Annotated in this window: 125 protein-coding genes, 7 tRNA genes, 3 rRNA genes and 1 riboswitch (2 of these 136 cut by a window edge); of the genes, 111 read left to right on the forward strand and 24 right to left on the reverse strand. The window is 49.8% G+C overall.

Annotated elements, in window-relative coordinates; genetic code table 11:
• The 23 genes from rpsM to G3255_RS00910 form a co-directional block, all read left to right on the forward strand.
• On the forward strand, positions 1-104 hold the final stretch of the coding sequence (rpsM, locus tag G3255_RS00800; protein WP_058382144.1) for a 30S ribosomal protein S13. It extends 262 nt beyond the left edge of the window; only the last 104 of its 366 coding nucleotides appear in the window; its start codon lies off the left edge, out of view; its stop codon occupies positions 102-104.
• A 25-nt stretch (positions 105-129) separates the two neighbouring features.
• Positions 130-519 (forward strand): 30S ribosomal protein S11, encoded by a 390-nt coding sequence (rpsK, locus tag G3255_RS00805; RefSeq protein ID WP_058382143.1) that lies wholly within the window; start codon positions 130-132, stop codon positions 517-519.
• A 127-nt stretch (positions 520-646) separates the two neighbouring features.
• Positions 647-1591 carry a DNA-directed RNA polymerase subunit alpha gene (locus G3255_RS00810; protein ID WP_058382142.1) on the forward strand — a complete coding sequence of 315 codons (945 nt, stop codon included), beginning with the start codon at positions 647-649 and terminating at the stop codon, positions 1589-1591.
• Between the two features lie 45 nt (positions 1592-1636).
• Complete coding sequence (gene rplQ / locus G3255_RS00815; protein ID WP_058382141.1) at positions 1637-2011, forward strand: 50S ribosomal protein L17; 375 nt, start codon at positions 1637-1639, stop codon at positions 2009-2011.
• Between the two features lie 339 nt (positions 2012-2350).
• Positions 2351-3199: an energy-coupling factor ABC transporter ATP-binding protein gene (locus G3255_RS00820; RefSeq protein ID WP_211652860.1), complete on the forward strand. Its 849-nt coding sequence runs from the start codon at positions 2351-2353 to the stop codon at positions 3197-3199.
• Positions 3175-4047 carry an energy-coupling factor ABC transporter ATP-binding protein gene (locus G3255_RS00825; protein WP_211652861.1) on the forward strand — a complete coding sequence of 291 codons (873 nt, stop codon included), beginning with the start codon at positions 3175-3177 and terminating at the stop codon, positions 4045-4047. The genes G3255_RS00820 and G3255_RS00825 overlap by 25 nt, the downstream gene beginning before the upstream one ends.
• Positions 4044-4841, forward strand: a complete 798-nt coding sequence (locus tag G3255_RS00830) for an energy-coupling factor transporter transmembrane component T family protein (RefSeq protein ID WP_211652862.1) — start codon at positions 4044-4046, stop codon at positions 4839-4841. Before G3255_RS00825 ends, G3255_RS00830 begins: the two co-directional genes overlap by 4 nt.
• A 97-nt stretch (positions 4842-4938) precedes the next feature.
• The gene (truA, locus tag G3255_RS00835) at positions 4939-5676 is read left to right on the forward strand and encodes a tRNA pseudouridine(38-40) synthase TruA (protein ID WP_211652863.1); all 738 of its coding nucleotides are present in this window, start codon (positions 4939-4941) and stop codon (positions 5674-5676) included.
• 216 nt (positions 5677-5892) lie between these two features.
• Positions 5893-6330, forward strand: a complete 438-nt coding sequence (rplM, locus tag G3255_RS00840; protein WP_058382136.1) for a 50S ribosomal protein L13 — start codon at positions 5893-5895, stop codon at positions 6328-6330.
• A gap of 29 nt (positions 6331-6359) precedes the next feature.
• Positions 6360-6752 (forward strand): 30S ribosomal protein S9, encoded by a 393-nt coding sequence (rpsI, locus tag G3255_RS00845; RefSeq protein WP_058382135.1) that lies wholly within the window; start codon positions 6360-6362, stop codon positions 6750-6752.
• A 91-nt stretch (positions 6753-6843) separates the two neighbouring features.
• On the forward strand, positions 6844-7284 hold the full coding sequence (locus tag G3255_RS00850) for a VOC family protein (RefSeq protein ID WP_211652864.1): 441 nt from the start codon (positions 6844-6846) through the stop codon (positions 7282-7284).
• Positions 7285-7388: 104 nt separating this feature from the next.
• Positions 7389-8462: an iron-sulfur carrier protein/transcriptional regulator SalA gene (salA, locus tag G3255_RS00855; RefSeq protein WP_211652865.1), complete on the forward strand. Its 1074-nt coding sequence runs from the start codon at positions 7389-7391 to the stop codon at positions 8460-8462.
• A 147-nt stretch (positions 8463-8609) separates the two neighbouring features.
• Positions 8610-9290 (forward strand): KinB-signaling pathway activation protein, encoded by a 681-nt coding sequence (locus tag G3255_RS00860; RefSeq protein WP_211652866.1) that lies wholly within the window; start codon positions 8610-8612, stop codon positions 9288-9290.
• 373 nt (positions 9291-9663) lie between these two features.
• Positions 9664-11214: ribosomal RNA gene (locus tag G3255_RS00865) — 16S ribosomal RNA — on the forward strand.
• A 189-nt stretch (positions 11215-11403) separates the two neighbouring features.
• A 23S ribosomal RNA gene (locus G3255_RS00870) occupies positions 11404-14335 on the forward strand.
• A 65-nt stretch (positions 14336-14400) separates the two neighbouring features.
• Positions 14401-14516: ribosomal RNA gene (gene rrf / locus G3255_RS00875) — 5S ribosomal RNA — on the forward strand.
• The 16S, 23S and 5S rRNA genes sit together here with 7 tRNA genes alongside, the layout of an rRNA operon.
• Positions 14517-14558: 42 nt before the next feature.
• A tRNA-Thr gene (locus G3255_RS00880) sits at positions 14559-14631 on the forward strand.
• A gap of 58 nt (positions 14632-14689) precedes the next feature.
• Positions 14690-14764, forward strand: a tRNA-Glu gene (locus G3255_RS00885).
• A 5-nt stretch (positions 14765-14769) separates the two neighbouring features.
• A tRNA-Val gene (locus G3255_RS00890) sits at positions 14770-14845 on the forward strand.
• 30 nt (positions 14846-14875) lie between these two features.
• Positions 14876-14959, forward strand: a tRNA-Tyr gene (locus tag G3255_RS00895).
• A 13-nt stretch (positions 14960-14972) separates the two neighbouring features.
• Positions 14973-15047: transfer RNA gene (locus G3255_RS00900), tRNA-Gln, on the forward strand.
• A gap of 11 nt (positions 15048-15058) precedes the next feature.
• A tRNA-Lys gene (locus G3255_RS00905) sits at positions 15059-15131 on the forward strand.
• Between the two features lie 24 nt (positions 15132-15155).
• A tRNA-Ala gene (locus tag G3255_RS00910) sits at positions 15156-15228 on the forward strand.
• Between the two features lie 62 nt (positions 15229-15290).
• Here the strand turns inward: G3255_RS00910 and G3255_RS00915 are convergent.
• Positions 15291-16370, reverse strand: coding sequence for a citrate synthase/methylcitrate synthase (locus G3255_RS00915; RefSeq protein ID WP_211652867.1), 1080 nt, complete (start codon positions 16368-16370; stop codon positions 15291-15293).
• A 103-nt stretch (positions 16371-16473) separates the two neighbouring features.
• Between G3255_RS00915 and G3255_RS00920 the strand changes: the two genes are divergently transcribed.
• The 17 genes from G3255_RS00920 to G3255_RS01000 all read left to right on the forward strand — a co-directional run bounded on the left by G3255_RS00920 (position 16474) and on the right by G3255_RS01000 (position 31913).
• Positions 16474-17355: a LysR family transcriptional regulator gene (locus tag G3255_RS00920; protein ID WP_211652868.1), complete on the forward strand. Its 882-nt coding sequence runs from the start codon at positions 16474-16476 to the stop codon at positions 17353-17355.
• A gap of 79 nt (positions 17356-17434) precedes the next feature.
• Positions 17435-18001, forward strand: coding sequence for a GNAT family N-acetyltransferase (locus G3255_RS00925; protein ID WP_249222032.1), 567 nt, complete (start codon positions 17435-17437; stop codon positions 17999-18001).
• A 67-nt stretch (positions 18002-18068) separates the two neighbouring features.
• On the forward strand, positions 18069-18977 hold the full coding sequence (gene rocF / locus G3255_RS00930; RefSeq protein ID WP_211652870.1) for an arginase: 909 nt from the start codon (positions 18069-18071) through the stop codon (positions 18975-18977).
• Between the two features lie 270 nt (positions 18978-19247).
• Positions 19248-19811 carry an RNA polymerase sigma factor SigW gene (gene sigW / locus G3255_RS00935; RefSeq protein WP_101189215.1) on the forward strand — a complete coding sequence of 188 codons (564 nt, stop codon included), beginning with the start codon at positions 19248-19250 and terminating at the stop codon, positions 19809-19811.
• A gap of 12 nt (positions 19812-19823) precedes the next feature.
• Complete coding sequence (locus tag G3255_RS00940) at positions 19824-20459, forward strand: zf-HC2 domain-containing protein (RefSeq protein WP_211655714.1); 636 nt, start codon at positions 19824-19826, stop codon at positions 20457-20459.
• 100 nt (positions 20460-20559) lie between these two features.
• Positions 20560-21396, forward strand: a complete 837-nt coding sequence (gene cdaA / locus G3255_RS00945; RefSeq protein WP_211652871.1) for a diadenylate cyclase CdaA — start codon at positions 20560-20562, stop codon at positions 21394-21396.
• Complete coding sequence (locus G3255_RS00950; protein WP_211652872.1) at positions 21389-22390, forward strand: CdaR family protein; 1002 nt, start codon at positions 21389-21391, stop codon at positions 22388-22390. The genes cdaA and G3255_RS00950 overlap by 8 nt, the downstream gene beginning before the upstream one ends.
• Positions 22391-22461: 71 nt before the next feature.
• On the forward strand, positions 22462-23811 hold the full coding sequence (glmM, locus tag G3255_RS00955) for a phosphoglucosamine mutase (protein WP_211652873.1): 1350 nt from the start codon (positions 22462-22464) through the stop codon (positions 23809-23811).
• Between the two features lie 756 nt (positions 23812-24567).
• The gene (locus G3255_RS00960; RefSeq protein ID WP_211652874.1) at positions 24568-24879 is read left to right on the forward strand and encodes a hypothetical protein; all 312 of its coding nucleotides are present in this window, start codon (positions 24568-24570) and stop codon (positions 24877-24879) included.
• A gap of 387 nt (positions 24880-25266) precedes the next feature.
• Positions 25267-27069 (forward strand): glutamine--fructose-6-phosphate transaminase (isomerizing), encoded by a 1803-nt coding sequence (gene glmS / locus G3255_RS00965; protein ID WP_211652875.1) that lies wholly within the window; start codon positions 25267-25269, stop codon positions 27067-27069.
• Positions 27070-27211: 142 nt separating this feature from the next.
• Positions 27212-28087 (forward strand): AraC family transcriptional regulator, encoded by an 876-nt coding sequence (locus G3255_RS00970; RefSeq protein WP_211652876.1) that lies wholly within the window; start codon positions 27212-27214, stop codon positions 28085-28087.
• 139 nt (positions 28088-28226) lie between these two features.
• Positions 28227-28787 carry an NADPH-dependent FMN reductase gene (locus G3255_RS00975; RefSeq protein ID WP_121300655.1) on the forward strand — a complete coding sequence of 187 codons (561 nt, stop codon included), beginning with the start codon at positions 28227-28229 and terminating at the stop codon, positions 28785-28787.
• 201 nt (positions 28788-28988) lie between these two features.
• Positions 28989-29855, forward strand: a complete 867-nt coding sequence (locus G3255_RS00980) for a YitT family protein (RefSeq protein ID WP_249222180.1) — start codon at positions 28989-28991, stop codon at positions 29853-29855.
• A 19-nt stretch (positions 29856-29874) separates the two neighbouring features.
• Entirely contained in the window at positions 29875-30255 is a 381-nt protein-coding gene (locus G3255_RS00985) for a VOC family protein (protein WP_211652878.1), read from the forward strand.
• A complete protein-coding gene (locus G3255_RS00990) occupies positions 30252-30674 on the forward strand; it encodes a GNAT family N-acetyltransferase (protein ID WP_211652879.1) in 423 nt (140 codons plus the stop codon). The genes G3255_RS00985 and G3255_RS00990 overlap by 4 nt, the downstream gene beginning before the upstream one ends.
• A gap of 149 nt (positions 30675-30823) precedes the next feature.
• Positions 30824-31153, forward strand: coding sequence for a PadR family transcriptional regulator (locus tag G3255_RS00995; protein WP_211655715.1), 330 nt, complete (start codon positions 30824-30826; stop codon positions 31151-31153).
• A gap of 1 nt (position 31154) precedes the next feature.
• The gene (locus G3255_RS01000) at positions 31155-31913 is read left to right on the forward strand and encodes a DUF1129 family protein (protein ID WP_211652880.1); all 759 of its coding nucleotides are present in this window, start codon (positions 31155-31157) and stop codon (positions 31911-31913) included.
• An 8-nt stretch (positions 31914-31921) separates the two neighbouring features.
• On the opposite strand, the gene G3255_RS01005 is transcribed toward G3255_RS01000, so the two are convergent.
• From G3255_RS01005 to G3255_RS01015, 3 genes are all read right to left on the reverse strand, one after another.
• A complete protein-coding gene (locus tag G3255_RS01005) occupies positions 31922-32971 on the reverse strand; it encodes a hemolysin family protein (RefSeq protein ID WP_211652881.1) in 1050 nt (349 codons plus the stop codon).
• A 593-nt stretch (positions 32972-33564) separates the two neighbouring features.
• Positions 33565-34620 (reverse strand): hemolysin family protein, encoded by a 1056-nt coding sequence (locus G3255_RS01010; RefSeq protein WP_211652882.1) that lies wholly within the window; start codon positions 34618-34620, stop codon positions 33565-33567.
• 34 nt (positions 34621-34654) lie between these two features.
• The gene (locus G3255_RS01015) at positions 34655-35977 is read right to left on the reverse strand and encodes a hemolysin family protein (protein ID WP_211652883.1); all 1323 of its coding nucleotides are present in this window, start codon (positions 35975-35977) and stop codon (positions 34655-34657) included.
• A 560-nt stretch (positions 35978-36537) separates the two neighbouring features.
• Here G3255_RS01015 and G3255_RS01020 point away from each other — a divergent pair.
• A complete protein-coding gene (locus tag G3255_RS01020) occupies positions 36538-37299 on the forward strand; it encodes a TerC family protein (protein WP_211652884.1) in 762 nt (253 codons plus the stop codon).
• A 283-nt stretch (positions 37300-37582) separates the two neighbouring features.
• Entirely contained in the window at positions 37583-39223 is a 1641-nt protein-coding gene (gene abc-f, locus G3255_RS01025; RefSeq protein WP_211652885.1) for a ribosomal protection-like ABC-F family protein, read from the forward strand.
• 41 nt (positions 39224-39264) lie between these two features.
• Here the strand turns inward: abc-f and G3255_RS01030 are convergent, their stop codons facing one another.
• The 4 genes from G3255_RS01030 to G3255_RS01045 all read right to left on the reverse strand — a co-directional run bounded on the left by G3255_RS01030 (position 39265) and on the right by G3255_RS01045 (position 43139).
• Positions 39265-39936 carry an ABC transporter ATP-binding protein gene (locus tag G3255_RS01030; RefSeq protein WP_211652886.1) on the reverse strand — a complete coding sequence of 224 codons (672 nt, stop codon included), beginning with the start codon at positions 39934-39936 and terminating at the stop codon, positions 39265-39267.
• A 2-nt stretch (positions 39937-39938) separates the two neighbouring features.
• Positions 39939-40973, reverse strand: a complete 1035-nt coding sequence (locus G3255_RS01035; RefSeq protein WP_211652887.1) for an ABC transporter permease — start codon at positions 40971-40973, stop codon at positions 39939-39941.
• Between the two features lie 115 nt (positions 40974-41088).
• The gene (locus tag G3255_RS01040) at positions 41089-42468 is read right to left on the reverse strand and encodes a sensor histidine kinase (protein ID WP_211652888.1); all 1380 of its coding nucleotides are present in this window, start codon (positions 42466-42468) and stop codon (positions 41089-41091) included.
• Positions 42465-43139: a response regulator gene (locus G3255_RS01045; protein ID WP_211652889.1), complete on the reverse strand. Its 675-nt coding sequence runs from the start codon at positions 43137-43139 to the stop codon at positions 42465-42467. Before G3255_RS01045 ends, G3255_RS01040 begins: the two co-directional genes overlap by 4 nt.
• 143 nt (positions 43140-43282) lie before the next feature.
• Here G3255_RS01045 and G3255_RS01050 point away from each other — a divergent pair, with 143 nt between their 5' ends.
• The 4 genes from G3255_RS01050 to G3255_RS01065 are packed head-to-tail and all read left to right on the forward strand — an operon-like array spanning position 43283 to position 45793.
• Positions 43283-43753: an HIT family protein gene (locus G3255_RS01050; protein WP_211652890.1), complete on the forward strand. Its 471-nt coding sequence runs from the start codon at positions 43283-43285 to the stop codon at positions 43751-43753.
• A 25-nt stretch (positions 43754-43778) separates the two neighbouring features.
• Positions 43779-44231 carry a PaaI family thioesterase gene (locus G3255_RS01055; protein ID WP_211652891.1) on the forward strand — a complete coding sequence of 151 codons (453 nt, stop codon included), beginning with the start codon at positions 43779-43781 and terminating at the stop codon, positions 44229-44231.
• Positions 44232-44265: 34 nt separating this feature from the next.
• Positions 44266-45372, forward strand: coding sequence for a mechanosensitive ion channel family protein (locus tag G3255_RS01060; protein ID WP_211652892.1), 1107 nt, complete (start codon positions 44266-44268; stop codon positions 45370-45372).
• Between the two features lie 52 nt (positions 45373-45424).
• The gene (locus G3255_RS01065) at positions 45425-45793 is read left to right on the forward strand and encodes an iron chaperone (RefSeq protein WP_211652893.1); all 369 of its coding nucleotides are present in this window, start codon (positions 45425-45427) and stop codon (positions 45791-45793) included.
• A 94-nt stretch (positions 45794-45887) separates the two neighbouring features.
• Here G3255_RS01065 and G3255_RS01070 read toward each other — a convergent pair whose 3' ends face one another.
• The gene (locus G3255_RS01070) at positions 45888-46889 is read right to left on the reverse strand and encodes an EAL domain-containing protein (RefSeq protein ID WP_211652894.1); all 1002 of its coding nucleotides are present in this window, start codon (positions 46887-46889) and stop codon (positions 45888-45890) included.
• 221 nt (positions 46890-47110) lie between these two features.
• Between G3255_RS01070 and G3255_RS01075 the strand changes: the two genes are divergently transcribed.
• The 10 genes from G3255_RS01075 (at position 47111) to G3255_RS01120 (ending at position 55688) form a co-directional block, all read left to right on the forward strand.
• The gene (locus tag G3255_RS01075) at positions 47111-47572 is read left to right on the forward strand and encodes a DinB family protein (protein ID WP_211652895.1); all 462 of its coding nucleotides are present in this window, start codon (positions 47111-47113) and stop codon (positions 47570-47572) included.
• Between the two features lie 143 nt (positions 47573-47715).
• Complete coding sequence (locus G3255_RS01080) at positions 47716-48546, forward strand: STAS domain-containing protein (RefSeq protein ID WP_211652896.1); 831 nt, start codon at positions 47716-47718, stop codon at positions 48544-48546.
• Between the two features lie 241 nt (positions 48547-48787).
• The gene (locus G3255_RS01085) at positions 48788-49933 is read left to right on the forward strand and encodes a GAF and HD-GYP domain-containing protein (RefSeq protein WP_211652897.1); all 1146 of its coding nucleotides are present in this window, start codon (positions 48788-48790) and stop codon (positions 49931-49933) included.
• Positions 49930-50274 (forward strand): DUF3307 domain-containing protein, encoded by a 345-nt coding sequence (locus tag G3255_RS01090; protein WP_211652898.1) that lies wholly within the window; start codon positions 49930-49932, stop codon positions 50272-50274. The genes G3255_RS01085 and G3255_RS01090 overlap by 4 nt, the downstream gene beginning before the upstream one ends.
• Before the next feature lie 12 nt (positions 50275-50286).
• Positions 50287-52101, forward strand: coding sequence for an adenylate/guanylate cyclase domain-containing protein (locus tag G3255_RS01095; RefSeq protein WP_211652899.1), 1815 nt, complete (start codon positions 50287-50289; stop codon positions 52099-52101).
• Positions 52102-52131: 30 nt separating this feature from the next.
• Positions 52132-52578 carry a flagellar assembly protein FliW gene (gene fliW, locus G3255_RS01100; protein ID WP_211652900.1) on the forward strand — a complete coding sequence of 149 codons (447 nt, stop codon included), beginning with the start codon at positions 52132-52134 and terminating at the stop codon, positions 52576-52578.
• 3 nt (positions 52579-52581) lie between these two features.
• Entirely contained in the window at positions 52582-52803 is a 222-nt protein-coding gene (gene csrA, locus G3255_RS01105) for a carbon storage regulator CsrA (protein ID WP_058382099.1), read from the forward strand.
• Positions 52804-53020: 217 nt separating this feature from the next.
• A complete protein-coding gene (locus G3255_RS20205; protein ID WP_211652901.1) occupies positions 53021-54613 on the forward strand; it encodes a flagellin N-terminal helical domain-containing protein in 1593 nt (530 codons plus the stop codon).
• 354 nt (positions 54614-54967) lie between these two features.
• Positions 54968-55069 (forward strand): flagellin, encoded by a 102-nt coding sequence (locus G3255_RS01115; RefSeq protein ID WP_274624516.1) that lies wholly within the window; start codon positions 54968-54970, stop codon positions 55067-55069.
• Positions 55070-55511: 442 nt separating this feature from the next.
• Positions 55512-55688: a YjfB family protein gene (locus tag G3255_RS01120; RefSeq protein WP_211652903.1), complete on the forward strand. Its 177-nt coding sequence runs from the start codon at positions 55512-55514 to the stop codon at positions 55686-55688.
• 65 nt (positions 55689-55753) lie between these two features.
• Here the strand turns inward: G3255_RS01120 and G3255_RS01125 are convergent, their stop codons facing one another.
• Complete coding sequence (locus tag G3255_RS01125; RefSeq protein WP_349291395.1) at positions 55754-56599, reverse strand: DNA endonuclease; 846 nt, start codon at positions 56597-56599, stop codon at positions 55754-55756.
• Between the two features lie 206 nt (positions 56600-56805).
• Between G3255_RS01125 and G3255_RS01130 the strand changes: the two genes are divergently transcribed.
• From G3255_RS01130 to flgL, 14 genes are all read left to right on the forward strand, one after another.
• Positions 56806-57987 carry an IS256 family transposase gene (locus G3255_RS01130; RefSeq protein ID WP_211652904.1) on the forward strand — a complete coding sequence of 394 codons (1182 nt, stop codon included), beginning with the start codon at positions 56806-56808 and terminating at the stop codon, positions 57985-57987.
• Positions 57988-58191: 204 nt separating this feature from the next.
• Positions 58192-58911 (forward strand): glucosaminidase domain-containing protein, encoded by a 720-nt coding sequence (locus G3255_RS01135; protein ID WP_211652905.1) that lies wholly within the window; start codon positions 58192-58194, stop codon positions 58909-58911.
• Positions 58912-59036: 125 nt separating this feature from the next.
• Positions 59037-59381, forward strand: coding sequence for a flagellar protein FlaG (flaG, locus tag G3255_RS01140; RefSeq protein WP_211652906.1), 345 nt, complete (start codon positions 59037-59039; stop codon positions 59379-59381).
• Positions 59382-59399: 18 nt separating this feature from the next.
• Positions 59400-60908 (forward strand): flagellar filament capping protein FliD, encoded by a 1509-nt coding sequence (fliD, locus tag G3255_RS01145; RefSeq protein WP_249222034.1) that lies wholly within the window; start codon positions 59400-59402, stop codon positions 60906-60908.
• Complete coding sequence (fliT, locus tag G3255_RS01150) at positions 60908-61288, forward strand: flagellar protein FliT (RefSeq protein WP_211652907.1); 381 nt, start codon at positions 60908-60910, stop codon at positions 61286-61288. The genes fliD and fliT overlap by 1 nt, the downstream gene beginning before the upstream one ends.
• 15 nt (positions 61289-61303) lie before the next feature.
• Entirely contained in the window at positions 61304-61678 is a 375-nt protein-coding gene (gene fliS, locus G3255_RS01155) for a flagellar export chaperone FliS (protein WP_211652908.1), read from the forward strand.
• A 405-nt stretch (positions 61679-62083) separates the two neighbouring features.
• Positions 62084-62881 carry a flagellar motor stator protein MotA gene (gene motA, locus G3255_RS01160; protein WP_211652909.1) on the forward strand — a complete coding sequence of 266 codons (798 nt, stop codon included), beginning with the start codon at positions 62084-62086 and terminating at the stop codon, positions 62879-62881.
• Positions 62871-63644 carry a flagellar motor protein MotB gene (gene motB, locus G3255_RS01165; RefSeq protein WP_211652910.1) on the forward strand — a complete coding sequence of 258 codons (774 nt, stop codon included), beginning with the start codon at positions 62871-62873 and terminating at the stop codon, positions 63642-63644. The genes motA and motB overlap by 11 nt, the downstream gene beginning before the upstream one ends.
• Before the next feature lie 10 nt (positions 63645-63654).
• On the forward strand, positions 63655-64071 hold the full coding sequence (locus tag G3255_RS01170) for a flagellar basal body-associated FliL family protein (RefSeq protein ID WP_211652911.1): 417 nt from the start codon (positions 63655-63657) through the stop codon (positions 64069-64071).
• Positions 64072-64239: 168 nt separating this feature from the next.
• Complete coding sequence (locus G3255_RS01175; protein ID WP_211652912.1) at positions 64240-64593, forward strand: flagellar protein; 354 nt, start codon at positions 64240-64242, stop codon at positions 64591-64593.
• A gap of 33 nt (positions 64594-64626) precedes the next feature.
• Positions 64627-64899 carry a flagellar biosynthesis anti-sigma factor FlgM gene (gene flgM, locus G3255_RS01180; protein ID WP_211652913.1) on the forward strand — a complete coding sequence of 91 codons (273 nt, stop codon included), beginning with the start codon at positions 64627-64629 and terminating at the stop codon, positions 64897-64899.
• 40 nt (positions 64900-64939) lie between these two features.
• Positions 64940-65416: a flagellar protein FlgN gene (locus G3255_RS01185; RefSeq protein WP_249222185.1), complete on the forward strand. Its 477-nt coding sequence runs from the start codon at positions 64940-64942 to the stop codon at positions 65414-65416.
• A gap of 27 nt (positions 65417-65443) precedes the next feature.
• Positions 65444-66634 carry a flagellar hook-associated protein FlgK gene (flgK, locus tag G3255_RS01190; RefSeq protein ID WP_211652915.1) on the forward strand — a complete coding sequence of 397 codons (1191 nt, stop codon included), beginning with the start codon at positions 65444-65446 and terminating at the stop codon, positions 66632-66634.
• A 24-nt stretch (positions 66635-66658) separates the two neighbouring features.
• A complete protein-coding gene (flgL, locus tag G3255_RS01195) occupies positions 66659-67540 on the forward strand; it encodes a flagellar hook-associated protein FlgL (RefSeq protein ID WP_211652916.1) in 882 nt (293 codons plus the stop codon).
• Positions 67541-67748: 208 nt separating this feature from the next.
• Here flgL and G3255_RS01200 read toward each other — a convergent pair whose 3' ends face one another.
• Both G3255_RS01200 and G3255_RS01205 read right to left on the reverse strand, forming a co-directional pair.
• Entirely contained in the window at positions 67749-68561 is an 813-nt protein-coding gene (locus G3255_RS01200) for a flagellar hook-basal body protein (RefSeq protein ID WP_211652917.1), read from the reverse strand.
• A 15-nt stretch (positions 68562-68576) separates the two neighbouring features.
• Entirely contained in the window at positions 68577-69380 is an 804-nt protein-coding gene (locus tag G3255_RS01205) for a flagellar hook-basal body protein (RefSeq protein WP_211652918.1), read from the reverse strand.
• 215 nt (positions 69381-69595) lie between these two features.
• Positions 69596-69682, forward strand: a riboswitch (cyclic di-GMP riboswitch).
• Between the two features lie 82 nt (positions 69683-69764).
• Between G3255_RS01205 and flgB the strand changes: the two genes are divergently transcribed.
• The 29 genes from flgB to G3255_RS01350 all read left to right on the forward strand — a co-directional run bounded on the left by flgB (position 69765) and on the right by G3255_RS01350 (position 92856).
• A complete protein-coding gene (gene flgB, locus G3255_RS01210) occupies positions 69765-70157 on the forward strand; it encodes a flagellar basal body rod protein FlgB (protein ID WP_211652919.1) in 393 nt (130 codons plus the stop codon).
• Positions 70158-70162: 5 nt separating this feature from the next.
• Positions 70163-70615 carry a flagellar basal body rod protein FlgC gene (flgC, locus tag G3255_RS01215; protein ID WP_211652920.1) on the forward strand — a complete coding sequence of 151 codons (453 nt, stop codon included), beginning with the start codon at positions 70163-70165 and terminating at the stop codon, positions 70613-70615.
• A gap of 25 nt (positions 70616-70640) precedes the next feature.
• On the forward strand, positions 70641-70937 hold the full coding sequence (gene fliE / locus G3255_RS01220; protein WP_211652921.1) for a flagellar hook-basal body complex protein FliE: 297 nt from the start codon (positions 70641-70643) through the stop codon (positions 70935-70937).
• A 22-nt stretch (positions 70938-70959) separates the two neighbouring features.
• Complete coding sequence (gene fliF / locus G3255_RS01225; RefSeq protein WP_211652922.1) at positions 70960-72600, forward strand: flagellar basal-body MS-ring/collar protein FliF; 1641 nt, start codon at positions 70960-70962, stop codon at positions 72598-72600.
• 11 nt (positions 72601-72611) lie between these two features.
• Complete coding sequence (gene fliG, locus G3255_RS01230) at positions 72612-73628, forward strand: flagellar motor switch protein FliG (protein WP_211652923.1); 1017 nt, start codon at positions 72612-72614, stop codon at positions 73626-73628.
• Positions 73621-74409, forward strand: coding sequence for a FliH/SctL family protein (locus tag G3255_RS01235; RefSeq protein WP_211652924.1), 789 nt, complete (start codon positions 73621-73623; stop codon positions 74407-74409). Before fliG ends, G3255_RS01235 begins: the two co-directional genes overlap by 8 nt.
• A complete protein-coding gene (fliI, locus tag G3255_RS01240) occupies positions 74393-75715 on the forward strand; it encodes a flagellar protein export ATPase FliI (RefSeq protein WP_211655718.1) in 1323 nt (440 codons plus the stop codon). Before G3255_RS01235 ends, fliI begins: the two co-directional genes overlap by 17 nt.
• Positions 75712-76173: a flagellar export protein FliJ gene (gene fliJ, locus G3255_RS01245; RefSeq protein WP_211652925.1), complete on the forward strand. Its 462-nt coding sequence runs from the start codon at positions 75712-75714 to the stop codon at positions 76171-76173. The genes fliI and fliJ overlap by 4 nt, the downstream gene beginning before the upstream one ends.
• Positions 76170-77462, forward strand: a complete 1293-nt coding sequence (locus tag G3255_RS01250; protein WP_211652926.1) for a flagellar hook-length control protein FliK — start codon at positions 76170-76172, stop codon at positions 77460-77462. The genes fliJ and G3255_RS01250 overlap by 4 nt, the downstream gene beginning before the upstream one ends.
• Positions 77463-77479: 17 nt before the next feature.
• Positions 77480-77938, forward strand: a complete 459-nt coding sequence (locus G3255_RS01255; protein WP_211652927.1) for a flagellar hook capping FlgD N-terminal domain-containing protein — start codon at positions 77480-77482, stop codon at positions 77936-77938.
• A 31-nt stretch (positions 77939-77969) separates the two neighbouring features.
• Positions 77970-78752 carry a flagellar hook-basal body complex protein gene (locus G3255_RS01260; RefSeq protein ID WP_211652928.1) on the forward strand — a complete coding sequence of 261 codons (783 nt, stop codon included), beginning with the start codon at positions 77970-77972 and terminating at the stop codon, positions 78750-78752.
• Positions 78753-78780: 28 nt separating this feature from the next.
• Positions 78781-78996, forward strand: a complete 216-nt coding sequence (locus G3255_RS01265) for a flagellar FlbD family protein (protein ID WP_211652929.1) — start codon at positions 78781-78783, stop codon at positions 78994-78996.
• 11 nt (positions 78997-79007) lie between these two features.
• Positions 79008-79952 carry a flagellar motor switch protein FliM gene (gene fliM / locus G3255_RS01270; RefSeq protein ID WP_211652930.1) on the forward strand — a complete coding sequence of 315 codons (945 nt, stop codon included), beginning with the start codon at positions 79008-79010 and terminating at the stop codon, positions 79950-79952.
• Positions 79942-80988, forward strand: coding sequence for a flagellar motor switch protein FliN (gene fliN, locus G3255_RS01275; RefSeq protein ID WP_211652931.1), 1047 nt, complete (start codon positions 79942-79944; stop codon positions 80986-80988). The genes fliM and fliN overlap by 11 nt, the downstream gene beginning before the upstream one ends.
• A gap of 25 nt (positions 80989-81013) precedes the next feature.
• Positions 81014-81622: a flagellar biosynthetic protein FliO gene (locus G3255_RS01280; protein WP_349291397.1), complete on the forward strand. Its 609-nt coding sequence runs from the start codon at positions 81014-81016 to the stop codon at positions 81620-81622.
• On the forward strand, positions 81619-82302 hold the full coding sequence (gene fliP, locus G3255_RS01285; RefSeq protein WP_211652932.1) for a flagellar type III secretion system pore protein FliP: 684 nt from the start codon (positions 81619-81621) through the stop codon (positions 82300-82302). Before G3255_RS01280 ends, fliP begins: the two co-directional genes overlap by 4 nt.
• A gap of 17 nt (positions 82303-82319) precedes the next feature.
• On the forward strand, positions 82320-82589 hold the full coding sequence (gene fliQ, locus G3255_RS01290; RefSeq protein WP_058382069.1) for a flagellar biosynthesis protein FliQ: 270 nt from the start codon (positions 82320-82322) through the stop codon (positions 82587-82589).
• 6 nt (positions 82590-82595) lie between these two features.
• Positions 82596-83372 carry a flagellar biosynthetic protein FliR gene (gene fliR, locus G3255_RS01295; RefSeq protein WP_211652933.1) on the forward strand — a complete coding sequence of 259 codons (777 nt, stop codon included), beginning with the start codon at positions 82596-82598 and terminating at the stop codon, positions 83370-83372.
• A gap of 1 nt (position 83373) precedes the next feature.
• On the forward strand, positions 83374-84465 hold the full coding sequence (gene flhB / locus G3255_RS01300; RefSeq protein WP_211652934.1) for a flagellar biosynthesis protein FlhB: 1092 nt from the start codon (positions 83374-83376) through the stop codon (positions 84463-84465).
• Between the two features lie 391 nt (positions 84466-84856).
• Positions 84857-86896 carry a flagellar biosynthesis protein FlhA gene (gene flhA / locus G3255_RS01305; RefSeq protein WP_211652935.1) on the forward strand — a complete coding sequence of 680 codons (2040 nt, stop codon included), beginning with the start codon at positions 84857-84859 and terminating at the stop codon, positions 86894-86896.
• Positions 86893-87993, forward strand: coding sequence for a flagellar biosynthesis GTPase FlhF (gene flhF, locus G3255_RS01310; RefSeq protein ID WP_211652936.1), 1101 nt, complete (start codon positions 86893-86895; stop codon positions 87991-87993). The genes flhA and flhF overlap by 4 nt, the downstream gene beginning before the upstream one ends.
• Positions 87986-88843 (forward strand): MinD/ParA family protein, encoded by an 858-nt coding sequence (locus G3255_RS01315; RefSeq protein ID WP_211652937.1) that lies wholly within the window; start codon positions 87986-87988, stop codon positions 88841-88843. Before flhF ends, G3255_RS01315 begins: the two co-directional genes overlap by 8 nt.
• A gap of 27 nt (positions 88844-88870) precedes the next feature.
• A complete protein-coding gene (locus G3255_RS01320; RefSeq protein WP_211652938.1) occupies positions 88871-89629 on the forward strand; it encodes a FliA/WhiG family RNA polymerase sigma factor in 759 nt (252 codons plus the stop codon).
• Positions 89630-89650: 21 nt separating this feature from the next.
• On the forward strand, positions 89651-90064 hold the full coding sequence (locus G3255_RS01325; protein ID WP_211652939.1) for a DUF6115 domain-containing protein: 414 nt from the start codon (positions 89651-89653) through the stop codon (positions 90062-90064).
• A 13-nt stretch (positions 90065-90077) separates the two neighbouring features.
• Complete coding sequence (locus G3255_RS01330; RefSeq protein ID WP_211652940.1) at positions 90078-90512, forward strand: YaaR family protein; 435 nt, start codon at positions 90078-90080, stop codon at positions 90510-90512.
• A gap of 27 nt (positions 90513-90539) precedes the next feature.
• On the forward strand, positions 90540-90890 hold the full coding sequence (locus G3255_RS01335) for a PilZ domain-containing protein (RefSeq protein WP_211652941.1): 351 nt from the start codon (positions 90540-90542) through the stop codon (positions 90888-90890).
• Positions 90891-90980: 90 nt separating this feature from the next.
• Entirely contained in the window at positions 90981-91739 is a 759-nt protein-coding gene (locus G3255_RS01340; RefSeq protein WP_211652942.1) for a hypothetical protein, read from the forward strand.
• A 27-nt stretch (positions 91740-91766) separates the two neighbouring features.
• On the forward strand, positions 91767-92237 hold the full coding sequence (locus G3255_RS01345; protein WP_211652943.1) for a GNAT family N-acetyltransferase: 471 nt from the start codon (positions 91767-91769) through the stop codon (positions 92235-92237).
• On the forward strand, positions 92227-92856 hold the full coding sequence (locus G3255_RS01350; RefSeq protein WP_211652944.1) for an NUDIX hydrolase: 630 nt from the start codon (positions 92227-92229) through the stop codon (positions 92854-92856). The genes G3255_RS01345 and G3255_RS01350 overlap by 11 nt, the downstream gene beginning before the upstream one ends.
• A 57-nt stretch (positions 92857-92913) precedes the next feature.
• Here the strand turns inward: G3255_RS01350 and G3255_RS01355 are convergent, their stop codons facing one another.
• The 6 genes from G3255_RS01355 to G3255_RS01380 all read right to left on the reverse strand — a co-directional run bounded on the left by G3255_RS01355 (position 92914) and on the right by G3255_RS01380 (position 98490).
• On the reverse strand, positions 92914-93696 hold the full coding sequence (locus G3255_RS01355) for a putative hydro-lyase (protein WP_211652945.1): 783 nt from the start codon (positions 93694-93696) through the stop codon (positions 92914-92916).
• Positions 93697-93710: 14 nt separating this feature from the next.
• Complete coding sequence (locus G3255_RS01360; RefSeq protein ID WP_211652946.1) at positions 93711-94916, reverse strand: NRAMP family divalent metal transporter; 1206 nt, start codon at positions 94914-94916, stop codon at positions 93711-93713.
• Positions 94917-94938: 22 nt separating this feature from the next.
• The gene (locus tag G3255_RS01365) at positions 94939-95709 is read right to left on the reverse strand and encodes a LamB/YcsF family protein (protein ID WP_211652947.1); all 771 of its coding nucleotides are present in this window, start codon (positions 95707-95709) and stop codon (positions 94939-94941) included.
• 2 nt (positions 95710-95711) lie between these two features.
• Positions 95712-96686 carry a 5-oxoprolinase subunit C family protein gene (locus G3255_RS01370; RefSeq protein WP_211652948.1) on the reverse strand — a complete coding sequence of 325 codons (975 nt, stop codon included), beginning with the start codon at positions 96684-96686 and terminating at the stop codon, positions 95712-95714.
• Positions 96670-97368 (reverse strand): 5-oxoprolinase subunit PxpB, encoded by a 699-nt coding sequence (gene pxpB, locus G3255_RS01375; RefSeq protein ID WP_211652949.1) that lies wholly within the window; start codon positions 97366-97368, stop codon positions 96670-96672. The genes G3255_RS01370 and pxpB overlap by 17 nt, the downstream gene beginning before the upstream one ends.
• Positions 97369-97644: 276 nt before the next feature.
• Positions 97645-98490 carry a transporter substrate-binding domain-containing protein gene (locus tag G3255_RS01380; protein ID WP_442757067.1) on the reverse strand — a complete coding sequence of 282 codons (846 nt, stop codon included), beginning with the start codon at positions 98488-98490 and terminating at the stop codon, positions 97645-97647.
• Between the two features lie 166 nt (positions 98491-98656).
• On the opposite strand from G3255_RS01380, the gene G3255_RS01385 reads away from it, so the two are divergent.
• The 3 genes from G3255_RS01385 to G3255_RS01395 are packed head-to-tail and all read left to right on the forward strand — an operon-like array spanning position 98657 to position 101825.
• On the forward strand, positions 98657-99319 hold the full coding sequence (locus tag G3255_RS01385; RefSeq protein ID WP_349291400.1) for a TetR/AcrR family transcriptional regulator: 663 nt from the start codon (positions 98657-98659) through the stop codon (positions 99317-99319).
• Positions 99319-100224, forward strand: a complete 906-nt coding sequence (locus G3255_RS01390; protein WP_211652950.1) for an ABC transporter ATP-binding protein — start codon at positions 99319-99321, stop codon at positions 100222-100224. Before G3255_RS01385 ends, G3255_RS01390 begins: the two co-directional genes overlap by 1 nt.
• A complete protein-coding gene (locus G3255_RS01395; RefSeq protein ID WP_249222036.1) occupies positions 100224-101825 on the forward strand; it encodes an ABC transporter permease in 1602 nt (533 codons plus the stop codon). Before G3255_RS01390 ends, G3255_RS01395 begins: the two co-directional genes overlap by 1 nt.
• A 113-nt stretch (positions 101826-101938) precedes the next feature.
• Here the strand turns inward: G3255_RS01395 and G3255_RS01400 are convergent, their stop codons facing one another.
• Positions 101939-102628, reverse strand: a complete 690-nt coding sequence (locus G3255_RS01400; RefSeq protein ID WP_211652952.1) for an LrgB family protein — start codon at positions 102626-102628, stop codon at positions 101939-101941.
• 2 nt (positions 102629-102630) lie between these two features.
• Positions 102631-103005 (reverse strand): CidA/LrgA family holin-like protein, encoded by a 375-nt coding sequence (locus G3255_RS01405; RefSeq protein WP_211652953.1) that lies wholly within the window; start codon positions 103003-103005, stop codon positions 102631-102633.
• Positions 103006-103339: 334 nt separating this feature from the next.
• Between G3255_RS01405 and brnQ the strand changes: the two genes are divergently transcribed.
• On the forward strand, positions 103340-104713 hold the full coding sequence (gene brnQ / locus G3255_RS01410) for a branched-chain amino acid transport system II carrier protein (protein ID WP_211652954.1): 1374 nt from the start codon (positions 103340-103342) through the stop codon (positions 104711-104713).
• Between the two features lie 44 nt (positions 104714-104757).
• Here brnQ and G3255_RS01415 read toward each other — a convergent pair whose 3' ends face one another.
• Complete coding sequence (locus G3255_RS01415; RefSeq protein ID WP_058382044.1) at positions 104758-105420, reverse strand: GntR family transcriptional regulator; 663 nt, start codon at positions 105418-105420, stop codon at positions 104758-104760.
• Positions 105421-105583: 163 nt separating this feature from the next.
• On the opposite strand from G3255_RS01415, the gene G3255_RS01420 reads away from it, so the two are divergent.
• Positions 105584-105943, forward strand: a complete 360-nt coding sequence (locus tag G3255_RS01420) for a SpoIIAA family protein (protein WP_211652955.1) — start codon at positions 105584-105586, stop codon at positions 105941-105943.
• Positions 105944-105949: 6 nt separating this feature from the next.
• Entirely contained in the window at positions 105950-106306 is a 357-nt protein-coding gene (locus tag G3255_RS01425) for a SpoIIAA family protein (RefSeq protein WP_211652956.1), read from the forward strand.
• 952 nt (positions 106307-107258) lie between these two features.
• On the opposite strand, the gene G3255_RS01430 is transcribed toward G3255_RS01425, so the two are convergent.
• On the reverse strand, positions 107259-107462 hold the full coding sequence (locus tag G3255_RS01430) for a hypothetical protein (protein WP_211652957.1): 204 nt from the start codon (positions 107460-107462) through the stop codon (positions 107259-107261).
• 121 nt (positions 107463-107583) lie between these two features.
• Here G3255_RS01430 and G3255_RS01435 point away from each other — a divergent pair, with 121 nt between their 5' ends.
• The 6 genes from G3255_RS01435 (at position 107584) to G3255_RS01460 (ending at position 114513) form a co-directional block, all read left to right on the forward strand.
• Positions 107584-108774 carry a class I SAM-dependent rRNA methyltransferase gene (locus G3255_RS01435; protein WP_211652958.1) on the forward strand — a complete coding sequence of 397 codons (1191 nt, stop codon included), beginning with the start codon at positions 107584-107586 and terminating at the stop codon, positions 108772-108774.
• A 142-nt stretch (positions 108775-108916) separates the two neighbouring features.
• On the forward strand, positions 108917-110131 hold the full coding sequence (locus tag G3255_RS01440; RefSeq protein ID WP_211652959.1) for an MFS transporter: 1215 nt from the start codon (positions 108917-108919) through the stop codon (positions 110129-110131).
• 32 nt (positions 110132-110163) lie between these two features.
• Positions 110164-111903: an ABC transporter ATP-binding protein gene (locus tag G3255_RS01445; RefSeq protein ID WP_211652960.1), complete on the forward strand. Its 1740-nt coding sequence runs from the start codon at positions 110164-110166 to the stop codon at positions 111901-111903.
• A gap of 61 nt (positions 111904-111964) precedes the next feature.
• A complete protein-coding gene (locus tag G3255_RS01450; RefSeq protein ID WP_211652961.1) occupies positions 111965-112726 on the forward strand; it encodes a MerR family transcriptional regulator in 762 nt (253 codons plus the stop codon).
• A 95-nt stretch (positions 112727-112821) separates the two neighbouring features.
• Complete coding sequence (locus G3255_RS01455; protein WP_211652962.1) at positions 112822-113568, forward strand: endonuclease/exonuclease/phosphatase family protein; 747 nt, start codon at positions 112822-112824, stop codon at positions 113566-113568.
• 96 nt (positions 113569-113664) lie between these two features.
• On the forward strand, positions 113665-114513 hold the full coding sequence (locus G3255_RS01460) for an endonuclease/exonuclease/phosphatase family protein (protein WP_211652963.1): 849 nt from the start codon (positions 113665-113667) through the stop codon (positions 114511-114513).
• A 51-nt stretch (positions 114514-114564) separates the two neighbouring features.
• On the opposite strand, the gene G3255_RS01465 is transcribed toward G3255_RS01460, so the two are convergent.
• Positions 114565-115194 carry a queuosine precursor transporter gene (locus G3255_RS01465; protein ID WP_211652964.1) on the reverse strand — a complete coding sequence of 210 codons (630 nt, stop codon included), beginning with the start codon at positions 115192-115194 and terminating at the stop codon, positions 114565-114567.
• Between the two features lie 12 nt (positions 115195-115206).
• Positions 115207-115343, reverse strand: partial view of a preQ(1) synthase gene (gene queF / locus G3255_RS01470; RefSeq protein ID WP_058382035.1) — the end only. The gene runs 358 nt beyond the window's last position; only the last 137 of its 495 coding nucleotides appear in the window; its start codon lies off the right edge, out of view — the gene reads right to left on this strand; it ends in the stop codon at positions 115207-115209.

Below are 115343 nucleotides of genomic sequence, written 5' to 3' on the forward strand. Positions count from 1 at the left end.
GTATCCGCCACCGTCGCGGTCTTCCGGTTCGTGGTCAAAATACGAAGAACAACGCGCGTACGCGTAAAGGTCCTCGTAAAACTGTAGCTAACAAGAAAAAATAATCAGTAAAGGAGGTTGTTTCTTAACATGGCACGTAAACAACAAACTCGTAAGCGTCGTGTGAAAAAGAATATCGAATCCGGTATTGCTCACATCCGCTCAACATTCAATAACACAATTGTTACGATCACTGATATGCAAGGTAACGCAGTATCATGGTCTTCGGCTGGTGCTCTAGGATTCCGTGGTTCACGTAAATCCACTCCATTCGCTGCCCAAATGGCTGCTGAAACTGCTGCAAAAACTTCCATGGAACATGGTTTGAAAACTTTAGAAGTAACTGTTAAAGGTCCTGGTTCAGGTCGCGAAGCTGCTATCCGTGCGCTTCAAGCTGCTGGATTGGAAGTTACTGCAATTAGAGACGTAACTCCAGTTCCTCACAACGGCTGCCGCCCGCCAAAACGCCGTCGCGTATAATCGTTGGTCTGAGTAGGATTTTTGAACATCACGACTTACTAAATGTGTTCTGAATCGTAGCGAAAGTCTGTGACTATCGAATTCTTATGCAACGAAAATACCGACGTTTTGAAGGAGGGTAAACTGAATGCTCGAAATAGAAAAACCAAAAATTGAAACGGTTGAGATCGACAGCAATGCCAAATATGGTAAATTCGTTGTTGAACCCCTTGAGCGTGGATATGGTACCACTTTAGGTAACTCCTTACGTCGAATCCTACTTTCATCTTTACCTGGCGCAGCTGTTACTTCGATCCAAATTGATGGCGTTTTGCATGAATTCTCCACTGTCGAAGGTGTAGAAGAAGATGTAGCCTCTATCATTTTGAATATCAAGAAGCTCGCTTTGAAAATTTACTCTGACGAAGAAAAAGTCATTGAAATTGATGTAAAAGGTGACGGAACGGTTACGGCTGCAGATATCACTCACGATAGTGACGTGGAAATTCTGAATCCGGATCTATATATTGCAACAATCGCGAAAGACGGCCATTTGCGCATGCGCATGTATGCTAACCGCGGCCGTGGATATGCCCGTGCAGATCAGAACAAACGTGAAGATCTTCCAATCGGCGTTATCCCGATTGACTCTATTTACACGCCAGTTTCACGCGTCAATTTCCAAGTGGAAAATACCCGTGTGGGCCAACTCGCTCATTTCGATAAATTAACCCTCGATGTCTGGACAGATGGAAGCATCGGTCCCAAAGAGGCAATTGCGCTTGGCGCGAAAATTTTCACTGAACATCTGAACATCTTCGTAGGATTGACGGATGAGGCTCAAACAGCTGAAATCATGGTTGAAAAAGAAGAAGACCAAAAAGAGAAAGTGCTTGAGATGACTATCGAAGAGCTTGATCTTTCTGTTCGTTCTTACAACTGCCTGAAACGTGCTGGCATTAACACTGTCCACGAATTGGCCAACAAGTCGGAAGACGACATGATGAAAGTTCGCAACCTCGGACGCAAATCACTTGAAGAAGTGAAAGTGAAGTTGGAAGATCTAGGTCTTGGCCTTCGTAAAGAAGACTGATTGCCCGATTCTTTCTGAACTATTCAACAAAGGAGGGAAACTTCAATGAGAAAACTTCAACGTACAAGTTCTCAACGTAAAGCGCTTTTGCGTGACCTTACGACTGACCTAATCGTTCACGAACGCATTCAGACAACTGAAGCCCGTGCAAAAGAAGTCCGTTCAACTGTAGAAAAAATGATCACGCTTGGTAAGCGCGGAGATATCCACGCTCGCCGTAAAGCTGCAGCATACATTCGCCGTGAACTCGTGACTTCTACTGATGAAGAAGGCAACGAAAACACAATCTTTGCTTTGCAAAAATTGTTTGACGATGTAGCACCACGTTACGCTGACCGTCAAGGCGGCTACACGCGCATCATGAAAATGGGGCCTCGTCGCGGAGATGGCGCACCAATCGTAATTATTGAATTGGTTTAATCAGTTGAAGAGGGTTCATAGCCCTCTTCTTTTAGCATCATGATTTATACGACAATATGAAAAGCTGAGTGTTATGATGAGCGAGCCTTCGGGCGGCGTCTCGTCTAGCTCTACGCACCTCATTCAACCGGCGGCTTAAGCACCCGCAGGAGCCATAGAGATAGAAAAGCGCATACTCTGAATGAGGTGCGCGCTTTTTTTATTTAATGATCAATTAATTTTCAGTGTTGATATTCCACAGAAGGGAATATGAGCAGTGCAAATTAAGCGTGACTAAAGAGTTCCCGTTTTACAGCACATAAGAGCAGAGTAGAGAAAGTTTAGAGGAGGCTTCAACACATGAAAGGAACCATTTTGTCATTCGAACAAGTGACATTCGCATACGTGCCGGAAGACAAGTCGGTTAAGCCGGCTGTCTCGGATCTGTCGTTCTCGATTGGGGAAGGGGAATGGGTGGCGCTTGTCGGCCATAACGGTTCCGGCAAGTCGACGATCGCCAAACTGATGAATGGCTTATTATTTCCCCAGCAAGGCGTTGTCCAGGCAATGGGGTTGAAAATGTCTGAAGAAAGTTTATGGGACATCCGCTCGCAAATGGGAATGGTATTCCAGAATCCGGACAACCAATTTGTCGGTGCGACGGTGCAGGATGATGTGGCGTTTGCTTTGGAGAATAACGGCGTACCACACGAAGAAATGGTTGTGCGTGTCCGTGAATCTTTGCAGCAAGTGAAGATGGCGGATTACCTTGACCATGAGCCTCATCACTTATCCGGCGGGCAAAAGCAGCGTGTGGCGATTGCCGGGGCGCTGGCTTTGCGCCCACGCCTGCTTATTTTGGATGAAGCGACTTCGATGCTCGATCCGCAAGGCCGCCGGGAAGTGATCGAGACGATTCGCGAGCTGCGCGAAACGACAGGCCTCACCGTCTTGTCGATTACCCACGACCTGGAGGAAGCAGCGCTTGCTGACCGTGTGCTGGTGATGAATGCCGGACATAAACAACTGGAAGGCACGCCCGATGAAGTATTTTCTTCCGGTGAAGAGCTGACGGAAATGGGGCTGGACTTACCGTTTGCGATGCGAATGGCTGGTTTATTGAAACAAGCCGGAGTGCCATTGACTGGTGAATCTATGACAGAACATGAGCTGGTGGAGGAATTATGGACATATTACTCAAGCAAATAGGATATAGCTATGCAAAAGACACGCCTTTTGAAAAGCGTGCGCTGACCGATGTCACGCTGCACATACCTTCCGGCTCTTATACAGCGATCATCGGACACACAGGTTCCGGAAAATCGACCGTACTGCAGCATTTAAATGCCTTATTGCAGCCGACTGAAGGCAGCGTGCTGATCGGCGAACGAAAAATCGTAGCTGGGACAAAAGCGAAAAACTTGCGGGACGTACGAAAAAAAGTCGGCATCGTCTTTCAGTTTCCGGAACAGCAGCTGTTTGATGAAACGGTCCTGAAAGATATCATGTTCGGTCCGCTGAACTTCGGTGTGCCGGAAGAAGAAGCGCGCAGACGGGCAATTGCATTGGTCGAACAGCTCGGGCTTCCGGAAGGTGTGTTGGAGAAATCACCTTTTGACTTATCAGGCGGGCAAATGCGCCGCGTCGCCATTGCGGGAGTTCTGGCGATGGAGCCGGATGTCTTGGTGCTGGATGAACCAACAGCAGGACTCGACCCACGCGGGCGCCGGGAAATCATGGATTTGTTTTACCGCCTTCATAAAGAGAAAGGCTTAACGACTGTGCTCGTCACACATAGCATGGAAGATGCAGCGCGTTATGCCGATACAGTGGCTATCATGCACAGCGGCAAATGCGTCGCGACAGGCGATGTGCGCGAAGTCTTCGCCAATGAAGAGCAGCTCGGCGATTACCGGCTGGAGCCGCCGCGCACCGTGCGCATGCAGCGGGAGTTTGAAGAGAAAACCAGCTTAACACTCGATGAGCTCGCGCTGACTGAAGAAGCGCTGGCGCGGTCCATCGCACGGGCGCTCAAGGAAGGGCGTGAGCCGAAATGATGGAGAAAATGATTTTTGGGCGCTTTATTCCAGGAGATTCAATCGTCCACCGGCTGGACCCAAGAGCAAAAATTTTGTTTGTCTTTTTGTTTATTGCGATCGTTTTTATCGCGAATAACGCCATTACCTACGCGATTTTGCTTGGATTCACTTTGCTTTCGGTGTTTTTATCGAAAATTCGGCTATATTTCCTGATCAACGGTTTAAAACCCGTCTTTATCTTAATGGCCTTCACGTTTTTCCTGCATTTATTCTTTACCGAAGGCGGGGCGTTGCTCTTCAGTTTCGGTTTTATAGATGTCTATGAGGAAGGATTGCGGCAAGGGATCTTCATCTCGATCCGTTTCCTGGTCTTGGTTTTCATGACCAGCATCCTGACATTAACGACTTCACCGATTTCGATCACGGATGGCATTGAAGTGCTGCTCGGACCATTCAAGCGCGTCAAACTGCCGGTCCACGAATTGGCGTTGATGATGTCCATTTCACTCCGGTTTATCCCGACTTTGATGGATGAAACCGGAAAGATCCTGAAAGCGCAAATGGCGCGTGGCTCCGACATCGGCTCAGGCCCCATTAAAGAACGCATTAAAGCCGTCGTCCCGCTACTGATCCCTTTATTTGTCAGTGCCTTTAAACGGGCGGAAGATTTAGCGACCGCTATGGAAGTGAGAGGCTATCGCGGGGGAGAAGGCCGTACGCGTTACCGCCAGCTCAACTGGCGCTTTATGGATACGCTGAGCTTGTTGCTGCTCGTTGGATTTGCCGGCTTGCTTTGGTATTTCCGCACTTGATCAAAAGATACAGTGATTCACTGAAGCTTTATCTTTCAAACCCACATAGAAAAGTGCGTGCTTGAATGGTAAAAGCTGTATTAAAAGGAGAGACCTCATGAAACGAATGAAAGCGACGATTGCCTATGACGGCAGCGGGTTTGCAGGCTACCAAATCCAGCTGAAAACCCGCACCGTTCAACTGGAGCTGTTGCGCGCGTTGAAAGAATTGCATAAAGGCGAGCCGGTCGAAGTGGTGGCGAGCGGACGGACGGATTCCGGGGTGCATGCCACCGGGCAAGTGGTCCATTTCGATACCCCATTCTCCATGCCGACAGAGTCTTGGATACGTGCACTCAATGTGCGCCTGCCCCAAGACATCCAAGTCTATGATATCGAAGAAGCGGATGTGGATTTCCATGCCCGCTACCACGCAAAAGGCAAGATTTACCGCTATAAGTGGAACCGCAGCAAACTCATCAACCCGTTCAGCCGCAACCATCTTGTCCATGTGCCGCAGCAAATCGATGTGGCCCGTATGGAAAAAGCGGCGCAAGCATTTGTTGGCACGCACGATTTTTCAAGTTTTTGTGCGGCGAATACCAATGTCGTCGATAAAGTGAGAACGATTTGGCGGATTGATTTCGAAGAGCATGGCGAGGAATTGCACATGGTCATCGAAGGATCCGGTTTTCTCTATAATATGGTGCGCATTATTGCAGGCACTTTGCTCGAAGTCGGATTAAATAGAAGAGAACCGGAAGAACTGGCTGCAATCATTGCCGCCTGCGACCGCGACGCTGCCGGCAGAACCGCCGCAGCACACGGTTTGTACTTGGAAAAAGTGCATTACTGAAGGTGAAGCAACTTTTCCTGGTGTTTTTCTAAATATCCTTGACTTAAAACGTAATCCGTTATATGATGATGTATGGTATTTTCATTACCCCCACGATATGCCCCGGAAGGTTATTTGTGTTAAGGGATAAGGAAAACACGGAACAACGGAACCAACATGGAACACTTGGAACTGAATTCTAAAAAAAAGAGACGATTCATTAGGAGGACAATATACATGCGTACAACATTCATGGCTAAAGGTCACGAAGTAGAGCGTAAATGGTTGGTTGTCGATGCAGAAGGGCAAACTCTTGGACGTTTGGCTTCTGAAGTCGCTTCAATCTTGCGCGGGAAATACAAACCAACATTCACACCGAACGTCGACACTGGCGATCACGTCATCATCATCAATGCTGACAAAATCCACTTGACTGGTAAAAAACTTACCGACAAAATCTACTACCGCCACACGCAATACACAGGCGGACTTAAGCAGCGCACAGCACTAGAAATGCGCACGAAATACCCTACAAAAATGCTTGAACTAGCGATCAAAGGCATGCTTCCAAAGAACTCTTTGGGCCGCCAAACATTCAAGAAATTGCATGTATACGCTGGACCAGAGCACAACCACCAAGCACAACAGCCTGAAGCTTACACGCTTCGCGGATAATAATCAGTAAATAAGAGGAGGATACACCTTTGGCACAAGTTCAATATATCGGTACAGGTCGCCGTAAAAACTCAACAGCTCGCGTACGTTTGGTACCAGGAGATGGTACGATCACAATCAACAACCGTGACGTATCTGACTACGTTCCATACGAAACGCTTGAGCAAATCATCAAACAACCACTAGTAACTACTGAAACTCTTGGTAGCTACGATGTATTGGTAAACGTAAAAGGCGGCGGGTTCACTGGACAAGCCGGCGCTATCCGTCACGGAATCGCACGCGCTCTACTTACAGTAGACCCAGAATTCCGCGGAGCACTTAAATCTGCTGGATTCCTAACACGTGACCCACGTATGAAAGAACGTAAAAAATACGGTCTTAAAGCGGCACGTCGCGCACCTCAGTTCTCAAAACGTTAATTTTATCTTTCAAAAGCACTTTCCGGTTTTCCGGAAGGTGCTTTTTCATGTTTTGGCGAAGCTTATAGCAAACCGAAAAGGAGTGGATGGAATGAACCGCATTAATTTGATCTGCCTGGGCGTTCAGGACATGGAAAGGTCTGTGAAGTTTTACCGGGATGAACTGGGCTTCCAAACGGACGAAACGAGCGATAAACCGGACATCATTTTCTTCAATACTACTGGTACGAAATTGGAGCTATATCCTTTAGAGGAGTTGGCAAAAGACATCGACGCAGCAAATCCGCCGGTGAAAAGCGGGTTCTCTGGCATCACTTTGGCCTATAATGCAAAATCCCGTGATGAAGTGGACCAAGTGATGGAATTGGCCAGAAAAGCGGGAGCAGTGATCGTGAAACAACCTGTTGATGTCTTTTGGGGAGGGTATTCGGGTTATTTCCAAGACCCTGACGGCTATCACTGGGAAGTTGCATATGGACCGGATTTCACATTCGATGCACAGGACATGCTCAACTTGGGGCGCGGTGAATAGTAAATGCACTGAAGATGCCGTATGGCGAAAAGCCGGAATGGATTTAAAAACGCTTTCACTATGTTATACTGGACCGTAGCAAAAGTGATAAGGAGTGTAGTGAAATGTTAAGTGAAACACAAGTGCGAGAAGCAGTCGGAGCTCTAGAAGATCCGTTTTTACATAGAACCCTTTCGGAAACAAACGGCATCTTGTCGGTGAAAATCAAAGAAGAGAAAAAATATGTCAGTGTCAAATTGGCAATCGCTAAAACGAATACACCGGAACAAATGCAACTTCAGATGAAAGTCGTGGACGCCATCAAAGGTGTCGGCGCTGATTCAGTCGGCATTCGTTTTGAAGAACTGCCACCGGAAGCATTGGCGCAGTTCCGCGGGACCGCCAACGAATCGGAAGCACAAGACCTATTGTCTCCATTGAACAAAGTCGAATTCATTTCCATCGCCAGCGGCAAAGGCGGCGTCGGTAAATCGACTGTCTCCGTTAACTTGGCGATCGCGCTTGCCCGTGCAGGAAAAAAAGTCGGAATCGTCGATGCAGACATCTACGGCTTCAGTGTGCCGGACATGATGGGCATTGATAAAGCACCGGTTGTACGCGGCGATACGATCATCCCTGTCGAGCGCTTCGGCGTCAAAGTCATTTCCATGGGCTTCTTTGTCGAAGACAATATGCCCGTCGTATGGCGTGGCCCGATGCTCGGAAAAGTGTTGGACCAATTCTTCCGCGACGTCGAGTGGGGAGATCTTGACTACCTTCTCTTGGACTTGCCGCCAGGAACAGGGGACGTCGCACTCGACATCCACCAGATGCTTCCTGCTTCTAAAGAAATCGTCGTCACCACGCCGCATCCAACAGCGGCATTCGTGGCAGCCCGCGCAGGAGCAATGGCTTTGCAAACCAATCACGAAGTATTGGGCGTTGTAGAGAATATGTCTTGGTTTGAAAGCCAAGGATCCGGCAAAAAAGAATACATCTTTGGTAAAGGCGGCGGGGCAAAGCTTGCCGAAGAGTTGCAATCTCCACTGCTTGGGCAGATTCCACTGGGGCAACCGGACTGGGATGAAAATGATTTCGCTCCATCTGTTTATGCAGAAGATCACCCAACCGGAAAGATTTATGGAGAGATTGCCCAACAAGTCCTCCAGCAATTCGCGAATAAAGAGAACAAGCAATAAAACATATCATCCGGAAACCGGCTTTCGGTTTCCGGATTTTTATATAGGCAGTAAAAGACTTTCAAGGTTTGTTCACAACTCCTCCTGCAGATAGAAGGGTTTGTTGATACAATCGAAAGGAACTTTAAATTAACGGAGGCAATACACGTGACTATACGAAATTGGGTTAAGTTTGCATTAACTGCATTATTGATAGGCGGAGGGATTACCGGCTTGCTCGGAATCTTCATCCGCTGGAACGATGTCTTCTCTGAAGCAGCACAAAATGGACAATGGGGAGAATTCATCGCAGGCTTTGTCTGGATGATCGTCGTCGGATTGACGATGAGCTTGATTGCACAGATGGGCTTCTTCGCCTACTTGACGATTCACCAGTTCGGCCATAATATGTTCCGCTCACTGCGGTTGTGGAATTGGGTCCAGCTCTTGATCATCGCGATCGTCATCTTTGATTTGATTGTTTTCCGGTTCCTTCCGAATGTCGAGACGGGCGGTCAAGGATTCCTTTATGGAACACTCTTGTTCATTCTATTGGCAGTGTCACTCATCACAGCTTACTTCAAAGCAAAATGGACAGCGAAATCAGCCTTCATTTCAGCGCTATTCTTTATGATTGTCGTCACAACATTGGAATGGCTGCCGGCTTTGATGGTAAGAGCGGGTAATGTAGACAGCTGGGTAACCTTATTGTTGTTCCCATTGCTTGCAGTAAACGCCTATCAACTTCTCGCCTTGCCGAAATACAATGAGAAGTCTGAAGAGGACCGTTTGAAACTTGAAGCGCGCCGGGCTGCCAGAAAAGCACAAACAGCTGAAGGGAAGAAATGATTTTTCAGAAAAGTTCCGCTTTCTGCCTTTAGGGCAGGGAGCGGAACTTTTTGTTTTCGACGGCTTTTTTCAGGGCATCGACAAACGCTTTACCTATAGGGTTTAGAAGGTGTTTTGAAGAGATTTCAAGAAGCTGAAAAGTTCTTTTGAAAAAATTTTAGTAAATGCGTTGACATATATTTAAACATGCTTTAATATAATAAAAGTCGTCAGGAACGACAGCAAACATGAACCTTGAAAACTGAACAGCAAAACGTCAATAATACAGCCGCGAGTGATCGCGGCACAACTACTGATCAGCTTCGGCAGATCAAGCGAATCGCGCGTCTTTTAGACGGCGATACGCCAGCAGTATTGAGCAATCAACTACTCTATAATGGAGAGTTTGATCCTGGCTCAGGACGAACGCTGGCGGCGTGCCTAATACATGCAAGTCGAGCGGAGATGTTGGAGCTTGCTCCAACATTTTAGCGGCGGACGGGTGAGTAACACGTGGGCAACCTGCCCTGCAGATCGGGATAACTCCGGGAAACCGGTGCTAATACCGAATAGTTTGCGGCCTCTCATGAGGCCACACGGAAAGACGGTTTCGGCTGTCACTGCAGGATGGGCCCGCGGCGCATTAGCTAGTTGGTGAGGTAACGGCTCACCAAGGCCACGATGCGTAGCCGACCTGAGAGGGTGATCGGCCACACTGGGACTGAGACACGGCCCAGACTCCTACGGGAGGCAGCAGTAGGGAATCTTCCGCAATGGACGAAAGTCTGACGGAGCAACGCCGCGTGAGTGAAGAAGGTTTTCGGATCGTAAAACTCTGTTGTGAGGGAAGAACAAGTACCAACTAACTACTGGTACCTTGACGGTACCTCACCAGAAAGCCACGGCTAACTACGTGCCAGCAGCCGCGGTAATACGTAGGTGGCAAGCGTTGTCCGGAATTATTGGGCGTAAAGCGCGCGCAGGCGGTCCTTTAAGTCTGATGTGAAAGCCCACGGCTCAACCGTGGAGGGTCATTGGAAACTGGGGGACTTGAGTGCAGAAGAGGAAAGTGGAATTCCACGTGTAGCGGTGAAATGCGTAGAGATGTGGAGGAACACCAGTGGCGAAGGCGACTTTCTGGTCTGTAACTGACGCTGAGGCGCGAAAGCGTGGGGAGCAAACAGGATTAGATACCCTGGTAGTCCACGCCGTAAACGATGAGTGCTAAGTGTTAGGGGGTTTCCGCCCCTTAGTGCTGCAGCTAACGCATTAAGCACTCCGCCTGGGGAGTACGGCCGCAAGGCTGAAACTCAAAGGAATTGACGGGGGCCCGCACAAGCGGTGGAGCATGTGGTTTAATTCGAAGCAACGCGAAGAACCTTACCAGGTCTTGACATCCCGCTGACCGCCTAGGAGACTAGGCTTTCCCTTCGGGGACAGCGGTGACAGGTGGTGCATGGTTGTCGTCAGCTCGTGTCGTGAGATGTTGGGTTAAGTCCCGCAACGAGCGCAACCCTTGATCTTAGTTGCCAGCATTCAGTTGGGCACTCTAAGGTGACTGCCGGTGACAAACCGGAGGAAGGTGGGGATGACGTCAAATCATCATGCCCCTTATGACCTGGGCTACACACGTGCTACAATGGACGGTACAAAGGGCTGCAAACCCGCGAGGGGGAGCCAATCCCAGAAAACCGTTCTCAGTTCGGATTGCAGGCTGCAACTCGCCTGCATGAAGCCGGAATCGCTAGTAATCGCGGATCAGCATGCCGCGGTGAATACGTTCCCGGGCCTTGTACACACCGCCCGTCACACCACGAGAGTTTGTAACACCCGAAGTCGGTGGGGTAACCCTTACGGGAGCCAGCCGCCGAAGGTGGGACAGATGATTGGGGTGAAGTCGTAACAAGGTAGCCGTATCGGAAGGTGCGGCTGGATCACCTCCTTTCTAAGGATTATATCGGAACCGATTCTTACGGATCGGGTTGACGTTTTGCGTTCAGTTTTGAAGGTTCACTCCTTGCGGAGCACTTTCAAACTTGTTCTTTGAAAACTGGATAGATCGACATTGATTAAGAAACAAGCATCAAGTAGCGTGATCGCTTTGCGATCAACTTATTTTTTTTGACCATTCAGTGGTTAAGTTAATAAGGGCGCACGGTGGATGCCTTGGCACTAGGAGCCGAAGAAGGACGGCACTAACACCGATATGCCTCGGGGAGCTGTAAGTGAGCTGTGATCCGGGGATTTCCGAATGGGGAAACCCACTGTTCGTAATGGAGCAGTATCCATGTGTGAATACATAGCACATGAGAAGGCAGACTCAGGGAACTGAAACATCTAAGTACCTGAAGGAAGAGAAAGCAAATGCGATTCCCCAAGTAGCGGCGAGCGAAACGGGATCAGCCCAAACCAGAAGGCTTGCCTTCTGGGGTTGTAGGACACTCTATACGGAGTTACAAAGGAACGGATTAAGCGAAGCGACCTGGAACGGTCCGCAAGACAGGGTAATAGCCCCGTAGCTGAAAGTTCGTTCCCTCCAGAGTGGATCCTGAGTACGGCGGAACACGAGAAATTCCGTCGGAATCCGGGAGGACCATCTCCCAAGGCTAAATACTCCCTAGTGACCGATAGTGAACCAGTACCGTGAGGGAAAGGTGAAAAGCACCCCGGAAGGGGAGTGAAATAGATCCTGAAACCGTGTGCCTACAAGTAGTTAGAGCCCGTTAATGGGTGATAGCGTGCCTTTTGTAGAATGAACCGGCGAGTTACGATTGCATGCAAGGTTAAGGTGAGAAGCCGGAGCCGCAGCGAAAGCGAGTCTGAATAGGGCGAGTGAGTATGCAGTTGTAGACCCGAAACCAGGTGATCTACCCATGTCCAGGGTGAAGGTAAGGTAACACTTACTGGAGGCCCGAACCCACGCACGTTGAAAAGTGCGGGGATGAGGTGTGGGTAGCGGAGAAATTCCAATCGAACCTGGAGATAGCTGGTTCTCTCCGAAATAGCTTTAGGGCTAGCCTCAAGAAGAGAATCCTGGAGGTAGAGCACTGTTTGGACTAGGGGCCCATCCCGGGTTACCGAATTCAGACAAACTCCGAATGCCAGTGATTTATGCTTGGGAGTCAGACTGCGAGTGATAAGATCCGTAGTCAAGAGGGAAACAGCCCAGACCACCAGCTAAGGTCCCCAAATATCCGTTAAGTGGAAAAGGATGTGGCGTTGCTTAGACAACCAGGATGTTGGCTTAGAAGCAGCCATCATTTAAAGAGTGCGTAATAGCTCACTGGTCGAGTGACACTGCGCCGAAAATGTACCGGGGCTAAACGGATTACCGAAGCTGTGGATGGACATCGTAGATGTCCGTGGTAGGAGAGCGTTCTAAGGGCGTTGAAGTCAGACCGGAAGGACTGGTGGAGCGCTTAGAAGTGAGAATGCCGGTATGAGTAACGAAAGACGGGTGAGAATCCCGTCCACCGAATGCCTAAGGTTTCCTGAGGAAGGCTCGTCCGCTCAGGGTTAGTCGGGACCTAAGTCGAGGCCGATAGGCGTAGACGATGGACAACAGGTTGATATTCCTGTACCACCTCCCCGCCGTTTGAGTAATGGGGGGACGCAGAAGGATAGGGTGAGCGTGCCGTTGGTTGTGCACGTCCAAGTTGTGAGATGAGAAACGAGGCAAATCCCGTTTCTATGTACATCAAGCAGTGATGGCAAGAGGTTTACCTCAGAGTCCCTGATTTCACACTGCCAAGAAAAGCCTCTAGCGAGGCGGGAGGTGCCCGTACCGCAAACCGACACAGGTAGGCGAGAAGAGAATTCTAAGGTGAGCGAGTGAACTCTCGTTAAGGAACTCGGCAAAATGACCCCGTAACTTCGGGAGAAGGGGTGCTCTGGTAGGGTGTTACAGCCCGAGAGAGCCGCAGTGAATAGGCCCAGGCGACTGTTTAGCAAAAACACAGGTCTCTGCAAAACCGTAAGGTGACGTATAGGGGCTGACGCCTGCCCGGTGCTGGAAGGTTAAGGGGAGTGCTTAGCGCAAGCGAAGGTGCGAACCGAAGCCCCAGTAAACGGCGGCCGTAACTATAACGGTCCTAAGGTAGCGAAATTCCTTGTCGGGTAAGTTCCGACCCGCACGAAAGGCGTAACGATCTGGGCACTGTCTCAACGAGAGACTCGGTGAAATTATAGTACCTGTGAAGATGCAGGTTACCCGCGACAGGACGGAAAGACCCCGTGGAGCTTTACTGTAGCCTGATATTGAATTTTGGTGCAACTTGTACAGGATAGGTAGGAGCCAGAGAACCCGGAGCGCCAGCTTCGGGGGAGGCGTCGGTGGGATACTACCCTGGTTGTATTGAACTTCTAACCCACAAGCCTTAGCGGCTTGGGAGACAGTGTCAGGCGGGCAGTTTGACTGGGGCGGTCGCCTCCTAAAGAGTAACGGAGGCGCTCAAAGGTTCCCTCAGAATGGTTGGAAATCATTCGCAGAGTGTAAAGGCACAAGGGAGCTTGACTGCGAGACGGACAGGTCGAGCAGGGTCGAAAGACGGACTTAGTGATCCGGTGGTTCCGCATGGAAGGGCCATCGCTCAACGGATAAAAGCTACCCCGGGGATAACAGGCTTATCTCCCCCAAGAGTCCACATCGACGGGGAGGTTTGGCACCTCGATGTCGGCTCATCGCATCCTGGGGCTGTAGTCGGTCCCAAGGGTTGGGCTGTTCGCCCATTAAAGCGGTACGCGAGCTGGGTTCAGAACGTCGTGAGACAGTTCGGTCCCTATCCGTCGCGGGCGCAGGAAATTTGAGAGGAGCTGTCCTTAGTACGAGAGGACCGGGATGGACACACCGCTGGTGTACCAGTTGTTCTGCCAAGAGCATCGCTGGGTAGCTATGTGTGGCCGGGATAAGTGCTGAAAGCATCTAAGCACGAAGCCCCCCTCAAGATGAGATTTCCCATTGCGCAAGCAAGTAAGATCCCTCAAAGACTATGAGGTAGATAGGTTCGGGGTGGAAGCGTGGCGACACGTGCAGCTGACGAATACTAATCGATCGAGGACTTAACCAACAAACTGAAACGTGAGTTTCCCACAATGTCGATTTATCCAGTTTTGAGCGAACAAGCTCAAAGAGTCCAGTGATGATGGCAAAGAGGCCACACCCGTTCCCATCCCGAACACGGAAGTTAAGCTCTTTTGCGCCGATGGTAGTTGGGGGTTTCCCCCTGTGAGAGTAGGACGTCGCTGGGCAATCATCTTTTTTTACTTTGTACCGAGATTTCCTTTTACCTTGCTTCCATAGCTCAGCAGGTAGAGTGCTTCCATGGTAAGGAAGAGGTCACCGGTTCGAACCCGGTTGGAAGCTTTTGATTCTTTAAAGTTTCTTTACATCGGAAACTGTTTTCTTTATAATTTTTTTGTAAGGCCCCTTGGTCAAGCGGTTAAGACACCGCCCTTTCACGGCGGTAACACGGGTTCGAATCCCGTAGGGGTCACCATTCATGGAGGATTAGCTCAGCTGGGAGAGCATCTGCCTTACAAGCAGAGGGTCGGCGGTTCGATCCCGTCATCCTCCACCATGTGTCCATTTTGGATATTAATCGTATAGCGGTGGGGTAGCGAAGTGGCTAAACGCGGCGGACTGTAAATCCGCTCCTTCGGGTTCGGCAGTTCGAATCTGCCCCCCACCACCAGTTTTTATTGCTTTGGGGTATAGCCAAGCGGTAAGGCAACGGGTTTTGATCCCGTCATGCCCTGGTTCGAATCCAGGTACCCCAGCCATTTTTTATTTTGAGCCATTAGCTCAGTTGGTAGAGCATCTGACTTTTAATCAGAGGGTCGAAGGTTCGAATCCTTCATGGCTCATTTATCTTTGCGCATTTTTCGCGCGGGGCCTTAGCTCAGCTGGGAGAGCGCGACGCTGGCAGCGTCGAGGTCAGGGGTTCGAGCCCCCTAGGCTCCATTGTTCCATGTGCAATCCATGTGTAAAAACCCCGTATCCATTCAATTGGATACGGGGTTTTTTTAGCTTCCAATATATTCGGATTGCGGCCGGAAAATCACGTTATCTTGCTGTTGCTCTATAGCGTGGGCAGTCCAGCCGACAACCCGTGCAATGCTGAAGGTTGGGGTGAATAGTTCGGGTGGCATTTGGATAGACCGCATAATTGCTGCTGCATAGAATTCTACATTCGTATAAAGGGCCCGTCCTGGCTTTCGTTCATTTAGCAAATGAGTGATTTCTTTTTCTGCTAAGACTGCAAGGTTTAGCCATGGGTCTTGTTGTTGCAACTGCTGGCATTTTTCGCGAAGTAAGATAGCGCGCGGATCTTCTGTGCGATATACCCGGTGGCCGAACCCCATAATTTTTTCTCCTTGGGACAGCTTTTGTTCAATGACCGGATTGATCCTTTCGGGAGACTGGATTTCATCAAGCAATTCAAGCACGCCGGACGGGGCGCCTCCATGCAAAGGGCCTTTCATGGTGCCGAGTGCGGAAACGATGGCAGCGCTTAAGTCCGATTCTGTAGAAATGGTGACGCGGCTGGCGAAAGTGGATGCATTCATGCCATGTTCCATCGTTAAGTTCAAGTACGTTTCCAAGGCTTCAGTTTGTGCATGTGTCGGTACTTGTCCTTTAATCATCCACAAATAGTTTGCAGTGTGGCTCAGGTCGTTTCTTGGCGTGACGAATTCCTGGCCGGTACTTTGCCGGTATAGAAGCGCGGTCATCACTGGAAGGGCAGCAGTCAGGGCAATGGCTTGCTGTTGACTCGCCAATTTCTTGAATTCGGCATGTTGATAAGCCGAAACGAGTGTCCGGATCCCGTCCATTAATGAAGTCTCTTTGGGCAGGGCCTGCGCAATAGCCAAGAGATAATTCGGCAACTGGCGATAGGATGTTAACTGTTCAGTGAGGCTTGCGAGTTCTTCTCTTGAAGCATGATGCCCATGCCATAGGAAGTAAGCTGTTTGTTCAAAGCTTTTTCCTTCAATTACTTCATTCACCAATGTCCCGCGGTAACGCAGTTCACCTTTATCCCCTTCAACAGATGCAATGGCAGTTTGGACGGCAACAATGCCTTTAAGGCCTTTATGAAACATGGAAATTCCTCCTTTTTCTTAAGTATAAGCTGTGAATTTGATTATGAAAATTAAAGATTTATAATTGAAATAATTAAAAAAACTAATTGAAAGGGGATTGAAAATGGAGATGCAATGGTTGAGGACCTTTGCAGATGCTGCGGAAACCTTAAATTTTCGCAAGACTTCCGAACGCTTGATGTTATCGCAGCCGAGTGTGACGGTGCATATTCGGCAATTGGAAGAGTATTTGGGGATTCGTTTGTTCGACCGTATCAAGAATCGTGTGGTGCTAACCGAGGAGGGGCGGCATTTTAAACAGCAGGCAGAAATATTGGTAGAACAATTCGATTCGACGGTGGACGAGCTTCAATCGTTTGCCCAGGGCTACCGGCGAAAATGGACCATCGCAATCTCCCCGTTGATGGCTGAGACGGTGCTGCCTTATATTCTAAACTCATTTACGAAAGCGCACCCAGATATTGAGCTGGTTATCCGCGTGGAAGAGTCGGAGGCGATTGAAGACCTGGTGGAAAGCGGGGAAGTGTCTGCTGGCATTTCCGCTTTGCGGCCGGCAAAACGAATGATGTTTCATGAAGTGGTTTATGAAGATCCTTTATTGCTCATTGTGCCGAGGGATGCTTATGATGATGAGCGAGGACCGGTGGTTTCAGCAGCAGAGGTGTTGCAGCAGAATTTCATTTTCACGCACCATCATCCCGTTTTTTGGGAAGATTTACTGGTGAAATTGCGCGTGCAGCTGCCGGGCATCCGGACCATGAAAGTGACGCAGGCCCATATTGCAAAACGGTTTATCCAGGAAGGGCTCGGTGTGTCATTTTTGCCAAAGTCGATGGTGCGCCGTGAATTGATCGAGGGGCGTTTGATGGAAGCCCGCTTTGACTTATTCCCATTGCCCAGTGTCGCGACGTATTTCCTATCCCGCAATATGGGAGAACTGGAAAAAGAGTTCTTGAGCCGCGTGCAATCAGTTTATTTCAGGTGAATTGAAGAGACGAGAGTCTTATAGAAAATGGCGGATGTAGCGGATGCACTGGTATACTGCAAATAAGGAGGGGATGGATATGTATATTGAACAGCGCAATATTCGGCTACGTTTGCTGAAACGTGAGGATTTTAAAGCATTATGGGCGCTTTATACACCGGACATCTTCGAATACATGCTGACTAAGGTGGAGCAATTTGAAGATTTAGAGGCGTGGTTATCGGCTGGAATGAACCAATCCAATGTTCTGGTGTTTGCCGTGGAGCTTCCGGAAAGCGGCGAGATTGTCGGCACGACACGCATTTATTCGATTGATGAAACGAACAAAAGCTGTGAAATCGGGGCCACTTTCTATAGTGAAAAAGCACAGCGCACACATGTCAATACGGCCGTCAAACATGCGCTGCTGGGCTATTGCTTCGAAGAGCGGGAGATGATTCGCGTCCAGTTCAAAACCGATGCTGAGAATATCCGTTCCCAAAAATCGATCGAACGGATAGGAGCGGTGAAGGAAGGGCATTTACGCAACGAACGAATCCGCTCGACGGGGGAACCCAGGGACGCGGTTGTCTATTCCATTATTGACCGGGAATGGCTGGAAGTGAAAAAATCACTGGAAGAGAAAATGAATAAATATTCGGAATAATGTTAGGTTGAGCCAAGAGAAGCTCAGAGGGTACAATGAATGTATCTTACTGAGGGGGTATAAAATAATGAATAAATTAAATGTTTCTATTATAGGTGTACCAATGGACCACGGGCAAATGCGCCGTGGCGTCGATATGGGGCCAAGCGCGATCCGTTACGCAGGCGTTGTGGACCGTATCGAAAATCTCGGACATTCGGTAAATGACGAAGGCGATATCCAAATCCGCAAAGCAGACGGCAAAGTGGACGAAAACACGAATTTGCGCAATATGGACGTGATTACTGAAGCAACAGAAGCGCTTGGAGAAACTGTTTCAGGTGTAGCTAAAGCTGGGAATTTTCCATTAGTATTAGGCGGCGACCATAGTATCGCGATCGGAACGCTTGCCGGCATTTCGGAGCATTACGAGAATTTGGGTGTTATCTGGTACGATGCGCATGCAGATATGAACACGAGCGAAACGTCGCCATCGGGCAATATCCATGGCATGCCGCTTGCAGCAAGCTTCGGTCATGGCCATGAGAAATTGACGGACATCCGCGGCTATTCGCCAAAAGTGAAGCCGGAAAACATCGTCATCATCGGAGCTCGTTCTGTTGACCCAGGTGAGCGCGAATTGATTAAAGAGCATGGCATCAAAGTGTTCAGCATGCACGAAATCGATAAAATGGGCATGGATCAGGTCATGCAGGAGTCAATCCGTTATTTGCGTGAAGAGCGTAAAACGGACGGCGTCCATTTGTCGCTTGACCTCGATGGCATCGATCCGATGTATACGCCGGGCGTCGGTACGCCGGTGCCAGGCGGCATCAGCTACCGCGAAAGCCATTTGGCGATGGAAATGCTGTTCGATGCAGGGTTAATCACCTCTGCAGAATTTGTTGAAGTCAACCCGATTCTCGATGAAAAGAACCGCACAGCTGATGTGGCGGTCGCATTGATCGGTTCATTGCTTGGCGAAAAATTGGTATAAGAATGAAGGGGCTGTCCGGAATTTCCGGACGGCTTTTTTTATTGCACAGAATGTATAAGAGATTAGGGAGAAGGGTGTAGGACTCTTGGATAACACGCTGCATGATTCTTATCAGCGAAATAATAAACTGATGAATTCATTCAAAGAACTGGAAATTGGCTGGTTTTTTCTAGGGATGGTTTGATAGGATAGAAGAAGAGAAAAAAATGAAACCTTTTCAGAACTGGACCGTATATAAAAGACAGCCGCATGGCGGAGGGAAATGAGATCATGGATGCGTTAGTGAATAAACGAATAAAACGAGTCATGAAGGGCGACCAAGACGCATTTGCCGAAATCGTGGAGCTGTATCAACATCAGTTGTTCCAGATTTGCTACCGTATGCTCGGCAACCGGCATGAAGCGGAAGATATTGCACAGGAAGCATTTACGCGGGCCTATGTGAACATACACACCTTCGACCAGAACCGTAAATTTTCCACGTGGCTTTACCGCATCGCTACCAATCTGTGCATCGACCGAATCCGCAAGAAAAAGCCGGATTATCACTTGGATGCGGAAGTCAAAGGCACGGAAGGCTTGAATATGTATTCGAAGATTGCCAATGACGAAGAGCTTCCGGAAGAAGAATTGATGCGGATGGAAGTTCAGGAGCGGGTGCAGTACGAAATAAGCCGCTTGCCGGATAAGTACCGAGCAGCGATTGTGTTAAAATATATCGAGGAATTGCCGCTGGCTGAAATCAGCGAAATTCTGGATTTGCCGCTTGGCACGGTGAAAACGCGGATACACCGCGGGCGCGAAGCACTTCGCAAGCAATTGAGCAATTTGTAGGAGGCGAGCATGATGAATGCGTGTCCGGAAAAAGTCATTCGCATGATGGACGATTACCTAGACGGGGAAATTAGCCCATCAGAAGAGAAAGAACTGAAAGATTCCTTGCAGAACTGCAGCGACTGCAGAAAAATATATCAAGAACTGACCAAGACTATTGCGTATGTCCAAAGCGCTTCGCACGTCCAGGCACCGCCGGATTTCGTGCAAAAGACGATGGCCGGCTTGCCGAAAGAATCCCAGCGCGTCGGAGTGAAACGCTTTATGCGCCATCACCCATTAATGATCGCGGCAGCACTTTTCGTCTTATTGATGAGTGCAGCGATGATGTCGAGCTTCAGCGACGACAAACAATTTGCCTTTACTAAACAGGAAAATCTGGTGGTGGAAGGCGAAACGGTCGTAGTTCCAGCCGGACAAACCGTTGTCGGGGATATAACGATCCGCAATGGGGATTTACGGGTTGATGGGGAACTTGAAGGCGACGTGACGATCGTCAACGGCCAGTATATGGCATCGAGTGGTGTCATCAATGGGGAAATTGAAGAAATTGACCAAGCATTCGAGTGGCTTTGGTATACGATCAAAGGGACCTTCCAGGATGCCGTCAGCTTTTTTGGCGGCAATGACCAATCAATAGGCGAGTAAAGCCCATCCATTCAATGGATGGGCTTTTTGTATGGGGGCAGATGTCGCGTGATATGATATACTGAAACTATATGTACATGGAGAAAAGCGAGGGTTGCAGATGCCTTTTTTGGAAAACTTCACTGACCAGACACCGCTTCAGATGATCGGAAATCTTATCGACATCCTGTTGGTCTGGTTCGTTATTTACAAACTTATTACTGTCATCAAGGGAACGAAGGCTGTCCAATTATTAAAAGGAATCTTCTTTATCATCATCGCGCGTCTTGTGACCCAGGCGCTCAACCTGGAAACGCTTGGCTGGATCATGCAGCAAGTGCTCGAATGGGGTTTTCTTGCCATCATTATCATCTTCCAGCCGGAACTGAGACGCGCACTCGAGCAGCTCGGGCGCGGGAAATTATTCTCGAGCAGCACGCTTAATGAAGAATCCGAGCGCAACCGCTTGATTGAAGCGATGAGCAAATCGGTCAGCTATATGGCGAAGCGTCGCATCGGGGCACTCATTTCGATTGAGCGTGAAACCGGGCTCAGCGAATACATAGAGACGGGCATTCCGATGAATTCGGACATTACCTCCGAATTGATGATCAATTTATTCATTCCGAATACGCCGCTGCATGACGGAGCGGTTATTGTCCAGAAGAACCGCATCGCTGCGGCTGCCTGCTATTTGCCGCTGTCCGAGAGCCCGTTCATTTCGAAAGAGCTGGGGACGCGCCACCGTGCAGCACTCGGCATCAGTGAAGTGACGGATGCGATCACCATTGTCGTATCGGAAGAGACCGGCGCAATCAGTTTGACAGCGAACGGCGATTTGCACCGCAATTTGTCGCTCGAAGACTTTGAAGTCAAGCTCCGCCGCATCTGGTTCGGTGCCGAACAACAGCAGGCATCGACGTCCTGGTGGAATTGGAGGGGGAAAAAGAATGGATAAGATGATGGACAATCCGTGGTTTCTTCGAATCATGGCATTATTCCTGGCCTTTCTGCTCTTCTTTTCCGTCCAGACGGAAAATAATACGACCACGACCGAAACCGGAAGAGTGTCAGAAATGATCGAAGACGTGGAATTGCAAGTGTATTATGACGAAAGCTTAATGGTCAGCGGTGTGCCTGAAACGGTCGATTTGTATTTGAGCGGCCCGGCGAGTATCATTCAAACAACGCGCCAGCTCGATGATTACACACTGTTCATTGATTTGCGCAGCCTGCCGTTAGGAGAGCATCAAGTGCCGATCCAGACGGAAAACCTGTCGGAGCAATTGAGCGCTCGCGTAGATCCGGCATTTGTTAATGTCGTGCTCGAGGAGCGGGTGTCACAGGAATTCGATATCGATGCCGAGATGAACGAGCGCTTGCTTGCGGAAGGCTTTGTATTGGACGGCTTGTCTGTTGAACCCGATACTGTTACTGTGACGGGGCCGCAAAGTGTCATCAATGCCATCAGCTTTGTCAAAGCGACCGTGACGGGTGAACCGGAAATCAAGGAATCTTTTACTGCGGAAGCACGTGTCCGTGTGCTGGCAGAGGATTTGACGAAACTTGACAATGTCACGATCGAGCCGGAATCTGTGGCGGTCGACGTTACGGTAGAGGAATACAGCCGCGAGCTGCCGGTACGCATCGAGTCGAATGGCGATCCGCAAACGGGCATCACGATCAATTCGTGGACGCCTTCAAGCGAACAAGTACGAGTCTTTGGTCCACGCAGCGTAGTGGATGCCATGGAGGAATATGTCATCGAAGTGGAAGCGAACAGCGTCACGGCATCCGATACAACGGTGACAGTGGAATTGCCGATTCCATCTGGCGCCTCCGGGGTTTCTCCAGGAGAGATGCAAATAGAAGCAGACATTTCAGTGGATGAATCTTTAATCGTGCCGGAAGAGTTGGAAAATCCGGAAATTGCCGAAAGTAATGAAGAATAAAATAGCTAAAAATGTAAAATTAGGTTAATATAAACAAATCATAATACAGAGTGATTGAAGGAGCGAAAAGCATGGGAAAATATTTTGGGACCGATGGTGTACGAGGGGTAGCCAATAGCGAATTGACGCCGGAACTGGCATTTAGGCTTGGGCGTTTTGGCGGCTATGTCTTAACGAAAAGCTCAAAGGAAAAACCGAAAGTGCTCGTAGGGCGGGATACACGAATTTCCGGGGAAATGCTTGAAAACGCATTAGCGGCTGGATTATTGTCAGTCGGTGCAGAAGTCATGCGCCTCGGCGTCATCAGCACTCCAGGTGTTTCATATCTGACACGCGTCATGAGCGCGGAAGCGGGAGTCATGATTTCTGCTTCCCACAACCCGGTCGCAGATAATGGCATCAAATTCTTCGGTTCAGACGGCTTTAAATTGTCGGATGACCAGGAAGCGGAAATTGAAGCATTGCTTGATGCAGAAACTGACGATCTGCCGCGCCCGACTGGCGGAGACCTCGGCAGCATCACCGAATATTTCGAAGGCGGCCAAAAATACATCCAGTATTTGAAGCAGACAGTGGATGAGGAATTCGATGGCATCCACGTGGCGCTTGACTGCGCACATGGTGCGACATCAACATTGGCGACTCATGTGTTTGCCGATTTGGATGCGGACATCAGCTCGATGGGTGCTTCGCCGAACGGCTTGAACATCAACGAAGGCGTCGGTTCGACACATCCTGAAGCACTTGCGAAGCTCGTCGTGGATAAAGGTGCCGATGTTGGCCTTGCCTTTGATGGCGACGGTGACCGTTTGATCGCGGTAGATGAAAAGGGAACGATTGTCGACGGCGACCAGATCATGTATATTTGCGCGAAGCATTTGAAATCGGAAGGCCGCTTGAAACAGGATACAGTCGTTTCAACGATCATGAGCAATATGGGCTTCTACAAAGCGCTTGAAGAAAACGGCATGAAGAGCGTCAAGACGGCTGTCGGCGATCGCTATGTAGTGGAAGAAATGAAGAAGAATGAATACAATTTGGGCGGCGAACAGTCGGGCCATATCATTTTCCTTGATTACAACACGACAGGCGACGGATTGTTGTCTGGCCTTCAATTGGTGAACATCATGAAAATCACAGGCAAGAAATTGTCTGAGCTGGCGAATGAAATGACGATTTTCCCACAGAAACTCGTCAACATCCGCGTAACGGACAAACACGGCGTGACGGATAACGCGCTTGTGGCAGAGAAGATTGCGGAAGTGGAACGCGACATGGACGGCGATGGCCGTGTACTTGTGCGCCCTTCCGGAACCGAGCCACTGGTTCGTGTCATGGTCGAAGCGCCTTCTGCAGAAGCGTGCGAAGAGTACGTGGAGCGGATCGCAGCAGTCGTACGCGAAGAAATGGGCATGAAATAAATAAGCTAAAGGCCGGAGCGGATGCTCTGGCCTTTTTTTGTTGAAAAAGTGGAGAGGGAGATTCTGCTCCAGGGAGGACGCTTTCCGGAGGGCTCGCATTGAGCCGCTTCGATCGCTGCACAAAACCCCGCCTGCTCAACTCTCACGATGTTCGAGTTTCGCAAACGAATACGCTCAATACCTTTCGCATATTCGCTTGCAGGGTCTCAATTGTCTCGCTAATCCTCCCGGAGTCGCCTCCCTTCCGCTCCATCTCTAAGTGTAGTACGGAAATCAAATTCAACTGTCACTGAAATTAGCATGAATAGTTTTAGCCAATTTTGTAATTACATAAAGAGTAGCTAGTTAACCATCTTTTCCACTATCAACTCTAGCTAGGCCTCTTCTTACAGATGAAAGAATCAACGGCCATAACGCCACACTCACACATCCCACTAAGCATCGACAACCAGTGGATGCAATAAAAGAAGCTGAAGCTCAGTCGCTCAAAGCAATCAATGAAATCTAATAGCCGAACCGCTCACAGGGGCGAGCCGGAGCAATGAGACAAGTGTTCTTCTTGGCTTATTGCGGGAGGCATGCCCCAAGCGGGAGGCGACTACTTCACGAAGAAAAGATCAATGAACAATCCATTTCACTCTCAAATCCAGCTAAGCATCTCCAACAACGGATGCATCCAATCAACAGCGATACTTTCTCGCACGCAATATCAATGAAATTTCAAAGCCGAACCGCGCACACGGGCGAGCCGAAGCAATGAGACAAGTGTTCTTCTTGGCTTATTGCGGGAGGCATGCCCAAAGCGGAAGGCGTTTGTTTTGCGATGAAAAGATCAATGATGAATTCTTCTCATTCGCTTGTCCGACTCACTCAACAAGATTTTCATTAGCTGAAACCTTTATGGCTATTTATCGTCATTTGAAGGGGCTGCACCGTCAAAAGTTTACCAAGGAATTCAAAAAGATAGGTTTTGGGGTTTTTGGCACAGATACGCAATGGAAAGCTAGCATGCTTGCTCTCACGGCTTTTCGTTCGGCCTGTCAGTTGTTTGGAGCTGAAAATAGTTAGAAAACATGAGGAACTATGAACCAGCCGCTGGAAGATGACTGTGCGGATTGTCCTAAGGGAAGTTGTGCGTTGATTGACGGAATTGTATGGAGCGGTTATGATAAGGAGGTCGGTTTAATGCCGATGCAAAAGGGGGATAGAGGTAAGTGCGAAGGAAACCAATTATAGCGCCTGTACTGAAGAACTCGGACGGACCAGTCAGTCTTCAGTAGACGAGGAGGAGGAGTATCGAGATTTCGGCGGATACCTCCCGGCCGCGAAGCCCGGTCGTTATGTGCAAGCTTAAAACAGTCGAGTGATCGATTGGACAACCAGCTAGCACGGGCTCACAAAAAAGCGTTTGCGGACGCTTATTTTGACATTTAGAAAATTGGAGGAATATAAATTATGTGTGGAATTGTTGGATATATCGGGGAACAGGATTCAAAAGAGATTTTATTGAAAGGCTTGGAGCGTCTGGAGTACCGCGGATATGATTCAGCGGGGATTGCAGTGCGCAACGGCGAAGGCATCAAAGTATTCAAGGAAAAAGGCCGTATTGCTGATTTGCGCGGAGTCGTGGAAGACGATGTGACAGGAAACACAGGAATCGGGCACACACGCTGGGCAACGCACGGCAAGCCAAGCAAAGTCAACGCTCACCCGCATCAGAATACATCAGACCGCTTCACGATCGTTCATAACGGCGTTATCGAGAACTACCACCACATCCAGCGCGACCATTTGGAAGGCGTTGAAATGGAGTCTGACACGGATACGGAAATCATCGTGCAATTGATCGGCAAATTTGTTGAAGAAGGCATGACGACAAAAGAAGCGTTCAGCAAAGCGTTGAAATTGATGAAAGGCTCGTACGCGATCGCATTGCTTGATGCAGAAGAAGAGCAGACGATCTATGTAGCGAAAAACAAGAGCCCGCTTCTTGTCGGACTTGGCGAGAACTTCAATGTCATCGCATCTGATGCAATGGCGATGCTGCAAGTGACGGACCAATTTGTTGAATTGATGGACAAAGAAGTTGTCATCGTGAAAAAAGAAAGCGTACAGATCTTAACGCTAGACGGCGAAGAAGTAGCCCGCGATCCGTTTACAGCAGAAATCGACATGAGCGATATCGATAAAGGGACTTACCCACATTATATGCTGAAAGAAATCGATGAGCAGCCAGCAGTTATGCGCAAAATCATCCAAGCTTACCAAGACGAGAACGATCAATTGACGATCGACTCAGGGATTTTGGATGCACTTGAAACAGCAGACCGCCTGTACATTATTGCAGCAGGCACGAGCTACCATGCAGGCTTGATCGGCAAGGAATACTTGGAGAAAATGGCGGGCATCCCAGTAGAAGTGCACGTAGCGAGCGAATTCGGCTACAACATGCCGCTTCTTTCTGAAAACCCGTTGTTTATCTTCATTTCCCAGTCCGGCGAAACAGCGGACAGCCGCCAGGTATTGGTGCGCATCAAAGAATTGGGCCACCCATCACTGACGGTGACAAACGTGGCAGGCTCTACGCTTTCACGCGAAGCAGACCATACTTTATTGTTGCATGCAGGCCCTGAAATTGCGGTAGCATCGACAAAAGCATACACAGCGCAGTTGGCTGTACTTTCGATCTTGGCAGCAGTAACGGCAGAGCGCCGCGGCCGTGATATCGGCTTCGATTTAGTCCAGGAAATGGGCATCGTGGCGAATGCTGTGCAAGCACAAGTCGATATGAAAGAAGAACTTGAACAGATTGCAACGGATTATCTTTCGACTACACGCAATTGCTTCTTCATCGGGCGTTTGATGGATTATTTCGTCGGCCTTGAAGGCGCATTGAAACTGAAAGAAATCTCTTATATCCAAGCAGAAGGCTTTGCTGGCGGGGAACTTAAGCACGGCACGATCGCATTGATCGAAGAAGGCACACCGGTCATCGCGCTTGCAACACAGGAATCCGTCAACTTGAACATCCGTGGCAACGTTAAAGAAGTAGCGGCACGCGGCGCAAATACGTGCATCATTTCCATGGAAGGCTTGAACGAAGAAGGCGACAGCCACGTCTTGCCGAAAGTCCATGAATTGTTGACACCGCTTGTATCGGTCATCCCGCTTCAGTTGATCAGCTATTATGCAGCTCTTCACCGTGATTGTGACGTCGACAAGCCGCGTAACTTGGCAAAATCCGTAACAGTTGAATAAGCAATGAGTGAACTCCCGCATCCGTGCGGGGGTTTTTTTATTTCCTGGGGAATATCCTGTAATCCGCCAAAAGCCATATCGTTTTTGTCGGGTGTGAGAAACAGCGGGCATCTATAATAAAAGCAGGAAGGAGGCAGGGGATATGCTGAAGCAAATGAACGAAGCGCTTGCCTATATTGAAGCGCATTTGGAAGAGGATATCGACGAACGCGAGCTAGAGCGTATAGCCGGCACGTCCATTTACCATTTTCGCCGGATGTTCTCTTTCCTGTCAGGTTTCACATTGGGCGAGTATATGAGAAAGCGGCGGCTGTCAAATGCCGCAGCGGACTTGCACGGCGGCATGAGCGTGACGGAAGCGGCGTTCAAATATGGCTATGATTCAGCCGATGGATTCTCACGCGCTTTCAAGGAATGGGCAGGAATCAATCCCTCAACGGTCCAAAAGAGCGGCATGTTGAAGTCGTTCCCAAAATTGACCTTCCAGTTAACAATAAAAGGAGGAGTAGAAATGGAATACCGAATCGAAGAAAAACAGGCGTTCAATATTATCGGAGTGAAAAAACGAGTGGCGATCCAATTCGAAGAAGAAAATGAAGAGATTATGGCGCTTGCCAAAAGCATCTCAATGGAACAACGGGAAGAAATGCGCAGCTATGCGGATATGGAACCGCATCAAGTGGTTAATGCATCGTTCAATTTTGACGAGGGGCGAATGGATGAACAAGGCAGTTTGGATCACATGATCGGCTTTTTGACGACGAAAGATGCCGTTCCTGGAAATGGCCTCGATCAAGTGGCAGTGCCCGCACTCACGTGGGCGGTGTTTACCGCAGAGGGAGAATTTCCCCGTGTGATGCAAGAGACTTGGGGAAAAATTGTCTCCGAATGGCTGCCATCGTCCGGTTATGAACTGGCCGAAGCCCCGGAAATTTCATTTACGGGTGATTTGTCGGATCCCGCCCATGTAAAAAGCGAAATTTGGATGGCAGTGAAAAAAACGGCTCCCGGAAAGTGATGCAATAAAGCTGAAGTGGATAAAAGAAAGAATATTCAATCTTTTTTATTGAAAAGCAATGATTTTTCTCCTATGATGAAAGGGCATCGAGATCTGCATACAGATGGCAAGAGAGGTTCATCATAAAGGAGGCGGAGTTATGACGAAAATAGGCATCATTACCGGCAGCACACGTCCGGGACGCAATAGCCTGCAAGTGGCAGAATGGGTGAAAGGCATCGCCGACCAGCGCGGCGACGCTGACTACGAACTCGTGGATTTGGCTGAATACAATCTGCCGATGTATGCAGAGCCGGTTTCTGCGGCGTATAGCCAGGATTATCAAACGCCGGAAGCCATTCCGTGGGCGAAAAAGATTGCTGAGTTGGACGGCTATGTGTTCATTTGCCCGGAGTATAACCATGGCGTTACGTCAGCGTTGAAGAATGCCATCGATTATTTGTACATCGAATGGAATAATAAGGCGGCAGGCATTGTCAGCTACGGATCGGCAGGCGGCGTCCGGGCAGCGGAATCCTTGCGCATCATCATGGCGGAACTGCAAGTGGCCACGGTGAGGGCCCATCCGGCCATGTCCTTGTTTACGGATTTCGTGAAAATGAGCGAATTCAAGCCGGCAGCAGTCCACGAAAAATCGGTCAATGCCATGCTCGACCAGGTCAATGCGTGGACAAATGCGCTGGAACCTTTGCGCAAGTGATCAAGTGAATAAACTTTTCCACCGAATCCTGGATGAGGGACGCGAACAATAGCATCCCCATTCGGGATTTTATTGTGGAAGAGTCTGGACTCCGAAGCCTGGAAAATATTGAGTTATCGTTTCAACACGAATGGAAGAAAGTGTATCATTAAAATGAACAGCAAAGAGTTTAGCAGGAAAAGAGGAAATCAAGTGGGGACTATGATAGAAAAAAGGGCAAGGAAGCGGGCTAAGAAAGTGCTGCGGGCGTTTGCGGTCATCATTGGCGGATTCATTACAGCATATGGATTAGAAGCCGTATTGATTCCGAATAATGTATCGGACGGCGGCGTGACGGGACTGAGCATTGTCGGTTCCCAGCTGACGGGCATGCAGCTCGGGATTTTGATCGGCCTGCTGAATATTCCCTTCGTTTATCTTGGGTATAAGCAAATCGGCAAGAGTTTTGCCATCTATTCGGTGATCGGCATTGCCGCTTTGGCATACGGGACGACCATTATGCACCATGTCCCGCAGATTGTCGAAGGCGATTCACTGCTCGTGACAGTGGTCGGGGGTATCATCATCGGTTTCGGTATGGGACTTGCGCTGCGCAATGGCGGCGCGTTGGACGGCATCGATATGCTCGCGGTCTTGCTGTCGCGGAAATTGCCGTTTGGCACGAGTGATTTGATTTTATTCCTGAACTTATTCGTCTTTATCGTCGTGTCGACAGTTTTCGGTTTGCAGGGTGCGTTCTTGTCGGGAATCGCTTATTTCATTGCTTCCAAAGTGATTCATATGGTGGAGGAAGGCTTGAGCGGTTCGAAGACCTATAAGATTATCACGAGTGAACCCGAGAATATGGTCGAGACGATCCGCGACCGCTTGGGGCGCAGTGCTACATACAATTTGGTCAAAGGGGCGTATACCAATGAAGACTATAAGGAAATTACGTGCATCATCAACCGCCTCGAAGACAGCAAGATGAAGGAAATCATCTACGAAATCGACCCGCAGGCCTTTGTGGCGGTGTACGATGTAGCTGAAGTAAAAGGCGGCAATTTCAAGAAGCGCGATATTCATTAATGAAACAGGGGGAGACGATATGATCATCGGATTGCATCACGCACAAATCACCATTCCAAAAGGGGCGGAAGCGCAAGGAAAAGCATTTTATTGTGAGCTATTGGGCTTGCAGGAAATCGATAAGCCGGATGCCTTGAAAGGGCGCGGCGGCTTTTGGCTCTCAGTCGGCCAACAGGAAGTGCATGTCGGGACTGAAGACGGCTTTGACCGTTTGGCGACAAAAGCGCATCTCGCCTATCAAGTGGAAGACATCCGCTATTGGCGTGAGCGGCTGGAAACGAACGCTGTTGAAATTCTGGAGGCGGTGCCAATTCCGGGATTTTCGCGTTTTGAGTTCCGCGATCCGTTCGGCAACCGGGTGGAACTGATTCAACAGGAAGGAGCGGGAGAAAGCCAATGAAAGTGATAGCTGGATCAGATCGACAAGATAGTGAATTTATCCGAAACAAATTGATTGAGTACAATATGAAAAACTTGCCGGACGAAGTTAAGACGCCGGTGGAGCATCTGAACGTTGTGCTGAAAGACGATGACGGGACAATCATGGGCGGCCTCACCGCTACTGCGTTCTGGCAGCATCTGCATGTCGACTTTTTATGGGTGGACGAACGCCTGAGAGGGCAAGGACAAGGGAAGCTGCTGCTTGAGAAGATGGAGCAAGCGGCGAAAGAAAAAGGGTGCCGTCTGATCACGCTCGATACGTTCAGCTTCCAGGCGCCCGATTTTTACAAACGAAACGGCTACGAAGTATTCGGCAAACTAGAGGATCATCCGAAAGGCTTCAGTCAGTATTTTCTGCAAAAACGATTAGAGAATTAAAGCACAAGACCGGCCTGAATGCAGGCTGGTTTTTTTATGGAAAAAATTTCATTCACTAACTTGTAATGCAAGGGTTTATCGTTTATGATGATTTTATAACACTTGCATTGCAAGGTAGCGAAGTAATAGAGAAAGGGCGGATGCGCAAAGTGGCGGATTCTACACAAATGCTCAAAGGAATTTTAGATGGCTGCATCTTGTCGATCATTGAAGAAGGCGAGATTTACGGTTATGAATTGGCCGAAAAGCTGCAGAGCTACGGATTTCAATCATTTAGCGAAGGCAGCATCTATCCGCTGCTATTGCGGATGCAAAAAGAAGGGCTCGTGTCGAATGTGCAACGGAAATCGACAGCCGGGCCGAAGCGCAAGTATTATTCGTTAACGGAAGCGGGACAAGCGGAACTGGAGCAATTTCTCGGGCGCTGGGCTGATTTGAAGCAATCGGTCGATGCGGTGATCACTAAAGGGGGGCAATGATATGCTATCTGCAAAATCTGAACAATTCCTGATCGAACTGCGCATGTATTTGGTGCAGCGGGGAAAAAGCGATGAAGACATCAACGAAGTGGTCGATGAATTGGAAAGCCATTTAATCGAATCGGAGAAACACGGCAAAAGCGTCGAGAGCATCGTCGGGAAAGACCCGAAACAGTATATGAAGAGCATCGGGGCGTCGCTGCCGATTGCGGTGAAAGAATTGATAGTCCTCATTCCGGCGACGGTGCTGGTGATTCTTGCATACTTGGCGTATGTGCCGGCCTTGTCAGGGGATTTTAACTTATCGCAAACGGTGCTATGGGGCATCATTCCCGTCATCTTGAGCCTCGCCATCTATAGTTCTCTGATTTTCAAAGTATTGCCGAAGTTCCACGATCAGCCGGTAAAGCTCGGCGTGATCGCGGTGGCGGTTTCAACTTTGGTCATCGGCTTCTGGGTGGCATTTTATTTATGGATGGTACCAGAGAATACGGCGGCTTACTTCACGGCAACGGCTGAACAGAATTATATGATTGTCGCCGTCTGCCTTGTCGCGTTTATCGCCTATGCGCTGTACACGAAATCTTGGATTACGATTATCGTTGCGGCATTGATGAGTGCGGGACCGCTCGCGGAAAGATGGATTCCACAGGATGTAAATGAAGATCCGGCATACATCGCCATGGCCATCGGGATTTTCGTCTTGGCCGGCATTGCGGTCATCTGGTTGTTGATGAGAAAACGGCATAAAACGGCTTGAGCCATCAATTAAACAGAAGGCTTGTCTTCACTTTGGATATCGCCGACCAATTCTTCGAGCAAATCTTCCAAGGTGATAAGGCCGGCCGTTCCGCCGTATTCGTCGAGCACGATGGCTAAATGGTTATGGCTTTTCTGCATTTCCAGAAATACTTCATCAATTTCACGCTTTTCAAACACAAAATGGGGCGCCCGCATGATGTGGCGGATATCGAAGGCTGGCTGCGGCGGACTTTCCCGATAGCGGAATAAATCTTTAATATGGATACTGCCGATCATATGGTCTCTATCATCCTGATAGACTGGGAATTTGGAAAAAGGGTGCAGCGTGGCGAGGCGCACGATATCGTCGAGCGAATCGTCAGCAGAGATGGCAACGATGTCTGTCCGGTGAACCATGATGTCTTCGATGGCTTTGTCGTTAAATTCAAATGCGCGCGTGATGATGAATTGCTCCATGTCTTCGATGGTGCCTTTTTCCTTGCCGGCTTCGAGCATCAGGCGGATTTCTTCTTCTGTTTCTTCTGGCACGGGCTGATGGGGGTCGATGCCAAACAGGCGAATTACGCCATTGGTTGACCAAGAGAGAATGGTGACGAATGGGCTGGTGAGCACGGCGAGCGCACGAAGCGGGTAGATCATGGCCATTGCAATGGGCTGTGGTTTTTGCAGGGCGAGCCGTTTTGGCACCAATTCTCCGAAGACGAGCGTGAAATAGGACAGCAGCAAGGTGATAAAGATGAGGGAAGTGATTTGCACGATACCGGGGGATACGGGAAGCGACGTTCCTTGGACATAAAGCGACAATTCATCGGCAAAGCTGTCCGCGGCGAAAGCGCTCGCCAAAAAGCCTGCGAGTGTAATGCCGATCTGGATCGTCGCAAGGAACTGGCTCGGCTGCGACAGCATGGCGTCGATCAGCTGGGCTTTTTTATTGCCGGACTCGGCCATTTTCTTGATCTTGTAATCATTCAACGAAATCAACGCAATTTCAGACGCTGCAAACAAGGCGTTGGCAAAAATCAATGCACTCAATATTCCAAGTGCCCATCCCATCATGGAATCCCCCTTCTGATTATCGGTAGTTGAGCCGGTTGAACCTGAAAGCCTAACGAAAACGGAGAGTTGCGATGGTGCTGATTAGCTCCAGTTTAGCCGAAAAATGTCAGGAAACCAATCATATGCAATGAAAAAAGAAGAGCTGCTGCGGCAGCTCTTCTTTTGGGGTGTCGAGAAATGTAAGAAGTCATATTTTCCGAAGCTTATCGCTCGCTTTCCGTGGGCTCGCGCCCAAGCCTCCTCAGCCGCCGTGAAACCCTTGTGCTCAACTCTCGCTGCGTTCGAGCATCGCAGAAAACCCGCTTGCTCCCACATCTGCGTGGCAGATGCGTCGCAAATGAATGCGCTCAGCTAAACTTCGCTCATTCATTGCTTGAGGGGTCTCGGTCGTCTCGCTGATCCACTGGAAAGATAAGGTCGACCTACACGGGAGACTTTATCTTTGCGAAAGTAATGCGCAGCATTATTGAGCAGAAGGGTTTACGAGCGAACGCTTCTCCAAATACTTGGATAGAACATTGATTTTAGAATGTAGAATAAGTGATCTCTTTTTTCATTCGTAGCAGATCACAGACTTCTTTCTTATAGATCAATTAAATAGTGCCGGCTTCGAATGATTCGTCGCTGATTTCGCCGACGATTTCTTCGAGAATGTCTTCCATTGTCACAAGGCCTGCGATGTGTCCGTCTTTTGCGGTGATGACGGCCATATGCGTCCGGCTTTGCTGCATGCTGGCGAGCACTTTTTGGATCGGCGTGTTTTCCAGGAAGCGCGGCATCGGATGCAGGAAAGATTCCGGCGTCTGGGTCCTGCCGGCTGCCATGCTCGTCAGCAATTCTTTCGTGTTGATGAAGCCGAGCATGCGGTTGGGGTCTCCACCTTCCGTCACGGGATAGCGTGTATACTCATGGCCATCGAGGACTTCGAAAAGTTGTTCCTGGGTCAAGGAACTCTCGACCGAGACGATTTTCTCTTTCGGAATCATGATGTGCTTGACGATGCGCTCATCGAAATCGAAAATATTTTTCAAATACGTCAGCTCGGTCTGGTTGATCTCGCCGCTTTGGTAACTTTCAGCCATGATCAACTTCAATTCCTCTTCGGAATGGGCTTCCGTATGGCCGCTCGGTTCCACTTTGAACAAACGCAAAAACAAGCGCGCTGAGCCGTTCAACAGCCAGATGAACGGGCTCATGATTTTCCCGAACCAGTAGAGGGGAGGCGCGAGCAACAAGGTCATGCGTTCTGCGTATTGAATCGCCAAAGTTTTTGGAGCCAGTTCGCCGATGACAACGTGCAAAAAGGTCACGATGCTGAGGGCGATGGCATAGGATAAAATGGTCGCGATGGCAGGGGACAAATTGAATTCCTCAAATAGCGGATGCAATAAGCGTTCAACGGTCGGTTCCCCGAGCGCCCCGAGAATCAATGCCGTAATCGTGATGCCCAGCTGGCAGGCAGAGAGGTAATAATCGAGTTTGTCTGCCACTTCTTTGGCGCGCACGGCTTTTTTATTGCCTTCCGAAATCAATTGGTCAATCCGCGACATGCGTACTTTCAAAATGGCGAATTCAGCGCCGACAAAAAAGGCAGTCGCCAAAATCATTAAAGCTACGAGCAATAGATTAATTATTATTTGTCCATCCAAGTTGGATCCCCCAGAATCGGGGGCTCACCTCCAGTTAGTCGATTTGGTCTTGTGATTTTTTCGGTTTTTGCGTAAACAGGACTTGCTTGATTTGCTGGTGGTCCATATCGGTGACGGTCCATTCCGTATTTTTATACGTCAACGGTTCGCCGATTTCGATTTCTCCGGTCGTGCGGTAATGGATCCAGCCGCCGATCGTGTCGATGTCCTGGCTATTGTCAAAGTCTACGCCGAAACGCTCTTCGAGTTCTTTCAGGAGCACGCGGCCATTCAATACGTACTGATGGTCTGCGATCTTCTTGATTTCAGGCTCTTCGTCTTCATCGAATTCGTCGCGGATTTCGCCGACGATTTCTTCGAGGATGTCTTCGAGCGTGAGCATGCCGGCGGTCCCGCCGTATTCATCCGCGACGATCGCTAGGTGGACGCGGGCATTCTGCATGCGCAGCAAGGCACCTTGCAAATCCGTCATCTCAAACACGGTCGGCACTTCGCGGACGAAATCGTGGAGCTTCCAATCACGTCCCGCAACAATCTGCGGCAGCATTTTCTTGGCGCTGACAAAACCGATGATCCGGTCCTTGTCGCCGTCTTCCGTTACCGGATAGCGCGTGTAATTATGTTCGTCGAGCACATCGATGATTTCTTGCGACGGCATGTCGAGGTCGAGCGTTACGAGCTCGGTCCGCGGTACCATGATGTCTTTTGCCGAACGTTCATCGAAGGTGAAGACATTTTCCATATAAGATAATTCGTTTTTATTGATGGCGCCGCCTTCATAGCTTTGCGCCATGACGATTCTCAGCTCATCTTCCGAATACGCCTGTTCATGCCCTGGCTGGACGCCGAAAACTCTCAGCAACAGGCGGGCGGCTCCGTTCAACGCCCAAATGAAAGGCTTCATGATTTGGCCGAACCAATACAGCGGAGGGGCCAATAGCAACGACATTTTTTCCGCGTATTCGATGGCGAGCGTTTTAGGCGCCATTTCCCCGAGCACGACGTGAAGATACGTCACCAATAGGAAAGCGATGGCATAGGAAGCGGCGGATGCAACCGAATCCGACACTTGGAAAAAGTCGAAGATTGGATACATGAGCCGTTCGACGGTCGGTTTCCCGAGCGCCCCGAGGCCGAGTGCTGTCACAGTGATGCCGAGCTGACAGGCAGATAGGTAATAATCCAAGTTGCTGGCGACTTCTTTGGCGCGCACAGCTTTTTTATTGCCTTCTGCAATGAGCTGGTCCAAGCGCGACATGCGAATCTTGACGACGGCAAATTCGGAGCCGACGAAAAAGGCGGTCAAAGCGAGCAATAGTACAAGCAAAGCTAAATTCAATATTGTAATTATGTCCACGTAAGATTCCCTAAAAAGGGATTCACCTCCATAAATAGTTCAGCCGGTGCCCAGGGCTTAATTTCCCGCGGGGCACGTCTGATATTGGTCGAAATGGCCGCTTACGATGACAGGTGAACTCCGTTCGTTGAAATGAGGCGGTCCGCACGGGTGCAGCTGTTTATGCAAAACGGTTTAAAGCGGATGATTCGGTTGAGTGTGTAAAGAATTTTCGCTAGTCCCTTCCCAATGGTTTCCCCTCCTTCAGTGATTAAGAAGTATAATACCATATTAATGACAGGAGTCTGCAAAATATTCAGGGAAATGAAGGATAAAATATCTGGAAATTTGGCGATATTATGTAGTAGCTTTTTTGTTTTTCTGTGCTATACTTTTTTTAACAACTCAATAGACCTTGACATCACGTCAAAGGGGAGTAGCTATGGGGAAACCTATTTCACAGTCGTCATTACATGGATCGTATCCATCGGTTGTGATAGCAAAATTATTTTGCTTAGCAAGACCTTTGCCTTCTATAGGCAGAGGTCTTTTTTGTTGCCAAAATCAAGGAGGTTTTTCAGTTGGAAGCAATTTTATTGGAGTATTTATGGGTGCTGCTCGTCTTAGTGGCACTTGAAGGTTTGCTTGCTGCGGACAATGCCGTCGTCATGGCGGTCATGGTCAAGCACTTGCCGAAAGCACAACAGAAAAAAGCATTATTTTACGGATTATTGGGTGCATTCGTGTTCCGTTTCGCGGCATTATTCATGATCACTTTGCTCGTCGATGTCTGGCAGATCCAGGCACTTGGTGCAGCGTATCTCTTGTTCATTGCGTTTAAGCATATTTACGATCAGCGAAAAGGCAAAGAACACACCATCGAACCGGAAGCGACAAAAGGTTCTGGCTTCTGGATGACAGTTTTGAAAGTAGAACTTGCGGACATCGCGTTCGCGGTCGATTCAATGCTTGCAGCGGTGGCACTTGCCATCACCTTGCCGCACCTCGGCTCGATGGAAGTCGGGGGCATCAACGGCGGCCAGTTCGCCGTCATGTTAACGGGTGGTTTGGTCGGACTTGTCATCATGCGTTTTGCGGCACATAAATTCGTCAAGCTATTGTCGAATTACCCGCAGCTTGAAACGACCGCGTTCGTCGTCGTCGGCTGGGTCGGTGTCAAATTGACCGTGTTGACGCTCGGGCACAAAGGCGTCGGCATCTTGCCATACGAATTTGTCCACTCGACGGAATGGAAATTGATTTTCTGGGGCGTCCTTCTTGCCATCGTGGCAGTCGGCGCAATTGTCAGCGTCAAGAAAAAGCGCGAACAAAGCGCTGCGTAATTCCGGCTGGCCCGGTTGCAAGCAATGTTTCTGCATGATAAAATCAACTCAATTCTGAAATGAAACGAGTTGATGGGTGGACAATGCGTAACTAACCTATATTTTTAGTCATTTGAAATAGTTATTTTTCGAAGGCAAAAACATAGGATTAGTCTGCCCATTTCATCCATAAGGTGTTGCAGTTTATTCGGCACACCCAAAATGTACTGGCTAATCCTTCCAAATTTAGATTTGGGAGGATTTTTTAATTCTCCCTGTCCAAAACGAGAAGGGGTGGTTCTGCATGACAGAACTAATGAAATTACTGAACGTATCCGTGGAAATCGAACAACAAGCATTATTCGAGAATGTGACTGAAAACATCATGAGCGGCGACCGCATCGGCATCATCGGAAAAAACGGTGCCGGAAAAACGACGCTTTTGCGGCTGATTGCCGGGGACATCGCACTGGCCAGTGGACAGCTGATTCAAGGTGCGCCGGGCGTGAGCGTATGTGCAGTCGAACAGGAATTGCCGGATTACGCTTTTGAAGACGTGACGGCAGCGGAACAAGCGCTATTGAACAGATGGGAAGTCCCGCTTCGCGATTTCGTCCAATTGAGCGGAGGAGAAAAACTAAAGGCGAGGCTTGCGAAAGGCTTGGCACAGCCAGCGGATCTCTTGCTATTGGATGAGCCGACCAATCATCTGGATGCACAAGGCACAGCGCATCTGCTACGCGAATTAAACGCCTATCCGGGTGCCATCGCCATCGTGTCTCACGACCGCTATTTCCTCAATCACATCGCGACGAAGATCTGGTCGATCGAAAACGGCAAGATCCACAGCCACAACGGCAATTACAGCGATTATATGGAATTCCGCGAACAACAGCGCAAAAGCCAGCAACACGCCTATGACACACAGCAAAAACGCATCGAACGCATCGAAAACCAGATGAAGCAGTTATCCTCGTGGTCTGAATCGGCACATGCCAATTCCACCAAGCAGGAGGGCTATAAGGAATACTACCGGGCCAAAGCCAAAAGCATGGACGCGCAAGTGAAATCGAAGCAAAAACGCCTGGAGAAGGAATTGGCGAACGCGGCGGTCGATGCTGTTGAACCGGAATACGCGGTGGACTTCGCTTTCCAGGCCAACCCGAAAGCCGGCAAACGCTTTTTGGAAGTGAAGAAGCTAGGAAAATCCTTCGGGGACATGCCATTATTCAAGAACGCTTCGTTTACAGTCCAGCACGGGGAGAAAATCGCGGTGGTCGGCGCAAACGGCAGCGGCAAGACGACGTTTTTGAAAATGCTGGCGGGCGGAGAGCCAGTGAGCGATGGGGAGCTGTGGTTATCACCATCCGCGTCCATCGGCTATTTGACGCAAGATGTCTTTGATTTGCCGCTCGACCTGACGCCTGCCGAATTATTTGAACAATTCACGTTCAAAGAGCGGGGGCGTGTGCAGAATCTATTGAAGCATTTAGGCTTCCGTAAAGAGCAATGGCTGGAGCCGATTCGGGAGATGAGCATGGGCGAACGGGTCAAATGCAAATTGATGAAATTCATCTTGGAGGACAAAGACGCCTTATTGCTTGATGAGCCGACCAATCATTTGGATTTGCCGTCGCGCGAACAATTGGAGTCGACCTTGGCGGACTACCGCGGCACGCTTCTCGTCGTGTCGCATGACCGCTATTTGCTCGACAAGACGACGGATTGCAAACTGGTGTTTGAAGGCGGAACGATTCGCAAGCAGCTCGGGGAAGCGCCGCCAAAAGAAGCGCTCGGCAGCAGCGGCGAACTCCGCTTGAAACTCGAAACGGAGCGCCAGGCTGTACTCGGCAAGCTCAGCTTCATGCAGCCGACAACCCCGGGCTACGCAGAATTGGATCGGCGCTTTGTGGAATTGACGAAGCAATTGAAGGAACTGGAGTAGAGTGCGATAACGAAAAAGAGACGGCTCAGGCCGTCTCTTTTTTATGCCAAGCGGCCGTCTTTCATAGTGATAACGCGGTCGGCGTAGGCGAGCATGTCTTCTTCGTGGGTGACCATTAAGGTGGCGATGTTCAGTGTTTTCGTCAGTTTCTGAAGCAATTCCATCACTTCATGCGACTTGGTGGAGTCCAAACTTGCAGTCGGTTCATCTGCGAACAATAACTTGGGTTGATGGACGATCGCACGTGCAATGGCGATGCGTTGCTTTTCACCGCCAGACATCGAAGCGGGATAGGCATTCTTACGGTGGCCCATGCCGACCTCATCCAGTATCTTTTCGACCTCTGCCCGCCGCTGTTTTGCCGAAAGCGGGGAGCCGGCCGTCTCGAGCATGAGCAGCAATTGTTCTTCGGCCGTGAGAAATGGCACGAGGTGAGAGGATTGAAATACAAAGCCGAACGATTCCGCGCGGATTTGGCGGACTTTTTCCGGACTTAGCGTGTCAAGGTCTTGGCCATCAAAATGAATTTCGCCAGATGACGGAGTTTGAAGCCCCGCCGCGATTGTCAGCAGCGTGCTTTTGCCGGAGCCGGATGACCCGACAAGGGCCGTGATTTCACCTTCCGCCAGCGACAAGTCGACGCCTTTTAAAATTTCCTCCGAGACTTCACCAGTCGTGAAGCTCTTTTTGATGTTGCTCGTTGAAAAAATCATGCTTATCCTTCTCCTTGTTGAATGGCTTGAAGCGGTTGGGCCTTGCGGATCTGAAGGCCCGACAAAGTGGCTCCAGCAAATCCGATAACAAAGAACACCGCTGTTAATTGCAGCGTGGCATCAATCGGCAAATAGAACGGCATGTCGCCTGGTGCCAGTGTCGCGAACAATTGGCTGACGGCAATCGATAAGATAAGCGCGATCGCAGTAATGACGAGCATCTGCACCCAGATCATCCGGAACAAGGCGCCGGTCTTCACGCCGATCGCTTTTAAAATGCCGTACAGCCCGAGCTTCTGGATGTTCATCATATAGAAGAAAATCGCGAACAGCATGCCGCTGATAACGACCAAGAACCAGACAATCATCGACAGCGACAATTGCTCGGCACTATAGCTCGGCAAGGTGTTGAGGAATGCTTCTATGGAGAAGCTTTGCAAGCCGGCGATTGCCCCGGGTTCTGCCGTTTCTGGGACGAACAGCATTTGCAGGTCTTCCGTGCGGTACATTTCCGCGTAATTATCCGGATGGATAAAGGCGACAGGTGCGTGGCTGTATTTCGCACCGTCGGTAAAGCCTGCTACGGTAAATTCGCCATCCAACTGGCTGTTGGTAAAGATGTCGCCTTGCTTGATGCCGTCTTCTTCGAGCGAACGGTCAAGTATGACTTTGCCTTTTTTGATATCCGGAAATTCAGCCGAATCGGTTGATGTGGCGAAGGCGACGCTTTGCTGTTCGTCTTGTTCGTTCAATAAAAAACCCATCTGGATAGAGAATGCAAACGCGCCGTTGTTTTCCGACAGGACTGATTGCTGAGTTTCTGTGTCGATTGCGGATAAGGCGTGGGTTTCTTCCGCCGCCGTTTCCATATAGATCGTTCCGTCCGGTAAATTCTTGATCAGGGCGGCATTGTCTTGTGACAAGCCGTTCGCGAGCCCTGAGATGATGAAGGTCAATAAGCTGATCAAAAAGACGATCGATCCGAGGATCATGAATTTCGTTTTGCTTTTCTTCATTTCTTTCCATGCTAAGTTCACGTTATTCGCCTCCGTTTTGGTATAGCTTCAGTTTACAGAGGCAAGGTGAATGGAAGGTGAACGGGCGTTAACAGTTTGGAATAAAAAAGCCCTCCGGTTGTGGAGGGCTTTGAGTCTATACAGATGATGAGGCGGGAAGAATAACCGTGACGGTGGTGCCGGCACCCGGCTCGCTGTCGAGTTCGATCCGGCCGCCGTGGAGCTCGATGATTTCCTTGGCGATCGATAGACCAAGGCCGGAGCCTTTTTGGCCGCGGGTGCGGGCTTGGTCGGCGCGGTAAAAGCGCTCGAACGCATGCTTTGTTTCGTCTTCTGTCATGCCGATGCCGTGATCGCGTACCGCAATGTGAATTTGGTTGTCACTTTGCGTAAGGCTTACGTTGACCGAGCCGCCCTGTTCGCTGTATTTCACTGCATTGGTCAACAAGTTTTCCCAAACAGTTTGAAGCAGCACCGCATTGCCTTGCGCATAGGCTGGGGTGAGCTGTGCAGACAGCGCCAGTTCTTTGTCGTCGAATGCATAGCGCAAATGGCTGAGCGTCGCATGCAATTGCTCGTGAAGTGCGACGGTCTCGAGCGCTTCCGGCGTTTCCTTGTCGACCGATGCCAAGGTCAAGAGTTGTGTTGTCAAAAGAGACAGGCGTGCCGTCTCTTCGCGGATGATGTCCGCGTAGTGCTGCTTGTCGGAATCACTGATGCCCGGCTTTTCCAACAAGCCGAGATAGCTTTGGATCGTATGGAGCGGCGACTGGATATCGTGGGAGACGTTATGGACGAATTCCTTGCGCTTGACGGTCGACTGTTCAATGCGCGAGCGCATCAATAAGAATTGGTCGGCGAGGCGGCCGATTTCATCCCTCCGGTCGATCGCAAGCGGGACGTCAAAGGTTTCTGTCGCCATTTTCTCGGTCGCTTCGGTCAATTTCGTGATCGGCTGGATCAACAAACGCGCAACCAACAGCATGCCGAGAAAGCTCAATAGCACGATTCCCACGGCCAAACCGCCAAACAACAGATGGAGTTCCTGGAACAATAGCTCGATGTCGGGGCGCAGGAATAAAGCATAGGATTCGCCGCCGAGTGTCACGGGGACGCCGATGGAATTTTGCAGTTCATTGGCGAAAAAGCCGGTGACGAAAGTTTGGCGCGGAAAATCACGGATGCCGTTGAAGATATCGCCGCCGAGTACGCGCTGGACGTCTTGTTGGGCGATCGTTTCATCGCGGAATTCACCGCCGAAGCGCGAGACATTGCTGCCGTCCGTCAAATACAATTGATAGCCGGCGTCACCGAGCACTTCGAGTGTACTTTCCACTTGGCCTGGCGGAAGGCTGTCCAAATGGCCGGCAAACGATTCGGCAATCGCCAGGTTTTTGTCGTTATTGTCTTCTTTCAAAAATTGGTGATAGAGCGTATTCATCGCGAAAAACGAAATGGCGCTGCTGATGAGCATCGTCAGGAATGTGAACCAGATGAATTTGACGTACAAGCTCATGAGTCGGCCTCCAGTTTATAGCCGACACCGCGCACCGTGACAATCTTGACATCCGGCGCAAATTGCTCGAGTCTGGTGCGCAGCCGTTTGATGTGGACATTGATGGTCTGCTCATCCCCTTGGAAATCGAGCCCCCATACACTTTCGATAATGGCATCTCGCGTAAATACGTGGCGCGGTTTGGAGGCGAGCAAGGCGAGTAGCTCGAATTCTTTCAATGGAATGAATGACAAGCCGTTCGGCGAACGCAGTTCGTAGCTTTTCAAGTCGATCGTTAAAGACCCTGCTGTAAGGGTATTGTTTTCGGGATGGTCGTAACGGCGCAAAATCGCTTTGACACGGAACAGCAATTCCTTGGATTCGAACGGTTTGACCAAATAATCATCGGATCCGGCGAGAAATCCGCGTTCCTTGTCTTCGATATGGTGGCGCGCTGTCAAGAGTATGACCGGGATATCGTAGTCTGTGCGGATGCGTTTGGTTAATTCAAAACCGTCGATTCCGGGCATCATGACATCGACAATCGCGAGGTCTGCCGTCTGCTGTTCCAGACGCGCCAATGCCTGTTCGCCGTTTTCAGCGGATATCACTTCGTAGCCGTGTTGCCGGAGCTCCCCGGCGACAAACTGAAGCATATGTAAATCGTCGTCTACTGCGAGTATACGAATCATGTAAAACCCTCCTTGCCTATTAGTATAGGACATAGTACGAAAAGGCGTTAGATTTTCCTTTCATGGATGAAATTGGCTTGTATAATGGAAAGAAAACAACTGCAGCAGATCTGATTTTGCTGCGGGGATTAGAGGTGAGGGCGATGAGTGAGATTTTAAGGCATAGTGAACAAGATTGCTTAGGGTGCAGGCTGGCAAACGGCGAATTGCCGGTGCATATGGTGTTTGAAAATGAATGGGTGGCGTGTTTTTTGGATCACGATCCGTTCAATGAAGGACATGTGCTCATTTTGCCGAAAGCCCATTATGGTTTTATCGATGACATGGATAGTGAGACGGCACTCGCCATTTTAAACGCATCACAAGTGATGAGCCGGGCAATCCGAGAGCTTTACGCGCCATTTGGCATTACGCAGACGCAAAACGGCGGCGGGCCAGACGAATTGACGCATTTTCATTTGCATGTCGTGCCAAGAGAGAAAAATCAGCCGTTTGCGAGTTTTTATACAGGAGATGAGTGGGAAAACGAATCGCTGAAGAAGCGATTGGCCGAAACAAAAATCCGGTTGGCGGAAGCTGTTGAAGCGCAGTTCTCCGGATTTCCCCGGAAATAATAAAGGAGTCAGGAAGGAAGACATTATGCCAAAACGAATCAATGAACAAGCGCTCCATCAACAATATTATGCAGAAATCCGCGACAAAGTAACAAACGATCCTTATGCCCAATCGCTCGGCATCCGTTTGACGAAATTCGAAGAAACATTGGCGGAGGCGGAATTACTCGTGCAGGATCATATGGTCAATGCCTATGGAACTGCACACGGCGCAGTTATTTTTGCGCTCGCCGACCATGTGCTGTCAGTCGTGAGCAATGCACACGGCAAAGCAGCTGTCGGCTTGTCGACCAATGCCCAGTTTATCCAAGCGGCGAGGCCTGGAGACCTGTTGACGGCGCGCGCGATCGAGACGAAGCGCAATTTTCGTGTCGGCTTTTACCGCGCCGATGTGCTGCGCGGAGATGAAATTATTGCAACGGTCGACGGTGTGTCTTATCGGAAAGACCAGTATTTCGTGGAAACGGAAGAAGATTGAGCCTGGTGGATAGAACAGGAAAGGGGGCGTGGATATGCTATTGACGATTCAACCGGAAGAGCTGACCGAGCGCTGGTATGATGTGTTCGAACAAATTGAATGGACAGAAGTATTGCTGTTCTTGTTTTACGTGGCGTGTATTTTTCTCGTCAGGGCAATTGTGCTTGCCATTTCTCGCCGCTTGAGCACAAATCGAGTCTTCCGCTACGTCGATCCAGTGCTCCGGAGCTTATTGAACTGGGCAACAACCTATGGGATTTTGCTATTTATGATTTTTTATTTTTCCAATTCGGGCTGGATGTTCGATCGTCTGTTTGAAATCGGCAATGTTGAAATCACGGCATTCCTGTTGATTCTTGTGGTCTTGATTGTGTCGCTCGCCAATCGGGCGTCGAAAATCATCACGCGTTATATTTTGCCGAATGTTTATCAGCGCTATCATTTGGACCGTGGCATGAGCTATACGTTCGACCGGATGTTCCATTATACGGTGATGGCCATTGCCATTGTTGTCAGCTTGACGACAGTCGGCTTGGATTTAAGTGCCTTGACGGTGTTCGCCGGTGTGCTTGGCGTCGGGATCGGTTTTGGTTTGCAGAACATTGCCTCGAACTTTATTTCAGGCATTATCTTACTATTCGAGCGGCCGATCAAAGTCGGTGACCGGGTCATTATCGATGATTTGATCGGTGATGTCGATAAAATTTCGATGCGGTCGACCGTCATCAAGACGATTCATAATGAACACGTGATCGTCCCCAATTCCTATTTCCTGGAGGAACAGGTGGTCAACCGTTCTTACGGCGATCCGCGCATGCGGCTTGTCGTGCCGGTCGGTGTCGCGTACGGGACGGATGCCGACAAAGTGAAGCGCGTATTACTTCAAGCTGCAAAAGAAGAAGAACAAGCAGGCGGTTTCGTCTTGTCAGAACCGGCGCCGTTCGTCAATTTTTCTGCGTTCGGCGAGTCGTCACTCGATTTCGAGTTGATGGTTTGGATCGACAACTCGAACCAGGTCATCGTCACCAAAAGCGCATTGAATTTCCGCATCAACCGGCTGTTTGCAGAACACGATATTGAAATTCCATTCCCTCAGCGAGACCTGCACATTAAAAGCATGCCTGAACCAAACAGGGATTGAAAATTTTGCGGCAAACAAATAGCCATGATGCATACAAGAGGGGGCAAATGATATGAACGAATTTGCAGCGTACTTGGCAAAGATTGATGACCCGGATCACCACGATCGTGTGGAAGAAGTCTTGAAGTGGGTCACGGCAAGCTATCCTCAGCTTGCACCGCGTGTGGCGTGGAATCAGCCGATGTTCACCGATCACGGTACCTTTATCATCGCATTCAGCACCGCGAAAAAACACATGGCGGTGGCGCCTGAAAAAGCGGCAATTGACCGCTTTGAGCAGGACATTAAAGCAGGCGGCCATTCGAGCACAGAGCAATTGATCCGTATGAGCTGGGACCGTCCCGTCGATTACGCATTGCTTGGTAAATTGATTGAATTCAATATCGAAGACAAAGCGGATTATGATAAGTTTTGGCGGTAAATAAAACTATTCCGTAACAAGAGAGTTTTGGTTTTTCTCTTACAACTGAATGTAGGGTAATGAAAAAGGAAGAGACCGCGGTCTCTTCCTTTTGTTATGAAGCTGTTTTCGCTGCAAGTGGTGCTGCGGCGGGCTTGCCGAAATAATAACCTTGGAACAATTCATAGCCTTGTGCTTTTAGCCATAGGAAATCTTCTTCGGTTTCGATGCCTTCTGCAAGCGGTGTTGAACCGACTGCTTGGGCTTTTTCAAGGAAGCTTTGTGCGACTGACTGCTTTTCGGCATCCTGGGCAACGCCAAAAACGTATTTCATATCGAGTTTCATGAAATGCGGTTTTAGTTCGCCAAGAACCTCGGCGGTGCTGTAGCCTTCGCCGACATCGTCTAGTGCGTATTGGAAGCCTCTTGATTTGTAATAGCCAAGAATATGCTTTAAGTGCTCCAAATCGTCGACTTTTTCGGATTCGACGACTTCAAAGACCAGTTGGTCCGGATCGACGCCAGTTTGGTGAGCCAGGTCGATTGTCGAACGCAGGCAAAATTCCGGCGAGTAAATCGAAGTCGGGATGAAATTGATGAATGCTTTTTCGCCTGACAATTGGCCAGCCGCGCGAACAGCAGTCATCCGGCAGACGCGGTCAAGCGCATACAAACGGCCGCGGCTTTTCGCAGCGGGGAAGATTGTATTTGGGTAGATGACCTGGCCGTCGGCATCATGGAAACGCGCGAGCATTTCGTAAGCAAACACATTGCGCTCTTTGTCGACAATCGGCTGGAAGTGGGAGACGATGCGTTCGTTTTGGATGACTTCATCAATCCATTCCATATCGAATACTTGATGCATATCGGTAATCGGTTGGTAGCTTTCCCGGTTGATGCGGAATTCAGCCGATTCGATATCCAGCAGGTCTTCGCAAAAGCTTAAAAATTCGCGGGCCCCGAACTCGCCCATGCGCAGCCGGTTGTCTTTTAAAGAGACGTCCAGGCCTTGGCGCTCTAGATGGTCTATGGCAATTGGGATGATGGAGTGATTCAATTCACCGCTTAGGCGAATATCAAATGTCAGTGTCGAGACAGAACAATTATTACAATTCAAACATGCTCCCCCTTTATGATGTGGTAATTAAAGTATATCCGATGTGACTTAATTCACAAGTATAATTTACAAAGAAGGCATTTAGGGTGGAAAAAGTAAATTACTTACCAAAAAATAGTTAGCTTTATGACCTTGCGATAAATGGCAATGAGTCGGAAGTTTTGCTTAGCTTCCTGTGAAAACGATAAAATGGGCGTATGCATATTTCAGGAGGCGATAAGATGAATGAAGAAATGATATTCCGCCAATGGAAAACATGGCGTGGCATGATCATCAAGCTGCTGGATAAGATGAGTGAAGAAGAGGCGGACCAAATGCCGGCACCGTTCCGCAATTCAATCCGCTGGAATGCCGGACATTTGGCAACGGGCATCGATAGTTTTGTCTCGAAGTCACTCGATACGGAGCCGTTTTTGCCGGAACGCTATAAAGAATTATTCGCAAGTGGCACATCCCCGCAAAATTGGGAAGGCGAAGTGCCGTCATTAGAAGAACTCAAGCAGGTGTTGCGCGACCAGCCTGACCAGATCGAACATGTGACTGCCGGCAAGCTCGACAGCAAATTGCTTGAGCCGTTTCTTGGCATGGAAACGCTCGGGGAAGTCTTGGCGTTCATGATTTCTCACGATGCGCTTCATCTTGGCACGATGAGCGCTATCCGCAAAACGATCAAAATCCAATAAGTAGATAGAAGCCCCGCCTGAAACTATAGGCGGGGCTTTATTACAGGAGTATGACATTGTCATTTCCATGGTCATATCGGCGTGCCGGCCCTTATACAAAATGGTATACTGAAAGCAATTCATTGGAAAAGGTGGCAGGCGGAATGTCTTCATTTACGGAGTTTTGCGGATATATCACAGCGAGCCCGCGTACGCTCGCTGAACAAGTAGTGGAGCGGGTGCTCGCAAAAATCGACCAGGATATCCCGGCAGAGGAACGCTTGCGCGCGGTGGACATGTACGAGGAATTGCTTGGCTATCTTGGCGACACCATCGGCAACGAAGCCGACCTCGAGGTGCCGGATGCACTCATCGAGTGGAGCAAGCAAAATGCAGAGATGCAAGTATCGGCTGGCGGCAAGATTTCAGAGATCGTCGTGCGTTATCCGCCGACGCGCGTCGTCATGGCGGAATTGTTTACGGAACTGAGCGTCAAATCAGGACTCAGCCTGGAAGAGAACGCGCTGGCCATCAAACGCATCAATACTTTGCTCGATGTCAGTCTGAACGAAACTTTCTTTGCATTCGAACGGCTTCAGGAAAAATACGAAGCGGAAATGCAAAGTGAGATGATTGCATTGTCGGCACCCATCGTCCCGGTCGCGGATGATGTTGTCGTGTTGCCGTTGATCGGCTATCTCGACAGCTACCGGGTCAACCACATTTTAACGAATGTCATTCCGCATATCGCGGAGATGGATGTGTATCATGTCATCACGGATTTCTCGGGCGTCTTGACGATTGACGACCAGACCGCAGAAGCGATCCACCATATCGGCAGCACGCTCAGTTTGATGGGCATCCACGTCGTCGTGGCGGGGATGCGTCCGGATTTGGTGCAGACCATCGTCCAATCAGGAATTCAATTAGCCTCGGCGGATGCCTATGCGACCGTCAAGCAAGCACTGGAAAGTTTGGAGAAAATCGAATCTTAATAATGCGAAAACCGGGCCAAGTAGAGGCTCGGTTTTTTTATGCCAGTTAGTAAATATTTCAGCGGAACTGCCGATAATAAAAGAGAAGCATCCAGATGATTAGGTGTTGAAAGCCGAAAAAAATGTAAAATTCTTCATTTAAATCTTCGCTATGTATTGTATATAGCATGATAATAAGCTATCGTTTGAAATAAATAATTCATCTCGAATTCAAAGTAAAAATTTATAGTGGAGGCTCTTCATGAACGAAACCGAACAATTGGAACAGCGCATCCAGGAATTGATGGCGTTATGGGATGCGTCGAAAGAACTTAATTCCCATCTTGATCAGGACAAAGTGTTCGACAATATTTTGCAGCAGATGATGCAAGTTATCGGCGCGGAAGCGGGAACCTTGTGGATCGCGGATGCAGACGGCCAGCAGTTGCAGGCCGTGTCTGCATTCGGTGCAGCAGCTGAAGAAATTCTCGACGTGAAAGTGCCAAAAGGGCAAGGCGTCGTATGGAAAGTACTCGAAACAGGGCAGGCCCAACGCATCGAAGACGTCACAGGGCACGCCGATTGGAACGAACAAATTGACCAGGAGAGCGGATTTATCACCAGTTCTCTCCTGACGGTGCCATTGATTGTCAAAAGCCAGTTGCTCGGCTCGCTGCAATTGCTCAACAAGCGTGACGGCGAATTTTTTACCGAAGCAGACTTGCGCTTGGCAGAAGCGTTGGCGCATCAATCCGCGCTCGCGCTTCATAATAGTCAAATGTACGACGAGCTCAACCACATGCTCATCAGCATGATCCGTACGCTTGCGACGGTGCTCGATGCGCGCGACCCTTACACGGCTGGACATTCGGGGCGCGTCGCGAATTATTCCCTGTGGATCGCACAGAAAATCGGCATGACGCCGCCCGAATGCGAAGAACTGTATAAGGCTGCGTTACTGCACGACATCGGAAAAATCGGCATCCGCGATGAACTGCTCCAAAAACCTGGCCGCTTAACGGCAGAAGAGTTCAGCACGATCCAACAGCATACGGTGATCGGTGCAGGGATTCTTGCGAATATGGAGCCACGGCATGCGATGGAACAATCGGTGGAAACCGCAAAATCCCACCATGAGCGCTTGAATGGCAGCGGCTATCCGGAAGGGCTTGTGGGCGATAAGATTCCCTTGTTTGCGCGCATTGTCAGCGTCGCCGATACCTTTGATGCGATGACGACAGTGCGTTCCTATAGCAATGGCTTCACCCCGCAACAAGGCGCCGCAGAACTCGTGCGCTGCCGCGGGGAGTTGTTTGAAGCGGAAGTGGTCGATGCGATGATCGCCATCTTGGAAGAATGCGATTACGATTTAAGCACGTATAAAACAGAGCGGAGATACCAAATATGAGCATGTTCGATTATTTACTGCTGGGCCATTTGGTCGGGGACTTTTTGCTGCAGACTTCGTGGATGGCGCAATACAAAGCGACCAAATGGCTGCCGCTGCTGGCACATGTCACGGTGTACACAGCTGTCATCGCTTTGTTCGGATTGTTTGCGGGCGGTTTGTCGCTGCCGGCGCTTGCGCTCGTATTTGTGAGTCATGTGGTGCTCGACCGGCGGCACTTTGTCGCGTTTTGGGTAAAGCGCATCCAGATGGTGACAGGGGCCGACAGCAAATGGCTATCGATTGTGGCGGACCAGATTTTCCACCTCTTGTTTCTGGCCTTGGCGATTGCGTTGACATAGGAGTGAGTGAAGATGACATTGAAATCAAAGCATTACACCATTGAAAAAGAATACCCGGTCGATAGGCAGACGGCGTGGGAGCAGCTCGCAGATAATAATCGCTTGAACGATGCGATCGGTTTGTTTCCCGTGAAGTTTCAAGCGAGCCAGACAGAATCGACCGGTTTGATCTACAGGGAAGCGGCAGCGAAAGTGATGCATGTCGTGCCGATGACGTGGAAATCACTGCCGTTTGAATGGCAGGAGCTGGAGTATTACACGACTGAACGGCAATATCTAGACGGGCCGCTCAATTATTACATATTAACGCTGGAATTTTTTGACGTAAGCGAAGGCGAAAAGCCGCGCACGAAAGTCCGGCTGACGGCGGAGTTTTCTCCGAAAAACTTGCTCGGCTATGTGGGCATCCAGGCAACGGGAGTGCCGGCGCTAAAGAAAATCATGGCGTTTTTGGACGATTACCAGCAGGAAGAATCTGAAACAGCCCCGCGTGCGAATAAACGGGCGCCGAAAGTGAACACGGAACAACTCGAAAGCTTAAGCCGTCAATTGGCCAAGTATCCGGTCGCCCCGCAATTCACGGCGCGCTTGCAGCATTACCTCGCCAATAGCACCGACCAAGACGCAGCGGAGATCGTGCCGAAAAATCTCGCGAAGCTATGGGGTATGCCGGTAGAAGAAGTGCTGCGGGGCATGCTGTATGCCACAAAAGCCGGCTTGCTGCAACTGAGCTGGCATGTCATTTGCCCGAATTGCCGCGTCTCTCAAGACAACCACCGCAGCTTGTCGGAACTTGAGCGAAGCTTCCACTGCGACCTGTGCGGCATTGCCTATGACGCAGATTTCGACCAGTCCGTCGAATTGCATTTTGCGGTGCATCCGACCGTGCGCACCGCTTACGCAGAAGTGTATTGCATCGGCAGCCCGCTCATCACGCCGCATGTTATCGCACAGCGCATCGTCCGGGCAGGGCAAACGGTGAATTTCAAGCCGGTAGAAGGCGATACGCCAATGCGCTTGCGCGTCTTGCAATTGAATGACCAAATCCGCATCGGACAGACCGGTGCATTCCGTTACACAGCATCCGGCTGGGTGGAATCTTCCCAGGAAACTGTGGATATTGCCATCGTCAACGACAGCGAAAAAGACATCGTCGTAGCGCTCGAATATGCCGACTGGAGCAAGGAAACGGTGACAGCGGCGAAAGTGACCGCCATGCAAGAATTCCGTGATTTGTTTTCATCAGAAGTGTTGGCGCCGGGGCAGAAAATCGCCATTGGCCATGTGACGATTCTTTTCACAGATCTCAAAGGCTCGACCGCGCTGTACGAAGAAGCGGGAGACGCGAGTGCCTACGGGCGCGTACGCGGTCATTTCGACTTTTTAACTGAACACATCAAGCAAAATTCCGGCAGCGTCGTCAAGACGATTGGGGACGCGGTCATGGCGGTGTTCTCAAAACCCGCAGATGGCGTGAAGGCGGCGCTTGCGATCCAAGAAAAACTGGGTGCCTTTAACGAGCAGACACATGATACACTGCTGTTAAGGATCGGCCTGTTCAGCGGCCCGGCCATCGCCGTCAACTCGAACGATCGACTCGATTATTTCGGCCGCACCGTCAATCTAGCTGCGCGCGTGCAAGGCCAAGGCGACGCAGGCGAAGTGATCATCAGCCGAGCGCTGTTCGAACAGCCGGACGTGGCGAAGCTACTAGATACGCCGCGCTTATCGGCTGAGCCATTTACCGCCGAACTGAAAGGCATCAACGGCGAACAAGCTTTAGTGCGCTTGCGCATGCACGAGATGGCTCATATAGAAGCAGGCTAAATCAGTTCTACTATAGAAAGGAAGTCAGCTATGAAAATCCAGACAGAACAATTCGGCGAACTCGAACTCGCGGACGATCGTCTTTTGACATTCGAGCGCGGCATCCCGGGATTTGAAGAAGAGACAAAATTTGTTTTGCTTCCGGCAGACCCATCAGGCGACTCGCCGTTCTTTTTCCTCCAGTCCACAGAACACGCAGCAATCAGCTTCTTCATGGCAGACCCGTTCGTCTTTTTGCCGGACTACGAAGTAAAGCTTGATGATGCCTTAACCGGGCAATTGAAACTGGACGATCCGTCCGATGCCATCGTTTTGGTAACGGTCACGCCGAATAAAAAAATCGGGGATGCGACAGCGAACTTGAAAGCGCCAGTCGTTATCAACAATAAACAGCAACTCGGCAAGCAAATCGTCCTAAACAACCCGAACTACCAAGTGAAACATCCGCTGTTCCAGCAAGCGGCAAGGCAGGTGTAAGCGATGCTCGTACTCGGACGCAAAGTCGGCGAATCGATCGTCATCGACGATAATATCGAAATCACGGTCACATCCATCGAAGGCGACCTTATCAAACTGGGGATCTCCGCACCGAAAGAAATTCCGATTCACCGGAAAGAAATCTACTTGGAGATTCAGGAAGAGAATAAGAACGCGGTATCGAATGTGATTGATATTAGTGATTTTTTGAAGATGAAAAAATAAAACCTGGAGCGGGCTCGAAACTGAGCTTGCTTTAGGTTTTTTGTTTGCTTTATAAAATTCCCACACTGAGATAAAACAATTTCAAAAAGTTTTTAGAAATTTTTAGAAAAAAGCTAAACATTTCAAATCAGAGACCGATAAAAAGAATGTAAGGCAGTCCAAACGGATTTGGGCGCTTGCAAAAAAACAAAAAAACATTACACGGAGGTAATACACAATGATTATCAATCACAACATCGCAGCACTTAACACGCACCGCCAAATGGGTTCAGCTCAAAGTGCACAAATGGACAGCATGGAGAAATTGTCTTCAGGACTTCGCATCAACAGTGCAAAAGATGATGCAGCGGGTCTTACAATTTCTGAAAAAATGCGCGGACAAATTCGTGGATTAGAGCAAGGTACTCGCAACGCTCAAGATGGTATCTCTATGATTCAAACTGCAGAAGGTGCTTTAAGTGAAACACAGGACATCCTTCAACGTATGCGTGAACTTTCTGTCCAATCAGCCAACGGAACTTCAACTGACGCTGACCGTACGTCAATGCAGGATGAGTTAAACCAGTTAACTTCTGAAATCAACCGTATCGGTAACACGACGGAATTTAATACTCAGAAAGTTTTAAATGGCGGAATTGGTTCAAATGGCGAATCTAAACTTACACTAGCAACGAGTGCAAAAATTATCGGAGCTGAAACATTTGCAGCAGCAGCAGATAATTCTAATATATCGGGAGCTAGTATAAAAGTAGATGGCAAAACTTTTGATGTTACTCAAGCCTTAGCAGATAATGCTACAGGAAGCATTGATGATGTAATTGCTGCTTTAAAAGACTCAACTTCAGGTGGAGTTAAATTATCAGATGTGCTGAATATCGAAAAATCTGGAACCGAAATTGTATACACTAGCAAGTCACAGGGTGCTGCTAGTGAAGTTAAAATTACTACATCGCATGCTGATGAAGCGGCACTGTTAACCACTGCCAATTCGGCAGGTACTGTAACAGAAAATGGAGTGCCTACAACTAGGGAGCGTCACGGGTTAGAAGCAAGTGCCGCTTTAACTGCTAATGATGTAACGTTAGGTACTACGGATTCATTGAAATTTACAATTGGTAATAATAGCGAAGTAGAAGTTAATCTTAATAATAGCGGTGTAGCAAAAACATATGATACTGATAACACAGATACTAATATTGCAAAAGCAGCTATGGAAGATTTAGTGAAAGATTTAAATGCTGCATTACAAGAGTCTGGTATGAGTGACAAAGTTACAGCTTCATTAGGCGCAGATAATAAATTGCAATTCATATCAGAAACGGATAAGGACATCTCTGTTGTAGATGGCTCTGGTACGCCTCTAACTTCATTAGGTGGCGGGCTTAATTCTATTAAAAACGTTGAGCAAGTTGTAGGAGCAGGTGCTGAAGGGTCGGGCTTTAGCACTAAATTCCAAATTGGTGCAAATACAGGTCAATCAATGTCATTAAACGTTAAAGACATGCGTTCAGCGGGTATCGGCATCACAGGTAATGCTGGCCAAGCAGGATTCACAGCTTCAAATGAAATTACAAACGGCACAAATGATATTAAATCAGAAGCTGCTTTAAATATCTCTAACAGAGAAGATGCTTCTAAATCAATTGAGGTTATTGATAAAGCTATTGCTTCAGTATCATCCGAGCGTGGTAAGTTAGGTGCTGTTCAAAACCGTTTAGAACATACCATCAATAACTTAGGTACATCTTCTGAAAACCTAACAGCTGCGGAATCACGTATCCGCGACGTTGATTATGTCGAAGCCGCGTAAGCGAGCGGAGGTACAGTCGTCCTGGCCGGTAACAGCCAGAGATTACGACCGGGTGAATTGCTGGAAAGCCCTGATAGCTTTTATTGCCACAACGCAGCTGGAAACGGCAAACGTGACGGCTAGAGAAAATAAAAGATTGGGCAATCAGCAGCCAAGCTCCTGTCTCGAAAGAGTGGAGAAGGTTCAACGACTAGGATAGACCATCTAAGGCGCAAGCTATGGTGATGAAATCCGTAGGTGACACAGTGTCCATCAGCACTGAAAGATCCGAAGTGCCCGGCCCCTACTAGTATAGAGGGTGAAGATATAGTCTAGTCATTTACGAAAGTAAATGTTCGCACGATGGCGAAAGAAATGATGGAACAAACAAAGAACTCGATTCTTGCACAAGCATCACAAGCAATGTTGGCTCAATCCAATCAAATGACTCAATCAGTTTTACAACTGTTGAGATAATTGATTTTAGGGCGTCTAACCGGGTAACGGGTTAGAGTATAACTGGGTGAATTGCTGGAACTTCCTAAAGCCCCATCAACCACAACGTAACTGGAAACGGTCGGCGTGACGGTCTGAAAATGACGGGGATGCACCAATGGATAATCAGCAGCCAAGCTCCTGTGAGGAAACTCTGGAGAAGGTTCAACGACTAGGATAGACCGTCTAAGGCGAAGGCTATGGCGATGAAATCCGTAGGGCGGCAAGCGCCGTTCGAAGTGCCCAGCCCCTTGAAACTTGAGGGTGAAGATATAGTCTATTCTATGATCGAAAGACATAGCGGCAAAGCAAGCCAACCAAGCACCACAGCAAGTTCTTCAATTGCTGCGTTAATTTTAAACACCAAAAGGAGCCTGATTTTAGGCTCCTTTTTTTATAAGCAAGGTCATGAGGAGGAATTCATATGGATATTGCCGCATTATCAATGTCACTCAGCCAGATGAATGTCCGGCAAGAAGCAAGCGTACTCGTAACGAAAAAAGCAATGGATCAGGCAGAAACGAATAGCGCGAGTGTCGTGAAGATGCTTGAGCAATCCGTGCAGCCGCATATTGGCGGTTCGATTGATTTGAAAGGCTGAACTTAAATATGGAAAGAGGCTGGGGGAATATTTTCCCCAGCCTCTTTCCGTTAGAGAGGAAACTTCTAAGTTTCGCGAATTTCTCTCCATTTATAGACAATAGACCAATAGCTCCGACCTAATTTTTCTGCAATTGTTTTATCCGTAAAGCCCTGGCTTTTCATCAACCGTATTTGATTGCATTCTTCTTCGGAATAGTTTTTGTTGCGTTCAGATGAACTGGCGATGACTGAGTATTCTGGATGCGACTCTCTGTATCTTGAGATTTCCTTTTCGAAACGAAAATCCCAATTTGTCTTATAGAACATAGAGGGGCAGTCCAAGGCTTCTTTATAGACAAGCTGAAGAAACTTCAATGTTTCGCTTACTTTTGTGGTTTTTAGCACGTAGCCAAAACCATCTTTTCTTTTATTTAGTCGCATTTCTATCGAGAAGGTCGAAAAAATGTGAGTTTGTAACTTACTAAGGTCTTCTCGCGAAAAACATTGCAAATATAGATAGATGTGCGGAGTGAGATAGATTCGCTTTTTTAAATTATTCTTATCCACTGTTATGGACAATGATCCGTCATCTAAAAATAAGGTGGTAAGAAAAATAGGGAGGTTACAGAGTTTTAACATTTCGTCGGAGATGACTTTATTTCCATCGACATTATAAAAGTGAGGAAATAGTTCAGTGAAGAGCGGAAGAGAGGGGGAAAGTAGTAGCGTGTTTGTGGAATTAAAATAAAAATAGGAAGGCAATAAATTATACTTCCAAATGCGATAATCAAGTTGCTGGATACAGAAATGTTCTCGGTAACTATTATTTTTTCTGCGGGAACCCGGGTAGATTTTTGTGATTTCACCATCTCCCATAATGCTTGCTATCAATACATTTTGTTCTATAGCAGTCAGGTTCAATAACTCCACTGAAACTCCTCCTTTAAGAACGTTTGTTCCCTTTAATTATATATCTATTCTATTTTAAATACTAGCTGGAGAAAATTTTTAAGTAGTTTTCAAAGTTGTGTAAGAGAGCGTAAAATATCTTGTGTAAATGAATAAATAGAAAAAGGAAGACCTTTTCTTGTAGAATTAAGTCACCACAACCAATTCACAGAAAAGAGGCCTTCCCTATGACTCAGTTTACAACAGATATTATGCAAGCTCTAGTAAAAAAAGAAGACATCTCCGAAGTTTTTCGCAAACATTTGGAGACGGCGGTGAATACACTTCTTCAAACGGAACTAACAGCGTTCCTGGATTACGAAAAATACGACCGCATCGGGTTTAATTCCGGCAACTCACGCAATGGTGTCTACACGCGGACACTCCATACGGAGTATGGGGATTTAGAGCTTTCGATGCCACGGGACCGGAATGGCGAATTCAACCAACAGACGGTCGCTCCGTACAAGCGCTCAAACGATACGCTGGAAGCCTTCGTTATTCATATGTTCCAAAAAGGCGTGACCATGTCCGAGATTTCGGACCTGATCGAGAAAATGTACGGCCATCATTACACGCCACAAACCATTTCCAATATGACGAAAGTCATGAGCGAACAGGTCGAGGCGTTTAAATCTCGTCCGTTAGAACAGCGTTATGCGTGTGTCTATCTAGATGCAACTTACATTGCCCTCAAGCGCGACACGGTCTCGAAGGAAGCCGTCTATATTACGATTGGCATCCGAGAGGACGGCTCAAAAGAAGTCTTGGCCTATACAGTGGCACCTACGGAATCCGCATTTGTTTGGGAAGAAGTCCTGTTGGACTTGAAAGAGCGCGGTGTCGAAGAGGTGCTTTTGTTTATCTCCGACGGCTTAAAAGGCATCACTGATCGCATCTTCGCGGTCTTTCCCGATGCTCAATATCAGGCGTGCTGCGTCCACTTGTCGCGTGGGATCCGCCACAAAGTTCGCGTTACCGATCGCAAGGAGATTCTGGATGATTTCAAATCGGTCTACCGGGCAGAGAACCAAGAACTGGGTGAAAAAGCGTTGAAAGCCTTTGTCGACAAATGGAAAACGGCCTATCCCAAAGTGGCGAAATCGTTGGAAGCGAATCCCTATATTTTCACTTTCTACAGCTTCCCAAAATCCATTTGGCGAAGCATCTATTCAACGAACCTGATCGAATCGTTCAACAAGAACGTAAAGAAATACAGCAAGCGCAAGGAGCAATTTCCGAACGAAGATTCCTTGGATCGCTTCCTGGTTTCCCAGTTCGAAATCTATAACCAGAACTTCTCCACCCGTTGCCATATCGGATTCGATCAAGCTCGTGCAGAGCTGACTGAGATGTTCAAGCAAACCTAATCGATATACATACAAGAAAAGGATTTACTTATTTACACATAATTATTGACGGTCTCTTGTGTAAGCGTGAAACGGTAAAAAGTCACAGCTTTCATTCTAAACAAAACTAACTGGTATACAGCTCACCCCCAATCCGCCTATTCTTTTTTCCTGCATCTTCTTGTAAACTAGACGAATAAATGGAAACGGAAGGTGTGGAAGAGTATGATGGGGCCGATCAATTCAAATTGGCTGTTTCAGTCGGCGATGAGTTCGCTTCAGCAGACATCGTCAATGAACGGAAGCGGAGCGGCGAACAGCCAAATGCCCGGGATGGCGGGACCAGGGTCGTTTATGATGTTGTTGATGGCGGCGATGATGGAAAATGTCCAGCAAATGCAAACGCCTATGCAGCAAGCGCCGGCCGCGAACAGCTTGTCTTTCACGACGCCGGCAAGTTCTTCGTATAATCCGGCCGTCGCGAATCTGACGATGCAGCATAAAGACGTGGCGACGAGCGCTGCGGATCAAAGCGATCTGAAATTCCGGCCGGTCCAGTTTTTAAAATTGGATGGGCAGCTCGACGGGAAATTGAGCGGCACAGCGGTGCATTTCATTGAAGCTGGCAAGAAATACGATATCGACCCGAATCTATTGTCTGCGATTGCGGTGCACGAAACCGGAAACGGCTCATCGCGTGCGGCAAATGAGAAAAATAATATCGCCGGTATGATGGGCAAAAACGGGCTGCGCAGCTATGAGTCGGTAGCAGACAGCATTTACGATATGGCGCGCAATTTGCGGCAGAATTATTTGAACCAAGGCAAGGAAAGCATCGCGCAAATCGGCGCGAAATATGCTCCGGTCGGCGCGGCGAACGATCCGACCGGCCTCAACAACCATTGGACACAAGGTGTCAGCAAATTTTATACGCAACTCACATAAGATAAGGCAGGCTCTTTGCGAGCTTGTCTTATTTTTTTGATTCTGTACTAAAAAAAAAGCAAATCGTGCCGATAATAAGGATAGAGAGCTTTTTAGATCGATTTGAGAAGACGGGGAGTGTCGTCATGGAAGTCACTAATCAAGCAATGCCACAGCTTCAAGAGGCCAGCAAAATAGAACCTATCGTTGCAAAAGAAACGGGAATTCCTGAAAAAAACCAATTCCAAGAACCCGCTCAGCCTATTACAAAAGAAATGGTGGCGAATAAAGTCGCCGTCATGAACGAATTTTTAGTACCAACTGAAACCAATATTAAATTCCAGCTGCACGAGCAATTGGAAGTGTATTACGTGCAAGTGATCGATACCAAAACCGATGAAGTGCTGCGAGAGATCCCGAACCGGAAGTTCTTGGACATGTACGCCTCGATGGCCGAAATTACGGGCATGATGATCGATGAAAAACGATAAGACAGGAGTGAACGAGCTATGAGCGCAATGCGAATCGGCGGATTGGCTTCCGGGATGGACACCGACTCCATCGTAAAACAAATGATGCAAATACAGAAAATGCCATTGGATAAACTGATGCAGCAAAAAGTCTGGACCGAGTGGCAGCAAGAAGCGACACGCGAGCAGAACCTTGCGTTCTCGAGTTTGCGCACGAGCGCCAGCAATTTGCGCTTGCAGTCGAGCTTCAATGCCTATAGCGCCGAAACCACAGGGTCCGGCAGCGCGAAAGTGACAGCGGGCGCAACAGCGATGAGCGGGAAGTATGATGTAGAAGTAAAGGCGCTGGCAACTCCTGCGAAATATACTTCTGCGACAGGGATTCAAAGAACACCGGAAGAAGCAGCTAAATCGACCGACGCCATTGGTGTTGCCGGAAGAATTCTTGTAGACGTCGGAGGGGAAACTGATGTCGAAGTAAACATTACAGCAGACATGACCTATAAAGCGGTCGCAGATTTGTTGCAGTCGGAAACAGCAGGCAGCGTGCCCGCTCTTCGCGTCAATTTTGATGACACCACTTCACGCTTTTTCATTTCCTCGAAAGAACTAGGCCAGGCGCAAAACTTTAGCTTATCTTTCAAGACTGCTGACGGGGCTACAGATAATCCAGAGCTCAGCAAACAAATCACCGGCACAAACGATTTATCAGTTACAACAACCAACGGGGCAAATGGTTCTATCGTTATCGATGACGTTGAAGTAACCGGTCTAACCAGCAATAAAACAACTGTTAACGGGCTGACGATTGAGATGCTCAAAGTTGATACAGACGGTTCATCGTCCATAACCGTTAGCTCCGATCCAGAAAAGCCGGTACAGATGCTTAAAGATTTTGTAGAAGCATATAACAAAACGATCGAAGATTTGCAAAAACAGATTGTGGAAAAACGCTACCCGGATTTCCAGCCGCTTTCGGATGAACAGAAAAAAGACATGAGCGATAACGAAATCGAATTATGGGAAGAAAAAGCGCGCAGCGGCTTGTTGCGTAATGATCCCGTAATGAAATCGGCGCTGCAGGACTTGCGCCGTGCATTCATGGACAAAGTCGGCGGTATCGGGGAGGGCAGCATTAATTTATTGTCCCAAATCGGCATCAACACAGGCGATTACCGCGAAGGCGGGAAATTGTTCATCGATGAAGATAAATTGAGGACCGTTCTTTCAGAAAAACCGGATGAAGTGATGAACTTGTTCACGGTCCGCAGTGCAGCTGGCGACGGAATCGGCGCGCGCGTCTATGACAAGCTGAACGACATCGTCAAGAACCTGAGCTCACAGGCGGGCAGCCCGGCAAGCGCCGTCGACAACAGCACCATGTCCAAAAAATTGCGCCGCATGGAAACGGAAATCACGCGCTGGCAGGACCGTTTGACGAGCATCGAAGACCGCTACTGGAGCCAGTTCACGGCGATGGAAAAAGCGCTCAGCAAAATGAATTCACAAAGCGCTTGGATGCAGCAGAATATGTTCGGAGGCATGTAATGGAGAACAGGCTCGATGGGCTCACCGAATTTTTGGCGCAGACACAAGTGATTTACGAACAAGCGAAATTGATTGATTCAGATATGGATAAAAATGAACTGGCACAGCTCGAACGGCTTCAGGAATTATTCGATAGCCGGCAAGAGACCATCGAAGCGCTCGCTGCACAAGGAACGAGCGAATGGTCAGCAGATGAACAAGCGATCATCGCCAAAATCCAGCAGACAGAAATTCAGCTGAAGCCGCTCATGCAGACGGTGCAGGAACAGTTTTCGGCACAGATGACCCGGCTCGGCCAAACAAGGAAAGTCTCCGGGAAATATGCCGGTGCTTACCGCCAGACCGCGAGCGGCGGTTCATTTATCGACCAACGCAAGTAAGAGAGGGGCACTATAATGGCAACGATCAATCCATACCAGACTTACCAGCAAAATTCCGTCATGACCGCATCTTCCGAAGAGTTAACCTTGATGCTCTATAACGGCTGCTTGAAATTCATCAAACTCGCAAAAAAAGCAATGCTAGATAAACAGTTTGAAGAAAAGAACAAAAACTTGCTGAAAGCGCAGGCTATCATTCAGGAACTGCGCAGCACCTTAAACCCGGACATCGCGCTGTCGAAAGAACTCGAACAGCTGTATGAATACCAAAACAACTCGCTCATGGAAGCGAATATGAAAAACGACGCAGCGGCACTCGACGCAGTTCTCGCAGATGTAACAGAACTGCGCAACACCTGGAAGCAAGCCATGGCATTAGCAAAACAATAAGGGATGGTAGTTGGGTTGGAGTATTGGAAACATGAGGACAGCGATAAAAATCGCTCCAGGCGGATGCTTTCCGCGGGCACGGCCTCAGCCGCTTCGTCGCTGAAGCTCCTGCAGGGTCTTCGGCTCGCGCTATTCCCGCAGGAGTCACCGCCTTACGCTTTTTCGGCTGAGTTCCCAAGCTTGGTTGCAAATATCTTTCGATTTACCGTCAAAAGATATGGAGCAAAACAGCGCAGACTCCTGGGGGATCAGTGAAGTGCTGAAATCCATTCGGGCGCCTAGCCCGAATTAGTTCAGCGCGAGCCCCCCGGAAAGCCAGCTGTTTTGCGGAATATCGCAAACAGTGAACTCTCACAGGCTCACTATTCAACTCAACAAATATCCAAAGTGAAATGAGGTATGGACGTGGATAAGACATCTTGGTTAGGCATCATCTTGGGCGTACTTGTGCTCGTCGGCGGCATGGCCTTGAAAGGGTCCAGCCCGGCCGCACTATATAACCCAGCCGCATTGGTCATCATTTTCATGGGCACCGCTGCCTGTATCTTGATCGCCTTTCCGATGGATGAAGTAAAGCGCATCCCGGGGCTGTTCAAAGTCCTGTTCGGGGAACAGAAAACATTGTCGATCAAAGAAATGATTCCAATGTTCACCGGCTGGGCAATGGTCGCAAGAAAAGAAGGCTTGCTCGCCTTGGAAGAGCGTGCAGAAGAAGTAGAAGACCCATTTTTGCAGCGCGGCTTGAAGATGGTCGTCGATGGCCAATCGCTCGAGCATATCCGTGACTTGATGGAAGAAGACATCGCGGCAATGGAAGACCGCCACGAACTCGGCGCAAAAATTTTCACCCAGGCCGGTACATATGCGCCGACACTTGGCGTACTTGGTGCCGTTATCGGTCTCGTTGCGGCGCTCGGCCATTTGGATGATGTGGCATTGCTCGGGAAATCGATTTCGGCGGCCTTTATTGCGACGCTGTTCGGAATTTTCACGGGATATGTGCTGTGGCACCCATTCGCCAATAAATTAAAGCGCAAATCCGAACACGAAGCGCGCGTGAAACAAATTATGCTTGAAGGCTTGCTTGCTGTACAAGAGGGCTTGCCTGCACGGACTGTAGAAGAGAAACTTTTGACGTATCTGCCGGCTAAAGACCGTGTGCTAGAAGACGAACAAAAGAGTGGTGTTGAAGTTGAAGCGTAAACACAAGCACGAGGAACATGTCGACGAATCCTGGCTCATTCCATATGCCGACATCTTGACGCTGCTCTTGGCACTATTTATCGTGCTGTTTGCGGCAAGCGAAGTCGATGCGAAAAAATTCAAGGCCATTTCCGAATCGTTCAATGTGGAATTGCAGGGGGGCACTGGGCTGCTTGACCAGTCAGCGCCAGTGGAACTGGACACCGACACTTCGCCATTTGCGATCATTCCTGAAGAAGGCATGACCGAGGAAATGATGGAAGAAGTGGAAGCTGTGCGCGACCGCCAGGAACTGGGCGAGTTCCAGGAGAAAATCGAATCGTATATCGATGAAAAGGGCTTATCGCCGAAGCTTCAGACAGAGTTGACCGATAAAGGGCTCATGCTGACGATTAATGAAGGCGTCTTGTATCAATCCGGAAGCGCGAATATCGACGAGCAGGCGCGTACGATCGCGAGCGAATTATCAGAGCTGCTCGTCAGTGATCCGCCGCGGATGATCTACATCGAAGGCCACACAGATAATGTGCCGGCAGCTGGCGGCGAGTTTGAATCGAATTGGGAACTCAGTTCGGCACGTGCCATCAACTTTATGAAAATTTTGCTGGAGAATGGCGACTTGGACCCTAGAAAATTCAGCGCGACCGGCTACAGTGAATACCAGCCGATCGCTAAGAATGACACAAAAGAGGGGCGTGCGCAAAATCGCCGCGTCGAAGTGCTGATTTCGCCTTATAAAGATCAGCCCGAAACCAAAGAGTAAGAGGTGGATAATGAAAAAAGTATTGTTGGTCTTATTGATTGCGGCGCTTGTGGGTGCTGGAGGGGCGATTTATTTTCTCCTAACGCAAAAAGATGTGGATGCAGATGCACCGCTGACAGCCGATGAAATGGTGGAGCTGAGCATCGACACGGAAGAAATCACGACAAATCTCGCCACGCCGGCATCTTATGCAGTGGTTCAGTTTAATATTTTATCAGCGGATAAAAAAGTAAAAGAAGAGATGGAAAAGCGCCATGCTGAAGTTCGGGCTGCGGCAATCGCAACCGTAGCGGGCATGGAAAAAGAACAGCTGGTTGGCACAGAAGGCATTACCTTGCTCCAGGATGAAATGACGGCACAGCTCGAAAGCCTGGTCGGCAAAGGAAAAGTGGAACGCGTGCTTGTCACGCAATTCAAAGTGCAATAATGTTTTTTTAGAAAAAGGCTAAACATTTTTCAAGAATGGCCGATATTAGTAGTATAGAAAGTAAAGCGAATAGTCCCGGACAACGTAGAACTGATTGCGATAAGAAACTAGGTGATCCATTTGACAACCCCGAAACTGGACAATTGCCCCAGCTGCGGAGCGCTCTTCTTGCGTGATCAAATCGCTTGCTGCTTGAAATGCCACCAGGATAATGAAACGGCATTCAAAAAAGTCTATATGTTTTTGCAAGAGCATGCACACCGGAACGCGTCTCTCGAAGATGTCCATCTATTCACCGGCGTCTCTGTCCATAAGATTTCTGAATTCCTGCGGGAAGGGCGGATTTTGACAGGAGATTATCCAAATCTCGGTTATCCGTGCTCCCATTGCAAACAGCTCATCCATCGCCACATGCTCTGTGAAGACTGCCGACTGGAGTTTTTAAGAAGCGCCAACGAGATCCTGGCTGAAGATGGGGATTGGGCAAACAGCAACCAAGCGCACTGGAAATTAAAAAAATAAATCGAAGAAATAATCTTAAGAGGTGGTGAAGGAATGAATATTGATAAAACGAATAGTTCTTCCTTTATACAATCTTATCAAAAACAAATGCAGGTGACGCCGGCTCAAAAGGCGCGCCCGCTTCAAAAGGAAGACCATCTGCAGATTTCAAGTGAGGCGAAGGCGATGTTCGAGAAGAATACGGAAGCGGATATCGCCCGTCAGGAAAAAATACAGCTGCTGAAGGCGCAGGTTGCCTCTGGTGAGTACCAGGTCGACCAAGACAAGGTAGCTGAGAAAATCCATCAGTACTGGTTTGACAAATGACAGTTGAGCGATGGAAAGAGAGGGAACTCCGGTGTTGAAAATGATGACCGCAACACTTGATGAGCTGATCGTAATACAGCAGCAGTTGATCCGCTACGCGGAGCGCAAGCAAACGGTGCTGATTGAGCATAAAGTCGATGAGCTGACAGAACTCGTCAAAGAAGAAACACGGCTGATCCGCAGGCTTGGGCAACTGGAAGATGAACGAGAACGCCTGGTGATTGAAGTGCTCGAAGAACATCCTGGGCTCAGCTTCAGCCAGTTCACGGAGCAATTGACCGATGAAACGGCCAAACAGGCGCTGCAGGAACAATTAACGACCTTGAAACAATTGCTCATGGAACTGCAAGCGAAAAACCGCCAGAACGAGAAACTGGTGCAAGATTCCGTAGATTTTATCGCGGGCATGATCGGGCACATCACGACGCCTGCTAAACAGCCATACAATTACCAGCCTCAATCCAGCAACAAAAATACACAGTCAACCAATCGGGGCTTTTTCGATACAAAAGCGTAAAGTCCCGCGAAGAAAGCAGGGGATCACGTGTCAACTTTTCACACTTTGGAAACCGGCAACCGCGGCTTGTCTGCAAGCCAGGCGAGCCTCTCCACGACCGGCCAAAATATCGCGAATGCCAATACGAAAGGCTACTCGCGCCAACAAGTGAATACGAGTTCCTCTGTTTCTCTTGACGTCTGGACCAAACAAGGCGCAGGCCAGCTCGGGACCGGTGTTTCCATCGACTCAGTGATGCGTGTGCGGGACCGCTTTCTCGATCAGCAGTACCGCGGACATACCGCGGAATTTGCAACATGGCAAGCAAAGAGCGAGGCGCTTGGAAATGTCGAAACGATTCTCGGGGAGCCGGGAGATAACGGCCTCAATGCTTCGATGGGCCGGTTGTGGAATGCTTGGCAAGACTTGGAAAGCGATCCATCGAACCTTGCCGTACAAGCAGTCGTAAAAGAGCGGGCGCAAGCATTTGCGGACGTGGCAAAAACGATTGACCGGTCGATGGGCGATTTGGCCACAGAGTTGACAGAGCGTACAACGGCAGCGGAGAAAGAAGCGCAGACCTTGATCTCGCGAATTGAAGAATTGAACAAAAACATCATGCGGACAGGCCCGCAGGCAAACAATCTGCGCGATGAACGCGACGCGGCCGTCGACAAATTGTCTCAGTTGATGGACATCAAAGTTTCAGAAAAAACAGATGGCAGCTATGCGCTAACACTAGCGGCAAACAATCAGCCGGTGAAAGCCGGCGAAGCACTCGAGCCTGAGACAGCCGGCGGCAAGCTTGGCGGACTCGCGGAAGCCGCAGCTACTGTCACGAGCTACCGAGAAAACGTTAACGTCGCGGTGACAGAATTCGCTGAAGCGAACGGCAATGTTTTTGAAAATACGGCAGCAGGCGAATTGCGTGTGGCAAAAGATACCAAGCTCGAACTGCCGAACGGCCTTGATGAAGACGTGAAAAAAGTGCAAGCCGATTTTCGGGCACTGGTCAGCGGCTTAGGTGCGGAAGCACAGAGTGCAGGCTATGCGGTTTCAACGCAACAGCAATTGATGGTATCGACCGAAAACCGCCGCCAGTCAGTCGCGGGTGTTTCGCTGGATGAGGAAATGTCGAACTTGGTGAAATTCCAGCATGCCTACAATGCAGCAGCGCGCTTGGTGTCGACCACCGATGAAATGCTTGATACAATCATTAACCGAATGGCTGCACGCTAAAGCTGATAAACGGAGGACAATCCAATGAGAGTAACCCAACAAATGATGCATCAAAATTCCGTCAACCATATGCAGCAAAATCTCGGGCGCTTTGAGAAAACCAACTTGCAGGCATCAAGCGGTAAATTGCTCCATAAACCGTCCGACGATCCGCAAGCGGTGGCTAAATCGATGAGCTTGAAAACTGTCATGTCGGCAAATGATCAATTTGAACGCAATATCGGAGATGCCAACTTATGGCTGGATGAAAATGATCGCTCCATCCAAGCGATGGTCGATGTCACCCAGCGCATCCGGGAGCTTGGGGTTCAAGGCGGGAGCGGAATATTATCTCCAGAAGATCGCGAATTGATTTTCAAAGAGGTCGGCGTGCTGAATGAGCAATTACGCCAATTTGCCAACTCGGAAGTTGATGGAAGATATTTATTTGGGGGTACGGATGGTACGGTGAAGCCATTTCCAACAGCTACTTCATTTGAAACAGTCGATGTTGACGGCCCGGTGAAAACGGCTAAAATCGGCCCGGGCTTACAAGTTGAAATTGGTATTCTGCCTCAAACGCTCGTCGGCAATGCAGAAGATCCGAGCAATTTGTTCTGGGTGGTCGGCCAACTTGCTGACAGCATCCAAGCGGGCGGGCAAGTTGGACTGGATGGCATTGACGAAGCGCTGGAACGTTTATTAACCGCAGCGGCTGAAAACGGCGCCCGCCAAAACCGAATCGAAGCGACCGAAAGCCGCATATTGGACGCCAAGCTTTCTCTTGGATCTGCGTTATCTTCTATAGAAGATGTAGACTATGCTGAAATACTAATAAAGTTAAAAAGTGAGGAAAGCATTTACCAAGCGAGCCTGTCATCATCTGCCAAGATCATGCAGACAAACTTAATGGATTTTCTTCGATAAACGGCGGATGCATACAGGCATCGGCTGTTTTTATTTTTAGAAACCCAGTTATGGGAACTTTGAGTCCGATCAAACAACTTAGAGAACAAGAGAATTCCTTGAGTGGCTGCTATCCATTTCATTACATAAGAAAACCCGTATTTCCAGGAGTAATCTGGAAATACGGGTTTTTTTGTTGCTATAGCAATCAAATATAAAATGGATAATTTTAGGACTTCATCGTATTGACTAAGCCCATCATATCGTCCGCAAAAGAAATCGCGCGGCCTTGTGATTGAAAGAGGCGCTGCGTGGCGATCAGTTCGGTCATTTCGCTCGCCATGTCAACGTTTGAAGTTTCCAGCACCGCTTGGGAAATAGCAGAACCTCCGAGTTCCAAGGCGCCGGCTGCAATTTGCTCGGCTTCAGTCCCAGGCAAGCGGTAGCGGTTATCGCCTGTTTTTTCCAGTAGGGCGGTCCGGTTAATTTGAGCGGTTCCGAATTGGAAAGTTTCAGCCGCTTGGCCGGCATAAGTTGCCGTCACGAAGCCGTTTGTCCCGATGTTCAATTCTTCGTATCCCGCTGCAAGCGTGATCGGCGTTCCATCAGCGTCCAGCACTGAATCGCCCGAAGCGGTGACAAGCGCCAATCGCTCGCTGCCTGCAATCGGCTCGGCTTGGAACGATCCGTTTCTAGTGTAATAAATGCCCTCTTCGTTCGAGACCCGGAAATAGCTATTCGGGGAATCGATGGCAAAATCCAATTCACGGCCGGTTTGCTGCATTTGGCCGAGCGAATGCCGGGTGACGCCGTCGGATAACAGCGTCCCTCCGCCAATGCGCAGACCGTTTGGCGTGCTCCGGCCGATTTCATTGGCAGGGCCGGCTTGCTTGTTGACGCTATGAAGCAGCGTGTCTGCAAAATTAGCTTCTTGTTTTTTATAACCGGTCGTATTGACATTGGCGACGTTATTGGCGATCATGTCGATTTTCTTCTGCAGTTCGCGCATTGAGCTGCTCGCTGCGTTCATTTGGATGTTCATCTGTTTGGCTCCTTATTAAACCCGCCCGATTTCATTGACCGCTTTTTCCATGCTGCGGTCATAGGCCTGGATTACTTTTTGGTTGGATTCAAATCCACGATAAGCGGTCATCATATCGGTCATCGTTCGTGTCAAATCGACATTCGACTGTTCGATGAAGCCTTGCTTGACGAATCGTTCAGCATCTTCAGCGAGTGCCGGTGCGTCCGCGTCGTCTCCCGCCCAAGCAAGCAAGTTATGGCCTTGCTTGATCAGTTGTTCCGGCTCATTTGCAGTCCCGATCCATAAGCTTCCGGCATTGGTTCCATCCGCTAGGGTAAGGCCGCCATTATTTTGAACAGCAAAGCCGCTATCGCCGACTTGCAGCGGCTGAAGGTTATCGCCAAGCACTCGCTGGCCGAAGCTGGTGGCAAGAAATCCTTCCGCATCGACCGTAAACTGTCCATTTCGCGTATAGCGAACGTCGCCTTCTTCGGTTTCAACCGCAAACAACAAAGTGCCGCGCTCGCCGGTTTCGGCATCCGGCAATAAATTATCGTCGACCAAAGCCAAATCGGTGGCGTTGCCTGTTTCGCGTATCGGCCCCTGCAAAAATGAAGGAATGGCTTCTTGGACGTAGACGCCAGTGGAGAGCCTGCCAATCGGCGCAGGCTGATTGGCATTTTGCGCCTTAATCAATTGCTGTGGAAATGAACGAATTGCCGATTCGTCTGTCTTGAATCCCGGAGTATTGGAATTAGATAGATTATTTGTCAATATTTGTTGATTTCTATTTTGAGACATCATTCCCGAAGTCGCTGTGTATAATCCTCGAAACATATTACCTATTCACCCTCTATTTTTTAGTCTTTAGAACTATTAGTTCAATGTGATATTCTCATTTTAACAGAAAACCGTAGATTAAATGGAAAAAATAGTAGAATTTTTTTATAAAATAAAATAGCCAAAATAAAAAAAGCATGATACTATACCGAGGTAGTGATGACTCAAAATGATTCTAAAAGACGAGTTTAAAGAAAAATATACCCATATCATGACGAAAATAGCAAACTTATACGAAAGTTAAGGACGCAAAGCTACGGGTCTAACTGTCTAAGACACAGGATCGCCGGGCTACCGAAAGATGGTAGATTTGACTCAAATCCGCCTTTTTCAAAGTGGGTTTTTTATTTGGGCAAATTTTAGAAACGGGGGAGAAAAAAGATGAATATCTTTCCATCAAGCATTCAAAAAATGGAGCAAGCGTTGTCGACTTCAACACTCAAACAACGTGTCCATGCAGGAAATATCGCCAATGTCGACACGGCCAACTACAAAAGCAAGCAAGTGAATTTTCAGCAGGCGATGGAACAAGCAAGTGCTTCACAGATGAAGAGCTATCGTACCGATACACGCCACCTGGAGTTTCAAAGCGGGCAAGGGGCCTCGCCGGTGACAGTCAACCACAATACAAAAATGACGCCGAACGGCAATAATGTCGATATGGATTTTGAAATGGCGGAGCTTGCGAAAAACCAATTATGGTATAACGCCGTTACAGAGCGCGTCAACGGCAAGTTGTCCAGTTTGAGTTCAGTCATCAATGGAGGGAGATAAAGTGTATGTCTTTATTTAATGGCCTGAACATTAGCGCATCCGGCCTCACCGCCAATCGTTTGCGGATGGATGTTGTGTCTTCGAATATTGCCAATGCCAATACGAACCGCGCTGAATTGGTCGACGGGGAATGGGTACCGTACCGCCGCAAGACCGTGGAATTATCGACAGCCGGCACATCGCCGTTTGCCAAACAGCTGACGGCAGCCATGGAAAATAAAGGAGCCGGAGCCGGTGTAAAAGCGAGCGCGATCCGCGAAGATGCGACGCCATTTCCTGTTACCTACGATCCAGAGCATCCGGATGCCGATGCAGAAGGCTACGTACGCACATCGAATGTGGATCCGATTAAGGAAATGGTCGATTTGATGTCGGCGACGCGTTCCTATGAAGCAAACGTCACCGCGATGAACGCTTCAAAAAGCATGTTTATGAAAGCACTTGAAATCGGAAAATAACGAAGTTTAGTTTAGGAGGGGCAGCATGGATAAAATTGCACAGTTGCAGACGCCGTTTCTGCAAAATCAATTCTTGGAAAAAATGCAACCGGAGCCGCAAGCGACAGGGTTCGGAGATGTCTTCAAGAATGCATTGAAAGAAGTCAGCGCGGCGCAAAATGTATCCGATAAAAAGACGGATCAATTGTTGACGGGCGAAGTGAAAGATGTCCATGAAGTGATGATCGCTTCGCAAAAAGCGAGCTTGTCGCTGCAAATGACGATGCAAGTGCGCAACAAAGTAGTGGAAGCGTACCAAGAAGTGATGAGAATGCAGGTATGAAAACGATTAAGGTGTGCGTTCAATGAAAGAGAAGTTCGAAACTTATAAAACCAAAACAAAAGACTCCTGGGGCAGTTTATCGAAAGCGACCAAATGGCTGATGGCCGCGTCCTTTTTCATCACATTACTTGCCCTAGGGCTTTTTGTTTTCTTCAATAGCCAAACGAATATGTCGCCTTTGTACTCCAATCTGGATCCTGCGGAAGCAGGCGAAATCAAGGCGGCGATTGAAACCCAAGGAATTCCAGTCGAAGTGTCAACGGACGGTTCGACCATCTCCGTCCCGGACGAGCAAGTTGCCAGCTTGAAAGTAAGCTTAGCGGCAGAAGGTTTGCCGAAAAACGGCAATGTCACTTACGGCATATTCAGTGAAAATATGGGGCTCGGCATGACCGACCGCCATTTTGACGTTGTCGAACGCGATGCGATGCAAAACGAACTTGCGTATTTGGTAAAACAAATCGCCGGCGTGACTGATGCGAACGTCATGATCACCTTGCCGAAAGAAAACGTTTGGTTGACCGATGAAGAACAAGTATCGACCGCATCAATTGTCATCCAAGGCGATGGCACCTTGAATTTGGACCAGAAACAAATCAACGGTTTGTATCATTTGGTCAGCAAATCAGTGCCGAATCTGCCGATGGAGCAAATCGTCATCATGGACCAAAACGGACAAGTATTCGAATTGCAAGATACAGGAGCACCGGACACCAATTTGACGGTGTATCAGCAAAACCGCGAAATCCAGCAAGGCATCGAACAAGACATACAGCGCGAATTGCAGCAGATGCTCGGGCTCTTGCTCGGGCAGGACAAAGTCGTTGTTTCTGTGATGGCGAATATCGATTTCACGAAAGAAAAACGCGAAGAACAATTGGTGGAGCCAGTGGATCTCGAAACGGGCGAAGGCATCGACATCAGCGTTGAGCGGATTGTTGAAACTTACGCAAGTGAAGGCGCCGCCTTGGCAGATGATGCCGGAACCGGGGAAACGGATATTGCCAATTACCCCGCAGCAGATGGATCTGGGACGAGTGAATCCGAACGGACTGAAGAGCGCATCAACCGGGAAGTCAACCGAATTAGCCGCCAAATCGAGATGAGCCCTTATGTCATCGACGATATTACGATCAATGTCGGCGTAGAACCGCCAGTGCCGGACAATCCGGCAAGTTTGACTGAGCAGAACATGACGGATATCCGCAATTTACTCGGGAATACGGTCAGCGCTTCGCTCAGCATGAACGAATTCCAACCGACGCCGGCAGAGCTCGACGACCGAATTTCCATCTTTGCGACAGAATTCCAAGGTCGTCCGGAGTTGGCCGAAGAAGAGCCAGTCACGACTTTCTGGACAGGCGTTCCGCTTCTTTGGTACGTAGTGGCCGGCGTGGCCATTATCCTGTTGGCAGGCATCATTCTCCTTGTGGCCAAGAGACGCAAAAAGCAGCAGGAAGAATTAGCGGCAGAGCTTGAGATGGATTATTTCGAGCGAGCGGCTGCGAAAATGCAACCGGCAGCAACCGAACAAGACGGTGGAGTCGATTTGTCGGAATTTAATAATCGTACCAATCCGAAGCGCAAAACCATCGAGAAGCTTGCGAAAGGGCGTCCTGATGATTTTACAAATCTACTGCGCTCATGGATGGCGGATGATTAGGGGAGAATTGAATGGTAGAACGCATTAAAGAATTGACAGGAATCCAAAAAGTCGCCGTATTGCTCGTAGGTATGGGCCCTGACGTTTCCGTTGAAGTATTCAAGCGCTTGTCTGAGAGAGAAATTGACCAATTAACGATGGAAATCTCCAATGTCCGTCAATTGAAGAATAGCCAGACAGAAAAAGTGATCAATGAATTTTACGAAATGGTATTGGCACAAGATTATATGAACGAAGGCGGGCTCAGCTATGCGCGTGAAGTTCTCGAAAAAGCGCTCGGCAAAGAAAAAGCCATCGACACGATTGGCCGGTTGTCGAACCGCCTTCAAGTCAAGCCGTTCAATTTTGCCAGGCGCTTGGATCCGGCGCGCCTTGTCACGGTGCTTCAGCACGAACAAGCGCAGACCATCGCCTTGGTGCTGTCTTATCTAGATCCAAAGCAGTCCTCGCAAATTCTGTCCCAGCTGCCGTCAGAACAGCGGGCAGAAGTGGCAAAGAGAATTGCATTAATGGAAAGTACGTCACCCGATGTCATTCAGCAAGTCGAACAAATTTTGGAACGGAAATTATCTTCTGTGAACGGTGTCCAGGATTACGCAGTGACCGGTGGGGTGGAAGCGATTGTCCGCGTCCTCAACCAAGTCGATCGAAGCACAGAAAAGGCTATCTTATCTGAACTTGAAAGCGGAAGCCCGGACCTCGTTGCAGAAATCAAAAAACTTATGTTTGTCTTTGAAGATCTTGTTAAGTTGGACGTGCGTTCGATACAGCGGGTTATTCGCGAAGTCAGCGATGTGGAATTGAGCCTGGCATTGAAGGCAGCCAGTGACGAAGTCAAGGAAAGCATATTCAGAAACATGTCCTCAAGGCGTTCCGAACTGATTCGAGAAGAGATAGAAGTGATGGGGCCTGTGAAATTGAAGGATGTGGAAAATGCGCAGACAGAAATCGTAGCGCTCATCCGCAAACTTGAAGAAGAGGGCGAAATCACCGTTTCCCGGGAAGAGGGAGATGAACTGATTGTCTAACATCATCCGCAGCACCGAACAAAGCGGCACGAAAATCATCGGATTGCGCAAAGTGGAAACCCGCCGGCCGTTCGAAGCGCAAGCGGATTCAGACATCGAACAATACGGCGAGCGTTTGAAAAGCGAAGTCAGCGGTCTGGAGCAGCAATTGGACACGCTGAGAAAACAACTGGCCGAAGAACAGCAGCAAGCACAAGCAGAAATGGCCGAATGGCGTGAAACCCAACAGCAACAAGCATTAGAAGAAGCGGAACGACAGGCGCAAGCTGCTGCGGAAGCAGGATTTCAAGAAGGCTTCACACAAGGGTTCGCCCAAGCTGAGGCGGATTTTCTCCAAAAGCGCGAGCTGATGGAAAGCTTGATCGCCGCCGCCTACGAAGAACAGCGCCGCATCATCCGGGAATCGGAACCGTTCTTGCTGTCGCTCAGCACCGAAATCGCGCGGAAAATCATCCGCAATGAATTGATGCAAGACGATGTGCAACTCTTGTCGATCATCCGCCACGCGCTTCGGCAAGCGGACGATACGGAAGAAGTCGCCATCCATGTGGCACTCGAAGACTATCCGGCGATGCTGCCTTTTGAAGACGAGTTGAAAAGCTATATCCGGGCAGGCGCAGAACTCAAACTGATGCCGGTCGCAGGGCAAGCGCCTTCCGGCTGCACCATTCATACGAAAAACGGCTCGTTTGACGCGACACTCGATAGCCAGCTAAACGAAATCAAAAAGCAATTGCTCGTTTATTGTGAGGAGAAATCCAATGATGAAACTGATAGATAGCGAGTATCTGACGCTGCTGGAAGAAATCGAGCCGGTGAGAAAACACGGGAAAGTCGTCCAAGTGATCGGCTTGACCATCGAAGCGCAAGGCCCAAACGCCAAGCTCGGCGAGTTGTGCTTATTGTACCCGAGCCGTTTTGATCCCCCGATCGAAGCGGAAGTGGTCGGCTTCAAGGAAAACAAAATCATGCTCATGCCATTGCGCGATTTGGCACAAGTCGGGCCAGGCTGCCTCGTCGTGGCAACAGGCGTGCCGTTGCAGATCCGTGTCGGCCCAGCCATTCTTGGAAAAATCCTCGACGGCACCGGCAAGCCTTTGGATGACAATAAATTGCCGAAAGGCTTGAAGAAATATTCTACGACCAACACGCCGCCGAACCCGCTGAAACGGCCGCGCATCGACAAACCCTTGGAAGTGGGCGTGCGTGCGATCGACGGCTTGCTGACGGTCGGGCAAGGCCAGCGCATCGGCGTCTTCGCCGGAAGCGGCGTCGGAAAAAGCACGCTCATGGGCATGATCGCCCGCAACACCGAAGCCGATGTCAACGTCATCGCGCTGATCGGCGAGCGTGGCCGGGAAGTGCGTGATTTCATCGAGCGCGATCTCGGCCCGGAAGGATTGAAAAACTCGGTCGTCGTCGCTGCAACCTCCGACCAGACACCGATGCAGCGCATCAAAGGAGCATTGACGGCCACGGCGATCGCGGAGTATTTCCGCGACCAAGGGAAAAACGTCATGTTGATGATGGATTCCGTCACCCGTTTTGCCATGGCGCAGCGCGAAGTGGGCCTGGCGGTCGGTGAACCGCCAACGAGTAAAGGGTATACGCCAAGCGTCTTCGCTTTATTGCCGCGCTTACTGGAACGCTCCGGCACCTCGTCGAAAGGATCGATCACGGCATTCTACACTGTGCTGGTCGATGGCGATGATATGAACGAACCGATCGCTGATGCGGTGCGCGGCATCTTGGACGGCCACATCGTTTTAGACCGCAAATTGGCGCAAAAGGGGCAGTTCCCGGCAATCAATATCATGGCAAGTGTGAGCCGCGTCATGAATGAAGTGACAACGCGCGACCACCAAAGAGCCGCGACCGAATTGAAGCGATTGCTCGCAGCCCATGATTCAGCGGAAGACTTAATCAATATCGGAGCCTATAAAAGCGGCGCCAATAAAGAAATCGATGAAGCGATCCGCGCGTATCCATTGATTCGCGAATATTTACAGCAAGATATTTACGAGAAAGCCGAATTGACGGAGAGCGTCGAACGGCTCGCACGACAATTTGGAGGTGCTGAAACGTGACACGATTCAATTTCCGATTCCAGAAAATTCTCGAATTGAAAGAAAACGAAACCCAGCTGGCACAAGTAGAGATGGCCGAAGCGCTGAAAAAAGAGCAAGCCGTCCGCGAGCAAAGTGAAGTATTGCATAGCAAGATTACCCAGGCGGAAGAAATGAAAAAAACAAAAGAGCAAAAAGGCATCCCCATCTCCGAGCTGCGCATGCTAGAAGAATACATCCATCAGCTCTATGAGCAGTCATTCATGGCGAAACGAGAAGTCGCAACCCACGAACGCAATGTCTCGAGAAGCCAAGATGCATTGAAAGAAAAAGCGCGCGAAGAAAAAACCTGGGGCAATTTAAAAGAGCAAAACTATGCTGCCCACCAGAAAGAACACCAAGCGGCAGAACAAAACTTTTTCGATGACCTGGCCGGCAGCCGCTATTACCGCCTCGGCAGAACCGGTGATGCACAGTGAACGCGCTGGTGTCTGCGTTAACCAGCCGGCCCGTTGCACCCGCAGCTGTAGTGAAAACGCCGGCAAGCAATGAGCCCGCGGGACAATTTGGTCAATTGCTTATGGCGCTATCGGCGGATTCGACACAGCCGCAAGCGGAGCCAGAAGCTGCCTTGGAAGAGTTGCCGTTGAAAGAACTCACCGCGCTCCTCGAGCAATTATCGGGCATGCCCAAAGAACAATTGACCGAAGAGCAGCAAGCTTTGCAATACGCAGTCTTCCAGTTGCTCGCAGATGTGAAAGGGGAACAGTTGCAGCAAGCCATCGAAGCCTTTAGTTCCGACGAAGAGGTGCAAAGTGAATTAACTGCATTAGTAAAACAAATAAAATCCTTATTGCTGACTGCTAAAGAATTCGCACAACCCGCTGGATTTTCGGGGGTCGCGGAAAAAGAAATTGCCTCAGCCGAAGCGGCACCGGAAGAAGCGCTGCGCCCGCTTATCGAGTTGGCTGCGCAGCTGAAAGAAGAAACGCTTCCTTCAGAAAAATTGCTGTTATTGAAAGAGCTTACGCCTATCAAAACGGAAGCGCGCCTGCCATTTACACAGACGCCTGCCGCATGGCTCCACGCGCTGTCGAAGGAGAGCACTCAAGCTAACAGTGCGGTTGAGCAGCAAGCGCCTGACACGCAAGCTACGAAAGCGGTGCCTGCAGAAGGTGAAGTGGTTCCAAAAGCGGAAGCGGTTCAGCCTGCAGCTCCTGTGAAGACAGAAGGGCAGACGCAGGCCGCCGTGATTCCGGCAGCAATTGCTGATCAAAAGCCAGTGGATGTCCCGGTTCGACAAGTGCCGGTGCAGAAGCTTTCAGAAACACTCGCAGAATGGATCAGTTCACCGGCCCGCTTGAGCGCCGGTGGAAATGAAACGCGCTTGCGCATCAATATCTTTCCTGAACACCTCGGCCATCTGGAGATTTTGGTGAGTACGGCAGGCGGCAAAGTCAGCGCGCAAATCATCGCGAGCCAAGGCGCAGCAAAAGAAGCAGTAGAGTTTCAATTAAATCAATTGCGCATGTCACTGTCTCAGCAAGGTGTGGAGATCGATCGCTTGGAAGTGCGGGAAGAGCGCAGTTCATCCGAATTCCAACAGCACGAACGGCAGCGGGAATCGCCTTTCGCAGATGCGCCGGGAAATAGCGCTAGCCGGCGTAGCGGAAGCGGCGGAGAAGCCATTTCGGATGATGCCGAGATAGCGCCGAAGCGCCAGCGTGAAGCTGTTTCAATGAATGGCCAAGTGGATTACAGCGTTTAACAAAGGGGACTGATTGGATGAATATCACCACAGCAACAACAGCGGCGAATCAGCCGGCGGCAGCTACAGAAAAAACAAAGCCGGATGCACTTGGGCAAGATGCTTTCCTGAAAATCCTGATCGCCCAGCTGAAATACCAAGATCCGATGGAACCGCAGAAAGATGCGGAATTCATTGGGCAGATGGCACAGTTCAGCAGCCTCGAGCAATTGACGCAATTGAACAAGACGATGACAGGCTACGCCGGAGAAGGCGGAAGCGCATCGCTTGCAGGTTCTGCCCATTTGCTTGGGACCGAAGTCAGCTGGTCGGCGAATGAACAAGCTGGCACGGGGATTGTCAAAGCTGTCACGATGAAAAATGGCGAAATCATGGTCGAGCTGGCAGACGGGGAAACGAAGATTCCATTGTCGGCCATTGAACGGATCGAACAGCAAGGCGAAACCAAAAACGAACAGGCGGCCGAGCAAGCTTAAACTTGCAGCCAGCTGAAAGGGGAAATGAAAAATGTTGCGTTCTATGTACTCCGGGATTTCCGGCATGAAAAACTTCCAGGTGAAATTGGATGTTATCGGTAATAATATTTCCAACGTCAATACGGTCGGATTCAAAAAAAGCACTATCACCTTCCAAGATCTATTAAGTCAGAATATGTCCAACAGTGGTGCCAACCCGATGCAAGTCGGCCTTGGTTCGACCAGCGCATCCTTAAATGTTAACCATAATGCGGGATCAGCGATGTCAACAGGCGTCGGAACTGATTTGACGATTATGGGTGATGGGTTCTTCGTCGTACAAGATCCAGAAGCACCTGGCGCTGAGGGGCAATATTTAACACGTGCAGGTAATTTCACGGTCACAGCTGATGGAAACTTGGTCACGGCTCAAGGTTATAACGTATTAAACGATAATGGACAGCCGATCAATATCAGTGGCTACGATTCTTACACAATCAACCGTCTTGGCGAGGTGATCGGAAAGCAAGCGGACGGAACCGAAGTGGTAGAAGCAACCATTGGCATCGCCTCTCCTGAAAACCCGGCTGGCCTACGTAAATTCGGGGGCTCTTTATATGAAATGACCAACCTTGCAAGCCCTGCAGGCCTGGTGATTGAAAACGCAACACAAGCGGGAACGGAAATCGGTTCTGGAATGCTGGAAATGTCCAACGTTGACCTTACGGAAGAGTTCACGGAAATGATTATCGCACAGCGCGGCTTCCAAGCGAATTCACGGACCATCACGACTTCTGATGAACTGCTTCAGGAAGTCGTGAACTTGAAACGATGATAAAACCGGCTGAATGGAGTGGAACACAATGATTCGCTTAACGAGGCTGAACCGTTCTGAAATCGTCTTGAATGCGGTCTATATTGAGCGCATTGAAGCTATGCCGGATACGGTTGTCACGCTTACTACCGGAAGAAAAGTGCATGTGTTGGAGCCAGTCCGGACAGTGATTGAACTAGTGACGGCTTATTACCGGGATATCAACATCCTGCCGAAATTGCACGATGCACCCATGGAAGAGTAAGGAGAGTCAGTATGGAAACAAATTTTTCAGGCACCAACACAGAAGCCTTGAACAGCAAGAAAATTCATACCTATGATTTCAAGAAGGCCTTGCGGTTTTCACAAGATCAGATTCGGACGCTATCCCGCATCCATGAGAACTTTGCGCGTCTCTTGACTTCCTATTTTTCGACACAATTGCGCACCTATGTACAGATTACTGCTGAAAAGGTAGAGCAAGTATCCTATACAGATTTTCTAGAGAATATTGAGAAGAAATCGATTCTCGGCGTATTTGAAGCCCCTCCGCTTAATGGCAGCATGGTGATGAAATTCTCGCCGGAAGTGGCATACGTCATGTTCGACCGCTTACTCGGCGGGCAAGGAAATATCGTGCAAAGGCCGAGTGATTTGACTGAGATTGAAATCAGTGTCATCAACCGGATCTTTGCACAGTCTCTAAGTTGCTTTCAGGAAGCATGGACATCGGTCATTGATTTATCGCCAGAATTGAAGGAAGTTGAAGTAAATCCACAATTTTTGCCGATGGCTTCGCCGAATGAAACGGTCATCATCGTTAAATTGCAGGCGAAGATTGGCGAAACTGAAGGCGAGATTCAGTTATGTCTTCCGCATTTGGTGCTAGAACAGGTCTTGCCGAAATTATCTGCACGCCATTGGCTGGCAAGCCAGAAAAAAGCTGTAGAGCATCAAGAAGTGGAAGTGCTTGAAAGACGCCTTCACGCAACGAAGATGGACGTAGCGGCAGTGCTGGGCGAAGTGGCAATCGATATCAAGGATTTTCTAGACCTGAAAAAAGGCGATATTCTTCGCTTGGATGAATCAATTGATGCTCCGGTAAAACTGTATATTGACCAGAAACAGAAATTCCTCGCACAACCAGGAATTTCTAAAGGCCGCCTGGCGGTACAAATTACCGGCTTGTGCGGGGAAGGGGAAGTTTGCGATGAAGGATGAGCGCCTATCGCCTGAAGAGATGAAAGGGTTGTTGAATAAGGCGGACAGCACCGTCCCGCAGGAAGCTTTAGGCAGCCATGAACTGGGCGTATTGAAAGAATTGTTCTGCACAGCGTTCGGCGGCACCGCTGCACTGCGCGACCCGCTGTTTCCGGAAACGGCAGCTATCAAAGGGCCGGTTTGGAGCGTAAAGAGCAAGGATGAGCTGTTTGCTGAAGCCGAGACGCCGGTTTATGTCGCGCTCGGCGAATACAGCGGCTTGTTGAAAATGCCGCAAATCGTCACGCTCGACCAAGCAGAGGCGGATGCGATGGCATCGGAGTTGTCAGGTGAAACAGACAGCGACAAGCTTTTCGCGGCAGTCCAGGATATGCTCGTGCGCCTGTTCGGGTCATCGGCGACCGCTTTGTCGATGGTGAGCGGCCAAGAAGTCGGTTATTCCTTATCGGGCATGGACATTCTGGAGGCGGGACAGAAATTTCCGTTCACTCATTTCACGAAAGAGCAATGGTTTGCTGAAGCGCTGTTTACGCTGACTGTCGGCGACCGCCAAAATGTAGCGTTCCGCATGTATTTGCCGGCTGGCCCGTGCCGAGAGTTGGCCGAAGAGCTGGCAGGCTGCGAGCATGCGGAAGAAGCGAAGGAGATACAGGATATGTCATCAAACGAACATCAACAACCAGAAAAAACTTCACAGCCGGCGGATGCTAACGGGCCGAACGTCCAGTCCGTCCAATTCTCGAGCTTTGATGAAATCGCCGCTGAACAATCGGCGCCGAACAACCTTGACATGCTCTTGGACATTCCGCTGCAAGTGACGGTGGAACTTGGCCGGACAAAACGGATGGTCAAGGAAATCCTCGAGATGTCGCAAGGATCGATCGTCGAACTCGACAAACTGGCGGGAGAGCCGGTGGACATTCTCATCAACAACAAACTGATCGCAGTCGGAGAAGTGGTCGTCATCGACGAAAACTTCGGCGTGCGGGTAACAGATATTTTAAGTACGGCAGAGCGCATTTCCAAATTGCGTTGATGCAAGGCAAAGGAGTACGGCAAGTGTGAATTACAGACAATGGATCTTACTACTCATAGCGCTCGCTGCCCTTTGGTTTGCTGCACCGGCAATGGCGTCTGCGGATACGGGAAATGTAGCCGATTGGCTGAAAGAAGACCCGGCAAGCGAAACGGAACCGGCAGAAGCGGAAGCGGTGCCGGAGATCGAAGAGAAAAGTTTCGCTGGGCTCATCGGGCAATTGATTTTCTATACCTTGCTGATCGCCGGATTGATTTACGGGCTCATCAAATTTTTGGCCATGCGCCAAAAAGGCGTGCAGTCGCAGCGTGCGGTCCAGCTGATGGGCGGCTCGCCGCTCGGCCAGAACAAATCGCTGCAGCTGGTCAAAGTCGGCGGCCAATTTTACTTGATTGGCGTGGGCAACGAAGTGACACTCATCAAGGAGTTTTCGGGAGAAGACGAGATTGCCGCTTTGGAACAAGATTTGGAACAACAGCGTCCAGCTACATCCGCGTTGTTTGGAAATAGCGGCAAAGCGAAAGCGCCGTTCACGAATTTCGAGCAATACTTCGCCCGCAGTTTGGACAAACAAAAAGAACGGCGCTTGTCTTTCGGTGAAAAGCGCACAGATGACGGGGAGGACCAGCGATGATCCCAGAATTATTATTGGCCATTCCCGGAATCTCGCTCGATAATACCGATCCCGGAGATGTTTCGACGACTTTGCAATTATTATTAATGCTGACGGTGTTGTCGCTCGCACCAGGCATTCTCATCATGATGACGAGTTTCACGCGCATCATCATCGTCTTGAGCTTCGTGCGGACAGGGCTCGGGACGCAATCGATGCCCCCGAACCAAGTACTGGTCGGATTGGCATTATTTTTAACCTTTTTCATCATGGCGCCGGTTGCAACGGAAATGAACGATACCGCGCTCCAGCCGTATTTGGACGAAGAACTGAACCAGGAAGAAGCGCTCGATGCCGCTATGTTGCCAATCAAGGAATTCATGGCACAGCATACGCGCGAAAAAGACTTGGCGTTGTTTTTCAAATACGCCGAACTTGAAAAGCCGGACGGCATCGAAGGCATTCCATTGACTTCGCTGGTCCCGGCATTCGCACTTAGCGAATTAAAGACCGCTTTCCAGATCGGCTTCGTCATTTTCATCCCGTTTTTGATCATTGATATGGTCGTCGCATCGACCTTGATGGCGATGGGGATGATGATGCTGCCGCCGGTCATGATCTCACTGCCTTTTAAAATCTTATTGTTCGTCCTGGTGGATGGATGGTACTTAATCATCGAATCGCTGCTTGTCAGCTTTTAGCGAGAGGAAGAATTTATTTGACGCCGGATATGGTCATCAAACTAGCAGAACAATCCATTTACCTCATCATTCTCATATCAGCTCCGCTATTGCTCATCGCACTGGGAGTGGGGCTATTGGTCAGTGTATTCCAGGCCATGACCCAAATCCAGGAGCAAACTCTGGCATTCATCCCGAAAATACTGGCGGTATTCCTGTCGCTGGTCATTTTCGGCCCCTGGATGCTGACGATGCTCCTGGATTATACGCGCGATTTGTTCGAGCAGCTTCCACGGTTTATCGGATAAGCGCCGATGAATGATGTTCTTAATCTGCTGCCGTTCTTCTTGCTCGTGCTCATCCGCCTTACCGCTTTTTTCCTGATTGCGCCGCTGTTTGCGATGAGGGGCGTGCCCAATCAATTCAAAATCGGCATCGCCGCTTTTCTCGCGCTGACGGCGACCACTGCGTGGGCTCCGGAAACCGCAGTGGTGCTCGATGGCAGCTACACGTTGTTGATCTTCAAGGAATTGGCGGTCGGTTTGGCGCTTGGCTTTACGGCTGCGCTGTTGCTTTATGCGGTGCAAATCGCCGGAGCGTTCATCGATTTCCAGATGGGCTTTGCCATCGCCAATGTCTTGGATCCGCAGACGGGCGCCCAAGTGCCGATCATCGGGCAGTTTAAATATACGCTCGCGCTGTTGTTCCTATTGACTGTCAACGGCCATCATATGATGCTTGACGGCGTGATGCAGAGCTTGCGCGTCCTGCCGGCGGAAGAGTTCTTGTCGGTCGGCGCGGAATCCATCGCGCGTTTTATGACTGATCTGTTTATAGAGATGTTCATTATCGCCTTCCAGATTTCCTTGCCGATCGTCGCGTCGTTGTTTTTGATCGATGTGGCACTTGGAATCCTGACGAAAGCCGTGCCGCAATTGAATATCTTTGCAGTCGGCTTGCCGCTGAAAATCTTCGTCGGCTTTGTATTGTTGCTTTTGACGATGACCGTGTTCTTTTATTTGTTGCAGGTCCTCTTTGAAAAAATGATGGTCAGCATGGGCGAATTAATCAGCTTATTGGGAGGCGGATAGGATGAAACGCTATCCATTGAACCTGGACCTGCAGTTTTTTGCCGGCGAAAAGACCGAAAAGGCAACGCCTCAAAAGCGCCAGGAATCACGCAAAAAAGGCCAAGTCGCCAAAAGCCAGGAAGTCGCGGCCGCACTCATCATGCTCGGCGGCATCCTCGTCCTGAGTTTTCTCGGGGAATGGATGCTTGACCAATTGCTAGCCATTTACCGCATCAATTACATCCAATACATCAGTTGGGACATCACGCCAGACACGATCCGGCTCATGTTCGAACAATTGGCCATGGATGCGTTCTTGGTCATTGTGCCGATCATGCTGGTTGGGGTGGTCTTTGGATTTCTCGGAAATTATATGCAAGTGGGGCCGCTTTTTACGGCAGAACCGTTAAAAGCGAAGCTTGAGCGGCTCGATCCGATCAAAGGCGCGAAAAGGATTTTCTCGGTTCGCGCGCTTGTGGAACTGGCCAAATCTTTGATGAAGATTGCGATTGTCGGGGGCGCAGCTTTTGGCGTCTTGTGGTTCGGGCAGGAAGAGATTTTCTCGCTGTCGCGGCAAAGCCTGCGCGACTCCCTGAGCCTTGTCGGCGGCCTCGTCCTCCAGATGGGCATGGTCGCGGCACTGATTTTGCTGTCTTTATCAACGCTCGACTACATGTATCAGAAATACGAGTTCGAAAAGGGCATCCGGATGTCCAAGCAAGATATTAAAGACGAATACAAAAAGGCGGAAGGCGATCCGTTGATCAAACAAAAGATCAAGGAAAAGCAACGCCAAATGAGCATGAACCGAATGATTCAGGATTTGCCGAACGCTGACGTCGTCATCACCAACCCGACGCATTACGCGATCGCGATCCAATACGACGCCGAAACGATGGAAGCGCCGAAAGTCATTGCAATGGGAAAAGATTTCACGGCGCTTAAGATCAAAGAAAAAGCGAAAGAGCTCGGCATCGTGACAATGGAAAACAAGCCGCTCGCCCGCTCGCTCTACGCGCAAGTATCAATCGGCGATTCCGTGCCGGAAGAATTATTCCTAGCCGTCGCCGAAGTCCTGGCTTATATCTACGCTTTGAAAGGGAAGCTTTCGTAATGTATAGATATACTGAACTGAATGAAGTAAGAACGGATCAGGAGTATTGAATAAATTTATACGCTATAGAGTTTTAAGAAGTAGAACTTTTCAATTCGCCAACTATCAGTGAAATATCTAAGTGTTTGGAGAAGCGTCCGCTCGTAAAACCTTCTGCTCAATAATGCTGCGCATTACTTCGCAAAGATAAGGTCTCACGTAGTTCGACTTTATCTTTCCTGTGGACTAGCGAGACGACCGAGACCCCACAGTGAACGTAGTGAGCGAGGAGGCTTGGGCGCGAGCCCACGGAAAGCGAGCGGTAAGCTTCGGAAAACACGCTTTCCCAGGAATATCCGGAATTAACTTCAACATACATAGCAAACCGCAACAAGAAAGAGGAGGAAGCAGTTTGAAATTCAGAGATTATGCGATATTGGTATCGGTGATCATGATTGTCATCATGATGGTTATCCCGCTGCCACCGCTGTTATTGGATATTTTAATCATGATCAATATCAGCTTGGCGCTGACCATCATCCTGGTGGCGATGAACACGCAAGAACCGTTGCAGTTCTCAATCTTTCCGACGCTCCTCCTGCTGACGACTTTGTTCCGTCTTGGCTTGAACGTCTCGACGACGCGCTCGATCTTGACCAATCAAACCGGCGGGCAAGTCATCGAAACATTCGGCTCGTTCGTGGTCGGGGGCAGTGCCATCATCGGGATCTTGGTGTTCTTGATTTTGGTCATTATCCAATTCCTCGTCATCACCAAAGGTTCGGAGCGGGTAGCAGAAGTTGCGGCCCGTTTCACGCTCGATTCGATGCCCGGTAAACAGATGAGCATCGATGCCGATCTTGGAGCAGGGATGATTTCTGACCGCGAAGCGAAAACGCGCCGTGAAAAAGTCGGCCAGGAAGCCGATTTCTACGGCGCGATGGACGGTGCCAGTAAATTCGTTAAAGGCGATGCGATCGCCGGCATCATCATCACCATCATCAATATCATCGGCGGTTTGATGATCGGCGTCGTCGTCCATGGCTTGCCGATCGGTGAAGCGGCGCAATTGTTCACTTTGCTATCGATCGGCGATGGACTGGTCAGCCAAATTCCGGCGCTGTTGATTTCGACGGCAATGGGGATTGTCGTCACCCGCGCCGTGTCGGATGGCAACCTCGGATCCGATATTACCCGTCAATTGTTCGCTTTCCCGAAAATGCTGTACGTCGTCGCTGGAACGCTGATGATGCTCGCAGTTTTTACACCCATCAGTCCGCTGTTGATTATGCCAGTCGCTGGCGTCATTGCCTTTAGTGCCTTTAGGATGCAAAAAACGCTCAACGCCGAGGAAGCGGTTGAAAAAGACAGCGACCCGGGCGAAAAAGAAGCGGCCAATCTGAAAAGCCCGGAAAGCGTCACGGACCTTCTTCATGTCGATGCGATCGAATTCGAGTTCGGCTACGGCTTGATTCCAATCGCTGATAAAAACCAAGGCGGGGATCTATTGGACCGCGTCATCATGATCCGCCGCCAATGCGCGATGGAACTCGGCATTGTGGTTCCGGTCATCCGGATCCGCGACAATATCCAATTGCAGCCCAATGAGTACGTCATCAAGATCAAAGGCAATCGGGTCGCACGCGGCGACATCATGCTCGACCATTATCTTGCGATGAGCCCAGGGGTCGATGATGAAAACGTCTATGGCATCGAAACGGTCGAACCTGCATTTGGCATGCCGGCGTTATGGGTCGATGAAGATATGAAAGAAGAAGCAGAGATGGCGGGCTACGCCATCGTCGATCCACCATCCGTCGTTTCGACGCATTTAACGGAAATTATCAAACGCCATGCACATGAACTCGTCGGCCGCCAAGAAGTGAAATCACTGATCGAAAATATACGTGACTCTTCTCCAGCCGTCGTCGAAGAATTGATTCCCAATTTGATGAGCATCGGGGAAGTGCAAAAAGTGCTCATGAAATTATTGAAGGAAAAAGTGTCGATCCGCAATTTGCTGGTCGTCCTGGAAACCTTGGCCGATTACGCGCCGCAGACGAAAGATGTCGATTTGCTGACGGAATACGTGCGCCAGGCACTCGCCAGACAAATCACCCGCCAGTATGCGCCGGACAATGAAGCACTGAAAGTCATCACGGCAGGAGCAAGCTTAGAGAAGAAATTCGCCGATTCGGTCCACCGCACCGAACAAGGCAATTATCTATCGATCGACCCGGAATCGTCCCAGACGATTTTCCAGAAGATTACCGAGCAGGCAGGGCAGCTGCAGCAAAACGGCGTCCAGCCGATCCTGCTCACTTCGCCTGCTATCCGCATCTATATGCGCCAGTTCGTGGAACGCTTCGCGCCGGATCTGCCGGTGTTGTCCTATAACGAATTGGAGCCTGAAATTGAAATCCAAAGTGTTGGAGTCGTGAATATCCCATGAGATTAAAAACCTACCGAGTTACTACAATGCCTGAAGCCATGGTGCTCATCAAAAGAGATTTGGGCGATGATGCCCTCATCCTCAATACGAAAAAAGTGAAAACCGGCGGCTTGTTCGGCTTGTTCCGAAAAGACTGCCTCGAAGTGACCGCGGCGGTTGAAACCATGGAAGAACCGGCGCCAAAATCCATTTCGCCAGTCAAAGCGCAAGCGATGCCTGCTGAAGCGCCAGTTAAAAAGAGCCAGGAAAACGATGCGCTGATGGACGAACTGCAAAGTTTGAAGCGGCTTATGATGCATGAAGGGCCGGAAGACCGGTTGCCCGAATCATTGCGGCCACTGCGAAGCTTGCTGGAAAAACAAGGTGTCGAAAAAGCAGTGCAGACAGAGCTTCTCTCTAAATTGCTGCAGGCATCAGAAAACGAAGAGCCGGTGCAGGAGGCGTTTCATGCGGAGCTCGTCCGCTTTATTGAGCAGCATCAACAGGCCGTCAAGAATGACTCGCCGTCGATCGCCTGCTTTATCGGTCCGACGGGCGTCGGCAAAACGACGACGATCGCAAAAGTGGCAGCTGAGCAATTGCTGGAACATAAACGCACCGTCGGTTTAATCACCGCCGATACGTATCGTATTGCAGCCGTGGCGCAATTGAAAACTTACGGCGAAATCCTGGATGTGCCGGTCGAGGTAGTCGAATCGCGTGAACAATTGGCCGGGGCACTGGATGCCTTGAAAGCCTGCGACGTCATTTTGATCGATACGGCAGGGCGCAATTACCAGCAGGCCGAATACATTCAAGATTTACAGAAGTTGCTGCCGGAAACGCAGCATATCCATACGACTTTGGTATTGAGCATGACGGCGAAATACGAAGACATGGTCCAGATCATCGGCAACTTCGAAGCGTTGTCGATCGATGAGCTGTTGCTGACGAAAAAAGATGAAACCGCTTCTGCCGGGGTCATCCTCAATTTATTGCACCGCTACCGGATTCCGCTTCGCCGCATCGCGACCGGCCAAAATGTGCCGGATGATTTGGTTGCGGCAACGCCTGGGCGTATCGCCGATTATATTGCAGGGGAAGAGCGCCATGCGTGACCAGGCTGTTCAGTTAAGAGAAAAGATGTCCCGTAAAAAAACCAAGCCAAGTATACGCAATACGCGTGTACTGGCCGTGACAAGCGGAAAAGGCGGCGTCGGCAAATCGAATTTCACGTTGAACTTTGCGCTTGCGTTGATTGAACAAGGGAAGTCGGTGCTGATCATCGACGTCGATTTGGGATTTGCCAATATCGATATCTTGTTCGGCCATGCGCCGCGCGAAACGATCGCGGGCATGCTCGACAAGCAATTGGCGATCGAAGACGTGATTGAGCACGGCCCACTCGATTTGCAATTGATTGCCGGAGGGCAAGGGTTTTCGGGTTTGTTTGAACTCGATGCCGAAAAGCTGAAACGTTTTATGGAACAGCTCGGCAGCCTGCAAGGAAAAGTGGATTTTGTGCTGCTTGATACGGGAGCAGGATTGTCGGAGAACAATATGCGTTTTCTGCTCGCCGCAGATGAAGTGCTGTTGGTCACGACGCCTGAACCGACATCGGTCACCGATGCCTATTCAGTCGTCAAGATGATGCACGCCAAAGACTCGGACCTAGCCATCCGACTCGTCGTCAATCAATGCACCGACGGCAAAGAAGGGCGGCAGACAGCCGAAAACTTTGCGGAAGTCGCACAGCGCTTCCTGGATAAAGACATCCGGACGCTCGGCATTTTGCCGTCGGATCTCCATGTGCCGCAATCGGTCAAAAAGCAGGAGCCGTTCTTGTTGGCGCACCCGAACAGTTCGGCGAGCAAAGCGATGCGCACGCTCGCAGCAGGGTATCTGGAGTTGCCGTCGCCGTTCAAGATCGGGCTTCGTGGATTCGTCATGAAATTATTCTTCAAATAAAGGCATAGCGGAAGTGGGGTGGACAGCTTGGTAAATCAGAAATTGTCGAATGCAGAACTAGCGCAATGGGGAAACTGGCAGCAGCACAGGGACCAGGATGCCGGCGATTATTTAGTCGCGAAGTATTTGCCTTTGGTGGATTATGTGATTCAACGCTTTCTTATCAGCCTGCCGAAAACCGTCGATAAAGATGAAGTCCGAAGCTACGCCTATGAAGGCTTGCTGGACGCACTCGATAAATTCAAGCCGGAGAAAGACTGGAAATTCGAAACCTACGCCGCCTGGCGAATCAAGGGGGCAATCATCGACGGCCTCCGGAAAAGCGACTGGCTGCCGCGTTCGTTGCGGGACAAAGTGAAGAAAATCGAAAAAGCGTACGCTGAACTGGAACAGCAAAAAGGCGAGAGTGCCAGTGACCAGGAAGTGAGCGAATACTTGGGGATGACCCCAGCTGAGTTGAACCGCGCCGTCTCGGAAGCTGCCTTATCGGCAATGCTGTCGATGGATGATGAACAGGCGAACTTGGAAGAGCGCATGCCGCGCGCCAGTATCGGTTCACCGGAACGCGAACTTTCCGCCCGCCTGACGAAAGAAGCATTAGCGAAGGCGGTGGCGGCTTTGCCGGAAAAAGAGAAATTGACGGTTTCCTTATGCTATTTCGAGGAAATGAAGCTAACCGAAATCGCGGAAATTCTCGGCCTTAGCGTTTCGAGGGTGTCGCAATTGCATTCGAAAGCGATGCTCCGGCTGCACGCAGCGGTTTTATCAGTCCACGAACATTATTAATCGAAGGAAAGCAGGGAGCAGATGGTAGGACTGTTGATAGTGGTCAGCACTTTATTGTTATTGTTGAACGTCAAACTGATGATGTCGAGAAAGCTGATGGTTGAACAGGAATCCGAACGGCTCGAAGCGGCCATGGCGGAATTCATCACAGCCGTTGAACAGGAAAATGATGCCTTATACGATAAATTGATGGACCGGCTGGAGCAGACAGAAGCGAAAATGGCACAGTGGGAAAAAAGGGATCATCCAGTGGAAGAGCCGAAAAGCGCAGATTTCTCAGCCGATCAGCCTCCAGTGGAAACAAGCCGTCGCGAGAAAGTGAGGCAGCTCACAAAGCAAGGTTTTTCGGCTGCCCATATCGCCAAGCTGCTGGAATTGCCGATTGGCGAAGCGGAAGTCGCCGTCCAATTAGAGAAGAAAAGACAGATTCGATAGGTGGGACATGGAGATGCGCATTGATGCAGCAAGGCCAAGGCCTTCAGAACAACCCAATACAGCGACTGCTAAACCGCAAGGCGGGGCATTTGCCGGGGTCATGAAACAGTCGCGGACAGAGCTGAGGCGGGATGCACTCACACCGCTATTGGCAAATGTCGAACAGCGCGGAAAACGGCTCGCGGAACATCGGACCTTGGAGAATTTGGTTGCGTATAAACAATCCATCAAGCAATTTCTTGGAGAATCGCTTCGTCATGGAATCCAGCTGAGCGACCAAGCAGGCTCCAGTTTCGGAGAAGGGGCGCCGCCTCAACAAATCGTAAAGGTCATCGACGAAAAAGTGATTGCACTTCAGGATCAATTACTGGATAATGAAGTGGAATATATTGGCATACTGGAAACAGTAGGGGAAATAAAAGGCTTGCTGCTCAATCTGTATATGTAACAGGCCTGGGGGAAAGGGAGAAACAATGTGAGTGATAACCGCAGGGAATTTTTTCGGGTGTCTTTCGTCCGCGCAATCACTGGGAAGGTAGGTCTTTCCGAAAAAGAAGAAGTTCTTGTAGACATTTCCAGCCTGAGTGCCGGTGGGCTTGTTTTTGAAGCCTATATTGACTTCGCGCTGCATGAGCAGGTAATCTGCAGCTTCGAATTGCTAGATGAGCCGTTCCAACTTGAAGGGAAAATTATCCGCAAAGTGATTAAAGAACATCATTTCGAGTATGCTGTGCAGTTCAATGCCGGCCAGCGTTCTGTATCAAAATTATTCCAGCAATTGAATACATACCAAATCCGCAAAAGAAAAAGCGTATTGAATGATTAAAGGAAGGCTCCGGCCTTCTTTTTTTATGCAGGAATATAGATGTCTCGAATCGAAAGTAATGGAAGGTGGATGAGGAGAGGGGATTGGGCAATGCAAGCAGGTGAACATCTTCTGAATGTATGGCGGCGCTTTGACGGGCTGCCGATGGATAATTTAGTGAAGGCTTGGAATTATGAACGGGCTGGATTGAAAAAACAGCGCAGCGTCGAGCAAATGAGGGAGCATCGCGAGGCGCATGGGCTCGGCGGCAATTGCTTCGACCTGGCGCTTTGGCTGATGGCGGAATTTCGCGAGGCGGGAATCGAGGCATACGCGGTCGGTTCAGGACTCAGCACAGAAGGGGCACATGCCGCGGTATTGGCGCTCGATGAAAAAGGCAGGCGTTTTCTATGTGATTTAGGGGACCAGTGGATACAGCCGATTTTAGTGGACTCACAAGATCCAGCTTTCTCCGATTCCCCGCACGCCGGCTTTTTTCCGGGAGCGGACGTGCAGTTGTCAGCTGAGCCTGATGGCATGACGATTATCTACCAACGACCGGGCGGCAAATTATCGGTACAGAAGTATTCACTGGATCCAGTCGGCGAAGAAGCATTTTGGCAGGCAGCGGAATATTCTCAGCATCAACTTGGCAAAACACCGCTTATCGAAGTCCGTGTCCCGTTCGAAGGCGAAGTGGCGCATTGGGAATTCGGCGATTGGCAAAGCGAGCTCAGCACGAGCAAGGGCTTGTTCGAAGAAGAACCTGCCCCTTCCTTTGACGCATGGGTGGAGCGCATTCATGAGCGGTCAGGGTATGACCGCGATATAATAGAAGAAGCACTCGCATTTTACAAAAGCATGGACTGAGCAAAGCAAGGCAAGGAGGCAAAGCGCATGAACACCAATTCATTACCGAAAGAAATCCAAACGGAGCGGCTGAAGCTGGTCCCGATAAGTGAAGAACTGTACCGTAATTTATACGGCAGCTACGAAATGGGCGCGCATATCAGCCTGCATTTGGATGATTTGAAACAAGATCAGCGGCTTCACGGCTGGGGCGCATGGATCGCTTTCGATAAATCCGGCGCGCCAGTTGGCGATATGGGGTTTAAAGGGCGTCCGGATAAAGCCGGAAAAGTGGAGATCGGCTATGGCGTAAAAGAGTCTTATCAAGGCAATGGCTATGCAACAGAAGGCGTGCAAGGCTTGATCGATTCGGCCTTTTCATTTCCGGAGGTGCGGGAAGTGACGGCGGAATGCTATGAAGACAATGCGGCTTCAATCCGCGTGCTCGAAAAGCTGGGGTTTGAACGCACCGCTCAGTCGAAAGAATTGGTGTTCTGGAGGCTGCGCGATGGCTATTGAAAAAATTGCTTGCGTCACACAGGATGGCGCGTTGACAGGTGTCGCAACCCGTGATGAAGTCCATCGGCAAGGTTTGTGGCACGAGACCTTTCATTGCTGGATCGTGTCGCGTGAATTGGGCCGCACCCTACTCCACCTGCAGCTGAGAAGCCAGGATAAGGCGGATTTCCCAGGGCTTTTCGACATAACGGCAGCCGGCCATATCGCAGCGCATGAATCGATGAAAGACGGCGTGCGGGAAATTGAGGAAGAGCTTGGCTTGACGCTTGCGTTTGAGCAATTGACGCCGCTCGGAGTTGTACATGATGAGATTTCGCTGCCCGGATTTACTGACCGTGAGCGAGCTTTCGTTCATTTATACGAAGGCACGCAACTCGACCTGGCGGATTACCGCCTGCAAGCAGAGGAAGTAGCGGGGATGGCGGCCGTCGATTTCCAGGCATTTTTCGAATTGTGCATGAAGCAAACGGAAGCCATCGAGGCGCGTGGGTTTATTGAAACACATGAAGGAAGACAGCCATTGAAGCAAAAACTCGGCTTGTCCGATTTCGTGCCGCATCAACCGTCGTATTGGAAGCAAGTGGCGATCCGCATCCGCCGGCAATTGATGGATAGTTAAGCAGAAACCAAAAAGCGCTTGTATGGAAATTTTCCATACAAGCGCTTTTTTAGTTTGTCAAAACACGCTGAAGTCTTCAGATTTCAAGTCAGTGATGAACATATGGCCCGGGGCATGGGTGATCATCAAGGAAGGTTTGCTTTCCATGGCAACAGCTTGGGGCGTTACGCCGCAAGCCCAGAAGACCGGCACTTCGCCAGGCTTGATTTCCACCGCGTCGCCGAAATCGGGCTTTGTGATGTCTTGGATGCCGATCGATTCGGGATTTCCGATATGGACGGGAGCGCCGTGGACGTTCGGAAAGCGGCTCGTCACTTGGACCGCGCGCACGATGTCTTGTTCTTTGATCGGGCGCATGCTGACGACGGTCGGTCCTTGGAAGCGGCCGGCTGGGACGGCGGGAATCGATGTCTTGTACATCGGCACGTTGCAGCCTTGTTGCTGATGGCGCATCGGGATGCCGTTTTGCGTCAGCGCTTCTTCGAATGTAAAGCTGCAGCCAAGCAGGAACGCGACCATATCGTCGGTCCATAATGACCGGATGTCTGCTGTCTCTTCTGTCAGTGTGCCGTCCCGGTAGACGCGGTATTTGGGAATGTCAGTGCGCAAGTCTGCAGTCGGTGCTGACAGGGCCGGAACGAACGAACCGGGTTCTGTGACATCGATAACAGGGCAGGATTTCGGGTTGCGCTGGCAGAATAGCAGAAATTCGAACGCCATGTCTTTCGGCAAAATGGCCAGATTCGTTTGGATGAATCCTGGGGCAAAGCCGGAAGTCGGTGCTTGGAATTCGCCTGTTCGGATGGCGCTGCGCAGCTCTTCTGGAGATGTGAATTGCATGATTCAATCACTCCTTATTTGAATAATTGCGGGATGCCGTTCAATAATGTGTAACCGCCCATCCAGGACATGGCGATAACGATGACGACACCGAAGATTGTCATCCATAGCGGATGTTTGTAGTCGCCGACGATTTTCTTTTTGTGTGCAGCAATGAGCATGACACCGAGCGCGATCGGCAAGATCAAGCCGTTCAGCGAGCCGACAAGCACGAGGATCAAGACCGGGCGCCCAATGGAAATGAAGACGATGGTCGAGATGACGATAAAGCCGATGGTCAGGTAGCGGTGATATTTTTCGAGTACCGGGCTGAACGAACGGATGAATGAAACGGACGTGTAAGCAGCGCCGACGACCGAAGTGACAGCGGCTGCCCACATGACGACGCCGAAGATTTTATAGCCGATATTGCCGGCAGCGAGCTGGAACACTGAAGCTGGCGGATTGGATGGGTCGAGTGCGAGTCCTTGTGAGACAACACCGAGTACGGCGAGGAACAAGATGACGCGCATGATGGAAGCGACACCGATCGCGTAGATGGAGCTGCGTGTTACTTGCGGTAAATGCCTTTTACCGGTCATGCCGGCGTCAATCAAGCGGTGCCCACCGGCGAAAGTGATATAGCCGCCGACGGTACCGCCGACCAGCGTGACGATGGCGAAAATGTCGATTGTGTCAGGAGCGAAAGTTTTCGCCACGGCTTCACCAACGGGCGGCTGGGCCGTGATCATGACGTAAACAGTCAATGCGATCATAACGAATCCGAGAATTTGCGCGAAGCGGTCCATGGCACGTCCCGCTTCTTTGACCATGAAGATCCCGACCGCAAGCAAACCGCTGAGCCCGGCGCCGAGTTCCGGGGAAATGCCGAACAGTACATTCGTACCGAGTCCTGCGCCGGCTATATTCCCGATATTGAAGGCGAGGCCGCCGATGACGACGAGAAACGCCAGCACGTAGCCTAGGCCAGGCAGCACATCATTGGCGATGTCTTGTGCGCGCTTGCCGGAAATAGCGATAATGCGCCAGATGTTCGTCTGCGCACCGATATCGATGATGATGGAAATGAGGATGACAAAACCGAATGAAGCCAACAAAGTTTCAGTGAAAACGGTCGTTTGGGTCAAGAACCCCGGCCCGATAGCGGAAGTCGCCATCAGGAAGGCAGCGCCAAGCAGTACGCTGCGATTGGTGTTTTTCATCTTTTTGACATTGTTCATGGAAGTACCCCCTTAGGCGGTGTTAAACGATTTTTTGAATATGTTGGATATCGATTCCCGCCTCTTTCAAGGAGCTGGAAATATACATGGCGAATTCTTTCGCGGTTTTGCCATCGCCATGGATGCAGATCGTTTCTGCTTTCAAAGAAGTTTCGGTGCCTTCTGTGTTGATGACTTTGTTTTCTTTGACCATGCGGATGACTTGCTCGATTGCAGCGTCCGGGTCGGTGATGAGCGCATTGGCTTGGCTGCGCGGCGTGAGTGTTCCATCCGGCTGGTACGTCCGGTCGGAGAATACTTCATTGGCTGTGCGCAGGCCGACCTGATCGCCGGCTTTGATAATTTCACTGCCCGACAAGCCGAACAGCACCAATTCCGGATCGACTTTATAGACTGCTTCTGCAATCGCTTCGGACAGCTTGGCATCGCCTGCAGCCATATTGTACATAGCGCCATGCGCTTTGACGTGCTGCAAGCGCCCGCCTTCTGCTTTGACGAAGCCGTAGAGCGCTCCGATCTGGTAGACGACAAGGTCGTATACTTCCTGGGGCGTTACGGCCATCTGGCGTCGCCCGAAGCCGGCAAGGTCCTGAAGGCCAGGGTGGGCACCGATGCCGACATTTTTCTCGAGTGCGAGCTTGACGGTTTTACGCATCGTCGCCGGGTCGCCTGCGTGAAAGCCGCAAGCGATATTGGCGGAAGTGACGTAATCGAGGATCACCCGGTCATTGCCGAGCGTATATGTGCCAAAGCTTTCGCCCATGTCACAGTTCAAATCTACTTGATGGTTCATGTTCATTCCTCCCGTTTCATTTGGATGGCGATTTTCAATTGGCGAATCTGCTGTTCTTGCTCGATATAAAGCTGTTGTGCATCACCCGCGGATATGTTGCGGAACTTCAGCGATTCGCCGGGTTTTAATCGGCTGATCAGCGGCAAGTCGACCGATGCGACTTGGCCGATTTTGGGATAGCCGCCGGTCGTTTGGCGGTCGGCTAAAAGAACGATCGGATTGCCATCTGCCGGCACTTGCACAGAACCGAACGCGACCGCTTCCGAAATCAATTCTTCCTGCTTTTCGAGCGCTAATTCAGGCCCTTCCAGGCGGTAGCCCATGCGGTCCGAATTGGCAGATACGGTGAAGGTTTCCTCGAATATGCGCGTGCGGCTCGCTTCATTAAAGAGCGCGTACTGCCGGCCTGGCATCATCCGAATGATCGGCTGCTCGTGGTAGCGTGCAGGCGGGATGAGCCAATCAGGCGTTTGGGCATTTTGGTTTTTTAAGGCTTCCATGAGTTCTGACGAAACAGGAAGCGTCTTTAGGCTATCGCCATTTTTCAACGCGCGTCCCTGGAAGCCGCCGATGCCTGCCCTTAAATACGTGGAATAGCTGTTCATGACGAGCGGAACGTCAAAGCTGCCCGCCACCGCCAAATAACTGCGTGCGCCGCGTTTCGGTTCGCCGAACGACAAGACGCTTCCTTTTTGGACGAAATGCCCGCGCCACATGGCCAGTGGCTCGCCGTCGAGCGAAGGGGACAGGTCGCCTCCGCAAATGGCGATGAAATGGTCGGCCTCGAACTCGATGACTGGCCCGGATAAGGCGATTTCCAAAGTCGGGGAAGTTTCCGCGTTGCCCACGAGTAAATTGGCGATGCGGTGGGCAAACGGGTCCATGACGCCGCTTGCGATGACGCCATAGCGCTGGAAACCGGTTCGGCCGAGGTCCTGGACCGCGGTCTGCAGCCCACTTTTACGAATGCTCAGCATCTAACTTCGCCTCCTGTTCACGGTATTCGGCTTCATCGATTTGTGTGAAGCGGATTTCATCGCCTGCACGCAACAAGCTCGGAATGTCCTGTTCCGGAACGAACAGGCGCAGCGGCGTGCGGCCGATCAACTGCCAGCCGCCCGGCGTTTCGATCGGGTAAACGCCGGTTTGCATGCCAGCGATTCCGACGGTGCGTTCCGGGATGCGCAAGCGCGGCGACTTTCTGCGCGGGGCGGCAATTTCTTCGGACATGCCGCCGATGAACGGGAATCCTGGAGCAAAGCCAATCATGTGCACGCTGTAGATACCCGACGTATGGATTCTGATGACTTCTTCTTCAGTGAGGCCGTTATGCTCTGCGACAAAGCTGAGATCAGGGCCAAAATCGCCGCCATAGCAAACGGGGATTTCGATTTGACGCGGAGTAGGGGCTTCGACCTCATCTAAATGCGCGATCAGGAGGCGCAATTCCTGTTCGACTTCCGCTTGCCTGAGCTGGCACGGGTCGTAAAAAACGGTCACGGTCGTGAACGCCGGGATGAATTCAATCAACCAATCCGGCGCTCGTTTTTCCAGAAGTGAGGACAGTTTGCGCACGGCTTGTTCCGACTCTTTATTGATGATGGCACCGGTTTCGATGACCAGCGCCTGTTCACTGAGCGGGGAAAATGTCAATTCCAAAAAATTCACCTCATCTGCAGATTATTCTAAATACTTTAACAGTATAATGCTTTTCACTAGTGAATAAAAGTGGAGAAAAGTTGGAATTTAGGGAGTATGATTCCTGGTGAATCACCGAAAATAGCGAAATAGGTCAATAATTTGACCTAATGAACAGGAGGATTATGGGAATGAGAAAGGAAGCGTTTTCTAGAAAGGAAGGGGAAATGTTATCAAAGAAATAGCATTTCGTAAAAAACCCGATGGCCGCAGAAGCGGGCATCGGGTCAGTGGAGCTTATTCTTCAATTTCGATCGGCTGGGTCACATCGGCTCCGTCAAAGAATTCAGCGGAAAGTTCAGCGATGGTGCCGTCTTCAAGCATTTCATCGATCGTGGTATTGACGTTTTCGGCCAGTTCGTCATTGCCTTTGTTCATGACCATGCCGCCTTCAGAAGGGCGGTACTTGATCGTCGGGTGGATGACGATTTCGAGTTCCGGGAACGCTTCGATGGCAAGCGTCTGCAAATAATAGTCGTTGAGGATGACATCAGTGCGGCCGATTGCCACGTCGCGCAAATAGGTTTCATTCGTCGCGTTGTCATACGTCACTTCTTCAGCGCCGTAAGAACGGGCAGTTTCCATATAAACGGATGTCGAGGCGCCGGCGGCTTTCTTGCCTTCGAGGTCTTCGAGTGTCTCGATGCCAGAAAGGTCACCTTCTCGGACAATGGCGGTGCCGTATGAATATTTGAACGGCGTGGAGAACATGAATTTCTCCTTGCGGTCTTCGTTGATCTCAATATCATTGGCTGCGATATCGACTTGGCCGGTCTGAACAGAGGTCATCATCTCGTCAAAGCCCATTTCAGAAAATTCGACTTCGAGTTCGAGGCGCTCGGCCATTTCGCGGACTACTTCGACTTCAAAGCCGGTCAATTCATCGGTGCCTTCCTCACGGTAAGAAGTCGGGTAAAGGGTGCCGGACGTCGCGACGGTCAATGTGCCTTGTTCTTGGATCTCGTCCCACGCGCTTGCAGTGTCAGCGGTTTCTTCGCTATCGCTGCCGCATGCGGACAAGGTGAGTGCTGCAGCTGCAGTGAGTGCGGCGACAGAAAACTTAGGGGTCATGATTTTATTCAAAAGAAGCTCCTCCTGTCTTGTCATACTTATGTAAAACATAGCACGATAAGCGCTTTCAGGAAAGCGGAAATGCTCTTGGGAAGAAAGTTGTAATTATCTGATTTTTTTAATTTGACCAGGGTGGTCGAATGTTGTATATTTAACTCGACCAGGATGGTCTAATTGTGTGGGAAAAGAGGAGGTGGACATCATCATTGCACGATTTGAAAGTTTGGAAGAAGGGAAGCAACAGGCCATCCGCCAGGCAGCGCTCGAGGAGTTTGCACAACATGGCTACGAGAAGGCGTCGACCAACCGCATCGTTAAAGCGGCAGGGATCGGCAAAGGAATGTTGTTTTATTATTTCACCAGCAAGCAGGAGCTCTACAAGTATTTGGTGAAGTATAGCCTTGAATTTATCCAGAGCCGCTATTTGGATCGAGTGGATGCAAAGGAACCGGATTTAATCGGACGGCTCACGCAGCTGGCCCGCCTGAAAATGGAAGCCCAAGCGGAAAATGAAGAAGTGTTCAAGTTCTCGGCTGTTTTCTTGCAAGAAGGTGAAGCGCATTTGCCGAAAGAGCAGGCAGTGAAAATAGAAGCATTGAAACAATCCGGCTATCGGCTTATGTATGAAGGTATCGACCATAGCCGTTTCCGAAAAGACATGGACCCCGATAAAGTGTTCCATTTGATTCGGTGGTCAATTGATGGCTATCAGCAAGAGCTGCTGGCCAAATTGACAGGGCAAAAACTTGCCGATATTGATTTTGCGCCGTATTGGGAAGAATTCTATGCTTATTTGGCCATTTTGAAAAAGAGCTTTTACGAAACGGAGGAGGAATCGTGATGACTGTCGTCAAAACACAAGGGCTCAGTAAAACCTTCGGAGATTTCAAAGCGCTGGATGGTGTCGACATCGAAGTGAAAGAAGGGGAAGTGTTCGGCTTCATCGGGCCGAACGGGGCAGGGAAGTCAACGACCTTGCGCGTCCTGCTCGGCATTTTGAAAGCATCCGAAGGCAGCGCCGAAATTTTCGGCAAAGATGTCTGGAAAGATGCGGTCGATATCCATAAACGGGTGGCGTATGTGCCGGGTGACGTCAATTTATGGCCGAACCTGACCGGCGGCGAAGTAATCGATTTGTTCGGAAGATTGCGCGGCGGCTATGATAAAGCCCGGCGCGATGAATTGATCAGCCGTTTCGGGCTCGACCCGGGCAAGAAATGCCGGACCTATTCAAAAGGGAACCGCCAGAAAGTGGCGCTGATCGCCGCTTTTTCCGCGGATGCGGATCTCTATATCTTCGATGAGCCGACTTCAGGCCTCGACCCGCTCATGGAGCGCGTGTTTTCGGAATATGTCCAGGAAGCGAAAACACAAGGCAAGAGCATCTTATTGTCGAGCCATATTCTCTCGGAAGTGGAAAAGCTGTGCGACCGGGTAGCGATCATCCGCAAAGGGCGCATCATCGAAACCGGGACACTCAAGGAAATGCGCCATTTGACTGGGTCCTTGATGTTCATCGAAACCGATAAGCCGATACCGGATTTGGCCGAGCTTCGGGGCGTACACCGTGTGCAGGCGTTCGATGGGGGCTGGTCGTTCCAAGTGGACGCCGATGAACTTGATGCAGTCGTTCGTCATTTGAGTGCATTTGGCATCAAGCGGATGGAAAGCCGGCCGCCGACGCTGGAAGATTTATTCATCCGCCATTACGAGGAAACGGAGACAGGAGCAGGAGGTGGCGTGTGATGAGCCAGCTTTTTGACCATACATGGAGTTTGATGCGTTTTATCCTGCGGCGCGACCGCGTCCGGTTGCCGATCTGGATCTTATCGTTCGTTTTCGTGTCGGCAGGAATCGTCCTCGTCTTCGACAATTTATACGGAGATGATATCGAACGCCAGGCCATTGCGGAGACGATGGAAAATCCGGCCATGGTCGCGATGGTCGGGCCCAATTACGGCGGGGCCGATTATACGACCGGTGCCATGACGGCACATGAAATGCTGGTTATGACCGCGGCGATTGTCGCCTTGATGAATATCTTGCTGGTCAGCCGCCATACGCGCGGCGACGAAGAGGAAGGGCGGCTTGAACTTGTCCGTGCGCTGCCGGTCGGGCAGTTGTCCAGTTTAACGGCAGTGCTGCTGGTGCTCACTGCTGTCAATACACTGCTTGCGGTATTGACCGGTGTTTCGATGGCAGCGCTGCAAGTCGAGAGCGTCGACCTTCACGGTTCGTTATTGTTCGGTGCAGCGCTCGGTGCGACCGGTTTGTTCTTCGCTGCATTAACGGCCGTGTTTGCACAACTTACGCAAAATGCCCGTGCAACGACCGGTTTGTCGATCGCCGCTTTGCTGGTGTTTTATATGATTCGCGCGATTGGCGACGTCATGAGCGAGGCGTTGTCGCTCACTTCGCCGCTTGGTTGGATCTTGCGCGCCAAGCCGTTTGTCGAAAACTTATGGTGGCCGGTACTGCTATCGGTCGGTTTGGCGTTGGCGCTGTCCATCTTGGCGTTGTATTTAAACCGCATCCGTGATCACGACTCAGGTTTTTTGCCGACGCGCGCTGGCCGTACGCAAGCCCCGGCGACGCTTCGCGGACCGTTTGGCTTGGCGTGGCGGCTTCAGCGCACCGGCTTGATTGCCTGGGCGGTCGCTTTGTTCATCCTGGGCATCTCGTATGGTTCGGTGCTCGGTGAAATCGAACGCTTTTTTGAAGGCATCGATTTGTTCCAGCAATTGATCGTCGAGCAGGAAGGCTTTAGCTTGATCGAATTGTTCATCCCGGTGTTGTCTTCGGTCATGGCAATTCTCGCCTCGATCCCGGCGATCATGGCAATGCTGAAAGTGAAGACAGAAGAAAAGAACGGGCGCATGGAACACGTCATCAGCCGCTCGATTTCCCGATGGCGCCTAGCGTTCAGCTATTGGCTGCTTGCCGCTCTGACGGCGATCACGATGCTGTTCTTGACCGGTATCGGGCTCGGCCTCGCAGGCAATGCCGTGCTTGCTGAAGATTTGCCGCTTGGCACGTATATCGGCGCTTCGTTCGTGTATTTGCCGGCAGTGTTGATCATGATCGGTTTAGCGCTCGTGTTCATCGGCTTTTTGCCGAATTTTGCGAGCGTCATCTGGCTCTACTTAGGTCTATCGTTTTTCGTTGTTTATCTGGGCGAGCTGCTGCAACTTCCGGATTGGGTGGAAAAGCTGACGCCTTACGGGTATATTCCGGGCATTCCACTAGATGAGGTGAATTACGGCGTGCTGGCTTTGATGATCGCAATTGCTGTGGTCCTTTCTGTGGCAGGGGCATACGGCTTCCGCCGGCGCGATTTGAAAACTTAATTTCAAGTGTTCTGGAGGCAGCGAAGCCCCAATGAATAAATTTAAAAATCCCCAGCGTCAAAATGCGCTGGGGATTTTTGAGTTGAATGGATTCAGTTGAATCTGAGAATGTGTTAAAGCAGCAGCCAGGCAGCGAGCGGGCTGAGCAATGCGCCAAGAACAGCGGCCAAGGTCATCGCCACGGAACTCATCGAGGCATCTTCCGGGCCGTATTCAAACGCTCTCGCTGTGCCAAGACCGTGTGCAGAAGCCCCGAGGCCGATGCCGCGGCCAATTGGGGAATCGATGTTCAAAAGATGCAGCAAATACGGCCCAAGCAGGATGCCCGTAAAGCCGGCAACCATTACGAAAACGGCGGCCAGCGACGGAATGCCGCCGATCGTCGTCGCGACTTGCATGGCGACAGGGGTGGTCAATGACTTCGGCAAAACCGTCAGAATCAGTTCTTCTGTAAAGCCGAGCCAGCGCGTAAACAAGGTTCCGCTGACGAGCCCTGCGATAACGCCAGCGGCTATTCCAGCAGCGATCGGCACCAAGTTTTTCTGGAGCAATTCACGATGCTTATAGAGCGGGACAGCAAGCGCGACGACAGCAGGGCCGAGAAAGGCTGCCACCCAGTCGCCCCCTTCCATATAGGTTTCATAAGGGATATCGAACAGGACTAAAATGGCCACGAGTGCTACCGTCGAAGTAATAACGGGATTCAAAGGCGTTTTGCGAACTCGTAGGTAGAGGAAATTAGCGATGGCGTAAGTCGTTACGGTCAGGACAGAGAACGCAATGGCTGCGGGAGTGAATGCCATGATTATGATTCCTCCTTTTGCGTGGCGCTGCGATTCGCAATGTATTGGCTGGCAAATCCGGCCGCTGCCATCGTGATGAGCGTGCTGATGGCTACGATCGGCAGCAATAAGACGCCTTTTCCGGAAAACAACGGGCCGTAGTCAACCACGCCGACCGTGGCCGGAATGAAATATAAGGAAAGAAAGCTTAATAAAAAAGTAGCGCCTGCGTCTATCCATTCAAGTGGGTAGATTTTCAGCAATAAAGCGCTGAACAACAGCAAAAAGCCGATGATGCTTCCGGGCATCGGCAACTGGAGCAAAGCTTGGATGGCTTCGCCAATCAGCAAAAATCCATACAGGACAAGCAATTGCAAAACGATGCGTACGATTTTCATGGGGCACCTCCGCCTTCCCGGCAGTTTTGGAAAACGATGGACGTCTTCATACATGTAGATATTTTACAGCAATGGACTGGAAATGCGAGTCAACAGTTTCGGTGAGTGAGGCGAAGTAACAGCAAGGAAAGGAAGAAAATGTTATAGCGCAAAAGCTCTGTGTAGCAAGCTTTCACTCGAATAATGAAATTTTCCGAAAACAAGAAGTTAGGACTTGCATTTTGTAGGGGATGTTGTAGTATTACCTTATGCAATATATCGCATACAATTATTTATTAATAGTATTTCGGGATATAAAAGAATGAATATTCAAAAAACGGAGGAGTTAGTAAGTATGGACAGCAAATTATCGATAAAGGCTTATCTTATCATTGGGACAATGCTTTTCGCATTGTTTTTCGGGGCAGGGAACTTGATCTTCCCGGCACAACTTGGCCAATACGCAGGCGAGAATGTTTGGTTGGCGATGGCCGGTTTCTTGACAACCGGCGTCGGTTTGCCGCTTCTCGGTATCTTGGCGATCGGCTTTTCGAAAAGCCGGGACTTGCAGGATCTCTCGAGTCGTGTGCATCCGGTATACGGTTTATTGTTCACCGCCGCACTTTATTTGACGATCGGGCCGTTTTTCGCATTGCCGCGGACGGCAGCCGTTTCTTATGAAGTAGGCATCGTGCCATTCATCGGGGACGGATCAGTCGCAATCGGCTTGATCGTCTTCTCGGTTATCTTTTATGTGGTCTCTTTATTGTTGTCGTTGAATCCGACGCAAATGGTCGACAGCATCGGCAAATTTTTGGCTCCGGCCATTTTGATCGTCCTCGGTATCTTGCTGGTCGCGGCGTTCGTGTCTCCGATGGGAGAGGCTGGCCCTGCACAAGAGGGGTACGCAAGCGGCGCCTTTTTGACTGGATTTACGGAAGGGTATAACACGATGGACGCGCTCGCTTCACTCGTGTTCGGGATCATCGTCATTTCAGCCGTTCAGAAAATGGGCGTCACTTCATCGAAAGGTTTACTGAAGGCGACACTTCGCAGCGGGGCTGTGGCAGCTGGATTGTTGGCAGTCGTGTACACGGGAATCGCGTTTCTTGGCGCGACCAGCACTTCGCAGCTGGGCCTTTTGGAAACAGGAGGGCCGGTTCTGAGCGGGGCTTCTGAACATTATTTCGGCACATTAGGCGCTATGCTGTTGGCAGTGATCATCACATTGGCATGTCTTACGACAGCAGTTGGCTTGACTGTCGCCACTTCAGAATTTTTCCATAAGCTGACGCCTGGCATCAGCTACCGCACATATGTCTTCATCTTCACCATCTTTTCGTTAGTGGTAACGAATGCTGGGCTTTCGAACATTATCACGTATTCAATTCCGGTATTGATGTTCTTGTATCCACTCGCAATCGTCCTGATCATGCTCGCGTTTATGTCGCCGCTATTCAACCACAGCCGCATCGTCTATGTATCAGCTATCGGCGTGACCTTCTTCATCGCGATCATCGACGGATTGAAAACTTTGACGGGTTCGCTTGGCATGGAAAATCCAACATGGCTCCAAAGCATCATCGACTTTTATGCAGAAGTCCTGCCGCTTTATGGCGATGGGCTCGGCTGGTTCGTGCCAGCTTTGGCTGCCATCTTCATTTCAGGCATTGTCGCCCGTTTGAGAAACCGCAGGGAATCGGAATCGCCCGCATTTACCAATCGCTAGAAAAAAGCTGTTTCCAACGTGTTCAACACGTTGGAAACAGCTTTTTAAATGCCTTTAGAAGCAGTCAATTCTTCGATGGTGCGGACCCAGTTGGATTTCATCAAATGTGAAATCTTCTCGGCGTCTCCGGCTTTGAGGGTTTCGATGATCTCAATATGCTCGTCATGGGAGCGCATCGTCAAGACTAAGGAATGGTGGAAAAACTGTCTGCGGACATGTGATTGAAGCTGGCCGAGAATGGAATCTATATATGGATTGCCGGCTGCATCCACGATGATTTGATGGAACTCTTCATCGATTTTCAATGCAGAAAAGGAATCGCTGTTACGGATAGCACGCGCAAATTTCCGGTTGGTTTCTTCCAAAAGCCCGAAAATCTCAGGAGTCAAATTTGGAATGGCCAATTCACCGGCAAGTGCTTGCAGCACAGCAAGGGGAGGCAGGAGATGTTTGATGTCTTCGATATGGATATCCGTCACGCGTGTCGCTTTGCCAGGAAACATTTCAATGAATCCTTGCACTTCAAGAAGCTGCAAGGCTTCTCGGATCGGTGTCCGGCTTAAATTGAGCGCTTCAGCGAGTTCGGTGTCGACCAGTTTCTCGCCAGGCTGCAAGGTGCCATCGATGATCCATTGCTGCAATTGCAAATGGGCACTTTCTTTAGCGGAAACGCGTACCGGCCTTGTATGGTCTACAGGAATCGGCATAGTAAATCTCCTTTCGAAATTATCTGACTCCATTATACACTAATTTACAAAACAGTAAAATGCAGAATGCGATATATCTGAAACAGCGATTTCTTAAGGTCAGTTTGATGCTCTCGGTAAAGGGAATAACAACATTATCAGGAAACTTTAAGGAGGAGCCGCCATGTTATCATTCGTTACCAGTAAAGACGAACAAACCCTTGCCATCGAAGTCGAAGGAAAAGTGACCAAAGACGATTTAAAGAAATTTGACAATGTCGTGTTCGAAAAATTCCGCAACGATGAGAAATTCAATGTTTATGCCGTGATCAATGATATCGATGCCCCTACAGCAGGCGCGATGTTTGAGGAGTTGGCCGTCGATGCTAAACGTTGGAGCCAGTACAATAAACTTGCGGTCGTCAGTGAAAAGAATTGGCTCGATAAAGTATCGGGGGCTCTCGACAAACTGCCTGGCGTGCAAGCCGAACATTTCCCAATCGACCAGATGGAATCAGCCTGGGATTGGATAAAGGAGAAGTGAAGAAATATGTTGTCAATTGTACCAAGTAAAGACATAGAAACGATCGCAATCGAAGTGGAAGGGCGTGCCAGCAAAGCCGACATCGAGAAATTAGACCATGTCATCCGTGACAAAGTGAGCGAGAAAGGCCATTTCAATATGTATGCGATCATCTATAAAGTAGAAGATTCGACTTTGTTCGATGCAGCAGACAGTGCAGAAATCGATCGGCATAGCTGGAGCCAAGCGCGCAAGTTCGCGGTTATCAGTGAAAGAGACTGGACCTCGGCAGCGAGCGGCTGGCAAGGCTTCGCGGACGGCCTGGAAACACGCCATTTCAAGCTCGACGAAATGAACGACGCATGGGAATGGATGCAACAATAACCAATGAATACAAAGCGTTCCGCGTTACTGCGGAGCGCTTTTTTCTGTTGAGAGGATTATGCAGATATAAAGATAGAAGTTGAAACTTAGTAATTACAATAGCTTGCGCTATGAGACTGCGTTGCAGAGGGACGCTTTCCGGAGGGCTCGCATTGAGCCGCTTCGTCGCTACGCAAAACCACGCCTGCTCAACTCTCACGATGTTCGAGCTTCGCAAACGAATACGCTTAATGCTTTCACGTATTCGCTTGCAGGGTCTCAATTGTCTCGCTATTCCTCCCGGAGTCGCCCTCTTCCACTCCGTCTCTAATTTTAGAAGGGAAGAAAATTTCTTTTGTTCACTCGATAGAAAAAGTGGAAATGCTTCCTGTTTTGTAGCTCAAGTCAACTTTGGTGTAGAGAAGCGAGCTAGTCCTGACACTGCCATCAACATTTTCGACTAAAGCACCAATGTGCCAGACTCTACATCTCGGGAAGCGATTCCCCAACTAGCCGGCAACTGATTGCAGAAGCCGAACAGACTAAACATTCTTCACTCAATGAAATCACTCAGCCGCCGAGCGTAAAGGGGTGAGCCGACGCCGTAAGACAGGCGTTCTTTCTGGCTTATGGCAAGAGGCCAACCCAAAGCACGGCGGCAACTACTCAGACGAAACTCAAACAAAGGCAAAAACTATTCAACATCTAAACTCCCATTATCTTTTCCAAGCATGTCCCGGGAAGCGATTCCCCCGATAGCCGGCAACTGACTAAAGAATCAGATTTGATTAAACATACTCGAATCAACGAAATCTCCCAGCCGCCAAGCGCCAAGGGGTGAGCCGACGCAGTAAGACAAGTGTTCTTCTTGGCTTACGGCTAAAGGCCAACCCAAAGCACGGCGGCGAATATCTCGATGAAGCGTCATTCGAAACATCCTAGCATTTCCACAAACTAACCCTCACTATCTCCACTAAGCTTCTTCAATACGCTCAAGTTCAGCACGCACGATGTGGAAGAGGTTCAAGACAATCGTCTTGCCCGCTGCATCTTCTACCGGAAGCAGGCTGACGGCAATGCCGATGAAATGATCTTCAAGCGCGCCTTCAATGCGGATGCCTTCCAGCACGTCCCCATTGGTCAGCAAGATGTTGTAAACGTAGAATTTCTTTTTCACGACGGCTCCTCCTTTCCTGATCCAATTCATTGAAAAGGGCATTTGAAAGTGGGCAGGGCGACGGATTTCCTTTACACTGATTATAATGCAAAACGCAACGGCATAGATAGGATGAGGAATTGTGAGAAACGAAATGACGGCAACAGTGAAAGATGTTTTGAGAAATGAATTGGCGAAAGGGTCTCCGCTCATCACAAAAGACGGATTGATGAGTGAAATCGACGCGCCGGAAGGAACTTTACTGCGCCTTGTTGATAAGGACGGGGAATATTTGGGCACCGGCTATTACGGCGAACAGAACAAAGGCGCCGGCTGGGTTTTGACAAGAAACCAGGACGAAGCAGTCGGCCAAGCCTTTGTTGAACGCAAGCTGGAATTGGCATTCAGCCGCCGCGAGAAATTCTTCAACAACCCAGAGACGACCGCTTTCCGTGTCTTCAACGGTGAAGGCGATGGTTTCGGTGGGTTGACGATCGATTACTACGCAGGATTCTACTTGCTGTCCTGGTATAGCGCAGGCGTCTACTCGTTCCGCGAAGACGTCGTGGCGGCGCTTCAGAATGTAGTGGAATGCACCGGAATCTATGAGAAAAAACGGTTCGATACGAAAGGCCAGTATATCGAAGGCGATGATTTCGTATCGGGAGAGCGCGGGGAATTCCCGTTGATCGTTAGAGAAAACGGCATGAACTTCGCGGTATATTTGAACGACGGCGCAATGACCGGCATTTTCCTTGACCAGCGCGATGTGCGCCAGGCGATCCGCACGAAATATGCAGACGGCAAAACCGTGCTCAATACCTTTTCTTACACAGGGGCCTTTTCCGTAGCAGCAGCGCTTGGCGGTGCGGACAAGACGACGAGTGTGGATCTCGCGAAACGCAGCTCAGCCAAAACCATCGAGCAGTTCAGCATCAACGGCATTGATTTTGACGAGCAGGACATTCTGGTGATGGATGTCTTCAATTATTTCAAATACGCGAAGCGCAAAAACCTTAGCTTTGATGTGGTCGTCCTCGATCCCCCAAGCTTTGCGCGCTCGAAAAAGCATGTCTTCAGTGCGGCGAAAGACTATACCAACTTGATGAAAGAAACGATCGATATTACAGCACCGGAAGGCTTGATTGTCGCTTCGACTAATAGCGCTTCATTCAATATGAAGAAATTCAGCCAAATGATCGATAAAGCATTCAAAGATAAAAACCAGAAGTACAAAGTGGTGGAGACTTATAGCCTGCCAGTGGATTTCCATGTCGATCGGAGATTTCCAGAAGGCGATTATTTGAAAGTGCTATTCCTCCGTTTACTGTAAGATAGGCTCATAAGCAGAAACAAAGAGCGCAGATGGGCATTCAAAGGCGAATGTGCAACTGCGTTTTTTGTGCGTTTTGCTGCTCGATTGGATTGGTTTATAATGGAAAAAGAATATGGTTACCTAATTTGGAGGCGGCACTATGGCAAAAGCAATTTCCTCATCATCGCTCGCGGGGAATCCGGTTTATCCGGTAATGTTCGCGATCGGCGGTGTTCATTTATTGAACGATTCCTTGCAGGCAGTGATTCCGGCAATGTTCCCGATTTTAGAGAAGGATTTGGGCTTGTCCTTCACCCAGCTCGGGCTGATCGCTTTTGCGCTCAATATGGTGGCGTCTGTCTTGCAGCCGGTCATCGGATTTGCGAGCGATAAAAAGCCGATGCCTTACGCATTGCCGCTCGGTATGGTGTTCTCGTTTATCGGGATCGCGGGCTTGGCGTTTGCGCCGGAGTATTGGCTCATTTTGCTGTCGGTGATTTTCCTCGGTTTCGGTTCTGCGGTATTTCACCCGGAGGGATCACGCGTGTCGTATATGGCAGCGGGCTCGAGACGAGGCTTGTCGCAATCGATTTATCAAGTCGGCGGCAATTCCGGGCAAGCGCTGGCGCCTTTGATCAGTGCCTTTATCCTCGTGCCGCTCGGCCAACGGGGCGCAGCGTTGTTTCTCTTCGTCGCAGCACTCGGTATTTTCGCGTTATCCAAAATTTCCGCCTGGTATAAGGCGCAATTAGAGCGCGACAAATTGGAAAAAGTGAAAAAGGCTGTGCTGTCTTCCTTGCCGCCTTTAACGAAAAAGCAAGTGGGTACTGCTTTGACGTTGCTATTGTTGATTATTTTCGCGCGCACTTTTTACATAACGACCATTACGAGTTTTTATATATTCCATTTAATGGATAATTACGGTGTGACAATCCAACAAGGGCAAATGTTCATTTTCCTATTTCTTGGAATAGGGGCATTCGGGACCTTTTTCGGCGGCCCACTTGCAGACCGCATCGGCCGCAAGCGCGTCATTGTGCTGTCGTTGATCGTACCGATTCCGCTAGCGCTTGCGCTGCCGTATGTGGCATTGCCGGTCGTTGCTGTCATTCTTTCCATATTGGGCTTTTTCCTCATGTTGAGCTTTTCCGTCATGGTCGTCTACGCCCAGGAACTCGTCCCGAGCAGAATCGGCACAATGTCCGGGCTGACAGTCGGTTTGGCGTTTGGCATGGGGGCTATTGGAGCCGTCGCGATTGGGGTGTTGATGGATTCGATTGGGGTTTATGAAACGATGATCATTATTTCCGTGCTGCCGATCCTCGGGCTGGTTGGCCTCGCTTTGCCGAAAGACCGGAAAATTGCTGCTGCGTAAATGGTTTGGCCGGATAGATAGGAGATGGAGTTATGGAATCAATACAGAAAAAACAAAGCATCAAGCCGTTTTTTACACTTTTAACGTCGATTAAAATCCCGAAATGGGCATTGATTTTCGGGCTGGCAACCAGTTTAGTCACGACCATCGTCGGCTTGCTCGTCCCGTTGCTGACGAGAGAGTTAGTGGACGGGTTTTCAGTGGAGGCATTGAGTGGAGGATTGATTGCCGCGCTTGCCGCTGCTTTTATCGTGCAGGCGGTCATTAACGGCGTATCGATTTATTTATTGAGCATGGTCGGGCAGCGGATTGTGGCTGGGCTGCGCGAGCGCATGTGGCTTCATTTGCTGCGTTTGCGTATTGGCTATTTCGACCAGCACGCAAGCGGGCAAACGGTGAGCCGTGTCGTCAACGATACCGGCATCGTCAGGAATCTCATCACCGATCATTTCCCGAATTTCGTGACCGGCATCATTACGATCATCGGGGCGGTCGCGATCCTTCTGGTGCTGGACTGGAAAATGACTTTGATCATGATGCTCGCAGTGCCGTTGACAATTGCCATCATGATTCCTTTAGGACGCAAGATGGCGAAGATTTCCCGCAGCTTGCAGGATGAAACCGCCGTATTCACGGGCGACGTCCAGCAGACGCTCGGGGAAATCCGCTTGATGAAATCATCGACAGCGGAACGAGTGGAAGAACAGCGCGGGTTGTCGGGCGTCCAGAAATTATACGGGCTCGGCATGAGAGAAGCGAAAGTCTATGCTTTGATCGGCCCGCTGATGTACTTGGTTGTCATGGTTGTTATCGTGATGATCATCGGCTACGGCGGTATCCGTGTATCGGAAGGGTCGATGTCGACCGGATCCTTAGTCGCTTTTCTTCTGTATTTGTTCCAGATTGTTGTGCCGCTCGCTACATTCGCGCGGTTCTTTACAGAATTGCAAAAAGCGAGAGGGGCGACAGAACGCATTATCGATATTTTGGAATTGCCGCTTGAAGAACAACAGCGCGGCATCGAACTGGACATCACCGGCAAAACGCTGCGCCTTGAAGACGTCAGCTTTGCCTACGAAAACGGCGAGCCGGTGCTGCAAGGCGTGTCGTTTGATGCGCGGCCTGGCCAGAAGATTGCGTTTGCCGGACCGAGCGGTGGAGGCAAGACGACCATTTTCGGGTTGATTGAGCGCTTTTACGAACCGACCGCTGGGACCATTACAATCGGTGATGTGCCGATTGGGGATGTGGCAATTGCTTCTTGGCGCGACCAAATCGGCTATGTATCGCAGGAAAGCGCCATGATGGGCGGGACGATCCGGGCGAATCTGACTTACGGCTTGCCGGATGCCGACAATTATCAAGATGAAGAATTGTGGCGCGTCTCCCGCATGGCGTACGCCGAGGAATTCATCGCTTCGTTTCCGGACGGATTGGATACGCAAGTCGGGGAGCGCGGTGTCAAATTGTCCGGCGGGCAGAGGCAGCGCATTGCCATTGCCCGCGCATTTTTGCGCGATCCGAAATTATTGATGATGGACGAAGCGACAGCGAGTCTCGACAGCCAATCGGAAGGCATCGTCGGGCAGGCGCTGGGCCGTTTGATGGAAGGGCGCACGACATTGGTCATTGCCCATCGCTTGTCGACAATCGTCGATGCCGATAAGATCGTCTTTATCGAAGGCGGACGGGTCACCGGTATTGGGAACCACCGAGAGTTGACTGGAAAGCATGCGCTATACCGCGAATTCGCCGAGCAGCAATTAACCTAATGTTTTGCTTGACCTTGACGCAACGTAAAGGTTTAAAGTGGAGTCATCAGGAGGTGGCGGCATGTATATAGTTCAGAAATTGGCAACGCTTGCCGGCGTGAGTGCGCGCACTTTGCGTTATTACGATTCGATCGGCTTACTGACGCCGCAGAAAAATGAATCCGGCTACCGAGTATACGGGAGCGCAGAAATTGACCGTCTCCAACTCATCTTATTTTACCGGGAGCTCGGCTTTGGGCTTCAAGACATCGCAAAGCTTTTGGATGACCCGGATTTTGATGAGACCGAGGCATTGATCGGGCAGCGGGAACAATTGATGCGGGAACGCAGCCGCCTGGACCTTTTGATTACAAATGTGGAAAAAACGATTTCCACAAAACAAGGGGAGAGTCGAATGGCAGATCATGAAAAGTTCGAAGGATTCAAGAAGCAGCTGGTCGAGGACAATGAAACGGCTTTTGGAAAAGAAATCCGCGACAAATATGGCGACGCGGAAGTTGACCGTTCCAACGCCAAAATGCTGGGCATGGACGAAGAACGATACGAAGCATTCAAGTGCCTTGAGCAAGAGATCCTAGAAAAGCTGGAGCATGCGCTGAAAGAAGGCGAACCAGCGGGAGCCGTGGGACAGGAAGTAGCCGATTTGCACCGTCAGTGGCTCGGATTTACATGGGGCAGCTACGAGCCGAAAGCGCATGCCGGACTGGCGGAAATGTATGTCGCGGATGAACGCTTCGCGGCCTATTATGAAAAAGCCGGTGAAGGGGCAGCGCAATTTTTGCGGGATGCGATCATCGCCTATACAGATCAGCAAAGTAAATGAAATTGAGCCCGCCTGCTTGCGGGCTTTTTTTGGTTTCAATCATCAAGGCAGGGGAATGGAGTAAACAATAATAAGAGAAGACGGGGGTGGGAAAGGTGCTGACAGTGATGAGCTTTAATATTGCATCAGGTAAACGAATCGACGGAAAGCTGGATCTTGAACTAACGGCCCAGGCAATTGAACAAGGAAAAGTGGATGTCGCTGGATTGCAGGAAGTGGACAGGAATTTTTCCTCCCGCAGCCGTTTTTGGGACCAGGCCAAATGGCTGTCCAAGCGGCTCGGCATGCACATGGCGTACGGGCCGAATTTGGTCGATAGGGGAGCCGGTGGCGGGCGCCCGAAGCGTGAATACGGCAACGCCATATTGAGCCGTTATCCAATCGTGTCCTCCCAAAACCATGATTTGAGCGCAGTCGAAGTCCATCCCGAAGAATTCGAGCCGCGCGGTATGCTCGAAGCGATCATTGAAATGGAGGGGTTCCGGTTTTCTTTCTATAACACGCATCTATCGCTGATTGACGAGGAAGTGGACCGCAGCTTGACGGAAATCCTGACTATTATAACCGATAACCCGCTTCCCCAAGTGCTGGTGGGGGATTTTAATGCTGCGCCTTCTACCAAGCACGTCAAGCGATTCTCCAAGCATTTTTACAACGCGTTCGGTTCGGGACCTTATCCGGATACGTATAAAAAGCAAGGCGACCACGGCCAAAAAATCGATTATATTTTTCACGATGCCCATTTTCAGGCGATAGAGGCATGGATCATCGACACAGAGGCATCAGATCATGTGCCAATTGTGGCAAAAATCAGAAATTTACAAAACCATAACAATATTTAACACATATGTCATTTGAAAAAACGCTGACCCTGTTATAATAAAGGGGACAATTGCAGCTGCCACTGATTCGTTTCAAAGTGAAAAGGAGAGGGTCGCATGCACGGCGATGCCAGCAGGACACCAACAGTGAAAGTGATGTCGTTCAATATTGCTCATGGAATGGGAATGGACGGCCAAGTGGATTTAGAAAGAACCGCACAAGTGATTGAAGCATCGGGGGCCACCATTGTAGCGCTCCAGGAAGTCGACCGTTATTTTTCAGACCGCAGTTTTTATATGGACCAGGTCGAATGGCTATCCGAACGGCTCGGGATGTACGCCGCATATGGCGCCAATCTGAACCAAGCGCCGGATGATCCGGAACGCCCGAACCGCCAATACGGCAATGCCACGTTAAGCCTTTACCCAATCAAATACGCAGAAAATCATTTTTTGACGCAAGTCGTTACCGATATTTACAATAATGAGCAGCGAGGCGTTCTCGAAACAGTAATTGAAGTCGGGGGCACATACCTCAAAGTGCTGAATACCCATTTAGCGTTGAAAGATGAAGAGCTTGAAATGAGCGTTGCGGAAATATTAGAGATTGCAGGCAAAAGCCATTTTCCTAAAATCATTGCGGGTGATTTCAATGCACCGCCGACACATCGCCATTTGGCCCATATTCACCGGACCATGACAGATGTCTTCCTGAAAACGAAGCGAGGCGACGCCTATACGTATCCGTCTCCTTATGAAAATCACGAAACCGGCGAATCGTTTAAGCCAATGACGCGCATCGATTATATTTTTGCCGACCACGGCTTTGACGTGCGGGATGCAGAGAAAATCGAAACAGCTGTATCGGATCATTTGCCGATCACGGTAGAGCTCGTCTGGACACAGAAACATGACGCGGCTGCGATCATTGTTCCTGCAGCTCAACCATCCAAACAAAAAATTTAAAAACCAAAAACCGCCGGCAAAATTGCCGGCGGTTTTTTATGCATGGATCGCTCAAGCGAAGCTTTTTTGAGTGGTGGTCTTGGAGCGGCGCGCGAGTTTGACGAGCAGATAGACAAGCGGCGTGTCCGCTGCTGCAACGATCCATTTGAATACATACTGCGTCAAAATCATGGCGGCCAAAGCCGACAGCGGCATCGTCCCATAAAAAGCGATCGTGATGAAAATCGTCGTATCCACCAATTGGCTAACCATCGTCGAGGCATTATTGCGCAGCCATAACTTCGACTCGCCGTTTCTGGCTTTTAATTTATGGAAAATCGTGACGTCCAAGTTTTGGCTGATGAAATAAGACACCAAGCTCGCAAGCGTCACCCGGAAGCCGGCCGAAAAAATCGACTCGAACGCTGCCTGGTCCGCAAAAAATGGCGCAGACGGCAAGTGGATGGCCGCAAAGATGAACGCCAGGGCCGCGAGTTGCGTGATAAATCCGGCCATGACCGTCTGGCGCGCGGCTTCTTTGCCGTATACTTCCGCAATCGTGTCAGTGATGGGGAACGTGAAGACATAGACGATGACTGCAGCTGGCAGCACCGCCCACTCACTGATGGAAAATAATTTTACGGCCAAGATATTCGACAGGATGAGCAAACCGACAAAAGCGCCGTTTAAATAAAGTAGCATGAACGGCTCTCCTTATCGGTTGGTGATCGTTTCCGGATTCATGTCGTGGTTCATCATCCGGTACGTCGCCATTTCTTCGTATTTCGTGCCAGGCTTGCCATAGTTCGTGTACGGGTCGATCGACAAGCCGCCGCGCGGAGTGAATTTGC

Source organism: Planococcus sp. MSAK28401 (assembly GCF_018283455.1).
GTDB lineage: Bacteria > Bacillota > Bacilli > Bacillales_A > Planococcaceae > Planococcus > Planococcus alpniumensis.

Bases quoted from the DNA above. Each gene is read 5' to 3' on its own strand.
- fliW (WP_211652900.1), top strand. From the start codon at position 52,132: ATGAAAATCCAGACAGAACAATTCGGCGAACTCGAACTCGCGGACGAT.
- G3255_RS00925 (WP_249222032.1), top strand. From the start codon at position 17,435: ATGTATATTGAACAGCGCAATATTCGGCTACGTTTGCTGAAACGTGAG.
- G3255_RS01040 (WP_211652888.1), bottom strand. From the start codon at position 42,468: ATGAGCTTGTACGTCAAATTCATCTGGTTCACATTCCTGACGATGCTC.
- G3255_RS01095 (WP_211652899.1), top strand. From the start codon at position 50,287: ATGACATTGAAATCAAAGCATTACACCATTGAAAAAGAATACCCGGTC.
- flgB (WP_211652919.1), top strand. From the start codon at position 69,765: ATGAATATCTTTCCATCAAGCATTCAAAAAATGGAGCAAGCGTTGTCG.
- G3255_RS01440 (WP_211652959.1), top strand. From the start codon at position 108,917: ATGGCAAAAGCAATTTCCTCATCATCGCTCGCGGGGAATCCGGTTTAT.
- fliS (WP_211652908.1), top strand. From the start codon at position 61,304: ATGGCAACGATCAATCCATACCAGACTTACCAGCAAAATTCCGTCATG.
- G3255_RS00975 (WP_121300655.1), top strand. From the start codon at position 28,227: ATGACGAAAATAGGCATCATTACCGGCAGCACACGTCCGGGACGCAAT.
- G3255_RS01400 (WP_211652952.1), bottom strand. From the start codon at position 102,628: ATGGCATTCACTCCCGCAGCCATTGCGTTCTCTGTCCTGACCGTAACG.
- G3255_RS00980 (WP_249222180.1), top strand. From the start codon at position 28,989: ATGATAGAAAAAAGGGCAAGGAAGCGGGCTAAGAAAGTGCTGCGGGCG.
- G3255_RS01370 (WP_211652948.1), bottom strand. From the start codon at position 96,686: ATGCTGAGCATTCGTAAAAGTGGGCTGCAGACCGCGGTCCAGGACCTC.
- flhB (WP_211652934.1), top strand. From the start codon at position 83,374: ATGAAACGCTATCCATTGAACCTGGACCTGCAGTTTTTTGCCGGCGAA.
- G3255_RS01115 (WP_274624516.1), top strand. From the start codon at position 54,968: ATGATGGAACAAACAAAGAACTCGATTCTTGCACAAGCATCACAAGCA.
- G3255_RS01265 (WP_211652929.1), top strand. From the start codon at position 78,781: ATGATTCGCTTAACGAGGCTGAACCGTTCTGAAATCGTCTTGAATGCG.
- G3255_RS20205 (WP_211652901.1), top strand. From the start codon at position 53,021: ATGATTATCAATCACAACATCGCAGCACTTAACACGCACCGCCAAATG.
- G3255_RS00915 (WP_211652867.1), bottom strand. From the start codon at position 16,370: ATGTTTCATAAAGGCCTTAAAGGCATTGTTGCCGTCCAAACTGCCATT.
- G3255_RS01390 (WP_211652950.1), top strand. From the start codon at position 99,319: ATGACTGTCGTCAAAACACAAGGGCTCAGTAAAACCTTCGGAGATTTC.
- G3255_RS01365 (WP_211652947.1), bottom strand. From the start codon at position 95,709: ATGAACCATCAAGTAGATTTGAACTGTGACATGGGCGAAAGCTTTGGC.
- sigW (WP_101189215.1), top strand. From the start codon at position 19,248: ATGGATGCGTTAGTGAATAAACGAATAAAACGAGTCATGAAGGGCGAC.
- G3255_RS01120 (WP_211652903.1), top strand. From the start codon at position 55,512: ATGGATATTGCCGCATTATCAATGTCACTCAGCCAGATGAATGTCCGG.
- fliI (WP_211655718.1), top strand. From the start codon at position 74,393: ATGAAACTGATAGATAGCGAGTATCTGACGCTGCTGGAAGAAATCGAG.
- G3255_RS00810 (WP_058382142.1), top strand. From the start codon at position 647: ATGCTCGAAATAGAAAAACCAAAAATTGAAACGGTTGAGATCGACAGC.
- fliN (WP_211652931.1), top strand. From the start codon at position 79,942: ATGAAGGATGAGCGCCTATCGCCTGAAGAGATGAAAGGGTTGTTGAAT.
- fliM (WP_211652930.1), top strand. From the start codon at position 79,008: ATGGAAACAAATTTTTCAGGCACCAACACAGAAGCCTTGAACAGCAAG.
- abc-f (WP_211652885.1), top strand. From the start codon at position 37,583: ATGACAGAACTAATGAAATTACTGAACGTATCCGTGGAAATCGAACAA.
- G3255_RS00820 (WP_211652860.1), top strand. From the start codon at position 2,351: ATGAAAGGAACCATTTTGTCATTCGAACAAGTGACATTCGCATACGTG.
- fliE (WP_211652921.1), top strand. From the start codon at position 70,641: ATGGATAAAATTGCACAGTTGCAGACGCCGTTTCTGCAAAATCAATTC.
- G3255_RS00940 (WP_211655714.1), top strand. From the start codon at position 19,824: ATGAATGCGTGTCCGGAAAAAGTCATTCGCATGATGGACGATTACCTA.
- G3255_RS01325 (WP_211652939.1), top strand. From the start codon at position 89,651: ATGGTAGGACTGTTGATAGTGGTCAGCACTTTATTGTTATTGTTGAAC.
- G3255_RS01445 (WP_211652960.1), top strand. From the start codon at position 110,164: ATGGAATCAATACAGAAAAAACAAAGCATCAAGCCGTTTTTTACACTT.
- G3255_RS01330 (WP_211652940.1), top strand. From the start codon at position 90,078: ATGCGCATTGATGCAGCAAGGCCAAGGCCTTCAGAACAACCCAATACA.
- fliP (WP_211652932.1), top strand. From the start codon at position 81,619: ATGATCCCAGAATTATTATTGGCCATTCCCGGAATCTCGCTCGATAAT.
- G3255_RS01135 (WP_211652905.1), top strand. From the start codon at position 58,192: ATGATGGGGCCGATCAATTCAAATTGGCTGTTTCAGTCGGCGATGAGT.
- G3255_RS00985 (WP_211652878.1), top strand. From the start codon at position 29,875: ATGATCATCGGATTGCATCACGCACAAATCACCATTCCAAAAGGGGCG.
- G3255_RS01005 (WP_211652881.1), bottom strand. From the start codon at position 32,971: ATGATGGGATGGGCACTTGGAATATTGAGTGCATTGATTTTTGCCAAC.
- fliD (WP_249222034.1), top strand. From the start codon at position 59,400: ATGAGCGCAATGCGAATCGGCGGATTGGCTTCCGGGATGGACACCGAC.
- G3255_RS01170 (WP_211652911.1), top strand. From the start codon at position 63,655: ATGAAAAAAGTATTGTTGGTCTTATTGATTGCGGCGCTTGTGGGTGCT.
- G3255_RS01450 (WP_211652961.1), top strand. From the start codon at position 111,965: ATGTATATAGTTCAGAAATTGGCAACGCTTGCCGGCGTGAGTGCGCGC.
- G3255_RS01415 (WP_058382044.1), bottom strand. From the start codon at position 105,420: ATGCCGATTCCTGTAGACCATACAAGGCCGGTACGCGTTTCCGCTAAA.
- G3255_RS01000 (WP_211652880.1), top strand. From the start codon at position 31,155: ATGCTATCTGCAAAATCTGAACAATTCCTGATCGAACTGCGCATGTAT.
- G3255_RS01075 (WP_211652895.1), top strand. From the start codon at position 47,111: ATGAATGAAGAAATGATATTCCGCCAATGGAAAACATGGCGTGGCATG.
- fliF (WP_211652922.1), top strand. From the start codon at position 70,960: ATGAAAGAGAAGTTCGAAACTTATAAAACCAAAACAAAAGACTCCTGG.
- G3255_RS01350 (WP_211652944.1), top strand. From the start codon at position 92,227: ATGGCTATTGAAAAAATTGCTTGCGTCACACAGGATGGCGCGTTGACA.
- G3255_RS01315 (WP_211652937.1), top strand. From the start codon at position 87,986: ATGCGTGACCAGGCTGTTCAGTTAAGAGAAAAGATGTCCCGTAAAAAA.
- glmS (WP_211652875.1), top strand. From the start codon at position 25,267: ATGTGTGGAATTGTTGGATATATCGGGGAACAGGATTCAAAAGAGATT.
- rocF (WP_211652870.1), top strand. From the start codon at position 18,069: ATGAATAAATTAAATGTTTCTATTATAGGTGTACCAATGGACCACGGG.
- G3255_RS01405 (WP_211652953.1), bottom strand. From the start codon at position 103,005: ATGAAAATCGTACGCATCGTTTTGCAATTGCTTGTCCTGTATGGATTT.
- G3255_RS01185 (WP_249222185.1), top strand. From the start codon at position 64,940: ATGATGACCGCAACACTTGATGAGCTGATCGTAATACAGCAGCAGTTG.
- G3255_RS01030 (WP_211652886.1), bottom strand. From the start codon at position 39,936: ATGATTTTTTCAACGAGCAACATCAAAAAGAGCTTCACGACTGGTGAA.
- G3255_RS00960 (WP_211652874.1), top strand. From the start codon at position 24,568: ATGAGACAAGTGTTCTTCTTGGCTTATTGCGGGAGGCATGCCCAAAGC.
- G3255_RS01260 (WP_211652928.1), top strand. From the start codon at position 77,970: ATGTTGCGTTCTATGTACTCCGGGATTTCCGGCATGAAAAACTTCCAG.
- cdaA (WP_211652871.1), top strand. From the start codon at position 20,560: ATGCCTTTTTTGGAAAACTTCACTGACCAGACACCGCTTCAGATGATC.
- G3255_RS00950 (WP_211652872.1), top strand. From the start codon at position 21,389: ATGGATAAGATGATGGACAATCCGTGGTTTCTTCGAATCATGGCATTA.
- G3255_RS01055 (WP_211652891.1), top strand. From the start codon at position 43,779: ATGCCAAAACGAATCAATGAACAAGCGCTCCATCAACAATATTATGCA.
- G3255_RS01340 (WP_211652942.1), top strand. From the start codon at position 90,981: ATGCAAGCAGGTGAACATCTTCTGAATGTATGGCGGCGCTTTGACGGG.
- G3255_RS01060 (WP_211652892.1), top strand. From the start codon at position 44,266: ATGCTATTGACGATTCAACCGGAAGAGCTGACCGAGCGCTGGTATGAT.
- G3255_RS01460 (WP_211652963.1), top strand. From the start codon at position 113,665: ATGCACGGCGATGCCAGCAGGACACCAACAGTGAAAGTGATGTCGTTC.
- rplQ (WP_058382141.1), top strand. From the start codon at position 1,637: ATGAGAAAACTTCAACGTACAAGTTCTCAACGTAAAGCGCTTTTGCGT.
- G3255_RS01045 (WP_211652889.1), bottom strand. From the start codon at position 43,139: ATGATTCGTATACTCGCAGTAGACGACGATTTACATATGCTTCAGTTT.
- fliG (WP_211652923.1), top strand. From the start codon at position 72,612: ATGGTAGAACGCATTAAAGAATTGACAGGAATCCAAAAAGTCGCCGTA.
- flhF (WP_211652936.1), top strand. From the start codon at position 86,893: ATGAGATTAAAAACCTACCGAGTTACTACAATGCCTGAAGCCATGGTG.
- salA (WP_211652865.1), top strand. From the start codon at position 7,389: ATGTTAAGTGAAACACAAGTGCGAGAAGCAGTCGGAGCTCTAGAAGAT.
- fliT (WP_211652907.1), top strand. From the start codon at position 60,908: ATGGAGAACAGGCTCGATGGGCTCACCGAATTTTTGGCGCAGACACAA.
- G3255_RS01465 (WP_211652964.1), bottom strand. From the start codon at position 115,194: ATGCTACTTTATTTAAACGGCGCTTTTGTCGGTTTGCTCATCCTGTCG.
- truA (WP_211652863.1), top strand. From the start codon at position 4,939: ATGAAACGAATGAAAGCGACGATTGCCTATGACGGCAGCGGGTTTGCA.
- brnQ (WP_211652954.1), top strand. From the start codon at position 103,340: ATGGACAGCAAATTATCGATAAAGGCTTATCTTATCATTGGGACAATG.
- G3255_RS01420 (WP_211652955.1), top strand. From the start codon at position 105,584: ATGTTATCATTCGTTACCAGTAAAGACGAACAAACCCTTGCCATCGAA.
- G3255_RS01200 (WP_211652917.1), bottom strand. From the start codon at position 68,561: ATGAACATCCAAATGAACGCAGCGAGCAGCTCAATGCGCGAACTGCAG.
- G3255_RS01130 (WP_211652904.1), top strand. From the start codon at position 56,806: ATGACTCAGTTTACAACAGATATTATGCAAGCTCTAGTAAAAAAAGAA.
- G3255_RS01065 (WP_211652893.1), top strand. From the start codon at position 45,425: ATGAACGAATTTGCAGCGTACTTGGCAAAGATTGATGACCCGGATCAC.
- G3255_RS01085 (WP_211652897.1), top strand. From the start codon at position 48,788: ATGAACGAAACCGAACAATTGGAACAGCGCATCCAGGAATTGATGGCG.
- flgM (WP_211652913.1), top strand. From the start codon at position 64,627: ATGAATATTGATAAAACGAATAGTTCTTCCTTTATACAATCTTATCAA.
- G3255_RS00990 (WP_211652879.1), top strand. From the start codon at position 30,252: ATGAAAGTGATAGCTGGATCAGATCGACAAGATAGTGAATTTATCCGA.
- G3255_RS01395 (WP_249222036.1), top strand. From the start codon at position 100,224: ATGAGCCAGCTTTTTGACCATACATGGAGTTTGATGCGTTTTATCCTG.
- G3255_RS01080 (WP_211652896.1), top strand. From the start codon at position 47,716: ATGTCTTCATTTACGGAGTTTTGCGGATATATCACAGCGAGCCCGCGT.
- csrA (WP_058382099.1), top strand. From the start codon at position 52,582: ATGCTCGTACTCGGACGCAAAGTCGGCGAATCGATCGTCATCGACGAT.
- G3255_RS01090 (WP_211652898.1), top strand. From the start codon at position 49,930: ATGAGCATGTTCGATTATTTACTGCTGGGCCATTTGGTCGGGGACTTT.
- G3255_RS01345 (WP_211652943.1), top strand. From the start codon at position 91,767: ATGAACACCAATTCATTACCGAAAGAAATCCAAACGGAGCGGCTGAAG.
- G3255_RS00830 (WP_211652862.1), top strand. From the start codon at position 4,044: ATGATGGAGAAAATGATTTTTGGGCGCTTTATTCCAGGAGATTCAATC.
- G3255_RS01355 (WP_211652945.1), bottom strand. From the start codon at position 93,696: ATGCAATTCACATCTCCAGAAGAGCTGCGCAGCGCCATCCGAACAGGC.
- flgC (WP_211652920.1), top strand. From the start codon at position 70,163: ATGTCTTTATTTAATGGCCTGAACATTAGCGCATCCGGCCTCACCGCC.
- G3255_RS01360 (WP_211652946.1), bottom strand. From the start codon at position 94,916: ATGAACAATGTCAAAAAGATGAAAAACACCAATCGCAGCGTACTGCTT.
- glmM (WP_211652873.1), top strand. From the start codon at position 22,462: ATGGGAAAATATTTTGGGACCGATGGTGTACGAGGGGTAGCCAATAGC.
- rpsK (WP_058382143.1), top strand. From the start codon at position 130: ATGGCACGTAAACAACAAACTCGTAAGCGTCGTGTGAAAAAGAATATC.
- G3255_RS00920 (WP_211652868.1), top strand. From the start codon at position 16,474: ATGGAGATGCAATGGTTGAGGACCTTTGCAGATGCTGCGGAAACCTTA.
- G3255_RS01425 (WP_211652956.1), top strand. From the start codon at position 105,950: ATGTTGTCAATTGTACCAAGTAAAGACATAGAAACGATCGCAATCGAA.
- G3255_RS01205 (WP_211652918.1), bottom strand. From the start codon at position 69,380: ATGTTTCGAGGATTATACACAGCGACTTCGGGAATGATGTCTCAAAAT.
- flgL (WP_211652916.1), top strand. From the start codon at position 66,659: ATGAGAGTAACCCAACAAATGATGCATCAAAATTCCGTCAACCATATG.
- G3255_RS01255 (WP_211652927.1), top strand. From the start codon at position 77,480: ATGAATATCACCACAGCAACAACAGCGGCGAATCAGCCGGCGGCAGCT.
- flaG (WP_211652906.1), top strand. From the start codon at position 59,037: ATGGAAGTCACTAATCAAGCAATGCCACAGCTTCAAGAGGCCAGCAAA.
- G3255_RS01050 (WP_211652890.1), top strand. From the start codon at position 43,283: ATGAGTGAGATTTTAAGGCATAGTGAACAAGATTGCTTAGGGTGCAGG.
- fliR (WP_211652933.1), top strand. From the start codon at position 82,596: ATGAATGATGTTCTTAATCTGCTGCCGTTCTTCTTGCTCGTGCTCATC.
- rplM (WP_058382136.1), top strand. From the start codon at position 5,893: ATGCGTACAACATTCATGGCTAAAGGTCACGAAGTAGAGCGTAAATGG.
- G3255_RS00850 (WP_211652864.1), top strand. From the start codon at position 6,844: ATGAACCGCATTAATTTGATCTGCCTGGGCGTTCAGGACATGGAAAGG.
- G3255_RS00970 (WP_211652876.1), top strand. From the start codon at position 27,212: ATGCTGAAGCAAATGAACGAAGCGCTTGCCTATATTGAAGCGCATTTG.
- G3255_RS00825 (WP_211652861.1), top strand. From the start codon at position 3,175: ATGGACATATTACTCAAGCAAATAGGATATAGCTATGCAAAAGACACG.